The 111,343-nt window shown below is 59.2% G+C and carries 115 protein-coding genes, 1 tRNA gene and 1 other RNA gene (2 of these 117 cut by a window edge); 42 read left to right on the forward strand and 75 right to left on the reverse strand.

The annotated features are described in order from the left end of the window. The 11 genes from ndk to trmJ all read right to left on the reverse strand — a co-directional run. Window positions 1-147, reverse strand: the 5' portion of a protein-coding gene (gene ndk, locus ACY4LX_RS27585; RefSeq protein ID WP_042560926.1) for a nucleoside-diphosphate kinase. Its footprint begins 279 nt before the window's first position; the window shows 147 of its 426 coding nt (coding positions 1-147); the start codon lies at window positions 145-147; its stop codon lies off the left edge, out of view. An 88-nt stretch (window positions 148-235) separates the two neighbouring features. Then, on the reverse strand, window positions 236-436 hold the full coding sequence (gene iscX / locus ACY4LX_RS27590) for a Fe-S cluster assembly protein IscX (RefSeq protein ID WP_149658078.1): 201 nt from the start codon (window positions 434-436) through the stop codon (window positions 236-238). A gap of 14 nt (window positions 437-450) precedes the next feature. Then, the gene (gene fdx, locus ACY4LX_RS27595) at window positions 451-792 is read right to left on the reverse strand and encodes an ISC system 2Fe-2S type ferredoxin (protein WP_463258397.1); all 342 of its coding nucleotides are present in this window, start codon (window positions 790-792) and stop codon (window positions 451-453) included. 3 nt (window positions 793-795) lie between these two features. Further along, the gene (hscA, locus tag ACY4LX_RS27600; RefSeq protein WP_149658080.1) at window positions 796-2,658 is read right to left on the reverse strand and encodes a Fe-S protein assembly chaperone HscA; all 1,863 of its coding nucleotides are present in this window, start codon (window positions 2,656-2,658) and stop codon (window positions 796-798) included. Between the two features lie 51 nt (window positions 2,659-2,709). Next, entirely contained in the window at window positions 2,710-3,231 is a 522-nt protein-coding gene (hscB, locus tag ACY4LX_RS27605) for a co-chaperone HscB (RefSeq protein WP_123410227.1), read from the reverse strand. Between the two features lie 8 nt (window positions 3,232-3,239). Further along, entirely contained in the window at window positions 3,240-3,563 is a 324-nt protein-coding gene (gene iscA / locus ACY4LX_RS27610; RefSeq protein ID WP_054045385.1) for an iron-sulfur cluster assembly protein IscA, read from the reverse strand. 34 nt (window positions 3,564-3,597) lie between these two features. Continuing rightward, window positions 3,598-3,984 (reverse strand): Fe-S cluster assembly scaffold IscU, encoded by a 387-nt coding sequence (gene iscU / locus ACY4LX_RS27615; RefSeq protein WP_003443374.1) that lies wholly within the window; start codon window positions 3,982-3,984, stop codon window positions 3,598-3,600. An 83-nt stretch (window positions 3,985-4,067) separates the two neighbouring features. Further along, on the reverse strand, window positions 4,068-5,282 hold the full coding sequence (locus tag ACY4LX_RS27620; RefSeq protein ID WP_123410226.1) for an IscS subfamily cysteine desulfurase: 1,215 nt from the start codon (window positions 5,280-5,282) through the stop codon (window positions 4,068-4,070). 50 nt (window positions 5,283-5,332) lie between these two features. Beyond that, window positions 5,333-5,824, reverse strand: a complete 492-nt coding sequence (gene iscR / locus ACY4LX_RS27625) for a Fe-S cluster assembly transcriptional regulator IscR (RefSeq protein WP_121734138.1) — start codon at window positions 5,822-5,824, stop codon at window positions 5,333-5,335. Between the two features lie 230 nt (window positions 5,825-6,054). Next, window positions 6,055-6,831 carry a serine O-acetyltransferase gene (cysE, locus tag ACY4LX_RS27630; RefSeq protein WP_149658082.1) on the reverse strand — a complete coding sequence of 259 codons (777 nt, stop codon included), beginning with the start codon at window positions 6,829-6,831 and terminating at the stop codon, window positions 6,055-6,057. A gap of 2 nt (window positions 6,832-6,833) precedes the next feature. Next, window positions 6,834-7,604: a tRNA (cytosine(32)/uridine(32)-2'-O)-methyltransferase TrmJ gene (trmJ, locus tag ACY4LX_RS27635; RefSeq protein ID WP_054613614.1), complete on the reverse strand. Its 771-nt coding sequence runs from the start codon at window positions 7,602-7,604 to the stop codon at window positions 6,834-6,836. A 145-nt stretch (window positions 7,605-7,749) separates the two neighbouring features. Here trmJ and suhB point away from each other — a divergent pair, with 145 nt between their 5' ends. Next, entirely contained in the window at window positions 7,750-8,568 is an 819-nt protein-coding gene (gene suhB, locus ACY4LX_RS27640; RefSeq protein WP_092278434.1) for a type III secretion system regulator SuhB, read from the forward strand. Between the two features lie 242 nt (window positions 8,569-8,810). Here suhB and ACY4LX_RS27645 read toward each other — a convergent pair whose 3' ends face one another. The 6 genes from ACY4LX_RS27645 to queA form a co-directional block, all read right to left on the reverse strand. Beyond that, the gene (locus ACY4LX_RS27645) at window positions 8,811-9,359 is read right to left on the reverse strand and encodes a glycine zipper 2TM domain-containing protein (protein ID WP_133840635.1); all 549 of its coding nucleotides are present in this window, start codon (window positions 9,357-9,359) and stop codon (window positions 8,811-8,813) included. 120 nt (window positions 9,360-9,479) lie between these two features. Next, window positions 9,480-10,394 carry a protein translocase subunit SecF gene (gene secF, locus ACY4LX_RS27650; protein WP_463258398.1) on the reverse strand — a complete coding sequence of 305 codons (915 nt, stop codon included), beginning with the start codon at window positions 10,392-10,394 and terminating at the stop codon, window positions 9,480-9,482. A gap of 9 nt (window positions 10,395-10,403) precedes the next feature. Next, the gene (gene secD / locus ACY4LX_RS27655) at window positions 10,404-12,272 is read right to left on the reverse strand and encodes a protein translocase subunit SecD (RefSeq protein ID WP_463258399.1); all 1,869 of its coding nucleotides are present in this window, start codon (window positions 12,270-12,272) and stop codon (window positions 10,404-10,406) included. Window positions 12,273-12,335: 63 nt separating this feature from the next. Beyond that, window positions 12,336-12,674: a preprotein translocase subunit YajC gene (gene yajC / locus ACY4LX_RS27660; RefSeq protein WP_003185175.1), complete on the reverse strand. Its 339-nt coding sequence runs from the start codon at window positions 12,672-12,674 to the stop codon at window positions 12,336-12,338. A 43-nt stretch (window positions 12,675-12,717) separates the two neighbouring features. Then, window positions 12,718-13,833, reverse strand: a complete 1,116-nt coding sequence (tgt, locus tag ACY4LX_RS27665; RefSeq protein ID WP_161807656.1) for a tRNA guanosine(34) transglycosylase Tgt — start codon at window positions 13,831-13,833, stop codon at window positions 12,718-12,720. 5 nt (window positions 13,834-13,838) lie between these two features. Continuing rightward, the gene (queA, locus tag ACY4LX_RS27670) at window positions 13,839-14,903 is read right to left on the reverse strand and encodes a tRNA preQ1(34) S-adenosylmethionine ribosyltransferase-isomerase QueA (protein ID WP_149658086.1); all 1,065 of its coding nucleotides are present in this window, start codon (window positions 14,901-14,903) and stop codon (window positions 13,839-13,841) included. 107 nt (window positions 14,904-15,010) lie between these two features. Between queA and ACY4LX_RS27675 the strand changes: the two genes are divergently transcribed. The 3 genes from ACY4LX_RS27675 to ACY4LX_RS27685 all read left to right on the forward strand — a co-directional run bounded on the left by ACY4LX_RS27675 (window position 15,011) and on the right by ACY4LX_RS27685 (window position 17,673). Then, window positions 15,011-15,095: transfer RNA gene (locus ACY4LX_RS27675), tRNA-Leu, on the forward strand. A 150-nt stretch (window positions 15,096-15,245) separates the two neighbouring features. After that, a complete protein-coding gene (locus ACY4LX_RS27680; protein ID WP_463258400.1) occupies window positions 15,246-15,575 on the forward strand; it encodes a hypothetical protein in 330 nt (109 codons plus the stop codon). Window positions 15,576-15,876: 301 nt separating this feature from the next. Beyond that, window positions 15,877-17,673 (forward strand): NACHT domain-containing protein, encoded by a 1,797-nt coding sequence (locus tag ACY4LX_RS27685; RefSeq protein ID WP_463258401.1) that lies wholly within the window; start codon window positions 15,877-15,879, stop codon window positions 17,671-17,673. Between the two features lie 273 nt (window positions 17,674-17,946). Here the strand turns inward: ACY4LX_RS27685 and ACY4LX_RS27690 are convergent, their stop codons facing one another. Genes ACY4LX_RS27690 through ACY4LX_RS27700 form a run of 3 tightly spaced genes read right to left on the reverse strand, consistent with a single transcriptional unit; the run spans window position 17,947 to window position 20,055 of the window. Further along, window positions 17,947-18,606, reverse strand: a complete 660-nt coding sequence (locus tag ACY4LX_RS27690) for a hypothetical protein (protein WP_463258402.1) — start codon at window positions 18,604-18,606, stop codon at window positions 17,947-17,949. After that, window positions 18,599-18,991 (reverse strand): hypothetical protein, encoded by a 393-nt coding sequence (locus tag ACY4LX_RS27695; RefSeq protein WP_463258403.1) that lies wholly within the window; start codon window positions 18,989-18,991, stop codon window positions 18,599-18,601. The genes ACY4LX_RS27690 and ACY4LX_RS27695 overlap by 8 nt, the downstream gene beginning before the upstream one ends. Then, window positions 18,988-20,055: a hypothetical protein gene (locus ACY4LX_RS27700; RefSeq protein ID WP_463258404.1), complete on the reverse strand. Its 1,068-nt coding sequence runs from the start codon at window positions 20,053-20,055 to the stop codon at window positions 18,988-18,990. Before ACY4LX_RS27700 ends, ACY4LX_RS27695 begins: the two co-directional genes overlap by 4 nt. Window positions 20,056-20,653: 598 nt before the next feature. On the opposite strand from ACY4LX_RS27700, the gene ACY4LX_RS27705 reads away from it, so the two are divergent. Continuing rightward, complete coding sequence (locus tag ACY4LX_RS27705) at window positions 20,654-20,965, forward strand: DUF3077 domain-containing protein (protein WP_463258405.1); 312 nt, start codon at window positions 20,654-20,656, stop codon at window positions 20,963-20,965. Between the two features lie 143 nt (window positions 20,966-21,108). Here the strand turns inward: ACY4LX_RS27705 and ACY4LX_RS27710 are convergent, their stop codons facing one another. Both ACY4LX_RS27710 and ACY4LX_RS27715 read right to left on the reverse strand, forming a co-directional pair. Then, the gene (locus tag ACY4LX_RS27710; protein ID WP_149658098.1) at window positions 21,109-21,477 is read right to left on the reverse strand and encodes a PH domain-containing protein; all 369 of its coding nucleotides are present in this window, start codon (window positions 21,475-21,477) and stop codon (window positions 21,109-21,111) included. A gap of 12 nt (window positions 21,478-21,489) precedes the next feature. After that, window positions 21,490-21,942 carry a hypothetical protein gene (locus ACY4LX_RS27715; protein ID WP_463258406.1) on the reverse strand — a complete coding sequence of 151 codons (453 nt, stop codon included), beginning with the start codon at window positions 21,940-21,942 and terminating at the stop codon, window positions 21,490-21,492. 378 nt (window positions 21,943-22,320) lie between these two features. Between ACY4LX_RS27715 and ACY4LX_RS27720 the strand changes: the two genes are divergently transcribed. From ACY4LX_RS27720 to ACY4LX_RS27735, 4 genes are read left to right on the forward strand one after another with little or no spacing between them, the layout of a single operon-like run. After that, on the forward strand, window positions 22,321-22,800 hold the full coding sequence (locus ACY4LX_RS27720) for a formate dehydrogenase subunit gamma (protein ID WP_463258407.1): 480 nt from the start codon (window positions 22,321-22,323) through the stop codon (window positions 22,798-22,800). Then, window positions 22,797-24,329, forward strand: a complete 1,533-nt coding sequence (locus ACY4LX_RS27725; RefSeq protein WP_463258408.1) for a formate dehydrogenase beta subunit — start codon at window positions 22,797-22,799, stop codon at window positions 24,327-24,329. Before ACY4LX_RS27720 ends, ACY4LX_RS27725 begins: the two co-directional genes overlap by 4 nt. Beyond that, window positions 24,326-27,208 carry a formate dehydrogenase subunit alpha gene (gene fdhF / locus ACY4LX_RS27730; RefSeq protein WP_463258409.1) on the forward strand — a complete coding sequence of 961 codons (2,883 nt, stop codon included), beginning with the start codon at window positions 24,326-24,328 and terminating at the stop codon, window positions 27,206-27,208. The genes ACY4LX_RS27725 and fdhF overlap by 4 nt, the downstream gene beginning before the upstream one ends. Continuing rightward, window positions 27,205-27,426 (forward strand): formate dehydrogenase subunit delta, encoded by a 222-nt coding sequence (locus tag ACY4LX_RS27735; RefSeq protein ID WP_149658103.1) that lies wholly within the window; start codon window positions 27,205-27,207, stop codon window positions 27,424-27,426. The genes fdhF and ACY4LX_RS27735 overlap by 4 nt, the downstream gene beginning before the upstream one ends. Before the next feature lie 55 nt (window positions 27,427-27,481). Here the strand turns inward: ACY4LX_RS27735 and ACY4LX_RS27740 are convergent, their stop codons facing one another. After that, a complete protein-coding gene (locus ACY4LX_RS27740; protein WP_463258410.1) occupies window positions 27,482-28,231 on the reverse strand; it encodes a tetratricopeptide repeat protein in 750 nt (249 codons plus the stop codon). A gap of 198 nt (window positions 28,232-28,429) precedes the next feature. Here ACY4LX_RS27740 and ACY4LX_RS27745 point away from each other — a divergent pair, with 198 nt between their 5' ends. Next, window positions 28,430-29,692 (forward strand): VWA domain-containing protein, encoded by a 1,263-nt coding sequence (locus ACY4LX_RS27745; RefSeq protein ID WP_463258411.1) that lies wholly within the window; start codon window positions 28,430-28,432, stop codon window positions 29,690-29,692. A gap of 54 nt (window positions 29,693-29,746) precedes the next feature. Here ACY4LX_RS27745 and ACY4LX_RS27750 read toward each other — a convergent pair whose 3' ends face one another. From ACY4LX_RS27750 to ACY4LX_RS27815, 14 genes are all read right to left on the reverse strand, one after another. Beyond that, a complete protein-coding gene (locus ACY4LX_RS27750; RefSeq protein WP_463258412.1) occupies window positions 29,747-30,730 on the reverse strand; it encodes a hypothetical protein in 984 nt (327 codons plus the stop codon). An 89-nt stretch (window positions 30,731-30,819) separates the two neighbouring features. Then, entirely contained in the window at window positions 30,820-31,398 is a 579-nt protein-coding gene (locus ACY4LX_RS27755; RefSeq protein WP_133840490.1) for a TerD family protein, read from the reverse strand. 32 nt (window positions 31,399-31,430) lie between these two features. After that, on the reverse strand, window positions 31,431-32,006 hold the full coding sequence (locus ACY4LX_RS27760; protein WP_149658108.1) for a TerD family protein: 576 nt from the start codon (window positions 32,004-32,006) through the stop codon (window positions 31,431-31,433). Between the two features lie 33 nt (window positions 32,007-32,039). Continuing rightward, entirely contained in the window at window positions 32,040-33,074 is a 1,035-nt protein-coding gene (locus ACY4LX_RS27765) for a TerC/Alx family metal homeostasis membrane protein (protein ID WP_149658109.1), read from the reverse strand. Window positions 33,075-33,086: 12 nt separating this feature from the next. After that, window positions 33,087-33,536 carry a tellurite resistance TerB family protein gene (locus ACY4LX_RS27770; protein WP_149658110.1) on the reverse strand — a complete coding sequence of 150 codons (450 nt, stop codon included), beginning with the start codon at window positions 33,534-33,536 and terminating at the stop codon, window positions 33,087-33,089. 48 nt (window positions 33,537-33,584) lie between these two features. Continuing rightward, the gene (locus ACY4LX_RS27775) at window positions 33,585-34,766 is read right to left on the reverse strand and encodes a TerD family protein (RefSeq protein WP_149658111.1); all 1,182 of its coding nucleotides are present in this window, start codon (window positions 34,764-34,766) and stop codon (window positions 33,585-33,587) included. Then, window positions 34,763-35,350 (reverse strand): TerD family protein, encoded by a 588-nt coding sequence (locus tag ACY4LX_RS27780; protein WP_149658112.1) that lies wholly within the window; start codon window positions 35,348-35,350, stop codon window positions 34,763-34,765. The genes ACY4LX_RS27775 and ACY4LX_RS27780 overlap by 4 nt, the downstream gene beginning before the upstream one ends. Beyond that, window positions 35,331-36,110, reverse strand: a complete 780-nt coding sequence (locus ACY4LX_RS27785; protein WP_463258413.1) for an HAD-IB family hydrolase — start codon at window positions 36,108-36,110, stop codon at window positions 35,331-35,333. The genes ACY4LX_RS27780 and ACY4LX_RS27785 overlap by 20 nt, the downstream gene beginning before the upstream one ends. Beyond that, window positions 36,107-37,057: an HpcH/HpaI aldolase/citrate lyase family protein gene (locus ACY4LX_RS27790; RefSeq protein WP_149658113.1), complete on the reverse strand. Its 951-nt coding sequence runs from the start codon at window positions 37,055-37,057 to the stop codon at window positions 36,107-36,109. Before ACY4LX_RS27790 ends, ACY4LX_RS27785 begins: the two co-directional genes overlap by 4 nt. After that, window positions 37,057-38,151: a cysteine protease StiP domain-containing protein gene (locus tag ACY4LX_RS27795; RefSeq protein ID WP_463258414.1), complete on the reverse strand. Its 1,095-nt coding sequence runs from the start codon at window positions 38,149-38,151 to the stop codon at window positions 37,057-37,059. The genes ACY4LX_RS27790 and ACY4LX_RS27795 overlap by 1 nt, the downstream gene beginning before the upstream one ends. Then, window positions 38,144-38,902 (reverse strand): HAD family hydrolase, encoded by a 759-nt coding sequence (locus ACY4LX_RS27800; RefSeq protein WP_463258415.1) that lies wholly within the window; start codon window positions 38,900-38,902, stop codon window positions 38,144-38,146. Before ACY4LX_RS27800 ends, ACY4LX_RS27795 begins: the two co-directional genes overlap by 8 nt. Then, complete coding sequence (locus ACY4LX_RS27805) at window positions 38,892-40,028, reverse strand: phosphoribosyltransferase domain-containing protein (protein WP_463258416.1); 1,137 nt, start codon at window positions 40,026-40,028, stop codon at window positions 38,892-38,894. The genes ACY4LX_RS27800 and ACY4LX_RS27805 overlap by 11 nt, the downstream gene beginning before the upstream one ends. Window positions 40,029-40,097: 69 nt before the next feature. Continuing rightward, entirely contained in the window at window positions 40,098-41,237 is a 1,140-nt protein-coding gene (locus ACY4LX_RS27810; protein WP_463258417.1) for a trypsin-like peptidase domain-containing protein, read from the reverse strand. Window positions 41,238-41,315: 78 nt separating this feature from the next. Continuing rightward, on the reverse strand, window positions 41,316-42,314 hold the full coding sequence (locus tag ACY4LX_RS27815) for an ATP-grasp domain-containing protein (protein ID WP_463258418.1): 999 nt from the start codon (window positions 42,312-42,314) through the stop codon (window positions 41,316-41,318). A gap of 251 nt (window positions 42,315-42,565) precedes the next feature. Here ACY4LX_RS27815 and ACY4LX_RS27820 point away from each other — a divergent pair, with 251 nt between their 5' ends. The 7 genes from ACY4LX_RS27820 (at window position 42,566) to ACY4LX_RS27850 (ending at window position 46,962) form a co-directional block, all read left to right on the forward strand. Next, window positions 42,566-42,742 (forward strand): hypothetical protein, encoded by a 177-nt coding sequence (locus tag ACY4LX_RS27820; RefSeq protein WP_178129038.1) that lies wholly within the window; start codon window positions 42,566-42,568, stop codon window positions 42,740-42,742. Between the two features lie 81 nt (window positions 42,743-42,823). Then, window positions 42,824-44,725: a metallophosphoesterase family protein gene (locus ACY4LX_RS27825; RefSeq protein WP_463258419.1), complete on the forward strand. Its 1,902-nt coding sequence runs from the start codon at window positions 42,824-42,826 to the stop codon at window positions 44,723-44,725. A gap of 8 nt (window positions 44,726-44,733) precedes the next feature. After that, window positions 44,734-45,249: a P-loop NTPase family protein gene (locus tag ACY4LX_RS27830; protein WP_463258420.1), complete on the forward strand. Its 516-nt coding sequence runs from the start codon at window positions 44,734-44,736 to the stop codon at window positions 45,247-45,249. 13 nt (window positions 45,250-45,262) lie between these two features. After that, window positions 45,263-45,688: a bleomycin resistance protein gene (locus ACY4LX_RS27835; protein ID WP_463258421.1), complete on the forward strand. Its 426-nt coding sequence runs from the start codon at window positions 45,263-45,265 to the stop codon at window positions 45,686-45,688. Continuing rightward, window positions 45,673-46,257, forward strand: coding sequence for a DedA family protein (locus tag ACY4LX_RS27840; RefSeq protein ID WP_463258422.1), 585 nt, complete (start codon window positions 45,673-45,675; stop codon window positions 46,255-46,257). The genes ACY4LX_RS27835 and ACY4LX_RS27840 overlap by 16 nt, the downstream gene beginning before the upstream one ends. A gap of 199 nt (window positions 46,258-46,456) precedes the next feature. Then, on the forward strand, window positions 46,457-46,711 hold the full coding sequence (locus tag ACY4LX_RS27845; protein ID WP_123410196.1) for a type II toxin-antitoxin system prevent-host-death family antitoxin: 255 nt from the start codon (window positions 46,457-46,459) through the stop codon (window positions 46,709-46,711). Further along, entirely contained in the window at window positions 46,708-46,962 is a 255-nt protein-coding gene (locus tag ACY4LX_RS27850) for a Txe/YoeB family addiction module toxin (RefSeq protein WP_123410195.1), read from the forward strand. Before ACY4LX_RS27845 ends, ACY4LX_RS27850 begins: the two co-directional genes overlap by 4 nt. A gap of 6 nt (window positions 46,963-46,968) precedes the next feature. On the opposite strand, the gene ACY4LX_RS27855 is transcribed toward ACY4LX_RS27850, so the two are convergent. Further along, complete coding sequence (locus tag ACY4LX_RS27855; RefSeq protein ID WP_463258423.1) at window positions 46,969-48,144, reverse strand: acetylornithine/succinylornithine family transaminase; 1,176 nt, start codon at window positions 48,142-48,144, stop codon at window positions 46,969-46,971. Between the two features lie 102 nt (window positions 48,145-48,246). Between ACY4LX_RS27855 and ACY4LX_RS27860 the strand changes: the two genes are divergently transcribed. From ACY4LX_RS27860 to ACY4LX_RS27875, 4 genes are all read left to right on the forward strand, one after another. Next, on the forward strand, window positions 48,247-49,152 hold the full coding sequence (locus ACY4LX_RS27860) for a LysR family transcriptional regulator (RefSeq protein ID WP_463258424.1): 906 nt from the start codon (window positions 48,247-48,249) through the stop codon (window positions 49,150-49,152). A gap of 75 nt (window positions 49,153-49,227) precedes the next feature. Further along, complete coding sequence (locus ACY4LX_RS27865) at window positions 49,228-50,241, forward strand: sensor domain-containing diguanylate cyclase (RefSeq protein ID WP_149658126.1); 1,014 nt, start codon at window positions 49,228-49,230, stop codon at window positions 50,239-50,241. Then, on the forward strand, window positions 50,238-50,642 hold the full coding sequence (locus ACY4LX_RS27870) for a GNAT family N-acetyltransferase (protein WP_463258425.1): 405 nt from the start codon (window positions 50,238-50,240) through the stop codon (window positions 50,640-50,642). The genes ACY4LX_RS27865 and ACY4LX_RS27870 overlap by 4 nt, the downstream gene beginning before the upstream one ends. 44 nt (window positions 50,643-50,686) lie before the next feature. Then, window positions 50,687-51,169, forward strand: coding sequence for an N-acetyltransferase family protein (locus ACY4LX_RS27875; protein ID WP_463258426.1), 483 nt, complete (start codon window positions 50,687-50,689; stop codon window positions 51,167-51,169). On the opposite strand, the gene msrA is transcribed toward ACY4LX_RS27875, so the two are convergent. Genes msrA through msrB form a run of 3 tightly spaced genes read right to left on the reverse strand, consistent with a single transcriptional unit; the run spans window position 51,164 to window position 54,216 of the window. Continuing rightward, window positions 51,164-51,871 (reverse strand): peptide-methionine (S)-S-oxide reductase MsrA, encoded by a 708-nt coding sequence (msrA, locus tag ACY4LX_RS27880; protein WP_149658129.1) that lies wholly within the window; start codon window positions 51,869-51,871, stop codon window positions 51,164-51,166. The two genes, ACY4LX_RS27875 and msrA, sit on opposite strands and share 6 nt — an antisense overlap. A 31-nt stretch (window positions 51,872-51,902) precedes the next feature. Next, window positions 51,903-53,654: a cytochrome c biogenesis protein DipZ gene (locus tag ACY4LX_RS27885; protein WP_149658130.1), complete on the reverse strand. Its 1,752-nt coding sequence runs from the start codon at window positions 53,652-53,654 to the stop codon at window positions 51,903-51,905. Between the two features lie 43 nt (window positions 53,655-53,697). Then, window positions 53,698-54,216: a peptide-methionine (R)-S-oxide reductase MsrB gene (gene msrB / locus ACY4LX_RS27890; RefSeq protein WP_149658131.1), complete on the reverse strand. Its 519-nt coding sequence runs from the start codon at window positions 54,214-54,216 to the stop codon at window positions 53,698-53,700. Between the two features lie 152 nt (window positions 54,217-54,368). Here msrB and ACY4LX_RS27895 point away from each other — a divergent pair, with 152 nt between their 5' ends. The 4 genes from ACY4LX_RS27895 (at window position 54,369) to ACY4LX_RS27910 (ending at window position 57,995) form a co-directional block, all read left to right on the forward strand. Next, window positions 54,369-55,085, forward strand: coding sequence for a response regulator transcription factor (locus tag ACY4LX_RS27895; RefSeq protein ID WP_149658132.1), 717 nt, complete (start codon window positions 54,369-54,371; stop codon window positions 55,083-55,085). Then, window positions 55,082-56,596 (forward strand): sensor histidine kinase, encoded by a 1,515-nt coding sequence (locus ACY4LX_RS27900; protein WP_149658133.1) that lies wholly within the window; start codon window positions 55,082-55,084, stop codon window positions 56,594-56,596. Before ACY4LX_RS27895 ends, ACY4LX_RS27900 begins: the two co-directional genes overlap by 4 nt. A 56-nt stretch (window positions 56,597-56,652) precedes the next feature. Then, complete coding sequence (locus ACY4LX_RS27905) at window positions 56,653-57,156, forward strand: DUF6622 family protein (RefSeq protein ID WP_463258427.1); 504 nt, start codon at window positions 56,653-56,655, stop codon at window positions 57,154-57,156. 134 nt (window positions 57,157-57,290) lie between these two features. Continuing rightward, the gene (locus tag ACY4LX_RS27910) at window positions 57,291-57,995 is read left to right on the forward strand and encodes a hypothetical protein (protein ID WP_149658135.1); all 705 of its coding nucleotides are present in this window, start codon (window positions 57,291-57,293) and stop codon (window positions 57,993-57,995) included. Between the two features lie 77 nt (window positions 57,996-58,072). Here ACY4LX_RS27910 and ACY4LX_RS27915 read toward each other — a convergent pair whose 3' ends face one another. Together ACY4LX_RS27915 and ACY4LX_RS27920 are read right to left on the reverse strand one after the other, a co-directional pair. Beyond that, window positions 58,073-58,567: a RidA family protein gene (locus tag ACY4LX_RS27915; RefSeq protein WP_149658136.1), complete on the reverse strand. Its 495-nt coding sequence runs from the start codon at window positions 58,565-58,567 to the stop codon at window positions 58,073-58,075. 142 nt (window positions 58,568-58,709) lie between these two features. Then, window positions 58,710-59,201 carry a RidA family protein gene (locus tag ACY4LX_RS27920; RefSeq protein ID WP_149658137.1) on the reverse strand — a complete coding sequence of 164 codons (492 nt, stop codon included), beginning with the start codon at window positions 59,199-59,201 and terminating at the stop codon, window positions 58,710-58,712. A gap of 121 nt (window positions 59,202-59,322) precedes the next feature. On the opposite strand from ACY4LX_RS27920, the gene ACY4LX_RS27925 reads away from it, so the two are divergent. After that, window positions 59,323-60,741 (forward strand): aminotransferase-like domain-containing protein, encoded by a 1,419-nt coding sequence (locus ACY4LX_RS27925; protein ID WP_463258428.1) that lies wholly within the window; start codon window positions 59,323-59,325, stop codon window positions 60,739-60,741. A gap of 121 nt (window positions 60,742-60,862) precedes the next feature. On the opposite strand, the gene ACY4LX_RS27930 is transcribed toward ACY4LX_RS27925, so the two are convergent. The 9 genes from ACY4LX_RS27930 to hmpA form a co-directional block, all read right to left on the reverse strand. Then, a complete protein-coding gene (locus ACY4LX_RS27930; RefSeq protein WP_149658139.1) occupies window positions 60,863-61,315 on the reverse strand; it encodes a hypothetical protein in 453 nt (150 codons plus the stop codon). Further along, window positions 61,299-61,937 carry a DUF6036 family nucleotidyltransferase gene (locus ACY4LX_RS27935; protein ID WP_463258429.1) on the reverse strand — a complete coding sequence of 213 codons (639 nt, stop codon included), beginning with the start codon at window positions 61,935-61,937 and terminating at the stop codon, window positions 61,299-61,301. Before ACY4LX_RS27935 ends, ACY4LX_RS27930 begins: the two co-directional genes overlap by 17 nt. Window positions 61,938-62,320: 383 nt before the next feature. Further along, window positions 62,321-63,208 carry a heme o synthase gene (gene cyoE, locus ACY4LX_RS27940; RefSeq protein ID WP_149658140.1) on the reverse strand — a complete coding sequence of 296 codons (888 nt, stop codon included), beginning with the start codon at window positions 63,206-63,208 and terminating at the stop codon, window positions 62,321-62,323. 11 nt (window positions 63,209-63,219) lie between these two features. Beyond that, window positions 63,220-63,555 (reverse strand): cytochrome o ubiquinol oxidase subunit IV, encoded by a 336-nt coding sequence (gene cyoD / locus ACY4LX_RS27945; protein WP_054045505.1) that lies wholly within the window; start codon window positions 63,553-63,555, stop codon window positions 63,220-63,222. Then, window positions 63,555-64,181: a cytochrome o ubiquinol oxidase subunit III gene (locus tag ACY4LX_RS27950; RefSeq protein WP_133840526.1), complete on the reverse strand. Its 627-nt coding sequence runs from the start codon at window positions 64,179-64,181 to the stop codon at window positions 63,555-63,557. The genes cyoD and ACY4LX_RS27950 overlap by 1 nt, the downstream gene beginning before the upstream one ends. Before the next feature lie 3 nt (window positions 64,182-64,184). Next, window positions 64,185-66,215, reverse strand: a complete 2,031-nt coding sequence (gene cyoB, locus ACY4LX_RS27955) for a cytochrome o ubiquinol oxidase subunit I (protein WP_149658141.1) — start codon at window positions 66,213-66,215, stop codon at window positions 64,185-64,187. A gap of 3 nt (window positions 66,216-66,218) precedes the next feature. Then, window positions 66,219-67,163: a ubiquinol oxidase subunit II gene (gene cyoA, locus ACY4LX_RS27960; RefSeq protein WP_149658142.1), complete on the reverse strand. Its 945-nt coding sequence runs from the start codon at window positions 67,161-67,163 to the stop codon at window positions 66,219-66,221. A gap of 800 nt (window positions 67,164-67,963) precedes the next feature. Next, window positions 67,964-68,473: a disulfide bond formation protein B gene (locus ACY4LX_RS27965; protein WP_149658143.1), complete on the reverse strand. Its 510-nt coding sequence runs from the start codon at window positions 68,471-68,473 to the stop codon at window positions 67,964-67,966. 276 nt (window positions 68,474-68,749) lie between these two features. Continuing rightward, window positions 68,750-69,931, reverse strand: coding sequence for an NO-inducible flavohemoprotein (gene hmpA, locus ACY4LX_RS27970; protein ID WP_463258430.1), 1,182 nt, complete (start codon window positions 69,929-69,931; stop codon window positions 68,750-68,752). Window positions 69,932-70,079: 148 nt separating this feature from the next. On the opposite strand from hmpA, the gene norR reads away from it, so the two are divergent. From norR to ACY4LX_RS27995, 5 genes are all read left to right on the forward strand, one after another. Beyond that, window positions 70,080-71,630, forward strand: a complete 1,551-nt coding sequence (norR, locus tag ACY4LX_RS27975; RefSeq protein ID WP_149658145.1) for a nitric oxide reductase transcriptional regulator NorR — start codon at window positions 70,080-70,082, stop codon at window positions 71,628-71,630. A 291-nt stretch (window positions 71,631-71,921) separates the two neighbouring features. Continuing rightward, on the forward strand, window positions 71,922-72,824 hold the full coding sequence (locus ACY4LX_RS27980) for a chemotaxis protein CheV (RefSeq protein WP_133840532.1): 903 nt from the start codon (window positions 71,922-71,924) through the stop codon (window positions 72,822-72,824). A gap of 26 nt (window positions 72,825-72,850) precedes the next feature. After that, window positions 72,851-73,309: a GNAT family N-acetyltransferase gene (locus tag ACY4LX_RS27985; protein ID WP_149658146.1), complete on the forward strand. Its 459-nt coding sequence runs from the start codon at window positions 72,851-72,853 to the stop codon at window positions 73,307-73,309. Between the two features lie 135 nt (window positions 73,310-73,444). After that, on the forward strand, window positions 73,445-73,771 hold the full coding sequence (locus ACY4LX_RS27990) for a hypothetical protein (RefSeq protein ID WP_463258431.1): 327 nt from the start codon (window positions 73,445-73,447) through the stop codon (window positions 73,769-73,771). A gap of 83 nt (window positions 73,772-73,854) precedes the next feature. After that, window positions 73,855-74,604 carry a YkgJ family cysteine cluster protein gene (locus ACY4LX_RS27995; RefSeq protein ID WP_463258432.1) on the forward strand — a complete coding sequence of 250 codons (750 nt, stop codon included), beginning with the start codon at window positions 73,855-73,857 and terminating at the stop codon, window positions 74,602-74,604. A 120-nt stretch (window positions 74,605-74,724) separates the two neighbouring features. Here ACY4LX_RS27995 and ACY4LX_RS28000 read toward each other — a convergent pair whose 3' ends face one another. Then, window positions 74,725-75,867, reverse strand: a complete 1,143-nt coding sequence (locus ACY4LX_RS28000; protein WP_463260650.1) for a transporter substrate-binding domain-containing protein — start codon at window positions 75,865-75,867, stop codon at window positions 74,725-74,727. 142 nt (window positions 75,868-76,009) lie between these two features. After that, a complete protein-coding gene (locus ACY4LX_RS28005) occupies window positions 76,010-76,267 on the reverse strand; it encodes a hypothetical protein (protein ID WP_123410172.1) in 258 nt (85 codons plus the stop codon). Between the two features lie 363 nt (window positions 76,268-76,630). Here ACY4LX_RS28005 and ACY4LX_RS28010 point away from each other — a divergent pair, with 363 nt between their 5' ends. From ACY4LX_RS28010 to ACY4LX_RS28040, 7 genes are all read left to right on the forward strand, one after another. Continuing rightward, window positions 76,631-77,791, forward strand: coding sequence for an efflux RND transporter periplasmic adaptor subunit (locus ACY4LX_RS28010; RefSeq protein ID WP_463258433.1), 1,161 nt, complete (start codon window positions 76,631-76,633; stop codon window positions 77,789-77,791). Next, a complete protein-coding gene (locus ACY4LX_RS28015; RefSeq protein ID WP_463258434.1) occupies window positions 77,788-80,880 on the forward strand; it encodes a multidrug efflux RND transporter permease subunit in 3,093 nt (1,030 codons plus the stop codon). Before ACY4LX_RS28010 ends, ACY4LX_RS28015 begins: the two co-directional genes overlap by 4 nt. 9 nt (window positions 80,881-80,889) lie before the next feature. After that, window positions 80,890-81,567, forward strand: coding sequence for a heavy metal response regulator transcription factor (locus ACY4LX_RS28020; RefSeq protein WP_463258435.1), 678 nt, complete (start codon window positions 80,890-80,892; stop codon window positions 81,565-81,567). After that, window positions 81,557-82,921, forward strand: coding sequence for a heavy metal sensor histidine kinase (locus tag ACY4LX_RS28025; RefSeq protein ID WP_149658152.1), 1,365 nt, complete (start codon window positions 81,557-81,559; stop codon window positions 82,919-82,921). The genes ACY4LX_RS28020 and ACY4LX_RS28025 overlap by 11 nt, the downstream gene beginning before the upstream one ends. Window positions 82,922-83,194: 273 nt before the next feature. Then, window positions 83,195-83,419, forward strand: a complete 225-nt coding sequence (locus ACY4LX_RS28030) for a hypothetical protein (protein WP_348123521.1) — start codon at window positions 83,195-83,197, stop codon at window positions 83,417-83,419. Window positions 83,420-83,664: 245 nt separating this feature from the next. Beyond that, a complete protein-coding gene (locus tag ACY4LX_RS28035; protein WP_463260651.1) occupies window positions 83,665-84,933 on the forward strand; it encodes an OprD family porin in 1,269 nt (422 codons plus the stop codon). A gap of 147 nt (window positions 84,934-85,080) precedes the next feature. Beyond that, on the forward strand, window positions 85,081-86,574 hold the full coding sequence (locus tag ACY4LX_RS28040) for a sensor domain-containing diguanylate cyclase (protein ID WP_463258436.1): 1,494 nt from the start codon (window positions 85,081-85,083) through the stop codon (window positions 86,572-86,574). A gap of 165 nt (window positions 86,575-86,739) precedes the next feature. Here the strand turns inward: ACY4LX_RS28040 and lpxC are convergent, their stop codons facing one another. From lpxC to rsmI, 18 genes are all read right to left on the reverse strand, one after another. Beyond that, window positions 86,740-87,651: a UDP-3-O-acyl-N-acetylglucosamine deacetylase gene (lpxC, locus tag ACY4LX_RS28045; protein ID WP_054045542.1), complete on the reverse strand. Its 912-nt coding sequence runs from the start codon at window positions 87,649-87,651 to the stop codon at window positions 86,740-86,742. Window positions 87,652-87,763: 112 nt separating this feature from the next. Then, window positions 87,764-88,957, reverse strand: a complete 1,194-nt coding sequence (ftsZ, locus tag ACY4LX_RS28050; protein WP_033061342.1) for a cell division protein FtsZ — start codon at window positions 88,955-88,957, stop codon at window positions 87,764-87,766. Between the two features lie 85 nt (window positions 88,958-89,042). Then, window positions 89,043-90,302, reverse strand: coding sequence for a cell division protein FtsA (gene ftsA, locus ACY4LX_RS28055; protein WP_054045544.1), 1,260 nt, complete (start codon window positions 90,300-90,302; stop codon window positions 89,043-89,045). Window positions 90,303-90,317: 15 nt separating this feature from the next. Next, the gene (locus tag ACY4LX_RS28060) at window positions 90,318-91,187 is read right to left on the reverse strand and encodes a cell division protein FtsQ/DivIB (RefSeq protein ID WP_054045546.1); all 870 of its coding nucleotides are present in this window, start codon (window positions 91,185-91,187) and stop codon (window positions 90,318-90,320) included. Between the two features lie 4 nt (window positions 91,188-91,191). Further along, the gene (locus ACY4LX_RS28065) at window positions 91,192-92,148 is read right to left on the reverse strand and encodes a D-alanine--D-alanine ligase (protein WP_149661086.1); all 957 of its coding nucleotides are present in this window, start codon (window positions 92,146-92,148) and stop codon (window positions 91,192-91,194) included. Then, on the reverse strand, window positions 92,145-93,605 hold the full coding sequence (gene murC, locus ACY4LX_RS28070; RefSeq protein ID WP_149661087.1) for a UDP-N-acetylmuramate--L-alanine ligase: 1,461 nt from the start codon (window positions 93,603-93,605) through the stop codon (window positions 92,145-92,147). The genes ACY4LX_RS28065 and murC overlap by 4 nt, the downstream gene beginning before the upstream one ends. Next, a complete protein-coding gene (gene murG / locus ACY4LX_RS28075) occupies window positions 93,598-94,668 on the reverse strand; it encodes an undecaprenyldiphospho-muramoylpentapeptide beta-N-acetylglucosaminyltransferase (protein ID WP_463258437.1) in 1,071 nt (356 codons plus the stop codon). Before murG ends, murC begins: the two co-directional genes overlap by 8 nt. Beyond that, on the reverse strand, window positions 94,658-95,875 hold the full coding sequence (ftsW, locus tag ACY4LX_RS28080) for a putative lipid II flippase FtsW (protein ID WP_149661089.1): 1,218 nt from the start codon (window positions 95,873-95,875) through the stop codon (window positions 94,658-94,660). Before ftsW ends, murG begins: the two co-directional genes overlap by 11 nt. Beyond that, on the reverse strand, window positions 95,872-97,218 hold the full coding sequence (murD, locus tag ACY4LX_RS28085) for a UDP-N-acetylmuramoyl-L-alanine--D-glutamate ligase (RefSeq protein WP_463258438.1): 1,347 nt from the start codon (window positions 97,216-97,218) through the stop codon (window positions 95,872-95,874). Before murD ends, ftsW begins: the two co-directional genes overlap by 4 nt. A 5-nt stretch (window positions 97,219-97,223) precedes the next feature. Beyond that, window positions 97,224-98,306 carry a phospho-N-acetylmuramoyl-pentapeptide-transferase gene (gene mraY / locus ACY4LX_RS28090; protein WP_149661091.1) on the reverse strand — a complete coding sequence of 361 codons (1,083 nt, stop codon included), beginning with the start codon at window positions 98,304-98,306 and terminating at the stop codon, window positions 97,224-97,226. Continuing rightward, window positions 98,306-99,673 carry a UDP-N-acetylmuramoyl-tripeptide--D-alanyl-D-alanine ligase gene (locus ACY4LX_RS28095; protein ID WP_463258439.1) on the reverse strand — a complete coding sequence of 456 codons (1,368 nt, stop codon included), beginning with the start codon at window positions 99,671-99,673 and terminating at the stop codon, window positions 98,306-98,308. The genes mraY and ACY4LX_RS28095 overlap by 1 nt, the downstream gene beginning before the upstream one ends. Further along, the gene (locus ACY4LX_RS28100) at window positions 99,666-101,129 is read right to left on the reverse strand and encodes a UDP-N-acetylmuramoyl-L-alanyl-D-glutamate--2,6-diaminopimelate ligase (protein ID WP_149661093.1); all 1,464 of its coding nucleotides are present in this window, start codon (window positions 101,127-101,129) and stop codon (window positions 99,666-99,668) included. Before ACY4LX_RS28100 ends, ACY4LX_RS28095 begins: the two co-directional genes overlap by 8 nt. Next, entirely contained in the window at window positions 101,129-102,871 is a 1,743-nt protein-coding gene (locus ACY4LX_RS28105) for a peptidoglycan D,D-transpeptidase FtsI family protein (protein ID WP_463258440.1), read from the reverse strand. The genes ACY4LX_RS28100 and ACY4LX_RS28105 overlap by 1 nt, the downstream gene beginning before the upstream one ends. After that, window positions 102,868-103,161, reverse strand: coding sequence for a cell division protein FtsL (ftsL, locus tag ACY4LX_RS28110; protein ID WP_133840304.1), 294 nt, complete (start codon window positions 103,159-103,161; stop codon window positions 102,868-102,870). The genes ACY4LX_RS28105 and ftsL overlap by 4 nt, the downstream gene beginning before the upstream one ends. Then, window positions 103,158-104,105 carry a 16S rRNA (cytosine(1402)-N(4))-methyltransferase RsmH gene (gene rsmH, locus ACY4LX_RS28115; protein WP_169373143.1) on the reverse strand — a complete coding sequence of 316 codons (948 nt, stop codon included), beginning with the start codon at window positions 104,103-104,105 and terminating at the stop codon, window positions 103,158-103,160. Before rsmH ends, ftsL begins: the two co-directional genes overlap by 4 nt. Beyond that, the gene (gene mraZ / locus ACY4LX_RS28120) at window positions 104,102-104,557 is read right to left on the reverse strand and encodes a division/cell wall cluster transcriptional repressor MraZ (protein WP_008147486.1); all 456 of its coding nucleotides are present in this window, start codon (window positions 104,555-104,557) and stop codon (window positions 104,102-104,104) included. The genes rsmH and mraZ overlap by 4 nt, the downstream gene beginning before the upstream one ends. A gap of 411 nt (window positions 104,558-104,968) precedes the next feature. Next, an RNA gene (gene rnpB / locus ACY4LX_RS28125) (RNase P RNA component class A) lies at window positions 104,969-105,322 on the reverse strand. Between the two features lie 76 nt (window positions 105,323-105,398). After that, window positions 105,399-106,304, reverse strand: coding sequence for a 16S rRNA (cytidine(1402)-2'-O)-methyltransferase (gene rsmI / locus ACY4LX_RS28130; RefSeq protein WP_178129237.1), 906 nt, complete (start codon window positions 106,302-106,304; stop codon window positions 105,399-105,401). A 175-nt stretch (window positions 106,305-106,479) separates the two neighbouring features. On the opposite strand from rsmI, the gene ACY4LX_RS28135 reads away from it, so the two are divergent. The 4 genes from ACY4LX_RS28135 to ACY4LX_RS28150 all read left to right on the forward strand — a co-directional run bounded on the left by ACY4LX_RS28135 (window position 106,480) and on the right by ACY4LX_RS28150 (window position 109,944). Continuing rightward, a complete protein-coding gene (locus ACY4LX_RS28135; RefSeq protein WP_463258441.1) occupies window positions 106,480-108,312 on the forward strand; it encodes a penicillin-binding protein activator in 1,833 nt (610 codons plus the stop codon). Continuing rightward, window positions 108,312-108,674: a YraN family protein gene (locus ACY4LX_RS28140; RefSeq protein WP_463258442.1), complete on the forward strand. Its 363-nt coding sequence runs from the start codon at window positions 108,312-108,314 to the stop codon at window positions 108,672-108,674. The genes ACY4LX_RS28135 and ACY4LX_RS28140 overlap by 1 nt, the downstream gene beginning before the upstream one ends. Window positions 108,675-108,778: 104 nt before the next feature. Then, window positions 108,779-109,369 (forward strand): phosphoheptose isomerase, encoded by a 591-nt coding sequence (locus tag ACY4LX_RS28145; protein WP_149661098.1) that lies wholly within the window; start codon window positions 108,779-108,781, stop codon window positions 109,367-109,369. Continuing rightward, window positions 109,366-109,944, forward strand: coding sequence for a BON domain-containing protein (locus ACY4LX_RS28150; protein ID WP_123410152.1), 579 nt, complete (start codon window positions 109,366-109,368; stop codon window positions 109,942-109,944). The genes ACY4LX_RS28145 and ACY4LX_RS28150 overlap by 4 nt, the downstream gene beginning before the upstream one ends. Window positions 109,945-110,095: 151 nt before the next feature. Here ACY4LX_RS28150 and ACY4LX_RS28155 read toward each other — a convergent pair whose 3' ends face one another. The 3 genes from ACY4LX_RS28155 to ACY4LX_RS28165 all read right to left on the reverse strand — a co-directional run. Beyond that, window positions 110,096-110,509, reverse strand: coding sequence for a ClpXP protease specificity-enhancing factor (locus ACY4LX_RS28155; protein ID WP_054045578.1), 414 nt, complete (start codon window positions 110,507-110,509; stop codon window positions 110,096-110,098). 16 nt (window positions 110,510-110,525) lie between these two features. Next, window positions 110,526-111,143 (reverse strand): glutathione S-transferase N-terminal domain-containing protein, encoded by a 618-nt coding sequence (locus ACY4LX_RS28160; protein ID WP_047303097.1) that lies wholly within the window; start codon window positions 111,141-111,143, stop codon window positions 110,526-110,528. 150 nt (window positions 111,144-111,293) lie between these two features. Further along, a protein-coding gene (locus ACY4LX_RS28165; protein WP_149661099.1) for a cytochrome c1 crosses the window boundary here: on the reverse strand, window positions 111,294-111,343 show its 3' portion. Its footprint extends 730 nt past the window's final position; 50 of the gene's 780 nt are visible here — the last part of the coding sequence; its start codon lies off the right edge, out of view; it ends in the stop codon at window positions 111,294-111,296.

The raw sequence follows: 111,343 nt of genomic DNA on the forward strand, positions 1-111,343 counted from the left end.
GCCTTCAGCTTCGGCTTTGGACAGTTGCTTCAGTTTCGAAGCTACAACGCGCAGGCCAGCTTTTTCAAAACGAGTGGTGATCTCGCCGATAACGTTTTTTGCAACAGCGTCAGGCTTGATGATGGAGAAAGTACGTTGAACAGCCATGGTGTAACTCCAGAAACGGTAATTTGTGAAAAATTAAACCCGCGAATTATACGCGGGTTCTTGGGTATTGCCTAACCTGCAGCGTGGCTCAGTCGCGTTCTTCGATCCAGTTGGCCTGAATGGCCTCCAGGATCTTTTCGCCACAATGCTCAGGCTTGTCGTCGAACTCGGGCAATTCCATCACCCATTTGCGCAGATCGACGAAGTTGACCGACATAGGGTCAACGTCGGGCTTGCTTTCAGCCAGCTGGATTGAGATCTCCAGCACATCAGTCCACTTCAGACTCATGACAATTCCTTGAATCAGTGCGGCGCTTCGGCTGCGTGGTTAAGCGAGTATTTCGGAATTTCGACGATCAGGTCTTCAGTCCCGACGATCGCCTGACAGCCTAGACGAGATTGCGGCTCCAGCCCCCAGGCGCGATCAAGAAAGTCTTCTTCCAGCTCATCAGCTTCTTCGAGCGAGTTGAAACCTTCACGAATGATGCAGTGACAGGTGGTGCAGGCACAAACGCCGCCACAGGCACTTTCCATCTCGATATGGTTGTCATGGGCCACTTCGAGAATGGACTTACCGGTTTCAGCCTCGACAACCATTCCGTCCGGGCAATGCTCGGAGTGAGGCAGAAAAATGATCTGCGGCATCAGTTATTCCTCGATTTCATTCAGGTTGCGCCCCGCCAGCGCGGCTTTCACCGTCGAGTCCAGGCGGCGGGCAGCAAAGGCGTCGGTCACTTGCGACAGACGCTTGGTCTGCTGCTCGATGGCAAAACCATCGGTGCCTTTCATCAATTCGGTCAGTTCCTGCATCTGCAACTCGATGACCATGCGCTCTTCGGCGTCGAGCAGGCGCTCGCCGTCAACATCGAGGGCGCCCTGCACCGCTTCGATCAGGCGCTGGGCATCGACTTGTTGCTCACGCAGTACACGAGCGACTTTGTCGTCGTTGGCGTATTCGAACGAGTCCTTGAGCATCTTGGTGATTTCACCGTCGGTCAGGCCGTAGGACGGCTTGACCTGGATGCTGGCTTCAACGCCCGAACCCAGTTCGCGGGCCGCAACGCTGAGCAAGCCATCGGCATCGACCTGGAAGGTCACGCGAATCTTCGCCGCACCGGCCACCATCGCCGGAATGCCGCGCAATTCGAAGCGTGCCAGGGAGCGGCAGTCGCTGATCAGCTCGCGCTCACCCTGCAGGACGTGAATCGCCATGGCCGACTGGCCATCTTTATAGGTGGTGAAGTCCTGGGCGCGAGCGACGGGGATGGTGGTGTTGCGTGGGATCACCTTCTCCATCAGGCCGCCCATGGTTTCCAGCCCCAGGGACAACGGAATCACATCGAGCAGCAGCAGTTCGCCGCCATCGCGCTTGTTGCCCGCCAGGGTATCGGCCTGGATCGCGGCACCGATGGCCACCACTTGATCCGGATCGATTTCAGTCAGCGGTTGGCGACCGAAGGCTTCGGCAACAGCGTCGCGAACGCGAGGGACGCGGGTCGAACCGCCGACCATGACCACGGCGTGCACGTCATCCAGCTCGATGCCGGAATCACGCACGGCGCGACGGCAAGCTTTCAGGCTGCGGGCAACCATCGGTTCGATCAGCGCATCGAAGGCTTCGCGGGTCAGTTGCGCTTTCCAGTCGCCGTAAGCCACTTCAACGCTGGCGACGGTGGTCAGGGCTTCTTTGGCCGCACAAGCGGCTTGCAGCAGATGACGCTGCGCGCCCGGATCGAGGTCGGCGGACAAACCGGCGCTCTCGATGATCCAGCCAGCAATGGCATGGTCGAAGTCATCGCCGCCCAGGGCGCTATCGCCGCCGGTGGCCAGCACTTCGAACACACCACCGGTCAGGCGCAGAATCGAAATATCGAAGGTACCGCCGCCCAGGTCATAAATGGCGACCAGGCCTTCGGCGTGCTGATCCAGCCCGTAAGCCACAGCAGCAGCGGTCGGCTCATTGAGCAAACGCAGCACGTTCAGGCCGGCCAGTTTGGCCGCGTCCTTGGTGGCTTGGCGCTGGGCATCGTCGAAATAGGCCGGAACGGTGATCACCGCACCGACCAATTCGCCACCCAACGTCGCCTCGGCGCGCTGACGCAGCACCTTGAGGATTTCGGCGGAGACTTCGACCGGGCTTTTCGGGCCTTGCACAGTGTCGATGAACGGCATGTGCGACTCGCCGCCGACAAAGCGGTACGGCAGCTGGTCGCCCAATTGCTTGACGTCGGACAGACCACGACCCATCAAGCGCTTGACCGACAGCACGGTGTTCAAGGGATCGGTAGCGGCGGACAGTTTGGCGGATTCGCCCACTTCGACGCGGTCGGCGTGGTAGCGCACGGCGGACGGCAGGATGACCTGCCCGTCAGCGTCGGCCAGAGGTTCGGAAAGACCACTGCGCAACGCAGCGACCAGCGAATTGGTAGTGCCCAAGTCGATCCCCACGGCCAGACGACGCTGGTGTGGTTGAGGACTTTGGCCGGGTTCGGCGATCTGCAGTAGGGCCATCGTAATCAGGACTTATCTGTATATCAGGCGTGCGACCGGAGCGGCACTGGGTTAATCGTCGAGGCGCTCTTCTAACTGGCGCACTTCGTAGGTGAGCTTGTCGAGGAACTGCATGCGCCGCATCAGGCGTTCGGCCTGTTCACGTTGCGCTGCATCATCCCAACAGGCTGCGAAGCTTTCGTTCAGTTCATCCTGCGCCACCTTCAAGCGACGCTTGAACACGGCAATGCCGGCCAGGTCGGCGCTGTCTTGCAGGTCTTCGAGTTCTTCGCGCCATTGCATCTGCTGCAGAAGAAACTCCGGATCATGCACCGTGACCTCCAGCGGCAACTCGCGACCACCCATGGCGAGCAAGTAACGCGCGCGTTTCGGGGGGTTCTTGAGCGTCTGGTAGGCCTCGTTGAGGTTCGCGGATTGCTCGAGCGCCAGGCGCTGCTCGCGCTCGGAAGCGTCGGCAAAGCGGTCCGGATGAACACCGCGCGCCAACTCACGATAGCGCGTGGCCAACTGCTCGAGATCCAGACGGAAGCTCGGCTGCAGTTCAAATAAAGCGAAATGACAAGGAGTACCCACGCGCAGCCTCAGATGTTGAAGCTTTCGCCGCAGCCACATTCACCGCGTACGTTGGGATTGTTGAACTTGAAGCCTTCGTTCAACCCTTCCTTGACGAAATCGAGCTCGGTGCCGTCCAGGTATGAGAGGCTTTTCGGGTCGATGATCACTTTCTCGCCGTGACTTTCGAACACCTGGTCCTCTGCAACCACCTCGTCGACGAACTCCAGCACGTAGGCAAGGCCGGAACAGCCTGTGGTGCGAACACCCAGACGAATCCCTTCACCTTTGCCGCGCCCGTTGAGGGAGCGTCGCACGTGTTGAGCTGCCGCTTCTGTCATGCTGATAGCCATCGGTGACTCCTTACTCGTCGCCAAATCTTGAAAGTCAGATCAAGCCTTTCTTCTGCTTGTAGTCGCGAACGGCCGCTTTGATAGCGTCTTCAGCAAGTACGGAGCAGTGAATTTTCACCGGCGGCAAGGCCAGTTCTTCGGCCAGCTGAGTGTTCTTGATGGTCTCTGCTTCATCCAGAGTCTTGCCTTTCATCCACTCGGTCGCCAGGGAGCTGGAGGCGATAGCCGAACCGCAACCATAGGTCTTGAACTTGGCGTCTTCGATGATGCCTTGCTCGTTAACCTTGATCTGCAGACGCATCACGTCGCCGCACGCCGGAGCGCCGACCATGCCAGTGCCGACATCCGGGTCTTCCGCGTCCATCTTGCCGACGTTGCGCGGGTTTTCGTAGTGGTCGATGACCTTTTCGCTGTAAGCCATGATTCTTAATCCTCACTCATCAGAGAGTCGCTCTTGAGCCCCATAAACCTGGGTTCACAGGGCCGGTTTGCGGCGACTTGAAATCAGTGTGCCGCCCACTCGATTTTCGAAATGTCGACACCGTCTTTGTACATATCCCACAGCGGCGACAAGGTGCGCAGCTTGGTAACGGCCTCGCAGACTTTCTGCGCGGCGTAGTCGATTTCTTCTTCGGTGGTGAAACGGCCGAAGGTGAAGCGAATCGAGCTGTGTGCCAGTTCGTCGTTGCGGCCCAGGGCGCGCAGTACGTACGAAGGCTCAAGGGAAGCCGAGGTGCAGGCCGAACCGGACGAAACCGCCAGGTCCTTGAGGGCCATGATCAGCGACTCGCCTTCAACGTAGTTGAAGCTCAGGTTCAGGTTGTGCGGTACGCGGGCGGTCATGCTGCCGTTGATGTACAGCTCTTCCAGGCCTTCGACCTGTTTGAAGAAGCGGTCGCTCAGGGCTTTGATGCGCACGTTCTCGGCAGCCATGTCTTCCTTGGCTACGCGGAAAGCTTCACCCATGCCGACGATCTGGTGGGTCGCCAGGGTGCCGGAGCGCATGCCACGTTCGTGACCGCCGCCGTGCATGGTCGCTTCGATGCGAACACGCGGCTTGCGGCTAACGTACAGCGCGCCGATGCCTTTAGGACCGTAGGTTTTGTGGGCAGAGAACGACATCATGTCGACTTTCAGCTTCGACAGATCGATTTCGACCTTGCCGGTGGACTGAGCCGCGTCAACGTGGAACAGAATGCCCTTGGAGCGGGTCAGTTCGCCGATGGCTTCGATGTCATTGATGGTGCCGATTTCGTTGTTCACGTGCATGACCGAAACCAGGATGGTGTCGTCACGCAGTGCAGCTTCGATCATGGCCGGGGTGACCAGGCCATCGGTCTGAGGCTCGAGGTAGGTCACTTCGAAACCTTCACGCTCCAGTTGGCGCATGGTGTCGAGGACAGCCTTGTGCTCAATCTTGGTGGTGATCAGGTGTTTGCCCTTGGTCGCATAGAAATGCGCCGCACCCTTGATTGCCAGGTTGTCGGACTCGGTGGCACCGGAAGTCCATACGATTTCACGCGGGTCGGCGTTGACCAGGTCGGCGACCTGACGACGGGCGTTTTCGACGGATTCTTCAGCTTTCCAGCCGAACACGTGGGAACGGGACGCCGGGTTACCGAAGTTTCCGTCGACCAGCAGGCATTCACTCATCTTTTGCGCGACACGCGGATCAACCGGGGTGGTCGCAGAGTAATCAAGGTAAATCGGCAATTTCATGGACTATCTCCTAAATCAGGCTGGCTGGCGTGCCGCTAGCTCTTTGGCTGTCATTCGACGGCGGACGCTTCAATCTTGTCCAGGCGTGGCGCCTTGCCATTGCAACGGCGCTGGTCCTGACGCTGGGCTACTTCTTGCACCTCACGGCGAGTCACAAGGTCAGCCAAGCTGATACCGCTCAGAAATTCGTGAATCTGCAGGCTCAGATCGCACCACAAGTGGTGGGTCAGACAGGTGTCGCCTTGATGGCAATCGCCCTGGCCCTGGCATTTGGTTGCATCGACCGATTCGTTTACCGCATCGATCACCTGGGCGACCTGGATGCCCTGCATCTCGCGAGACAACTGGTAGCCGCCGCCCGGCCCACGAACGCTGGAAACCAGATTGCTGCGGCGCAATTTGGCGAAAAGCTGTTCGAGGTAGGACAGGGAGATGCCTTGGCGCTCGGAGATATCGGCCAGGGACACCGGCCCGTGCTGCGCGTGCAACGCCAGGTCAAGCATGGCGGTCACGGCGTATCGGCCTTTTGTAGTCAGTCGCATGGACAATTACCACGGAGTTCGGAATGGGGGCGAGTATGCTATTCCCGAGTATTTAAGTCAACTATAAGACCTAGTGCTTTAGTCAGGTTTACCCGCAAAAGAGCGCGCGCATCATAGCAAAGGCTGGCGGCGTATCACCAGCAAATGCGCGTTATCGTTGTTCGCGGGCAAGCCTCGCTCGTACACCTTCCTGTAGGAGCAAGGCTTGCCCGCGAAGGGATCAACGCGGTCTAGCCGGCCTTGGTTTCGTCCTTGCCTTTGACGCAGGCGAAGTCTTCTTCGCGCAGCTCAGGCAAATCCTTGGCGCAGTAATTACTACCCAGATCCTTCAGCGCGCCGCACATGCCTTCCAGCCGACCATCAACCGCTTGCAGATGATCGAGCAGTTGACCAATGGCTCGCGCCACCGGGTCCGGCATGTCTTCACCGACACCGTAGGCATCAAAACCGATCTTCTCGGCCATGGCCTTGCGCTTGGCGTCTTGCTCCTCGTCAGACTTGACGATGATCCGCCCCGGAATCCCGACCACCGTCGCACCCGGCGGCACAGCCTTGGTCACTACCGCATTGGAACCGACCTTGGCCCCGGCGCCGACCGTGAACGGCCCAAGCACCTTGGCGCCCGCCCCCACCACAACCCCGTCTTCAAGGGTCGGGTGACGCTTGCCTTTATTCCAACTTGTGCCGCCCAGGGTCACACCTTGGTAAAGGGTGACGTCATTACCGATTTCAGCAGTTTCACCGATGACGATGCCCATGCCATGGTCAATAAAGAAGCGACGCCCCACCTTGGCCCCCGGATGGATCTCGATCCCGGTCAACCAGCGACCAAAGTTCGACACCAGCCGCGCCAGCCACTTCCAGCCCATGCCCCACAGGGCCGAGGACAGGCGATGGATCCAGATGGCATGCATGCCCGGGTAGCAAGTCAGGACTTCAAAAGCGTTACGCGCAGCCGGATCACGGTGGAAAACACTCTGGATATCTTCACGCAAACGCTCGAACATTTTTAATCCTTCCGCTTAAGAAGCTCGCCACGGGCCGCTTTCTGGGTTTCCGTGAGGATGCCACGCAATATATTCATTTCCGCCCGGCTGACCGAGCTTCGTCCGTACAACCGACGCAGGCGCGCCATCAAGTGCCGCGGCTTTTCCGGGTCGAGGAATTCGATGGCCACCAGGGTTTGCTCCAGGTGTTCATAGAATCGCTCCAGCTCATCCATGGTCGCCAGTTCGCCACTTTTGGTGGACGCCACTTCATCCTTCTCGACCTTGCTCGGCTGGCCTTGGGCCGCGAGCCAGGACATGCGCACTTCATAACTCAACACCTGCACCGCTGCCCCAAGGTTCAGCGAGCTGAACTCAGGGTCTGATGGGATGTGCACGTGATAATGACATCGTTGCAGCTCTTCATTGGTCAGGCCGGAATCCTCACGACCGAAGACCAAAGCGATCTCTGCACCTTGCGCCGCTTCCTCGACCACTTTCGTACCGCATTCGCGGGGATCGAGCAGCGGCCAGGGAATGCGCCGGTCGCGGGCGCTGGTGCCGAGCACCAGATTGCAGCCGACCAAGGCATCTTCCAAGGTGGCGACGACTTGCGCGTTTTCAAGGATGTCACCGGCACCGGAGGCGCGGGCATCGGCCTCGTGGTGCGGGAACAACCGCGGTTCGACCAGCACCAGCCGCGACAGGCCCATGTTCTTCATGGCACGCGCAGCCCCGCCGATGTTGCCGGGATGGCTGGTATTAACCAGGACGACACGAATGTTATGCAGCACGGGAGGCGTTCTCGAACACAAAATGGGGAGCAGAATCTTACAGTTCATCCTACCGTTAAGCTATGAAAGCGAACACCGACCTTCACCTGTAGAAAAGTTCTGATAGAATGCCCGGCTTTCTTTAACAACCTTAGGTGACACATCCATGCAGCCCATGCTGAATATCGCGCTGCGCGCCGCCCGCAGCGCCAGTGAATTGATCTTCCGCTCCATCGAGCGCCTGGATACCATCAAGGTCGACGAAAAAGACGCCAAGGATTACGTATCCGAGGTGGATCGCGCCGCTGAGCAGAAAATCATCGACGCGCTGCGCAAGGCTTACCCAAACCACTCGATCCTCGGTGAAGAAACCGGCATGCACGCCGGCAACGGCATCGAAGGTGAAGAGTACCTGTGGATCATCGATCCGCTGGACGGCACCACCAACTTCCTGCGCGGCATTCCTCACTTCGCCGTGAGCATCGCCTGCAAATACCGCGGTCGCCTGGAACACGCTGTTGTTCTGGACCCGGTTCGCCAGGAAGAATTCACCGCCAGCCGTGGTCGCGGCGCTCAACTGAACGGTCGTCGCCTGCGCGTCAGCGGTCGCACCAGCCTCGACGGCGCCCTGCTGGGTACCGGCTTCCCGTTCCGTGACGACCAGATGGACAACCTCGACAACTACCTGGGCATGTTCCGCGCCCTGGTTGGCCAGACTGCCGGCATCCGCCGCGCCGGTTCGGCGAGCCTGGACCTGGCCTACGTGGCTGCCGGTCGTTTCGACGCGTTCTGGGAATCAGGTCTGTCCGAGTGGGACATGGCTGCAGGCGCCCTGCTGATCCAGGAAGCCGGCGGTTTGGTGAGCGACTTCACCGGCGGTCACGACTTCCTTGAAAAAGGTCACGTTGTTGCTGGCAACACCAAGTGCTTCAAAGCAGTTCTGACGGCGATCCAGCCGCACCTGCCGGCTTCGCTGAAACGCTAAGCGAACGCCCACAAAAAAAGCACCCTTCGGGGTGCTTTTTTTATGCCTGGAATTTAGCCGGGGCTGCTGCAGGAGCAAAGCTTGCTCGCGATGGCGTCGCACCTGCCTACATTTTTGGTGGGTGGGGGACCGCTATCGCGAGCAAGCTTTGCTCCTACACGGGGTGTCGCAGGCTGATAAATAGCGGGCACAAAAAAAGCACCCTTTCAGGTGCTTCTTTTTTGAATCCAGCCATCAGTTCATCACTGAGCAGGCTCATTCTGCGACAGGATCAACTTACCTTCCTTGTCGACCGGGATCTGATTGCCCGGATCACGATCCATCCGCACTTTGCCTTCCTTGCCGTCCAGCGAATAACGGACGTCGTAGCCGACCACCTTGTCGCTGATGTCATTCACGGTGTTACAGCGAGTCTGGGTCGTGGTGTAGGTATCACGATTCTGCATACCTTCCTGGACCTTGTTCCCCGCGTAGCCACCGCCGACAGCACCGGCAACGGTCGCGATCTTCTTGCCATTACCGCCGCCAATCTGGTTGCCGAGCAAACCACCGCCCACTGCACCCAGGACCGTACCGAGGATCTGGTGTTGATCCTTGACCGGCGCCTGACGGGTTACTGCAACGTCCTTGCACACTTCACGTGGAGTCTTGATCTGTGTTTTAACCGGTTCAACGGCCAATACTTGCGCATACTCAGGGCCGCTTTTAACCAGGCTGTAGGTGGCAACAGCGCCCCCGGCAGTCACACCGACAGCACCCAGTACCGCACCAACCAGCAACGACTTGTTCACATGAACCTCCTGACCATCACATGCGGATCGTTGTCCGCGCTTCTCCCAGCCTTGGAGCACAAAAAAAGGCGCGAGTTCAACTCGCGCCTTTTTGGGCAGACAGCGTAGAAGCGATGGCCGTTATGAACGGTCGTCGACTTCCTTATCGGTCGCCGCAGGAGGGATCAGATCCTCGCTGCTCAGGTTCAGCCAGATCAGCACCACGTTCGCGATGTAGATCGACGAGTAAGTACCCGCCAACACACCGATAAACAGGGCGATGGAGAAGCCGAACAGGTTGTCGCCCCCGAAGAACAGCAGCGCCGCGATCGCCAGCAAGGTGGAGATCGACGTCGCCATGGTCCGCAGCAGGGTTTGCGTGGTCGAGATGTTGATGTTCTCGATCAGGCTGGCCTTGCGCAGGACACGGAAGTTCTCACGAACCCGGTCGAATACCACGATGGTGTCGTTGAGCGAGTAACCGATGATCGCCAGTACCGCCGCCAGTACCGTCAGATCGAAGGTGATCTGGAAGAACGACAGGATACCGATGGTCACGATCACGTCGTGAATCAGCGAAACAATGGCGCCGACCGCGAACTTCCACTGAAAGCGGAAAGCCAGGTAGATCAGGATGCCGCCCAGCGCCATCAGCATGCCGAGGCCGCCCTGGTCGCGCAGCTCTTCACCGACTTGCGGGCCGACGAACTCAACGCGCTTGACCGTCGCCGGGTTATCGCCGCCAACCTTCAGCAGCGCTTCAGCAACCTGGTGACCCAGTTGCGGGTCTTCGCCAGGCATACGCACCAGCAGGTCAGTCGTCGCGCCAAAGCTCTGCACGATGGCTTCGTGGTAACCCGACTCAGCGAGCTGGGTACGCACCTTGGACACATCGGCCGGACGCTCGTAGGTCAGCTCAATGAGCGTACCGCCGGTGAAGTCCAGGCCCCAGTTCATGCCCTTGTGGAAGACGCTGAAAATGGCCAGCGCCGTAAGGAACAATGTGACGCCGAACGCAAAGTTGCGAACGCCCATGAAGTTGATTGTACGTAACATGGCAGCCCCTTAAATCCACAACTTCTTGAAGTCACGACCGCCGAAGATCAGGTTGACCATCGCGCGGGTCACCATGATGGCCGTGAACATCGAGGTAAAGATCCCGAGGGACATGGTCACTGCGAAGCCCTTGACGGGACCGGTGCCCATCGCAAACAGAATCCCGCCGACCAACAGTGTTGTCAGGTTGGCGTCGAGAATCGCGGAGAATGCCCGGCCGAAGCCTTCGTTGATTGCCCGTTGTACCGTCATGCCCGCCGCGATCTCTTCACGAATTCGCGAGAAGATCAGTACGTTGGCGTCGACCGCCATACCCATGGTCAGCACGATACCGGCGATACCCGGCAGGGTCAGCGTTGCACCCAGCAGCGACATCAGGGCCAGCAGCAGCACCATGTTCACGCCCAGCGCGACGGTGGCGATGATGCCGAAGAAGCGGTAGATGGCAATGATGAACAGCGAGACAAACAGCATGCCCCACAGCGATGCATCGATACCTTTGATGATGTTGTCGGCACCCAGGCTCGGGCCAATGGTGCGCTCTTCAGCGAAGTACATCGGTGCAGCCAGACCACCGGCACGCAGCAGCAGCGCCAGTTCGGACGACTCACCCTGGCCGTTCAGGCCCGTGATGCGGAACTGAGCACCCAGCGGCGACTGGATGGTCGCCAGGCTGATGATCTTCTTCTCTTCTTTGAACGTTTGCACTGCGACGTCTTTCTCGACGCCATTAACCACTTGCTTGGTGTAAGTGGTGACAGGACGTTGCTCGATGAAGATCACCGCCATGCTGCGACCGACGTTGCTGCGGGTTGCGCGGCTCATCAGTTCGCCACCGTGGCCATCCAGACGGATGTTCACTTCTGGCGTGCCGTGCTCGCCGAAGCCAGCCTTGGCGTCAGTCACCTGGTCACCGGTGATGATCAGGCCACGTTCGATCTGTGCCGGCGGACGCTTGCCTTCACGGAACTCGAAGGTTTCGGAAGTGGCTTTCGAAGCACCTGGCTCTGCAGCCAGACGGAACTCAAGGTTGGCCGTCTTGCCGAGGATACGTTTGGCTTCTGCGGTGTCCTGCACGCCCGGCAGCTCAACCACGATGCGGTTGGCGCCCTGACGCTGGACAATCGGCTCGGCAACACCCAGCTCGTTGACGCGGTTACGTACCGTGGTCAAGTTCTGCTTGATGGAGTATTCACGGATTTCCGCCAGCTTGGCCGGGGTCATCGCCAGACGCAGTACCGGTTGGCCATTGAGGTCGGCCGGAACAATGTCGAAATCGTTGAAGTTCTTTCGGACCAGCGCACGGGCCTGTTCGCGGGATGCTTCGTCAGTGAAGCCCAACTGAATGGCGCCGCCCAGTTGTGGCAGGCTGCGATAGCGCAGTTTCTCTTTACGCAACAGACTCTTGACGTCGCCTTCGTAGACTTTCAAGCGTGCGTCGAGGGCTTTGTCCATGTCCACTTCCAGCAGGAAGTGCACACCACCGGACAAGTCCAGACCCAGCTTCATCGGGTGCGCGCCGAGGCTGCGCAGCCATTGCGGGGTGGTTTGTGCCAGGTTCAGTGCAACGACGTAGTCATCACCCAATGCCTTGCGCACAACGTCTTTGGCCGGCAACTGGTCTTCAGCCTTGGTCAGGCGAATCAGCCCGCCCTTGCCGTTGGCCGACAGCGTGGCTGCCTTGACGTTGATCCCGGATTCCTTGAGCGCCATGCTCACACGATCCAGATCAGCCTGATTGACCAACAGCGCAGTGCTTGCACCGCTGACCTGAATGGCCGGGTCATCAGGGTAAAGATTGGGAGCGGAATAAATCAGACCGACCGCCAGCACCGCCAGGATCAGAATGTATTTCCACAGAGGGTATTTGTTCAGCATCACGCCGCCCGCTTATGACGCGGGGCGCCTTGCGCGCCCCGTCGATTGAGTAGAAGTTGAAACTTAGATCGCTTTGAGCGTGCCTTTTGGCAGCGTGGCGGCGATGGCGCCTTTCTGGAATTTCATTTCCACGGTGTCGGAAACTTCCAGAACCACGAAATCGTCTGCCACTTTAGTGATCTTGCCGGCGATACCACCGGTGGTCACAACTTCGTCGCCTTTTTGCAGGCTGCCGAGCAGGTTCTTCTGTTCTTTGGCGCGCTTGGCCTGTGGACGCCAGATCATCAGGTAGAAGATGACCAGGAAACCGACCAGGAAAATCCACTCGAAGCCGCCACCCATTGGGCCTGCAGCTGCCGGTGCAGCAGCGTCGGCCATGGCATTAGAGATAAAAAAGCTCATTTAGCACTCCAGTTGCAAATGTTGAATCTTGGGGTCAGAAAACTCAGTCCAAAGGCGGAACAGGTAGCCCGCGTTTGGCGTAGAAGGCATCGACAAAGGCGGCCAATGTACCCTGTTGAATAGCCTCGCGCAAACCAGCCATAAGCACCTGGTAATGGCGCAAATTGTGGATGGTATTCAACATGCTACCCAGCATTTCGCCGCACTTGTCCAGATGGTGCAGATAAGCACGGGAGAAGTTCTGGCAGGTGTAGCAATCGCAGGTCGGATCCAGCGGCGAATCATCATGGCGATGGAACGCGTTACGGATCTTCAGCACGCCTGTATCAATGAACAGATGCCCATTGCGGGCATTACGGGTTGGCATCACGCAATCGAACATGTCCACACCGCGGCGCACACCCTCAACCAGATCTTCCGGTTTGCCAACGCCCATAAGGTAACGAGGTTTGTCAGCCGGCATCAGGCCCGGCAGGTAATCCAGCACCTTGATCATCTCGTGCTTGGGCTCGCCCACCGACAGACCGCCAATGGCCAGGCCATCGAAGCCGATCTTGTCGAGGCCTTCCAGGGAGCGCATGCGCAGGTCCTGGTGCATGCCGCCCTGCACGATGCCGAACAGCGCCGCCGTGTTGTCGCCATGGGCGTTTTTCGAACGCTGGGCCCAACGCAACGACAGCTCCATCGACACACGAGCGACGTCTTCGTCGGCCGGGTACGGGGTGCATTCGTCGAAAATCATCACGATGTCGGAGCCCAGGTCACGCTGGACCTGCATCGACTCTTCCGGGCCCATGAACACTTTGGCGCCGTCAACCGGGGAGGCGAAGGTCACGCCCTCCTCCTTGATCTTGCGCATCGCGCCCAGGCTGAATACCTGAAAACCGCCGGAGTCTGTAAGAATCGGGCCTTTCCACTGCATGAAATCGTGCAGGTCGCCGTGCTTCTTGATCACTTCAGTGCCCGGACGCAGCCACAAGTGGAAGGTGTTGCCCAGAATGATTTCCGCGCCGGTGGCGGTGATATCCCGTGGCAACATGCCCTTGACGGTGCCGTACGTGCCCACCGGCATGAAGGCCGGGGTCTCGACGGTGCCACGCGGAAAGGTCAGACGACCGCGACGAGCCTTGCCGTCAGTGGCCAGCAATTCAAACGACATACGACTCATACAGTGTCCTCAGGGCCCGATTCTTTAGGGGCAGTCGGCGCAGGATTACGCGTGATGAACATCGCATCACCGTAGCTGAAAAAGCGGTAACCATGCTCCACCGCTGCTTTATAGGCAGCCATGGTTTCGGGATAACCGGCGAACGCCGAAACCAGCATCAACAGCGTGGATTCGGGCAAATGGAAGTTAGTGACCAGGGCATCGACCACATGAAACGGCCGGCCCGGGAAGATAAAGATGTCGGTGTCGCCACTGAACGGCTTGAGCACACCATCGCGGGCGGCGCTTTCCAGGGAACGCACGCTGGTGGTCCCCACCGCCACCACCCGACCGCCCCGAGCACGGCAAGCGGCGACCGCATCGACCACGTCCTGGCCGACTTCCAGCCATTCGCTGTGCATGTGGTGGTCTTCAAGCTTCTCGACCCGCACCGGCTGGAACGTGCCCGCACCCACGTGCAAGGTCACGAACGCGGTCTCGACGCCCTTGGCCGCAATCGCTTCCATCAGCGGCTGATCGAAATGCAGCCCCGCCGTCGGCGCCGCCACCGCGCCCAGGCGCTCGGCGTACACGGTCTGATAACGCTCGCGGTCCGAACCTTCGTCCGGGCGATCTATATAGGGAGGCAACGGCATGTGCCCGACACGATCGAGCAGCGGCAACACCTCTTCGGCGAAGCCCAACTCAAACAACGCATCGTGCCGCGCCAGCATCTCTGCCTCGCCGCCGCCATCGATCAGGATCTTCGAACCGGGCTTGGGCGACTTGCTGGACCGCACATGGGCCAGTACGCGATGACTGTCGAGCACCCGCTCCACCAGAATTTCCAGCTTGCCGCCGGAAGCCTTCTGGCCAAACAGCCGCGCCGGAATCACCCGGGTATTGTTGAACACCATCAAATCGCCCGGACGCAAATGCTCGAGCAAATCAGTGAATTGACGGTGTGCCAGGGCGCCGCTGACCCCATCCAGGGTCAACAGGCGACTACCGCGACGCTCAGCCAAAGGGTGGCGAGCAATCAGCGAATCAGGGAGTTCGAAAGTAAAGTCAGCAACGCGCATGATGGGGTTCGTCTAGCAGGGGCCGGAAGTCTAGCCGAAATAGTGAAAATTCTCTATGTACCTGATTGACCGACGGTAATCTCATCTCTATACTTCGCCGCCATTGAGCCCTGATGGCGGAATTGGTAGACGCGGCGGATTCAAAATCCGTTTTCGCAAGAAGTGGGAGTTCGAGTCTCCCTCGGGGCACCAAAATTAAGAAAGGTCTTGCTTTGCAAGGCCTTTTTTTTCGCCTATATGAAAGTGAGCTTGTTCAGCGTTTTCGTGTAGTCGCTGGCGAAGGCTGGAAGCTTTTGATCTTCGTATCATCGGCCAGTACGACCCTCCTCAAGGATTCATCCCATGGAACTGCTGCTGGAAACCGTCGCCCTGTTCTGCCTCAAGCTTGCTTATGAGACGGAGGATTCGAGTCCGATTCTTCGGGATGATCTGCTGATGAGTGATTATGAACGGGAGGTTTTTGGGTTGTTGGTGCGGCGAGGGGATGTTGAGGGGATTCAGGTGAAGGTGGATAACTGTGTGGGGTTGGCGCTGGAGGCTATTGGGGGCGCGGATAAGCCGTTAGGGCGGGAGTTGCAGAAATTGGCGGCTGAGCTTGCCAGTATCCGAACCATGGAGCAGCTGGATGCCCCGGTGAACGCGATCAAGGAATACTTGAAAGATATTCAATGAATGAAAGGGGCGACCTAAAAAAGCTGGAATGCCCGACAGCCAGACGACATCGGTCGATATCTAATAATGAGCCTAGCCTCCTTTACGATTTAGCTATTTAGTTCCGCAGCTAAAATACGCGGACCGCCATAAGCATTAATAACTCACTTCTAATCGCTGCGAGCGACACTCTCACACCAATGATTTTGTCAATAGAACGTTAAAGTTTTTTGTCGCCTCGCTTACAGCGCTTAACTTTGTCGACGCTCATCCATTATTCCTCTATCCTTCGTCTAACTTGGCCTTCAGACAGGATACTAAAGTGGTTGCAACCTTCTCTTCGCTATCGTTGATTCCTTTACTAAAACCACTCATACAAGATCTATATGAAGGAGCAAAAGGTAAGACAAAGGAGGGCATGAAAAAATGGTCTACCGATCAGGGCATCAAACGTGCTGCCGTAGCCCTTACTCGTATTGACAAAGTAAAAACTGTTTGGTCACCCGAAAACGAAGTCTCCTTGAGGAAATTTTATTACCCCTCAAAACTATCCGTCAGTGGAAGACCCGTAACAGTTGACAACATAAATGATCTCCCTGAAGGCAACATCGTTATTGAGGGAATAGTAGGCCAAGGGAAGTCTATGTTTATGCGGCATCTTGCCCTATCACTAATAAACTCAAACCCTATATGCTTTATCCCTTTACTGATTGAACTTAGAACATTATCTTCAAAAAGAAATCTCGAAAGCGCCATTCTCGCCGCTCTTAGCACTCTATCCTTGCCCCCCACCCCTGAGACTTTTGAACATCTTGCAACTACGGGCCGGATAGTTTTACTACTCGATGGTTTTGATGAAATACCTAGTGAGATTATTAGCGAAACCATTATAGAGATTGAGCATTTACAGTTTAGATATCCTGGTTTAAAAATTATCGTTTCAAGCAGACCTCGAAGTCATATCCAAAACGTCGCTAGCTTCCAAGTTCTCAAGCTGATTCAGATCAACCCCCAAGATTACGACAGCTTTATTTCCAAACTAGTAATTTCTTTAACTAGGCGAGTCGACGTAGTAACCGCACTAAACGGGTCGCCAGCAAATATTAAAGGTATTATTTGCACCCCACTAATGCTAACGCTTGTTGTAATCGTTTATCAAACTGAGAAGCAAATACCAGTTACTCTTTCCGAGTTTTTTGAAAAACTATTTGGAACCGTCTTCAGTAAACACGACCGTTTTAAAGCCGGATTTAATCGACAGCACCATAGCGGCCTTTCTGAACAAAAACTCAAACAGCTTTTTGATTCTTTTTGCTTTATGGTTGTGCACCAACAAGGAGGTCGCTCTCTCAGCTCCGCCGCCTTCGAGTCAGCTTTTCAGTATGCTTTAACCTATCTAAAAGATCACAAATGTGAATTGACAAACTTCCGGAAAGACATAGTCGACGTTGCGTGCTTAATGGTCGAGGAAGGCTTCGACACTGTCACCTTCCTACACAAAAGCATATTGGACTATCACGCCGCTGCATTCGTTAAAAGTCTTCCGGACGCACAAGCCAAAAATTTTTACAGTAATGCATTTGATAGAAGCGCTCAGTGGGGGCATGTACTTGAGTTTTTGAAATCAATTGACCCACTTAGATACGCGCGCGATTACATCATAGAGTTTATTCCAGATTTAATCTCTGAGCTAAAAGAGATTTCAGAATACGCACATGACACCGAACTATATGATTATCTAGATGATTTTATGCCTGGATTCTCTATAAAGGTTCACGCATATAGCTCGACAGAGGCTGGACCTCTAACCTACACAAGCGCGGATTTTTATGGCGATTTAGTAGATACCCTCGCCGACTGTTTTCTTGAAATGGTCGACGATGCACATAGTGAAGAAGAAGTCGATAAAGCCATTGCAATAACAGAGTCGCTTGACAAGCCTGGCTTTGGCAACATTAGTTTATGGGCAGCTATCAACGTATTCGATACAGATAAAGTCCGGGAAACAATCAATAGCCACCTAATACAGGCTACTCGAAACTTAGAACAGACAAAACGATACCTGGCAGAGGAGAAAATCAAGCTGGAATCATTTACGGACATCCTTGGCTTGCACTGAGATTCTCTGAGCTAATACAACATTTAAGTGAGGCTGATTAGACTTACGGGTAAGCCACTCGCTTTACCTATCTAGAACCTGAAGTGATGTATTTTAACCCCGGCACGCCTTAAAGCTAAGGGCGCAACGGGCTGAAACCTTAATCAGGACGGGACATTGACAGCCTGCTGAAAAGACATCAGAAATAAGGACAAACTTATTTCCCTTAGTTAGAAATAAATATGCCCCTTTAGGTCGCTGAATAATGAAAATCGCGCACCCTGACCCTCGCTATCAATCTTTGTCCTGCGGATCAAAAAACAAGCTAACACCGATATGCTTAACCTTGAAAGCCGTACCAGTTCTCTCAAGCAAGTGCGTAGAATCAAATACAAAGTCAGGACGTACGGGGCACGGACTTATCTCCAAACCCTCTAGGCCATATCCCTTTAAACGCTCTTTCCATGTCGAGATAACCTTAGCTGATTTTTTATTTTTTATTATATAAATAATCAACCCACCGCTATCTTGATTAACATCACCTGTAGCGTACCTAGTGCAGAGCTGCTGAAACCCCTGAAAAAGATAGTCATAACCCGAATGAATTTTCGCTTCACCAATCCAAAGATAGTTATTTTTACCCCTAACGGAAATATCCGTATGACCACCTACTTTTACCTCATGACCGGCATTATAGCCCATACCACGTAGAACATTGACAATCTCAATAGTCAACCGATCCTCGCCATCATTCCTTCTAAGCTCTGGATTTTCTTGAAAACTTAAAACAACATCATTCAGATCGGAATATAAAGTCTCAGTAAACTGTTCATACGTACTCGCCGTCGCCCGCCTAATAGAAGTTGCAACGCCGGAAAGACCAAACTGCTCAGCAAACAACTTAAGCTGCCCTAACGTCATACTATCAAGAGGATCAACCACAACATCACCCATTTTCAACCTCCGAGGAGGGGACGAAATAGGGATACACATGGCGAGTATAATTCTCTACAGGATAGCCGGTTTCCGGATGGATCAAGGAACCCGTTGTTTCAGCATGGTAAACAGTTTCATAGTCAAGCTGAGTTACACAATCATCAATTATCAACTCAAACTTCATCTCAAGCAACTTAACTCTCTCCCCTGACAAATATTGAGCGATTTGCAGGAGTTTATCTGGACGTTTAACATCTACAACTTGAGAAATCGCATAATACGTTAAATGCTTTATATCTTGCTTGTGCGCAAAAATATATTCAGCCAAGCGAAACACGGCCTGCTGATCTTCATCAGGCCTTATATCCTCAGCAATTATACTTAGCGCACACCCGAGATTCATGGTACTAAAGATTCAAGTAATTTATCCATTACAAAATCATAGTCCAAATCCGAAGCACACGACAGTATGTGTGCCGTGTCAATCGTCGGATTTTCTGAGCTCGTCAACGCCACAGTGCCCGGAACAACTAACTGAACATAACCATATCCTGATGGGCTATCCCAGCACTTCGACAACATATGAGGATTGAGCTCAGCAACGGTAGCAACACCTCCAACATGGTATCGATCATCGCGAAAATCAAGCTGCTTGGTACGCATTTTCCCATTATGCACACCGGCGCTAATGGTAGTGTGACCCAACTCAGCAATTCGACCGTCCGGACTCAAATAAAGCTTTTGGATCGAGGGAAACAAATTGACAGGACCAGAAAATAGATCTTCAAGTCCATATACATTTTCGAAAGACTTGAATATTTTCTCCTCCAAAAATTGGAGGCGACGCTCTATATCTTTTGCTCTCTGAACATCCAAACCATCCATTCGGAATTCCATCATCGAACTTTCTTCATCAACACATACAACGTCAAAAAGTTGAACTGCTCGTTTGCGAATCCCATAAATTTCGTCAAAAACGCCATAATCCTCGACGACTAAATCTGTAAGGGATCCATTTGGCAAAACTTCCTTCTCAACAACATATTGCTTAGAACAAAATACAAACCACACCCGACTATCAGCCTCATAAAAGTCTACACAATTTATTTCAAGTGGAGCACTAACCAAGTCATCATGCTCCAACGGTAGCGGAAATCTTTCATCGTATATAGTTTTCTGCTCAACAATATTCTTCTTAAAAAACCCAATCACCTCTGCATACGAATCCAACAACCTATAAAGCCTAACCAACTTATTACCATTATTAGTTAAGTCTATATAAACATCTTCCAAACCTTGTGCGTATTTCTCAGAAGTCCTATCTGATTTCAAACACTCAACTAGCTTATCGATTGTCCGCTCCCAACCTAACGACGCGGCGAGATCGTTTTGATGAAGTGCATTTCGAAAAAGCGCGAAAGATACCTTCCGTTCATTTAGCCCATCGGCGTAATCAATTGCACTCATCTAAGCGTTCTCTCACTAGTTATTTTTATTACACTTTTTCGACTTAAAGAGTAACAGTTCCTGCATACAAACGATAACGTAAAAACCCAGACACTACTATTTTGCCATCAGCGCGTCTACACACTTGACGGCAGTCGATTGTTAACGACATTTTTTTACTTTTACCTGGATCATGAAAGTAGAAGCATGACTATCAGCTTAGAGTAGACGTTTTTCGCAGGTTGCAGAAACAACGACTGCGCGATACCCTCCCATCGTCGCTGCCAATTCAGCGACCGGGTGTGGAAACCCGTGTAATTCAAGGCGCAACAGCGCCCCCATCACGTCTGCCGGCGCTTTTTTTGTGTCTGCGGCGTGAGTTATGGCGGCTGTGCGTGGGACGTCTTCGGGCGTGCCGGTTTCCTTGATTCCCGGTTTTCCACCCCGCGCACAGCTGTCACCCATTCGTGTGGAAACGGACGTGGCAGCTCCTCATATCAAGGAGTCTGATAATGCGCAGCATCAATCCGTACACAATTTGGCTTTCCCCTCTACGCAATTCCCAATCGCATAACGCTTCCCCCCTGCCCCACCGCCTCTCCACCACCGGAGATGCCCAATGACCGATCAACCCGAACTCAAAACCATCGGCCTGACCCCGGCCATTTACTGTGCAGACCAACCGCTGTTCCACGTCACTCGTGATGTGCCGCTGGGTGATGCGTTGTCGATGGCTTCGGACTTTCTGTGTCTGGCGAAGTCGCTGACCAAAGAGGCTGCGTATGACCGGGAGACTGACCGTCATGCCTGGGCGGCGCATTATTTGACGTCGTTTAGTAAGGCGTTGGTGGATGATGCGGTGAAGGTGTTGACGCGGGATCGGCCTTCGACGGTGCCGCCTAAGCGGGCGGCGGAGAAGGCTGGGGGGTAGCGGTTGTTTGTGATGGGTTGTGTCAGTTGAGTTAGGTGGCGACTGGCCTATCGCTTTCGCGAGCAAGCTTTGCTCCTACGAGGGTTGTGGTGTTTTTGAGAGAGTGTTTAGCCCCGAGTTTTCGGGGCTTTTTCGTGTTTGGGTCAGAGAACGTGTTGGGAGATCAGTTTTGAGATTTCGACCATTGATGTTCTGCCGGTGAATTCGAATTTCACTTTGCCCAGTGACGAGAAGTAGATCTCCAGTTCGGAGTCCAGGTCGAAGGTGCCGGAGGTTTCCACGGAGTACGCGACGATGTTTTTGTAGGGCAGCGAGGTGAAGTCTTTTTTGCTGCCGGTGATGCCCTGGACGTTGACGGCGATGATGCGTTTGTTGGTGAACACGACGCCGTCGCGCATGGATTTGTAGGCGTCGATGACGTGTTCGCCGTCGAGCAAAAGGTCGGTAACGCGTTGGGCGTATTCTTCGTTTTGCTTGAGTTTGAAGAATCCCTTGTTGTTGAAATCAATCATGTGTCGCTCCTGTTATTCGATTTGAATCGGTCCTTTGGTCCCGGCATCGCTGTCCATCCAATAATCCTGATTCTGCAAGCGCCGATCCCCCTGGATAGTGAAGGTGATCTTGCCCTGGCGGAACTGCAGCGTGCCGTCGGTGCGTTTGGCGTTGACCCGTTTGCCGTTGACCCAGACTTGTTCCTTGGCGTCGATGCGGATGGTGGCAACGGTCGCGCCGGCTTCGCTCTTGGCCACCCATTGCCCGACGTAGGGGGTTGGGGTGCTGGGGGTGTCGGTGGCGGGGTTGGTGAAACCGGCTTTGGCGTTTTCTGCCTTGGATTTGTGGATATCGCAGCCGTGGGTTTCGCTGACTTGGGTGCAGCCGGATTGCTCCAGTTGTTTGCGGTATTTGTCGTTGATGGCGTAGGCCGGGGCTTGGGCGGCGATCAGGATGATCAGCGCCGGCAGGATGGCTTTCTTCATGTTGACTCCTTGGCGATCAGTTCGCGCCGAACGGCATCGTACGTTCACTGTAGTGGATGGGTGTGCAGTGCTTGTGCCACAAAAGATTTCAGACAGTGCGCGCCTTGGTCAGTGCTCTTCTAGACTTAACGGGTGGTCGTGGAAAGAACCGAGCACGTCGCTTTTGTACGGTTGAATCAATGCCAGCGTGGCAAGCTGCAATTTATGCCCTGAAGAGGTGCGGCGAAGACCGTACCGGGCCCAACAAGATGCCCGCTCAGGGTGCCTGGCCACCGGCCTGAAAATGCCACGATACCGTGACGTGGTGTGAACGCCGCAGCCGACACTTTCGGACAACCGACGACCGCCTGGTGTGTCCGTGACCGTGAGGAATGCTGTATGCCTGATGAGATGTTGTTGCACCTGCCGCTGGTCAACAGCCTGTTGGAGCGCCATAAAGGCTCTGCGGGTGCGCTGTTGCCGATTCTTCATGATATTCAGGCTGGCCTCGGTTACATCCCCGATGCCGCCATTCCCGAGATTGCCCACGCCCTGAACCAGAGTCAGGCCGAGATCCGCGGGGTGATCAGTTTTTACCATGACTTCCGTACCGCGCCGCCGGCCCGACACATATTGCGTCTGTGCCGCGCCGAGTCGTGCAAGAGTCGCGGCGCCGAGCAACTTGCCGCGCAGTTGCGCGAACGTCTGCAACTGGATGATCACGGCAGCAGCGCCGACGGCCGTATCAGTTTGCGTCCGGTGTATTGCCTCGGCGCCTGTGCCTGTTCGCCGGCCCTGGAGCTGGATGGTCAGGTGCATGCGCGGTTGAGCGCCGAGCGTCTGGATGCCCTGCTCGACGCTTGCCGGGAGGACGCATGAGCCTCTATCTGCCCTGCGATTCCCTGGCCCGCGCCGTCGGAGCCGATGAGGTGGCGCTGGCCCTTGCCAGTCCGGAGCTGCAACGCACCAGTTCCCGTGGCCTGTACTGGCTGGAACCGCTGCTGGAAGTGGACACGCCGCAAGGTCGGATCGGCTTCGGTCCGCTGACGGCGGCTGATGTGCCGTCTGTGCTGGATGCCCTGCAAGGCGACCCTTCCGCGCACCCACTGGCCTTGGGCCTGGTGGAAGAATTGCCTTATCTGAAAACTCAACAACGCCTGCTGTTCGCCCGCGCCGGCATCACTCGGCCGTTGTCGCTGGACGATTACCGAGCCCACGGTGGTTTCGAGGGTTTGAACAGGGCCGTCACGATTGGCGGCGATGAAACCGCGACGGCGGTGTTCGATTCAGGCCTGCGTGGCCGTGGCGGCGCGGCGTTCCCCGCCGGGATCAAATGGCGCACGGTTCGCGCGACCCAGGCTGCGCAGAAATACATCGTGTGCAACGCCGACGAAGGCGACTCCGGCACCTTCGCTGATCGCATGTTGATGGAGGGCGACCCTTTCCTGCTGATCGAAGGCATGGCGATTGCCGGCATCACCGTCGGCGCCAGTTACGGCTACATCTATGTGCGCTCGGAATATCCACAGGCGGTTGCGACCTTGCGCGAGGCGCTGGATATCGCGCGGGCCAACGGTTACCTCGGCGCCAATGTCGGCGGCAGCGGCTTGGCTTTCGATATGGAAGTGCGGGTCGGTGCCGGCGCTTATATCTGCGGTGAAGAAACTGCGTTGTTGGACTCGCTTGAAGGCAAGCGCGGGATCGTTCGCGCCAAGCCACCGATTCCAGCATTGAAGGGATTGTTCGGCCTGCCAACCCTCGTACACAACGTGCTGACCCTGGCCTCGGTGCCGCTGATTCTGGCCAAAGGCGCGCAGTTCTATCGCGACTACGGCATGGGCCGTTCCCTCGGCACGATGCCTTTCCAATTGGCGGGCAACATCCGTCACGGCGGCTTGGTGGAACGGGCCTTCGGCCTGACCCTGCGCGAACTGGTGGAAGGCTACGGCGGCGGCACCGCCAGTGGCCGGCCGCTGAAAGCCGCGCAGGTGGGTGGCCCGCTCGGCGCTTGGGTGCCGCCCGCGGATTTCGATACACCGCTGGATTACGAAGCCTTTGCCGGCATCGGCGCGATGCTCGGCCACGGTGGTGTGGTGGTGGCAGACGACAGCCTGGACATGGCGCACATGGCGCGTTTCGCCCTGCAATTCTGCGCCGAGGAATCCTGCGGCAAATGCACGCCTTGCCGCATCGGTTCGACTCGCGGCGTTGAGGTCATCGACCGCATGCTGGCCGCGCCGGACCAAAGCGGTCGCGATGAACAGGCGATCATCCTCAAGGACCTGTGCGACACGATGCAATACGGTTCGCTCTGCGCCTTGGGCGGCATGGCGCCGTTCCCGGTCGTCAGCGCCCTCAAGCACTTCCCCGCCGACTTCGGTCTGCAATCTTCGGAGGCCGACCAATGATCACCCTCTTCGACCCGAACACCGATATCGACCTGGGCACCCCGGCTCGTGAAAGCCAGGTGCAAGTCACCCTGAATATCGACGGCCGCAGCATCAGCGTGCCCGAAGGCACGTCGGTGATGCGCGCCGCCGCGCTGCTGGGCACGACCATTCCGAAACTGTGCGCTACCGACAGCCTCGAAGCGTTCGGCTCGTGCCGGATGTGCCTGGTGGAAATCGACGGCATGCGCGGTTACCCGGCGTCCTGTACCACGCCGGTTACTGAAGGCATGAGCGTACACACCCAAACGCCGAAGCTTGCGACGCTGCGCCGTAATGTCATGGAGTTGTACATCTCCGACCACCCGCTGGATTGCCTGACGTGCTCGGCCAACGGCAATTGCGAGCTGCAAACCGTGGCTGGTCAGGTTGGCCTGCGGGAAGTGCGTTACGGCTATGAAGGCGAGAATCATCTGGCGGATGTGAAAGACACGTCCAACCCGTATTTCGACTACGACCCGAGCAAGTGCATCGTCTGCAACCGCTGCGTGCGCGCCTGCGAAGAAACTCAGGGCACGTTTGCCCTGACCATCACCGGGCGCGGGTTTGAGTCCCGTGTTTCCGCCGCTGGGGGCGAGAACTTCCTCGACTCGGAATGCGTGTCCTGCGGTGCCTGTGTGCAGGCCTGCCCGACCGCGACCCTGATGGAAAAATCCGTGGTCGAACTCGGCCAGCCTGAACGCAGCGTGATCACCACGTGCGCCTATTGCGGCGTGGGCTGCTCGTTCCGCGCCGAGATGAAAGGCGACAAACTGGTGCGCATGGTTCCGGACAAAAACGGTCAGGCCAACCACGGTCACTCTTGCGTCAAAGGACGTTTTGCCTGGGGCTACGCCACTCACCCGGATCGCATCACCAAACCGATGATCCGCAACCACATCAACGACCCGTGGCAGGAAGTCAGTTGGGAGGAAGCGGTGACCTACGCCGCCAGCGAATTCCGCCGCTTGCAGCAAAAGTACGGCCGCGACTCGATTGGCGGCATCACGTCCAGCCGTTGCACCAACGAAGAAACCTACCTCGTCCAAAAACTGGTGCGCGCCGCGTTCGGCAATAACAACGTCGACACCTGCGCGCGGGTCTGCCATTCGCCGACCGGTTATGGCTTGAAACAAACCTTGGGCGAGTCCGCCGGGACCCAGAGTTTCGACTCGGTGATGCAGGCCGACGTGATCCTGGTGATGGGCGCCAACCCCAGCGACGCCCACCCGGTGTTCGCTTCCCAACTCAAACGCCGCTTGCGTGAAGGCGCGCGGCTGATCGTCATCGATCCACGGCGCATTGACCTGGTGGACTCGGTGCATGCCCGCGCCGAACTGCACTTGGCCCTGCGTCCGGGCACTAACGTCGCCATGCTCAACGCCTTGGCCCATGTCATCGTCACCGAAGGTTTGCTCGATCAGGCCTTTATCGACGCCCGTTGCGAGGGCCGCGATTTCGCGCGTTGGAGCGAACAGGTCAGCCGTGCGGAAAACTCGCCGGAAGTCCTTGGCGAGATCTGCGGTGTGGCCCCGGCCGACATCCGCGCCGCCGCCCGCCTCTACGCCAGCGCCGATAACGCGGCGATTTATTACGGCCTCGGCGTTACCGAGCACAGCCAGGGCAGCACGGCGGTGATGGGCATCGCCAACCTGGCCATGGCCACCGGCAACATCGGCCGCGAAGGTGTGGGCGTGAACCCATTGCGGGGGCAGAACAACGTTCAGGGCTCTTGCGACATGGGCTCCTTCCCCCACGAGTTGCCCGGCTACCGTCACATTTCCAACGAGGTGGTACGGGCGCAGTTTGAGCAGGCGTGGAACGTCACCCTGCAACCGGATCCGGGCCTGCGTATTCCGAACATGTTCGAGGCTGCTCTGAGCGGTAGCTTCAAAGGTTTGTATTGCCAGGGCGAAGACATCGCCCAGAGCGATCCGAATACCCAGCACGTGACTGCGGCGCTGTCGGCCATGGAATGCATTGTGGTGCAGGACATTTTCCTCAACGAAACCGCCCGGTTCGCCCATGTATTCTTGCCGGGCAGCTCGTTCCTGGAAAAGGACGGCACGTTCACCAACGCCGAACGGCGCATTTCGCGCGTGCGTAAAGTCATGGAGCCGCTCGGCGGCAAGGCCGACTGGGAAGGCACCGTGGCCCTGGCCAACGCGCTGGGCTACCCGATGAACTACAAACATCCGTCAGAGATCATGGATGAAATCGCCAGCCTGACGCCGACCTTCACCAACGTCAGCTACGCCGAACTGGACCGCCACGGCAGCCTGCAATGGCCGTGCAACGCCGCTGCGCCGGACGGCACGCCAACCATGCACATAGAGGAGTTCGTGCGCGGCAAGGGGCGTTTCATGCTCACTGGCTACGTGCCCACCGAGGAGAAGGTTAACAATCGTTATCCGCTGCTGCTCACCACCGGGCGCATCCTCAGCCAGTACAACGTCGGCGCGCAGACCCGGCGCACCGAGAACGTGGCCTGGCACGACGAAGATCGTCTGGAAATCCACCCGACCGACGCCGAGAGCCGTGGCATCAACGAAGGCGATTGGGTCGGCATCGGCAGCCGCGCCGGCCAGACCGTGCTGCGTGCGCGGGTCACCGAACGGGTCGCCCCGGGCGTGGTGTACACCACGTTCCACTTCCCGGAATCCGGGGCCAACGTCATCACCACCGACAACTCCGACTGGGCCACTAACTGTCCGGAGTACAAGGTCACCGCCGTGGAAGTCAGTCGCGTCTACCACCCGTCCGAGTGGCAAAAACGCTACCAGGCCTTCAGTGACGAGCAGGACCGTTTGCTCAAGGATCGCCGCCAGGCACGTGGCGCTAAAGCGGAGGTGCGTCGATGAGCACGGCCAACCTGATCAAAATGGTCAACCAGATTGCCCAGTACTTTGCCACTGAACCGGATCAGCAACAGGCCGTGCTCGGCGTGCGCAATCACCTGCAACTGTACTGGACGCCCGGCATGCGCAAGGAATTGCTGGCCTGGCAGACGGAGCATCACGGGGAAGACTTGCACCCACTGGCGCAGGCAGCGGTCAGTGGCGCAGGTTGGGAAGCTTAGGATTTAACAGCCTTTGAATCAGCCCCGAGCTTTTCGGGGCTTTTCCTCTTTGCAACTACAGCTCGACCCGCTGATAAGTGCCGTCAGCCCCCACGTTATGGCCAAAACCGCAGGACTCACCCGCCGTGCGCGTGACCGTGAGCACATCCTTTTTAATGTCGAAGTCGTACTCACAATCGCCTTCGTCTTCCCCACTCATGGCGTAATGCGCCTTGCCGTTATCAAACGCTACTACCGTTGAAAACTCACCGAGATTGGGACCGTAATACATCGCCATCATGCCGGCGTAATAACCCTGGAAATCAACCTGGTACTTCTTGCCTTGTGGCTTGATCGTCATCGAGTTCCATAACGCAGCCCCGGCATATTGCCAATACCGCCCTTCTGGTTTACTCGACAACTTCCCCAGCGAGTTGTTGATATCGCCACTGATCTTGCCCAGGTTGAAGATCGACTTTTTGTCGTTGGGCAGAATGCTCAGCCACGCCCGGGCTTTCAGGTAGTTGCCTTCATGGATGTAAGTCAGCGCAACGTTGTTGTAGGCCGTCGCCAGTTTTTCTTCGTCCAACTGACAACTCTCGGACCAGCCGGCCTGCTGCTCATACTGTTCCCGAGCCTTGGCGTATTGCTTGAGCTTGTAATACTTGCCGCCCTCGGCGGAATACTCGCTGATCTTGAGGCAATTGGCGGTCACCTCGTCCTCGGTAATGTCCGCTTGGGCAAAAAACGGTGTCATCAGGAGCAGGATGATCGCTTCGACTTGTATCAAGCGATGCAGCGAAGGATAGAAGTGCTTAATGTCCATATTGTTTTTCTCTGTTTAAAAGTCGGCATGCCCAGCGGTGCGGAGGGTAGCGTGGCCAAGTCACCGAGACAATCAGGGGCCCCCGTACATCTTCCGCCGGCGTCGATAAACTTCCCCCCAATTCGCGCGGCTACTCCCGCATAATCCCGCACTTCCCATGACGGCCTTCACCCGGCGCACCCACTACAAGGACGCAACATGCAAATCAGCCAAGGACAACGCCTACCCTTGTCCAGCCTTATGCAGGGCTCGCAACTTATCCTCTCGATCAACGTTCAGTCGCCCCATGTGCTGGACTTCGTGTGCTTCGGCATCGATGCACAGGGCAAACTTTCCGATGATCGCTACATGGTGTTTTTCAACCAGCCGACGACACCGTGCAACAGCGTGAGCATGGCCAACGGCGGTGACTTCACCCTCGACCTGTCGAAACTGCCCACCAGCATCGATCGCCTGGTGTTCACCACCTCGATCGACGGTGCCGGCGCGATGCGCGACATCCAGGCCAGCAGTTTCAGCATCAAAAGCCTGTCCGGCGAAGTCTTGGCGCAATGCCCGTTCTCGGGCGCCACCTTCGCCGACGAAAAAGCCATCATGGTCGTCGAGCTCTATCGCAAGTCGGGCGAATGGCGCCTGTCGTCCAACCTGCAAGGCTTCAACGCCGGGCTGGATGCGCTGGTGAAACATTTCGGCGGGGATGTCGCTGACGAACCGGCGCCTGCTCCCGTGCCGACACCGGCTCCCGCGTCCAAAGCAATCTCCCTTGAAAAGAAGATCGGCGACGCCGCTCCGCACTTGGTCAGCCTGGCAAAGAAAGCCCAGATCAGCCTGGAGAAAGCCAAGCTCACCGACGTCAAAGCGCGGGTCGGCCTGGTGCTGGATGCGTCCGGGTCCATGAACAACCAATACCAGACCGGCCGCGTCCAGGAAGTGGTCAATCGACTGCTGCCGCTGGCGCTGCACTTCGACGACGACGGCACCCTCGACTGCTGGGCCTTTGGCGCCGAGACACAGCAGTTGTCCGCCGTGTCACTGGCCAATCACAAAGACTTCATCAAAACCGACCGCGGCGGCTGGCAGGATTGGGCGTTGGGCGCCCGCTATAACGACGAGCCCAAAGCCATCAAGAAGGTCATCGACTTCTACAAGAATTCCCGGGACACCACGCCGATCTACATCCTGTTCATCAGCGATGGCGGCGTGTCGGCCAGTGGCGCGATCAAGAAGCTGATGATCGAAGCGGCCAAGCTGCCGATCTTCTGGCAGTTCGTCGGCATCGGCGGCCACAACTACGGCGTCCTGGAAAAACTCGACACCATGACCGGCCGAGTCGTCGACAACTGCGGTTTCTTCGCCCTGGACGACCTGCACGACATCAGCGAAGAGCAGCTGTACGACAAGCTGATGGAAGAATTCCCGCAGTGGCTGAAGGACGCAAAGGCTAAAGGCATTATTTTTTAAGCCTGACCCCGCCCTCTCCCGCAGTGCATTGCATCGCACTGCGGGAGAGATTCGTTAGCCCTGTTTAAGCGGCGCTTCGCGCAGTTCTTCGAGGCGGTTGCCGTCCCAACGGTATGTTTGTTTCGACTCCAGTGTCGGGCAGCAACGGGCGTCCTCCGGTCCCACTTCAAGTGAGCTGACGCTGATGGTTTTGTCATCGAGCACCTGCAGGTCGGTGACTGCGCCGTTGACCACAGTGCTGCCCTTGAAATCGAAGGCGCCGTTGTTCGAATAGAAGATGCCCAGGGACGAAAACGAACCATTGCCCCCACCCTGCCCTTCGATGGTGTAGATCACCAAGGCATCGTCCTGGCCGTCGCCATTGAGGTCGGCACGAAGGATTTTGCGGCCTTCCTGATATTCGTCGCCGCCCTCTTCACGGGTCGCAACGTTTATGGCGTTGGAAATAGCGGCGTCCAGCGACCCGGCGATTGGCGCGGGTACTGTCTGTGGCGGTGCAGCCGGAGTCGGCACGGGCGCCGGGGACTGGACGACTGGCGCGGGTGCAGGGGCCGCAAGCCGTGGCGCTATCCCTTTGGATTTGGCCTCGGCGACAAATTTCTTGAGAACGGCATCGCGAATCGCTTGAGCATCTTCATAGCCGATCAACATGTTTCTGGAACCGGAGAATGGCTGGCCATCGCCCAGGAACCAGCGTGCAAACCAGCCGGGGCGCATGTTTTCCTGCTGCTCGATGGCGCGATCGAGGACCTTCTCGCTGACGTCCACGTACAGCGCGTACCCCTCATCGCCGAACGCCTTCAACATCTCGTCTTTCTGGGCCCCGACCTTTGTCTTCATGACTTCCAGCATGATGATGTTGGTATCGACCAATTTGCTTTCGCACTCATTGGTGTAGCTGCCAAAGCAGGTTTCTTTGTATTCCTGAACCGCATTGTTGAGCTTGAAGTCGTTATACGCCCCACAACCTGCCAATAACATAAGGGCTGCGGTTGCCAAAAAGGCCCGATTTCTCATATCCCTGAATCCTTTTTCCATTAACCCAAACGTGATGCTCGGGGTTTGAACAAGATCGACACCCCAAAAAAAGCCCCGCTCGAAAGCGGGGCTTCTTCAACCCGAATGGGTTAGCCGATGCTGACGCCGTGGGCTTCAGCCAGTGGCTTCAGGCCGCCGGCGAAACCTTGGCCGATCGCCTTGAACTTGAACTCTTCACCGCTGCGGTACAGCTCGCCAAAGATCATGGCGGTTTCGGTGGAAGCGTCTTCGCTCAGGTCGAAACGTGCCAGTTCTTTACCGTCAGCCTTGTTCACAACGCGGATGTAGCCGTTGGACACCTGGCCGAAGTTCTGTTTGCGCGCATCGGAGTCGTGGATGGTGACCGCGAATACCAGCTTCTTCACCAGCGGAGCCAGGGAGGTCAGTTTGACCGTCACTTGCTCGTCGTCGCCTTCGCCGGCACCGGAGCGGTTGTCGCCCATGTGTTCGACGGAGCCGTCAGCCGACTTCTTGTTGTTGTAGAAAATGAAGCTGTTGTCGTCGAGCACTTTGCCGTTTTCGCCTACGACGAAAATCGACGCATCGAGGTCGAACTCGGTGCCGTCAGTGACGCGAGGATCCCAGCCCAGGCCCACGAGCACTTCGGTCAGACCCGGTGCTTCTTTGGACAGGGATACGTTGCCGCCTTTGGAAAGACTTACAGCCATGGTTAGTTTCCTTATTCAATGGACCGAGGGGTTTAGAAGTTCATACCGTACGAGTTGGCCAGCGCCTTCAGGCCACCGGCAAAGCCCGAACCAACGGCACGGAATTTCCATTCGCCGTTGTTGCGATACAGCTCGGCGAAGATCATCGCGGTTTCGGTGGAAGCGTCTTCTGCGAGGTCGTAACGCACGATCTCGGCACCGCTGATTTCGTTGACAACACGAATGAACGAGCCGCCGACCTGACCGAAGTTCTGCTTGCGTGCATCAGCGTCGTGGATGGTGACGGTGAATGCGATCTTGTCGATATCGGCCGGAACGCGGCTCAAGTCGATTTTCAGTACTTCGTCGTCGCCATCGCCAGCACCGGTGCGGTTGTCACCGGTGTGCTCGATGGAACCGTCAGCGCTTTTGAGCTGGTTGTAGAAAATGAAGTCGGCGTCACCACGCACTTTGCCGTTGGCACCCAGCAGGAACGCGCTTGCGTCCAGGTCAAACTCCGTGCCGTCAGTTGCGCGTGGATCCCAACCCAGACCGACCAGAATCTTGGTCAGCGAAGGATCGGTCTTCGATAGGGACAGGTTGCCGCCTTTTTGAAGAGTCAGTGCCATGAGTACAGCTCCTTGTGGTTAATGCGTTTTGAATTACTGATTGTCAGCCGGGGCAACTTCCTTTTCGGGGAAGATCACGCTGGCGAAAATACCGATGGCCAGCACTACGACAACGATGATCAGGCTGGTGTTCGGATCGATGTTGTAGCCGTGGTGGAACAGGTGGTCAGTCGCATTCAGGCCCAGCTTTACCGCGATGAAGAAGAGCAGCGCGATAACGGCTTTTTCCAGGTGCACCAGGTAGCGTTTCAGCGCTTCCAGCACAAAGTACATGGTCCGCAGGCCGAGGATGGCGAAGAGCATGGCCGAGAACACGATCAGCGGTTCGCGGCTGACGGCGATGACGGCCGGGACGGAGTCGAACGCAAACAGCACGTCGGACACTTCCATGACCACCAGGCACAGGAACAGCGGCGTGGCGAACAGACCGCCCTTGGCCGCCAGCGACATGCCTTTGTTTTCCGGCTTGGTCAGCTCGGCTTCCAGCGTCTTGCGACGCACGAAGAAGTCATGGCCATGCAGTTTCGGCCACACCGGGAACAGCTTCTTGGCGAAGCGGTACGCCATGTGCGTGGAGTAATCTTCTTCCTCTTCGTCGTCACCGCCGCTGCGCAGCATCATGACCGCTGTCCAGGCCACGATCAGGGCAAACACCACTTCGACCCAAGGACCCAGCGCCAGCAGGCCGGTACCGATAGCCACGAAGATCAGGCGGAACACGATCGCGCCGATGATGCCCCAGTACAGGACGCGGTGACGCAGGCCGTTCGGCACTTTGAACCAGGCGAAGATCGCCATGAACACGAACAGGTTGTCCACGCTCAGGACTTTTTCCAGCGCATAGCCGGTGATGAACAGGGTCGCGACATCCGGGCCATGTTCGTAGTACAGGAACCCTGCGAAGCCGAACGAGATGAGAATCCAGAACACCGACCAGGCTGATGCTTTGGCGAGGCTGATCGGCTGGTCACCGCGATGGGTGAACATGTCGAGGATCATCGCGCCGAGCGCCAGCGCCACGAATACAGCGATGGTCAGCGGGGGGAAACCCAGGTGAGAAACTTCCACAGTTATTGTTCCTTAGAGTTCAAAGTCAGCCGGGGGTAAGCCCAGCTCGAGGCAGATCAGGCGGCAAACGGCTTTTTCCTTGTCGTCGAAATTACCGTCCGACGCGCCGATGGCGCAGGCAACACGGACCAGCAGGCGACCTGCGCCGTCCTTGCCCTTGATCTTGCTGATGTTTTTCAGGGCTTCGGCCTGACCGATCTGGAAGTCGAATTCGAACTTGCCGCACGCGTCGTTGAAGACCTTGATCACGTCGGTCAGGTTGAACACTTTCAGCTCGGGCGAGTTGTTGATGAACCCGGTCATTTTCATTTTTTCAGCCGAGCTGACTTCACCGTCCGCCGCCGCAACCATGGCGCAGCTGTTGGCAACCGCTTCCATGAACTCTCTGTTCTTGAACTTGGCCACTTCGGTGGTCAGCTTCTCGCGGGCAAGCGCCGCGTTTGTTTTCAACCATGACAACATGTTGTTCACCTCTAGGGCGGACCGGACCGGCCCGCCGTTTTCAAATAGTTACTTGGAACCTGCCGACCAGCGCATGCCCCAACCGTAAGCCTTGTCCATGACCGAATGACCTTTGTGGAAATCGACCCGTCGGCTGACCTTGACGCCGCCGCCCTCGTTCTCCAGCAGGGCGATGGCACACATGCCCAGGCGCCCGCCTTCTTCGTTCAGGCGAACTTCGATCGGTGGCTGGCCCGGGACATAAATGGTCACGACGCCGTCGGTCTCACGCCAGTTCGGCGCACCTTCGTAGATGAACGCGAACACCAGCACCCGGCGGATTTCACTCCAATGCCGGCCGTTGATGTGCAGCCATTCGCCATCGCTGACGGCGCCGGTACGGTCATCGCCCATCAACCGGATGTAAGGGTCGTAGTCGAAATCGCCGAAGCTGTTGCCCAGTGCCTGGACCACCCCTTTGGAGCCATCCTGCAACTCGTAAAGGCAACCCACGTCGAGGTCGATGGCGTTGTTGCGCGAGAAGAAACCGCCGCCCTTGCCTTTGTTCCAGTTGAGGTTGACCTTGATCTCGCCGAAGCCTTCAGCGGTTTTCTCCAGGCTGATCGAGGAGCGGGTCTTGTCGAGGGTGATTTTGCTCAGGCTGATCGACGACTTCGGTGGCGCGGCCGGCACGGGTGCGGCAGGCGCCGCCACGGGTGCAGGAGCGGCCACTGGTGCCGGGGCAGGCGCGGCAATTTCGACACCGAAGTACTTGGCCAAAGGCTCAAGGCCACCGGCAAAACCCTGGGCGACGCAACGGAATTTCCACTCGCCCTGGCGGCGATAAAACTCGCCGAGGATCAGGGCGGTTTCTTTCATTCCGCTGGTGGGTATCTGCGCCTCGATACCGCCGGTGACGGTCAGCGCGAGATGGGATACACGGTCGAAGCTGGCTTTGTTCTCGTAGATCGTCGCCGTCAGCGCCACCTTCTCGACCACCGCGTCCAGGCGCGACAAATCAAGGGTGAAGACCGCACGACCGGCAGACGACTCGGTCATTTGTACCGTTCCGCCCAGCACATTGGTCTGGCCGTAGAAGCACATATCAGTGTCGCCGCGGACTTTACCCGCGGCATTCAGGACGAATGCAGACACGTCGATATCGGCACCCGGGATGGCCGAGTAGCTGATATCGATCCGCACCTGGCCGGTGGTTACCGGCGCGTTCCCGCCAGGAACCAGGGTGGTCATGCACGCACCGCCTGAACCGCCAGGTTGACCAGGTCGTCAGCCGTGCGGCCGTTGGTCACCTGACCGATGGCCTTGAAGTCCCAACCGCCGTTCTCGCGCACCAGGCTGGCCATGACCACGCCGGTGTGACGGCCCTTCTCGGACAGATTGAAACGCGCCAGTTCGGTCTTGTTGCTCGCGTTGAGGATGCGGCAATACGCGTTGGCGATCTTCTCGAAGTTCTGGCCCGTGAAGCTGTTCACGGTGAATACCAGCGATTTGACGGTGGCCGGCAGGCGCTGCAGATCAACGGTGATGGTTTCGTCGTCGCCATCGCCTTCACCGGTGCGGTTGTCGCCCGAGTGCTGGATCGAACCGTCGCGGGAGGTCAGTTGACGGAACCACACCAGGTCCACTGGCTTGAAGTCGGCATCGAACAGAATGCAGGAGGCATCCAGGTCGACGTCACCACCGTTACCCATCAACCGGCCCATGAACCCGGCTTTCTCCGGATCCCAGCCGAGGCCAAGCGTGATCGCCGTGAGGCCACCGCCAGCGGTTTTTTCCAGGGAGATTGATTGGTTTTTAGTCAGAGTTAGGGCCATCGGTACGCTCCTTGTTGGTCGTCAATTGCGAGGGTGTAGCGTTGCGGTCCTCAACCGGACGAGTTGCCATCGGCGCAACGCCGGCATCTCGGGCCAAGGTCTTGGAGACCCGCAGACGCCCACGGCGCCATGCAGGGTGGAAATGTCGCCAGTGCGCATCTTGCGCAGCAGCCAGAAGTTCGTGGTCACCGCGGGTGTCGCCCCAGGCGCGCAGGCGGTATTGCGTCAGGTCGCCGTACACCGCTTCAAGGCGCTGCACCTTCGCTTCACAGCGGCAGTTGTTGCCCGAGATCCGCCCGGTCAGGCGCCCATCGACGACTTCCAGTTCGGTGGCGATCAACTTGATATTGAGGCGATCGGCAAACGGTTTCAGGACCAGCGCCGGAGAGGCGGAACACAGGGTGACCTCACTGCCGGCCTGTCTTTCAGCGGCCACCGAGGTCAAGCCGGCGGGACGCATCAGGCGGGTCCAGTACAGGCCGCAGAATTCCGCAGCCTTGTGCCGCACCCACTCTTCCTTGGCATCGGTGAGGAACGCGGCGATCAGCCGGGCCTTGAGTTCGTCGCGCGACAGGCGACGCGTCAGGTAACGCACCCCCGGACCGGCGAGCAGGCGCAAGCGCTTGGCAAATTCGATTTTGCCAAACGCAAATTTCAGAAAGGGAACGAAGCTGTCGTGCCGGGTCAAGGTGCCGTCGAAGTCAAAGACCGACAGGACCTTGGCCCCGGCCGGGCCCATCTCAAGCATTTCCTGGGTCATCGGCCGGCCTCTGCAAGACGGATTGACTGATCACTATGGCTCGGCTCCGCATGCCTGACCCCATGCCACTTGGCACGCTCAAGGATATTTGTGGCCCATTTGAAGTGAGTTGCTGGTTCGCACATCGTGTCATTGTGATTGAAGACCGCTGGCGCGACTTCATTCAGCATCAATTTGGCACAATTTAGATCTTCGAGACTGACCCGCAGGCTGTCCTGAATGCTGCTGATCTGGCTTGGATGAATCGCCGTTTTGCCCACCAGGCCATGGGCAATGTCCAGGCTCAGTTCTTCCAGCAGCAAATGCGGCGTCGCCAAACGCTCAAACACCGGGGCGGTCAAAGCGAACCCTTGCGACCCCATGACCCCGGCCAGCATTGGAATCACGTAACCCATGGGCGTGCTGTACAGCGTGGTCGCCGGATTGCGCCGAAGGCCCAGGCAGCCCAGCAGATCATTGCCACCGATGCGCAGGGCAATGATGCGGTGGTCCAGGGTCTGCTTGAGCGCTGCGCCCAGCTCGACCATCGCCACCGGGTTGAAGACCTCGCGGGTCTCCAGGGTCGGCATCAGGAAGATGTCGGGGTTGGTCACCGCCAATTCCCACGCGCGCAGATTGGACAGGCTCAGCTTGGGCAGGACAAACCCGTCCACATGCACCATCAACGGCCAGTCGTTGAGCACGGCCGCCATCTGCGAATCCCGCGGTCGCACGAACAGCATGGGGCCATCGACCGTGCGGCCGCCCTGCTGGTCAATCGAGAGCAGTAACTTGTGCAGGTTGGCCAGCGCCGTTTCGACGTCGATCTCCGCGACCGCATCCTCGAGGCACACCACCATCGAACGCAGTTCGGGCAGTTTTTTGTGCAAGACCACATCGAGGATGTCCTCGCGGGTGGCCGGCATGTAGAGCGTTGCACCGAGGGCGTAGGGCGAGAGTATTTTCATCAGCTCAAACTCCGGATAACGGTCACGGCACGATAAGGACCGAGGGCGGCCCCCATCTCCTCAACCGTCACGTTCGCGCGCTCAGTCAGGTGCATCAGCAATTGCACGTCCGGATCGCTGCGATCGCGCACCAGCACCTGATCCGGCACCCGGCGCAGAACGGCACGCGTGGCCTCGGCAATGCCGGGTTTGACCCGATTCAGATTGGTAATGCCCCATTGCGCGGCAATCGCGTCGATGACACTCAGTGCCGAAGCCTGCAGCTGATTGCGTTGCGCTTCAGTCCAGGGAGCGGCAGCTTCGACCGCCGGCAGCGCCTGGCGCTCGGCTTCGATCTGGTCGATGAATTCACGCGTGACGTCGTGTTCGTGCAAGTGGTCGTAGACCACGCACCCATGCAGGCCGCCATTGGCCGGCCAGATGGAACGCGAGACCAGGCCGGACACCGTGGCCCCGAGGATGCCGGACGGAATCACCCAGTCTTCGGCCGACGCCGCCAGCCAGGCGCGCCCGCAAGGGTCGGCCAACACCACAAGGCGTGGCTGCTCGGGAAAGCGCGTGTCGCCCTTGAGGCTGCGCTGGATCTCGCCGGAGATGGCGCCCTTGCCGGTCCAGCCATCGACAAACACGATGTTTTCCGCGCCGTGGGCCTGGATCACCGCGTCCAGGGCAATCATGTCGATGCCCCGGTCACGCACGATGCTGATCCCGTAATGGTGGGCGTCACGCCCCAAGTCCAACAGCGCGCGGCGCAGCAGGACGCCCAGAGGCAGCCCCGCGCGCACGAACGAAACCAGCGCGATCGAAGGGCCGTCACAGGCCTGGTCGAGCGCCAGTGCCAGGGCCTGGACATCCCGGGCCATCCTGACCGAGTTCTGCGCCATGGCACGCTGGTACAGCCCTTTGTGGACCTCGGTCGGGGCCGATTCCTGGCTGATCATCTCGGAGTAATGCTTCTGCCGCGTCTGGATCAGGCGCTCTTTCTCTTCAACGTCCGTCACTTCGATGTCGACGGGTTGCAGCAAAAAGTGCACGTCATCGGGCGCGTAACTGCCACTGCCAACCGTGGTCAGATGGGCAAAGGCATTAACCATGGATCATCGCCTCCACAACTTTAGCCAATTGGCTATTGGCAGGCGTCGCCCAGAAGTTGCATTCGTTCATGAAGCCCAGGTCGGTGACGCTGTCACCAAACCCCAGCACCGGACGTTCGCCATGGGTGGCTCGATCGCGGCGCAGCAGTTCTTGGACCGCCAGACGCTTGGACAAGCCGTGCGGCAGGAACGCGAGGTTGTTGCCGTTGCCGTGGATATGCATGTCGTCCAGCAGGCCACGGGCCTGAACCTCGGCCAACACCTTTTGCAGCACCGAATCGTCCGACTCGTTGTGCTTGGTCACCACGTAATTCAACAGGCCTTGCTCTTCCACCACCCATCCGCGCAGGGAAAAACCCATTTCGTCGCCGATGGCCAGGGTCGCCGCACTCAGGGTCGCAAGCCGATCCTGATACGCCGCCAGCGCCTCAGTCATCTGCCCATGCCAATCGCGATCCAGCGAGCCATCGGGTTGCAGGATCACGCCACCATGGGAACACACGGCCCCCGCGACGAAGGGCAATTGCACGCGGCTGTAAGCTTCGACGCTGCGCGCCGTGACCGGCACGACATCGGCCGATGCCAGCAACCATTCGACAAAGTTTTTCTGCACGGCGCTCATGTAGCCGTTGGGCTGGCCGTCGACATCCAGCGTCGCGGTATGGCGTTCAGCGCCTTGCGGCATCTTGCGCGCGGTCTGGAACAAGGTGTCATCAAGATCGATGAGTATCAGGGGACGCTTATTGCTCATCGACAATGACCTCCGCATTCAGCGCCTCAATCAGCGATTGGGGAACCGCTTGCGCCGGCGTTTCGGTACAGATCAACACACGGTCGAACTGCCCCGGACGCACGTTATAGAGAAAGTTCGGAATGCCCAGGCCGTAGTTATCGGAGAACGACAAGGCGTGCCCGATCTCATGGCCCAGGGCAATCGGCGAGCGGCTGGTGGAGCTGAAATGCACATCAGCCCCGGCGCGTTCAAGACGTTCGGCCAGCAGAAACGGTCGCCACACGAATTCGCTGGTGCCCACGACCATCACGCGCTCGCCCGGCTTGACCTGAATATGCGGGGCCAATGTGTCTTCGACATGACGCACACCCAGGCGTCCCCAATCGTTACGCGGGTCGAGGGGCCATTCGCCCACGGCCACTGCGCCCACATCGGGCATTTCCGGCAGTGGCGCGTCTTGATCCTCGCAGAAGCGATAAGCACCCTGCAGCAACGAAACCTGGGTGGCGGTTTCACCCAGAAGGTTGCGCACCGCGCCACGGGACCAATCGGTGAGCACGCAGGTCACGACCCGCTCCACGTTGCTCAGGCCGGCATCCACGAGGGCGCGATGCAGGTTGATGAAGGTCTTGCCGGTGGAGGCTTCATCGTCGACCAACACCAGGGAACGCGCGTTCAGCATCATTTCCCGCACATCGAGATCGGTGGGCTGGTGAATCAGGTGTGCGCTGGCGTGGCTGTGTTCTTCTTCAAAACGGGTGAACAGCTCGGTGCCGACCGGATGGCGCGTGCTGACCATGTAGACGGTGTCCGGGCGGGTCTTGCTGTAGGCGCGGTGTACACCGGCACCCAGGCCGACGGCCGTCTCGGCCATGCCGATCACCAGGACCGGGCCGGGCAAGTCAGCGGGAATCTTGGCCGCCAGGGTTTCGTAGCTGGCCTGCATGATCGATGGACGCACCGGAATATGGCGGCCCAGCACGCGGGACACAAACAGGAACGCCCGTTTAGGATTACGGCGCTCGGCGAACCCGAATAACGAATGGGGTTCGATGGAGGATTCATCGACATCGACTTCCATCAGCCCGCGCTTCAATTGAGCGCTGAGTGTGGTGGTCGTGGATTTTTCTACTGCGGATTCCATGTGCAACATTCCTAAAAGAGGCGAATTAGTGAACTGACAACCCTTCACTATTTTTAAAGCAGGGTGCCTCTACGGATTTCGGGCTTCGATCCGCCAGAGTGACGACTGGGCTTCACGAGCCATTTCGGCGGTCGAGAAAACCCGACCGGTTGGAGATTTGGGCGGCGAAACATGACAGGCATCCAGAAAGGCCAACAACAACCCGGCCTTGACCGCGAAGTTCATGTTTTGCGCATCCGGCAGCGACGACGTCACCATCCCGATGACCGCCCCGCTGCTATCGAACAATGGGCTACCGCTGGACCCAGGCTGGATGGCCGCCGTGAACTGCAGCAGGCTGGCATCGTTGTGCAACCCGAACAGACCGGACACTCCGCCCTGCGTCACGTGCACGCCACCGCCCGCCAGGCCGGCCATCGGAAAGCCCAGGGCAATCACCGACTCGCCCAGCGCACAACCGACCCCTTCCTTGAACACCACGGGCGACAGTGGCGGGCAATCCTGAATACGCAGCAACGCCATGTCGTTGCGCTGATCGACCACCACCACTTCGGCGCGATAACGACCGGCAAACGAGGCAATGTGCAGTTCCTCCATCCCCTCGATCACGTGGGCGCAGGTCATGACCTGGTTGGGCGAAACGGCGAACCCGGTGCCCGTGGCCGAAGCACGGCTCCTGCCTGAATCACCTGAATACGGACGGCGATTGGGGTGCGCATCATCAATCGTGATGCCCATGCGCCGCCCCATCGCGGCCAGGCCATAGGCCGAGCCTTCGGCCAGCGCGCGGAATTTCCATTGATCGTTGCGGTTGTAGAACTCGCCAATGACGATGGCTGATTCACCGTTGCTTTTCAGGTCCAGGGACAGTTCGACCTGATTGTCGACTTGCAGGCGCAGGTCCTTGAGTTCGCTGACAGGACCGGCGGCGGAAAAGGTATACACCACCAGCAGCAGACGTTCGCTGCCGCCGGGAAGACGGGACAAGTCCAGGGAACAACCGATAGACGACGGCGTACCGCTCCATTCCATCCACTGTTGAGTGACTTGAAACAGAGCCGGGTCACCTGTCGGAAGACGCTTCTCAGTGACGGGCAGCAGCGCTACGGCTGCGTATTCCCCAAAGGCGGTGGAGTGGCTGCACTCCAGCGTCCATGCACATTTAACGCCTGAAATAGCGGCGTTGGCTCCAGGCGTAAGCGCCTTCATCCTGTCGTTCCTTGATCGGTAGCTGGCAATTATGCCAAGACAGCAACAATCATTCACTGTCTATGTGGCGTTGTAATATCAGGAAGGCGCTATAACGGCAACTGTGATTGGCTTCACCCGAACGTTGTCCACCCACTGGCCCGCGGGTTCTGCCAGACCGAGCCGACGAACGGCGAAGATTCCGGCCAGGTTTATCCCGGTTGCCCTCGTGTAGCCAATGCCGCCGGAGTAACGCGGGTTGATTTCCAGCAGATGGGGAACACCGTTGTGGTCATCCCGGGTCTGGACATTGACCAGCCCATCGCACTTGAAATGCGCGGCGGCCTTGAGTGCCAGCTCAACGGCGGCGGACTCGCGCTCGAAGGTCTGGTGAACACCCTGCTTTCTTCTGCCGACGAACGCAACCGGCTGGCCCGCTTCGCACACCATGTCGACGGAACACTCGCTGCCCGGCAAATACGGCATGACCAGCATCGGCTTCCGCTCGGGACTGGCCTTATAGAGGCTGAGGTAGGTATCGAAATCGACTTCCCGCGCGTCCGGGTTTTCCAGGCAGCGGAACGGCTCGACATCGGCCTTGAACCGCCAGAAACCTTGCCCGTAAATACCGACGACCGGCTTGATGCACACCTCGCCTTGCGCGGACAGCAACTCATAAGCCGCCGCCAGTTCCTGGGCAGTGTTGACCGTCACGGCGGGAATGCACGCCAGCCCGGCGCGCTCGGCCTCTGCGGTGAAACGACTCTTGTCGTCGACGTTATCGAAGGTGTCCATGGACATCCCGCCCGTCACCAGCTGCAAACCGGCGGCTTCGAAGCGATCTCGCGCCACTTCGTAGAAGCTGCCGATACGCCCGGCCAGGATCACCTTGATGCCGTGCTCAAGCGCCGTGGCGATCACCCAGTCGATACGTTCCTCGTTATCCAGAGGCTCTTGAAAGCTGACATCGGCCTGCCCCGTGATTTCAGGTCGATCCTGACGATGAGAGGCAAAAACCCTGACGTTCGCCGGCAGTGCCTCGCGCGCGCCCATAAGAATGTCGCGCTGGCTGGATTGACCTTCGAGAAACCAGATCACGTTTACGCTCCTGAATGAATATCGACCGGGATGGCGACTCGCGTTGAGTCACCAAGTCCCTGCGGCAGCTGAATTTCCCGTCACGATAACGGACATGCAACAAAAGGCTACTTAATTCCCCGCAGACGCTTCCTACAGCGCACCGGGACAGTGGCGCAAACCTCTGTTTTTGATATCGTGCCGCCCATCGTCAATGCTCAGCGACAGTCGAGCATGGGTTTTATTGTTACTGCGCGTAAGGAAGGGAGCGAATGGAGTTTCTACGCTTTGTGATATTTGCCGCAGCCTGGGGGTTCATGTGGCGCTGGGTGGTGCTCAATCGCGGCAGCTGGGGCCTGCTTTTCGGCAACATGGCCGGGGCGGTGTCCGGCTTTATCGTCGGGCTGGTGCTGCTGTCTATCACGCTGTCCCTGGTGCCGATGCGCTAGGCACCTGAGCGCCCTGCTTAAAGGCAAAGGAAGGCCGCTGCGTTATCATCGCCGGCCTGTGTGCCCAGAGCCTTGACCCGGATGTCCGTAACCCTGCCATTTCCCGACGATCACGCCTCACTGCCTGCGGTCCTTGCCGGGCCGCTATTGCGGCGCCTTGAGCCCACGCGGCTGGTGCTGTGGCTGGCAGGTTCCCGGGCGTTGTCCCTGACTTTGCGTTTGCAAGGTGTAAACGACATCCGCCTGGATGACTCGACCTGCACCGTCATTCCCGTTGGCACCCATGCCTTTATTCACTTGATCGATGTGCCGCTGGACACCGCCCTGCCCTGCGACACGTTGATCGAGTACGACCTGCTGATTGACGACGCAGGCATCGCCGACTGGGCCCCACACTTGCTGTACGGCGACGCCCGTTGCCCGAACTTTGTCCTGCGCTCACGCATCGATCAGTTGCTGCACGGCTCCTGCCGTAAACCCCACCACCCGGCGGCGGACGGTTTGCTGTGTGTGGATCGTCTGCTGGCGACTGAACAGGCAGCCATTGAGCGCCCGGCCCTGTTGATGATGAGCGGCGACCAGGTCTACGCCGACGACGTGGCCGGGCCAATGCTGCGGGCCATCCATGCGCTGATCCAGCGGCTGGGCTTGTTCGACGAGCACCTCGAAGGGGCGGTGGTCAGCGACAGCGCCACCCTCTACGAACACGCGGCCAGCTACTACCATCGTGCGGATTTGTTACCGGCGCTTGAGAGCAACGAAACCCTGCGCGAGCGATTTTTCGGCGGTGCGCGTAAGCCGATTTTCACCAGCAGCAGCGCCGACAATCACCTGGTAACGTTCGCCGAAGTCATGGCGATGTACCTGTTGGTCTGGTCGCCCACTGCCTGGACGCTGATCGATCCGCAGCCACCCGTTCTGCCCCCCGAAAGGTTTCAGCGCTATGTCCTCGAACAGTCCCGCATCGATGCCTTCAAGGCCGGTTTGGGTGGCGTTGGCCGAGCGATGGCGCACCTGCCGTGCCTGATGATTTTCGATGACCACGACGTGACCGATGACTGGAATCTGTCCGCGCAATGGGAGGAAACCGCCTACGGCCATCCTTTCTCCAAGCGCATCATCGGCAATGCGTTGCTCGCTTATATGCTGTGTCAGGGCTGGGGCAATAACCCGGATGCGTTCGCCGATGTGCTGGAGAAAACCCGTGCGTTAAGCAACACCGAGCGCTACCTCGATAGCACGGCTCAAGACCACTTGATCGACGACTTGCTGGGCTTCCAGAACTGGCACTACGTGTTGCCGACCACCCCGGCCCTGGTGGTGCTCGACACCCGCACCCGGCGCTGGCGCAGCGAGATGAACCTCAAGCAACCCTCGGGCCTGCTGGACTGGGAAGCCCTCAGCGAGTTGCAACAGGAACTGCTGGATCACCCGTCGGCGATCATCGTTTCGCCGGCGCCGATCTTCGGCGTCAAATTGATCGAGACCGTACAACGAGTCTTCAGTTGGTGCGGCTTTCCCCTGCTGGTGGACGCCGAAAACTGGATGGCCCATCGCGGCGCGGCCCAGGTGATCCTGAACATTTTCCGACACTCGCGTACACCCGGGAACTACGTGGTGCTGTCGGGTGATGTGCATTATTCCTTCGTCTACGAAGTACTGATCCGACACCGCAAGGCCGGCCCACGGATCTGGCAGATCACCAGCAGCGGGATCAAGAACGAATTCCCGCCGGCCCTGCTCGAATGGTTTGACCGCCTCAACCGCTGGCTCTACTCGCCCCGTTCGCCGCTGAACTGGTTCACCAAACGCCGGCTGATGCGCATCGTTCCGCACACCCCCGAACATGCCGAAGCGGGTGAACGGTTGTGGAACTCGGCAGGGATCGGGCAGGTGCTGTTTAATGAAAAGGGTCAGCCGCGGGAGATCTATCAGCACAATGCCGATGGCTCGCCGCGTACCCGAATGGTTGCGCCTGAGTAGTCGTCCTTATGAATGTGAACAACCTGAACCTCACCCGGACGTTGATCATCGGCAACTCCGGCGCAGGCAAGAGTTGGCTGGCCAAGCGCCTGGCCAAACGGCAGCAGGTGCCGTGGATCGATCTTGACCGGGTTCACTGGATTTCGGATGAACACAGCATCGCCCGGCCTCGAAACGAAGCCCTGGAAATAGCCCGGGTCGCGGCCAGTGAAGAACAGTGGGTGATCGAAGGCGTCTACGGCTGGATCATCCGCGAACTCCTGCCCCGGGCGACGGCGCTGATCTGGTTGAGCCTGGACGATGACGATTGCGTCGCCCAAATCCGTCAGCGAGAAGCCCGGCGCGACGCCGACGATGAGTTACTGATCGCGCTGCTGGACTGGGCCGGCAGCTATCGCCGTCGCGAAGGGTCCAGCGGATTCAGGGTTCATCAGCGTCTGTTCCAGGGCTTCAGCGGTTCCAAGCTGCAACTGACGAACGGGGCTGAAACCACAACGTTCATCAACGCGTTACCACCCCGCTAACCAAGGAAGCATCATGTTTGCACGGAGCAACTCAGTCCCCGAATTGATGGTCACCGACCTCACTGAAAGTCTGCATTTCTGGACCTCGCTGATCGGTTTCGACATCGCCTATGAACGCCCCGGTTTTGCCTACCTCGATCGACAGGGCGTGCAGTTCATGCTTGAGCAATACGACCCGGACGAAGGCCAATGGCTGGCCGCGCCGCTGGAAACGCCACTGGGGCGCGGCATTAACTTTCAGATCACCGTCGATTCAGTTGAACCCCTCCTCCAACGACTGGCCGAAGTTCAATGGCCGCTGTTTCGTCCCTGCGCCGATACCTGGTATCGCGCGGACGCAGTAGACGTCGGCCAGCGTGAGTTTCTGGTGCAGGATCCGGACGGTTACCTGCTCCGGCTGGTGGAAAGTCTGGGGGAGCGACCGTGTTTGAACATATAGACCTGCATTACCTGCTCGGCACTTATGGCTATTGGGCGGTGTTCTTCGGCTGTTTGCTGGAGGGTGAAACCATCCTGATCCTCGGCGGGATGGCCGCCCACCAGCACCTGTTGCACCTGTGGCCAGTGATTGGCTGGGCGAGCCTGGGCGGGATGCTGGGGGATCAGTTGCTGTTCTGGAGCGGGCGCTATTTTGGCGGGCGCCTGCTGCCGCGCCTGCATCGGCAACAAGCGGCGATCGATCGGGTTACGGGGCTGATCGGGCGCTACCCATCGACCTCGGTGTTTGCCGTACGTTTTCTGTATGGCATGCGCCTGGTGGGGCCGATGGTCATCGGCGCCAGCGGTTTATCGCCGTTGCGGTTCGCATTGTTGAATGCCTTGGGCGCGGTGGTCTGGGCCACGGTGTTTGCCAGCGCCGGGTATTGGGCGGGCGAAGCGCTGGAAACGATGCTGGGGAATTTGAAACCTTATCGTTTGCCGATTGCGTTGGCGGTGGTGGTGTTGGCGGTGGTGGTTGGGTTGGTTCGGTATTGGCGGGTTAAGCATAAGGCGCGGCATGTTGAGTGAGTTATTTCGGGGTGACGCTCGGGCTGATCACATACTTATCGGAATGGGATTACAGGGGTTGCGGAAACGTCTTGAAGAAGCTTAGGCGATACTCAATGCAGATGCGGATACATCGTCTGCGTAACGACCACTCGGAGGTATCGCCTTGCCATCCTGTACTCATTTCTGTACGTTCTTTGCATTGAGCGAGGACTACATCATGCAAACCATCAACTACACCACCGCGCGTGCACATCTGGCTGAAACCATGGATCGGGTCAATGAAGACCGTGCACCCCTCCTGGTAACTCGTCAGAAAGGCGAACCCGTGGTGATGATGTCTCTGGCGGAGTACAACGCTCTAGAGGAGACCGCGTACTTGCTACGTTCCCCGGCCAATGCTGAACGTTTGATCAAATCGATCGGCAACCTGCGAGCAGGGAAAGCCAAAGCCAGGCAACTCATTGAAGAATGAATATCGAGTTCACTACTGAAGGTTGGAACGACTACCTGTGGTTCCAGCAAAACGATAAGGCCGGGCTCAAACGGATCAACCTGTTGATCAAGGCAATTCAGCGCGAACCTTTTAGCGGCCCCGGCAAGCCTGAACCGCTGAAACACAATCTGAGCGGTTTCTGGTCTCGCCGGATTACAACGGAGCATCGCTTGGTCTACGCGATCGAAGAGGGTGCGATACAGATCGTGATGTGCAGATATCACTACTAAGTATTCTCAGGCTGCGTTCAGCACCCGGCATATCCCTCTGACAATCATCTCCACTTCCCGCTCATCAATTGTCAGCGGCGGCAGCAAGCGAATGGTTTTGCCCCGGGTCACGTTGATCAGCAGGCCATGATCCCGTGCGGTGATCAGGGTCAGGTCGCGGATCGGTTGCTTGAGTTCGATGCCGATCATCAGGCCCTGGCCGCGGATCGCCAGGACGTTCGGATTGTCGGCCAGTTCAATGCGCAATCGGGCGAGCAGGCGTTCGCCTTGCAGCTTGGCGTTTTCCCGCAGGCCTTGTGCTTCGATGATCTCCAGCACGGTGCAACCGACGCGGCAGGCCAGTGGATTGCCACCGAAGGTGCTGCCATGGCTGCCGGGGGTGAACAGCTCGGCGGCGCGCCCCCGGGCCAGGCAGGCGCCAATGGGCACACCGTTGCCCAAGCCTTTGGCCAGGGTCATGACGTCCGGGACGATGCCTTCGTGCTGGAATGCGAACCACTGGCCGGTGCGGCCGATGCCGGTCTGGATTTCGTCGAGCATCAGCAACCACGAACGCTGATTGCAGAGTTCACGTACGGCCTTGAGGTAACCGGGCGGCGCCAGCTGCACACCGCTTTCGCCCTGGATCGGCTCCATCAGGATGGCCACGATTCTGGGCCCGTGAGCTTGCTGCACCTTGTGCAGGGCTTCGAGATCGCCAAATGGCACTTTGACGAAATCCCCCGGCAATTCACTGAAACCCAGGCGTACCGCCGGGCCATCACTGGCGGACAAGGTGCCAAGGGTCCGTCCGTGAAACGCGTTCTCCATGACCACCACCAGCGGTTGTTCGATGCCCTTGTGCCAGCCGTAAAGCCGCGCGAGTTTCAGCGCAGTCTCGTTGGCCTCGGCGCCGGAGTTATTGAAAAATGCCCGGTCCATGCCCGATAGCTGCGTCAGTTTCTGCGCCAGCTGTTGTTGCCAGTCGATGCTATAGAGGTTCGACGTATGCAGCAGCAAACCCGCCTGTTCGCTGATGGCCGAGACGATTTTCGGATGAGAGTGGCCGACATTGGTGACCGCCACGCCCGCCACCGCATCCAGGTACTCGCGACCGGCCTGATCCCACAATCGCGTGCCCAGGCCTTTGGTAAAACTCAGGGCCAACGGTTGGTAGGTGGTCATCAGGCAGGCGGCGGTCATGACATCAAGCTCCATCAATGGTCGGTGTTTTTGCAGTATGGTTAGCCACCTGAGCTGGATAAACGCTGCAATACTTCAATCATTTAGAAGTCGGGCTTGATAATGGATCTGTTCCAGGCAATGACCGTTTATGTCCGGGTGGTGGAAACCGGCAGCATGACCGCCGCCGCGCTCCAGTGCGAAATGTCCACGACCATGGTCGGCAACCACCTGCGCGCCCTGGAGCAACGTCTCGGCGTGCGCTTGCTCAACCGTACGACCCGGCGCCAGCGCCTGACGGAATTTGGCACCGCGTATTACCAGCGTTGCCTCGAAGTGCTGGGGCTGGTGGCCGACTCCGAACGCCTGGCCGAGCAGGCCCTCGATGAACCGAGCGGCACCTTGCGCATCACCGCGCCACTGACGTTTGGCACCGAACGACTGGCGCCGGCACTTAGCGAATTCTCCTTGCGCTGTCCACAGGTCAAGCTTGACGTGGTGCTCACCAACGGCCGCCCGGACCTGCTGGAAAACGGTTTTGATGCGGCGATTCGCCTGGGCGCAATCGAGCCGTCCAACATGATTGCCCGCCCACTCATCGATTACACCCTGACCATGTGCGCCTCGAAGGCGTACCTGGCGCGCCGGGGCACTCCGCACAAGCCCGAAGACCTGCAACATCACGACTGCCTGGCCTTCGCCTATCCGGCCGGAGACGATTGGCACTCGGTGGAAAAACAATGGCGCCTGACCGGCCCCGAAGGCGAAGTCCTGGTTTCCGTCAGTGGGCCGATGCTGATCAACAGTTCGGCGGGTCTGCATCAAGCGGCGCGCACCGGCATGGGCATCGTGATGGTCCCCGACGCGCTGGTGGAGCAGGACCTCAAGGATGGAAAACTGGTGGCCTTGCTGCCGGATTACCGGCTGCCGAGCCGGCCCATGCATTTGGTCTACGCCCAGGATCGCTACCGTTTGCCGAAACTGCGTAGCTTCGTCGACTTCGCCGTGCAGAAGTGGGGCAAGCACTAGCGGCGTCGAGGTGCCATGGACTAATCTGCTCGACGGGCGAATGACTTCGATATCAGGACGGCAAGGAGAGCGGTGATGGGCGACGCGTCGAGTATCGAGCCGGTGAAATTCAATCTGTCGGACTTCAACGAAGACTTGCTGCACACCATTATGGAACTGGTCAGCGACGGTATTTGGGACTGGAATGCCAATACCGGTTTCGTCTACCGCAACCCCGGCTGGTACCAGATGCTCGGCTACCCGCCGCACTCACTGGAAAACACAGTGTTGACCTGGGAAACCGTGATGCATCCCGACGATTATCCGCGGGTCATGGCGTTGTTCGATGACTACCTGAGTCAACGCGCGTCCGGCTATAAGGCCGAATATCGATGCCGCAGACAGGATGGCACCTACACCTGGATCGAAGACCACGGCTATATCCTGGCACGCAATGCCGATGGTTCGGTGGCGCGGATGGTCGGGGCGCACCGCAGCATCGAAGACAAGAAACGCCTGCTCGAACAACTGGAGCGGCGCAATCACTCCCTTGAAGCCCTCGTCGAAGAACGCACCCGGGAGCTGTCCCGGGTCAATCAGCAACTGCAAATCCAGCTCGAAGAAAACCGCAAACTGGCGGAAACCGATGCCCTGACCGCCGTCGCCAATCGCTATCGCCTGGAAAAAGTCCTGCCCCAGGAATGCGACCGCGCCCAGCGCTTCCGCCAGCCGCTGTCGCTGATCGCCATGGACATCGACGACTTCAAAATCATCAACGATCACTACGGCCATGCACTGGGCGATGCAGCGTTGGTGCAAGTGGTCGACTGCCTGAAACGCTGTGTACGCGACGGTGATTTGCTGGCCCGCTGGGGTGGCGACGAATTCATCATGATTCTGCCCAACACCTCACTGGCCGGTGCCCGCGGGATCGCGGAAACCATCCGCCAGGGCCTGACGGGCTTGCTACCCGTGGGGGACTTTCAAGTCACCTTGAGTTTTGGCGTGGTCCAGCGCTTTGAAGAGGAACAACAGACCGGGCTGCTGGCCCGGGCCGATCAGGCGCTGTATCGGTCGAAGGTGATGGGCAAGAACGTGATTTCGGGATGAGCGCCGGCCTGCTTGTTCGCGATGTGCAGCCTTCGGACGTCGAATCCGTGAGGCTTTTTCTTGAGCACAATGGCTGGGCCCACCGTATCGGTTCGGCCGAGCATTTCGCGCAACTGCTCGCTAACTCCCAGCGCACGGCGCTCGCGGTAAAGGACTCGCGGATCATCGGGTTTGCCCGAGGCATTACCGACGGACTGTCCAACGGTTATCTGTCGATGGTGGTCGTGTGTGGGCAGCATCGACGTGAAGGTGTAGGTCGTGCGCTGGTCGAACATGTGATGGGTGAAAATCCGCACATCACCTGGGTTTTACGCGCCGGCCGGGAAGGTGCTCCCGCGTTTTTCTCCAGCCTGGGTTTTGAGGCATCGACCATTGCCATGGAGCGTCCGCGTAGCAAGTGACCGGCCGTATACTCGCTGAAATCAATCAACGCTAAGGATAGCCAATGACGCCCCCTCCCCTGTATCGCCGGGCCAAGCCGGACGATCTTCTGGCCATTTGCGAATTGGGCCAGCAACTCAACAGCCTTCACCACCGTGAACGACCGGACATCTATGCACCGGCCACTGAGGATTTCGCGCGGGACAGCGCTCACTGGCAACCGCACCTCGACAGCGAACATCAAGTGACCTTTCTTGCCGAACAGGCTGGCAAGGCGATTGGCTTCATCACTGTGCAAGTCACTGCGTTCAACAGCCCACTGATTCAGCACCAACAGGTGGGTCGGGTGGGCTCAGTCTGTGTTGACGACAATGCTCGTGGCCAAGGTGTTGGGCGTGCACTGATGGAGCGCGCTCAGGCCTGGGCCATAGAACAGGGCGCCACGGACCTTCGGTTGACCGTTTGGGCGTTCAACGCACCGGCTCTTCGTCTGTATGAGGAGCTGGGTTATGAAATGCGCGCCTTTGAAATGGACAAGCGCTTATAACCCGGCCTTCACCAACACCGCTTTCTCCTGATACCGATCCGGATACAGCTGCTTCAACTGCGCCACCTTCGGCATGTCGTTGATCACGATGTACGGGTACGTCGGGTGCTCGGTCAGGAAATCCTGGTGGTAATCCTCCGCCGGGTAGAAGCCGTTATAGGTTTCCAGTTTGGTGACGATGGGCTTGTTGAAGGAATGCGCGGCGTCCAGCTGGGCGATATAGGCCTGGGCGACCCGTTGCTGTTCGGGGTTCTCCGGGAAAATCGCTGAACGATACTGGGTGCCGGTATCAGGACCCTGGCGATTGAGTTCCGTGGGATTGTGGGCCACCGAGAAATAGATTTGCAGCAAGGTGCCGTAGCTGACCTGGGTCGGATCGAAGGTGACTTCAACGGACTCGGCATGTCCGGTATCACCCTCGCTGACCTTCTCGTAGTCAGCGGTGGTGGCGGCGCCCCCTGCGTAACCGGACACGGCTTTCGTCACGCCTTTGACATGCTGGAACACCCCCTGGACGCCCCAGAAACAACCGCCGGCGAAGACCGCGGTTTCGCTGTGAGCCTGGGTGGTTTCGTCAACGGTCGGTGCCGGGATGACCACGGCGTCTTCGGAAGCACCGAGAGAGAACGCCGAGCATTGGCCGATAACGCTGGCGGCTGCCAGGCCCAGCAGGGTACGACGCCAGGTGAATGGGGTTTTCATAGGGCTGACTCCTTGGAAAATGGGATCGTTATCAACCAAACGTAAAGGCATACGCCGAGACACCCGGGTCGAGAAACTCAATGCTGAAGGTGCGGTCCGAGACATCGCCGGACTGACGCACCAATTGATACAAGCGTTGTTCGGACACGCTGCCGCTACCATCGGGCGCCACGTCGGTACCGTGGGCATCGCCCGGGGCCTTGCCGTCGATCAGGACTTTGAAGCGCACCGGTTTGCCGTCAGCGCCAGGGCCCAGCACCAGATGCAGGTCACGCGCATGGAAGCGGTAGACGATGCGGCTGGCGGGTACGCTGGAGGTGGCACGCTCCGGGCCGACATTCCATTGCCCACCAAGGCTCCAGTCATTGAGGGCCAATTGTGCCGGTGGGTTGTAGGTCGCGACCTTGTCGGCCGTGAAGCCTTTTTCAGGTACGAAGTTCTCCGCACGCTGGTAGCCGACATAGGTTTCCGGAGACAGCGCTTCCTTCTTGTCCGGGGCGAGCTGCACGCCCTCGGCGCTGGCATTGATCAGGCCGTCCGCCACCTTCGTCGCCCCGGCCTCACGCAGCAGTTGCTGGATCACCCGCTCCGACTCGGCGTACTCGCCTTCGCCAAAGTGGTGATAGCGAATGCGCCCCTGAGCGTCGGCAAAGTAGTGCGCCGGCCAATACTCGTTGTTGAAGGCGCGCCAGATCTTGTAGTCGTTATCGATGGCTACCGGGTAGTTGATGCCCAGGTCCTTCATGGCCTTGGTGACGTTGCCGACATTGCGTTCGAAGGCAAACTCCGGTGCATGCACGCCGATCACCACCAGCCCCTGGTCGCGGTACTTCTCGGCCCAGGCTTTCACATAGGGCAACGTGCGCAGGCAGTTGATGCAGGAATAAGTCCAGAAATCCACCAGCACCACTTTGCCCTTCAACGCCTCGGCGGTGAGGGGTGGCGAGTTGAGCCATTGCACGGCGCCGTCCAGCGGCGGGAGGTTGCCCTCGACAGGCAGTGTGCCGGGTGTTTTGTCCGCCACTTGCAGGGCACTGCCCGACGTCGGGCTGCTCGGTGATTTACCGGCCAGTCGCCCGACCAAGGCCTGTTCGATGCCGCCCGTGGACGCCGTTGAAACCCGCGCCAGAATCCCGGTATCCAGCCCCAGAGCGATGGCCGCCACACCGGCCAGCATCAGCGCACCCAGCCCACGTCGCACCCACTCGCCAGCGCCTATCGAGCGCTTCATTGCCGCAAATACCTTGCCGCCCAGCAGCAATGCCACGGCCAATGACGTTGCCGCACCGGCGGCGTACGCCAGCAGCAACAAGGTGGTGCCGATGCTCGCCCCTTGCAGCGCCGCCCCCGTCAGTACCAACCCCAGAATCGGCCCGGCGCACGGCGCCCAGAGCAGGCCCGTGGCGACGCCGATCAGGAACGACGCACCGGGACGTGGCCGGGCATCGGCGCCCGCCACTTCCGACAATCGACTGCCGGCCGCTACCAGCGGGCGTGTGAGGCGATCCGCCAACCGGGGCAACAACAGCGTCAGCCCGAACAGCGCCACGAACACCAACGCGAGCCAGCGACCGTACTGATTGAGTTGCACCACCCAACCGCCGCCCACTGCCGCCAACGTGGCGACGAGCGCGAACGTCATGGCCATCCCCACCAGCAGCGGCAGGCCACTTTTCACAAAGGGCTGCCCGGTGCGTGCAAAGACAAACGGCAGGACCGGGAGAATGCACGGGCTGACAATCGTCAGCACACCACCGAGGTAAGAGAGAACCAGAAGCCACATAGCGTCGACCTGCATCAGGAGAAAGAAAGGAGGCGCCCGCGAATCAAGCCGCCTGTGGCTCGAAGGTCATGGCCAGGCCATTCATGCAGTAGCGTAGCCCCGTCGGTTTTGGCCCATCGTCGAAGACATGACCCAGGTGACCGCCGCAACGCCGACAGTGAACCTCTTCACGCAACACACCAAACGAGCGGTCCTGACGCGTGGCAACGGCCTTGTCCAGCGGCGCCCAGAAGCTTGGCCAACCGGTACGGCTGTCGAACTTGGTATCGGATGAAAACAACGACAGATCACACCCGGCACAGGCGAACGTGCCCGCCCGATGCTCGTTGTTCAAAGGGCTGCTATAGGCCCGCTCGGTGCCTTCTTCACGCAGGATTTCGTACTGTTCGGCACTGAGGAGGGAGCGCCATTCTCGGTCGGTGTGAGTCACCTCGAACACCTCCGCCGCATCGGCCTCGCTGATCAGCGCCGAACTCGCCGCAAATTTTGGCAATACACCGATCACCAGGGCTGCAGCCCCCAGCCCGCCGCTGGTTAAAAGAAATTGTCTGCGTGAAAACATGGCCGTCTCCAAAAATCCCAGGTACCTGTCATGGAACACAGCCTAGGCTTGGGTTGATCGCCAAATCCTCACGGGGAGTTAAACAATTCGTGATAACTGAACCCGAGGAAAACCCGCACAATGTGCCCATTCGCAGCAAAGGATTGAGCTTCATGGAACAGACCAAACGCGTCCTGGTGGTCGAGGACGACCTGCATATCGCCGACCTTATCTGCCTGCATCTGCGCGATGAGCAGTTCGAGGTGGTGCATTGCGCCGACGGGGACGAAGGCATGCGCCTGTTGCAGCAAGGAAGCTGGGACGCGCTGATCCTCGACCTGATGCTGCCCGGTGTCGACGGCCTGGAAATCTGCCGCCGCGCCCGGGCCATGGCCCGTTACACACCGATCATCATCACCAGCGCCCGCTCCAGCGAATTGCACCGCATCCTCGGTCTGGAGCTGGGCGCTGACGATTACCTGGCCAAACCGTTTTCCATGCTGGAGCTGGTGGCCCGGGTCAAGGCGCTGCTGCGACGGGTCGATGCCATGGCCCGCAACCTGAAAATGGACGCCGGCAGCCTGACCGTCGACGGCTTGTCCATCGACCCGATCACCCGCGATGTCGCCCTCGATGGCCGACGCCTGGACCTCACGCCACGGGAGTTCGACCTGCTGTATTTCTTCGCCCGCCAACCGGGCAAGGTGTTTTCGCGCATGGACCTGCTCAATGCCGTGTGGGGCTACACCCATGAAGGCTACGAGCACACGGTCAACACGCACATCAATCGCCTGCGGGCCAAGATCGAGAAAGACCCCGCACAACCGGCACGCATTCTCACGGTGTGGAGACGCGGTTACAAATTCGCCGCACCGGAGGACCAGCCATGAGATTGACCCTGACGCAGCGCCTGTCCCTGGTGTTCGCCGTGTTGCTGTTGGTGTGCTGCGGCACTTCGGCCTGGATGCAGGTGCGCGCCAACCAGATGCATGAGTTGGAAGTGGTGCAAGGGTTGTCCCGGGACCTGGCCCAGCACATCGCCCACGATACTGTGCTGATGGACGCCAAAGGCCTGATGCCCAACGCCGTGCGCGACCTGTTCAGCCAACTGATGCTGGTCAACCCGAGTGTCGAGGTCTATCTGCTCGACAGCCAGGGGCGGATTGTCGGCAGTGCCGCCCCTGAAGGGCGGATACGCCGCAATAAAGTCGATCTGCAGCCGATCCAGCATTTGCTCAAGGGCGATGCCCTGCCGATTCTTGGCGACGACCCGCGCAGCGTCGATGGCCGCAAGGTGTTCAGCGCCGCGCCGTTGCAGGTCGATGGCAAGCCGGCCGGCTATCTGTATGTGGTGTTGCTCAGTGAAGAACACGACCGCTTTGCCGAACGCGGTGCCACCAGCGCCGCGCTGAATACCGCGCTGTTGTCCATCGGCCTGGTGGCGTTGTTGTGCCTGATTGCCGGCCTCACGGCTTTTGCCCTGATCACCCGGCCGTTGCGGCGCCTGACCGAGACCGTCAGCCAGTTCGACATCGACGGCATCCCGGTCACGCCACCCACGGCAATCCCGGTGGAAAAAGCCGCCAGCCACGATGAAATTGCCGTCCTCGACGCCGCCTTCCGGCAGATGCAAACCCGCCTCAGCGAACAATGGCGTTCGCTGACCCGCCAGGACCAGGAACGCCGCGAACTGGTGGCGAACATCTCCCACGACCTGCGCACACCGCTCGCTTCGCTGCACGGTTATCTGGAAACCCTGTCGCTCAAGGACGCCACGCTGTCCTCCGCCGACCGGCGGCGCTATCTGGGCATCGCGCTTGATCAAAGCCGCAAGGTCGGTGGCCTGGCGCAATCGCTGCTGGAACTGGTGCGACTGGAACACGGTTTTGTGCAACCGGTGCTTGAGCGTTTCTCCGTAACCGATCTGGTGCAGGACATCTTCCAGAAATTCGAACTCACCGCCGAGGCGCGCCAGGTGGAACTCAAGGCCACTTTCGCCCCGAACGTTTCCGCCGCCTGCGCCGACCTCGGACTGATCGAACGGGTCCTGACCAATCTGTTCGACAACGCCCTGCGCCATACACCGCAAGGCGGAGAAATCGAACTCAGCCTGCGTCCGCAAGGTACTTTTGTCGAAATCACCATCAGCGACACCGGCCCCGGCATCGCCGCCGAACTGCGCGAAGGCCTATTCCTGCGTCCATTCAATATTGGCGGCGCACGGCGTGATGGCGGGCTGGGGCTGCGAATCGTGCATCGGATCCTGCAACTGCATGGCCGTGACATCCAGTTGGTCGATGTTCCGGGACGCGGCGCAACCTTCCGCTTTACATTGCCCGTGGACCCGCAAATGGCTGAGCAAATGGTGGTTCGCTCGATGAATCTGAATTCGCCGGGGTAATAACCGGGCGCTAGCGCTATGATCCCGGCACTCAATTTCGGCAAGGATGCTGCGTCATGTTGAACACCCTGCAAAACACCCCGCTATGGGTTTACGTGGTATTTCTGCTGCTGTGCTACGACGGCATCAAAACCCTGTCCCCCACTCGGGAAGGCAAAACTTCATGGCTGATCACGCCGACGATTCTGCTCGCCTGGTCGCTGTATTCGCTGAATCTGACGCTCAATCCACCGTTGACGCTGACTTGCTGGTTGATCGCAGTCTTGGTCGGTAGCCTCGCTGCGCTGTTGATTTTCTCGCACAAGGGCATCGAGCTGGATGATCCGCAAACCGGACTGATCCTGCCGGGCTCGCCCAAGGCACTGACGCTCTACCTCATGCTTTTTTCCGTGAACTATTACTTCGGCTATCAGGCCGAGGTGCATCCAGAACTGTCGGCGACGCTGCAGATGGTCTTGTTCAAGGCGTGTGCTTCAGGCTTTGCCACCGGGTTGTTCTGCGGCCGTACGCTCAAGTTTTACCGGGTTTTCCAATCCCTGAAGTCCGCGCCTACAGGGTGATCCGCGCACCCGGCATACTGCCCGCCCGCCTGTTGGGTCGTGACAACGCGGCTCAGGTCCAATAGATTAGGCGGCCTGAAAAGGCCCAGCGCTTTCTCGCCTCAACTCAAGTTAAAAGAAGTAGTGAAATTTCAATGTCCGATTCCAACACCGCTGAATCCGTAGTCACCTTGTCGTCCAAAGCGGAATACGAAAACTCCATCAATCTTTCACAGCATGTGCCCCAGGCCAAGACCATCAGCGAAATGGTGCTGGATGCTTTCCAGTCCACTCGCGAAAGCGACCAGATCCGCGAGCTGCGCGCTGCGATCCGCCACGCTCACGACAGCTTCGACGACGATAAAGCCTACGAACTGATGGGCGAACTCAAGCAACTCAAGGACGCCGAGGCTTCCGACATTGCCGCCCTGGAAGACCTGAGCAGCAAATTCCCGATCAGCCGCATTCTGTCCAGCTTCAAGGACGACCCGGCGTTTCAGGAAATCGTCTATGGCCTGGCGCTGAAGGTGCTGAATCAGACCCATCAAGCCATCAGCAACCCGAGCAGCGGCAAGAGCAAGACCGCCAGGGCGAAGAAGGAAGTCGAAGTGTTCACCATCAGCAAGGATGGCGTGAACGTCACCCTGCCGTTGCGCACACCGCGCTCACGCCTGAATGTTGACCGTGAAGCCCTGGAGTTCCTCGGTTTCACCTTTGTCGGCGAAGGTGAGGAAGCGGAACTGGAAAGCGAGACTTTCCTGGACAATGCCGGGACTGAACAAGCGGTCAACCGCAAGAACATCATCACCGCGCTGCAACAGCAAACCGCGTTCGAGGGTTACAGCATCTCCGCGCAGTAATACACCCTGGCGGTACTGCAAAACTTAAAGCCCCGCGCTGAGGCTCAGCGCGGGGCTTTTTGTTGTCCGAAACGCTGTCAAAGCGCTGGAGGACGCAAGGCAACAATCATGTCCAGCTCCACTGCCGCGTTTTTCGACAATTGATAAACACCGATCGTCACTCGTGTATGTTTTCCGGCATCACCCAATACATGCCTGAATACATCCGACGCGCCGTTGGCCACTTCGCTCAGGTCAGCAAAGTCCGCCGTCGACTTTATGTACACCGTGATGCGCAACAGCGACTTGATTTTATCCAGTGAGCCGATAGTTTCGACAACCAATGCCAGGCCACGCATCGCACAAATGCTGGCGGCAACTTGAGCATCGGCCAGGGTCAACTCAAGGCCCACTCTGCCCGGGTACTGAACCTTGCCATGCTTAAGCGGTATCAGCCCGCTGACATACAGTTCATTGTTGTGCCGAACCAGTGGCTCGAAATGCCAACCGGTGGTGCTTTCGCCATAGATGTCGTAGCCAAGCTCAGCAGCCAGGGCGATGAAGCGTTCATCGCACGTCATGTGGTCAGTCATTTCCCCCTACCTACCCCTTTGTATCAATCCATTAACAATCCAACTTCTGACAGATTAGCCCAAGGCAGGTCTTTACCACGACATTGAATGAAAAAGCCCCGCGCTTCTTGCAAAGGCGGGGCGTTTTAACGGCTGATTTCATTCACAACGTAGGTTGCAAGGCGACGATCATGTCCACTTCTACCGGGGCATTTTTCGGCAACTGATAAACGCCGACCGTGGTTCGGGTATGTTTGCCGGCATCGCCCAGCACGTGGGTAAAGACATCCGAGGCACCGTTGGCCACTTCACTCAGATCAACGAAATCAAACGTGGATTTGACATAGACAGTGACGCGAATCAGTGACTTGAGCTTATCCAGTGAACCGACGGCATCCATGATCAGTGCCAGTGCGCGGATGGCACTGATGCTGGCGGCGGCCTGGGCATCCGCGAGGTTGAGTTCCAGCCCAACCCGGCCGGGGTACTGGATTTTGCCGTTCATTCGCGGCACCAGGCCACTGACGTACAGTTCATCACCATGGCGGATCAGCGGGGAGTAATGGCCGCCGACGGTGTTCTCGTCGTAGAGGTCGAAGCCGTGCTCCCTGGCCAGCTCGATAAAGCGTTCATCACGGGTGGTTGGCTTGTTCATCGCGGCACCTTCTTGATCATTCAGGCAAAACACGCCGTCGAGGGTAAGCACAGACGCTTGCCTTGAGCAGGGCAAGTTCGGATAGAATCCAGCGAACTTTACTGCCAGGGAGACCAGTAAAATGCAGGCTCAACGCGCCGTGATTGCGGCCATCGAGTTCCAGCCGGGCGTGCCGCTGGTGCAGCAGATCGTCGATCAATTGTCGATCGCCATTAGCCAGGGAGGGCTGCCCCACGGCGCAAAGTTGCCGCCGATCCGCGAACTGGCCGAGCTGTTGAACGTCGGAAAATCCACGGTGGTCGACGCCCTCGATCACCTGCGCGCCAAAGGCCTGGTGGTGTCGCGCCAGGGTTCGGGGCATTACGTACACCGTTCCAGCACAACCATCCCGAGCGAAGCCGGCCCGGACCTGCTGCCCCAGGACACCCTCAGCGTGGTACGCCGCGCCGTGCTGGTGGATAACGGCGCCCTGCGCCCCGGTTGCGGATTCCTGCCCTCCTCCTGGCTACCCGCCGAAGAATTGCTCAAAGCCGTACGCGGCACCCTGCGCGCCACCGCCCTGCGCATGGGCGAATACGGCGTAGTGGGCGGTTACCTGCCGCTGCGCCAGGCGTTGCGGGTCAAACTGTCGTCCTTCGGCATCGAAGTACCGGTGGAACAGATCATCACCACCTCCAACACCATGCAAGCCATCGACCTGCTGATGCGCCTGTTGCTCAAACCCGGTGACACGGTGCTGCTCGACGATCCGTGCTACTTCAACCTGCACACCAACCTCGCGCTGCATGGCGCCCACGTCATCACCGTCCCCCGCCATTGTGACGGCCTGGACCTCGACGCCTTCGAGCAACAGGTGATCGCCCACAAGCCCGTGCTCTACATGACCAACAGCACGCTGCATAACCCGACCGGGCACTCGTTCTCCCCGGCCCAGGCTTATCGTTTGCTGGAGTTGAGTCATCGGCATGGTTTCCACATTGTCGAAGACGATTTGTATGGCGACCTGCAACAACGCCGGACACCGCGCCTGGCGGCGAGCGGGCTGGAGAATGTGAGTTATGTGTCAGGGTTCTCCAAGACCCTGACCGCCAATAGTCGGGTCAGTTATGCCGTGCTGTCACCGCCCCTGGCGGCGCGACTGATCGCGCTGAAAATGGCCTGCGGTGGCGTGACCTCGGAGTTCGCGGAGCAGATTACCTGCACGATGCTCAGCAATGGCAGCTATGCCAAGCATGTGCGGCGCACGGTGGATCGATTGTATGAGTCAAGCAGTCGGGTGGCGCGCTGGTTGGTCGAGGCCGGGTGTTCGGTGTCATCCCTGCCCGGTGAAGGCTTGTTTATCTGGACGCGATTGCCCGAAGGGCTGCACGCCGAAACACTGGCGCGCAAAGGTCTGGAAACCGACCTCGTCTTGGCACCTGGCACCTTGCTCAGCAAAGCGCCTGATGCCAGCCGATTCCTGCGATTTAACGTGGCACACAGCGATCAACCTCAAGTGCGTGAGCGATTCTTCCGCCTGCTCGACACACCTCACGAATAATCGATCGCACTCACCATAGGGACTGCGCCTGACTGGCATTTGCTGATCACATCAAGTCCCGTCCTGAACGAAAAGCCCCGCTCTTCTCTCGAAGGCAGGGCTCTTGTCATGCAGCCGACTTTCAGGAAATCGTTGAACGCTGCTCAGCCTCATAATGCCGTGTCTGAAACGGCATGAGGGTTTGAGCCTTTAAGCCAAGGCCTTCACTTAACCCCCAGGAATCGGCAAGTTCATCACGACGCAGGCGAAGTGGAGTGACTGCTTGAAGCTTCACATCTTGCTTGGAAGTCGTGAACGCAAAAAGCTCCAGCACGTTGAAGGTTTCCAGCACGCGGCTATCAGACACACACGCAAAACGGGTGAAACGCTCGAGCAGGTAGCCTGCACGACGAACCTCGATCTCAGCAGAATGACGACTCAAAAATGCTGTGACTTCACTTTCAAGGTTCGCGTTCGTGTACCAAACAGCCTTGGCCGCACTGACAAGCGCAGCATCATCTGCCTGATTCAAAGGGCTTTTGACCAGCGTGTCCAAAGCGGCTGAGAGGACGTGGCCGTTACGGGGCTTCGTCATCTGTATTCTCCAGATATTCTTGCAAAATACTGTCGAGGACAGAGCTTGGTGGCTCTTTATTGCCAACATATACATCAATCGCCTGCAATGCCAGTCGACGGAGTTCGGTGGTCAGTATGAAACCACTCCTGAGAAGCGCCCTGATATCGCCAATGTCCTGATCCGTAGCCCTGCCCAATTTTGAAATGGCAATGTCGATAGGCGCTGCAATATGAACATGCAGAGGAGACTCAATCGAAAACTCGGCAAGCGGCAGACTCCGCTCCCAATAGTCCTCGTGAATTGGACCAAAGCTTGTGTTGTATTGAAGGTCGTAGTTCAGTTCCATCAATCGACCGGATCGTTCATCGACGAATGGCTCGGGCATCTCTGCCAGCATTGATTGAAGGTGCAGGCCTTTGGGGACATTAGCCTCGTAAACCTCGGCATCGACATCCGTGGAAACACGGTGACTTGTATAGAGATGAACGGCGCATCCACCGAACACGATAAATTTGACAGCTCCCGCCTCTGCGTCCTCAAGGACCAGTTCCGCTTCGACAGATTTGAACATGGAAACCAACGCCTGCCCCAACGTTGTGTTCGTATTCACGCGGGGAATGATTACATCCGGCAACTCCATGTTCGAACCTCTAACCTGCTGTGAAATAGCAACGCCTGTGATGACGTAACGGCGAAGCGCCTGGCAGCAATTGCAGCTGGATTGGCGACATCCCGAAGGTTAGGCAGACGACTTCCGACCGACAACCTGAAAGCTTTGTAGGAGGTTTCCGCTGTGTGAGTGGGCAATGGTCTATGGGCTTGCCCCCGTTTGAGTGCGAAGCACTCCCCTGTATGTCATCAGGCACACCTCATGAACAGGTTTTACGACTGCTGCGCAGCCGGACGGGAGCAAGCTCCCTCGCCACAGAGGCGGAGTCGATCAATAAAATTGGGCAACGAATCCCCAATAAAAAACCCCGCTCTCCTCTCGAAGGGCGGGGCTTTTCGTACAGCGTCTAAACCTTACGGCGCATAAGTCAGCAACAGCTCACTCGGCACTTTGAAGTCCAGCGACATCATGACGCTCAACGCGGTAATGGTGAAGATCGAGAACACGAACAGCTTACGTGCCCAGACCGTGTCATCCACTGCCTTGTAGCCGGTCCAGGCCATGTACAACCAGTACATGCCCATGGCCGCGGCGACGGCGAGGTAGCTCATGCCGGCGTAACCGCTGAAGGTCAGCATCAAGGTCGCGATCAGGAAGGCCAGGATGTAGAGCAGGATGTGCTTCTTCGCTACTTGAATCCCGCGCTTCACTGGCAACACCGGAATCGATGCGGCCAGGTAATCGTTGAAGCGGAAGATTGCGATGGCGTAGGAATGCGGCATCTGCCACAGGCTGAACATCACCAGCAACGTCAGCGCGGCCATGTCGAAGCTGTTGGTCACGGCAACGTAACCAATCACCGGCGGCATGGCGCCCGACAGACTGCCCACCAGCGTGCCGTGAACCGACTTGCGCTTGAGGTACAGGCTGTAGAAGCCGACGTAGATGACAAAACCGATCACCGCGAACAGCGCGGCCAACGGGTTGGCCACCTTGTACAACAGTGCAACGCCGGCGATGCCGAGGACGGTCGCGTAGATCAGGGCCAGTTTCAGGGAGATCAAGCCCTGGACCAGCACCCGGTTCTTGGTGCGTTCCATCTTCAGGTCGATGTCGCGGTCGATGCAGTTGTTGAACACGCAACCGGAAGCCACCACCAGGGACGTGCCGATCATGGCGGCCAGGAAGATGGCCAGATCGACATGCCCTTTCGAGGCCAGGAAAAATCCGCCCGCCACAGAAAGCACGTTACCGAAAATGATCCCCGGTTTGGTGATTTGGATAAAGTGCTTAAAGGACATCCGGACTTTCCTCAGTGCGCCATCATGACGGTGTGGATGCTGAACATGATCCACAGCGACAAGCCAACCAGCAGGACGATCACCATCGCAGCGAACACAAACGCGATCACGTTATTGCGCTGGGCGGCGGAGCGGTCCAGGTGGAGGAAGTACACCAGGTGAACCAGCACCTGGATCACGGCGAAGGCCAGTACGATCCACAGCGTCCAGACTTTCGGCAGCGATGGGTACATCACCAGGCCGAACGGAATGATCGTCAGGATCACCGACAGGATGAAGCCGATGGCGTAGGACTTTACGCTGCCATGACCGGCGTCGTGGCTATCGTGGGAATGTGCATTAGCCATTACAGGGTCCCCATCAGGTAAACAACGGTGAATACGCAGATCCAGACCACGTCCAGGAAGTGCCAGAACAGGCTCAGGCAGCTCAGGCGGGTCTTGTTGGTCGACGTCAGGCCGTGCTTGTTGACCTGATACATCATGATCGCCATCCAGATCAGACCGCTGGTCACGTGCAGACCGTGGGTGCCGACCAGGGTGAAGAACCCGGATAGGAAGCCGCTGCGGTTAGGACCGTAGCCTTCGGAGATCAGCATGTGGAACTCGTTGATCTCCATGCCGATGAAGCCCAGGCCGAACAGGAAGGTGATGGCCAACCAGCCCAACACTGCCTTCTTGTTGCCCTTGAACAACGCCAGCATGGCGAAGCCGTAGGTGATCGAGCTGAGCAACAGGCAGGCGGTTTCGCCCAGCACGTATGGCAGCTCGAAGATGTCGTGGCCCGACGGGCCACCCGCTACGTTGTTAACCAGTACCGCGTACACCGCGAAGATCGACGCAAACAAAATGCAGTCGGTCATCAGGTAGAGCCAGAAACCGAATACGGTCATCTCGCCCGAGTCGTGGTGATGGTCATCGTGCCCATGTCCATCGACATGGACGTGTCCAGCATTGGTCACTAAGTTCGACATGGTTTAAGCCTGTTCCAACGAGGTTTCAACACGGGTGGCGCCAGCCGGGATTTTCCCTGCTGCTACCAGACGCTTGTGCTGCTCGGCTTCGATGCGCTCGATCACGTCGACCGGCACCATATAGCCCTGGTCATCACGGGCAGCATGGATTACGAAGTAGATCACGGTACCGGCGAGGCCGAAGATGGCCATCCACCAGATGTGCCAGATCATCGCGAAACCGAACACGGTCAACAGAGCACCCATGACCAGGCCGGTCGCGGTGTTGTTTGGCATGTGGATCGGCTCGTACTTGGCCGGAGCCTGGTACGCAGTACCGTTTTCCTTGGCTTCAGTGAACGGGTCGATGCCAGGAGCCTTCGGCAGTACGGCGAAGTTGTAGAACGGCGGTGGCGACGAGGTCGACCATTCCAGGGTATGGGCATTCCACGGGTCGCCGTGTTCGCACATGTTCTCTGGCTTCTTGCGGTCACGCACACTGACGTACAGCTGGATCAACTGGCAGGCAATACCGACGGCGATCATGACCGCGCCGAACATTGCAACGTGCAGGTAAGGCACCCACTCAGGGTTGGTGGTGGCGTTCAGACGACGGGTCATGCCCATGAAGCCCAGTGCATAGAGCGGCATGAACGCGACGAAGAAGCCCGAGATCCAGAACCAGAACGCTGCCTTGCCCCAACCTTCGTGCAGCTTGAAGCCGAACGCTTTAGGGAAGAAGAAAGCGAAACCAGCGATGTAGCCAAATACTGCGCCGCCGATGATCACGTTGTGGAAGTGAGCGATCACGAACAGGCTGTTGTGCAACACGAAGTCAGCACCCGGGATGGCCAGCAGTACGCCGGTCATGCCGCCGATGGCGAAGGTCACCATGAAGCCCAGGGTCCAGAGCACCTGGCTGGTGAACTGCAAGCGACCGCGATAGATGGTGAACAGCCAGTTGAATAGCTTCACCCCCGTCGGAATCGAGATCAGCATCGTCGCCAGCCCGAAGAAGGCGTTGACGCTCGCACCCGAGCCCATGGTGAAGAAGTGGTGCAGCCAGACCATGAAGCCCAGGATCGAGATCGCGCCCGAGGCGTAGATCATCGAGTGGTGGCCGAACAGACGCTTGCCGGAGAAGGTCGAGATGACTTCGGAGAAGACCCCGAACGCCGGCAGAATCAGGATGTAAACCTCGGGGTGACCCCAGGCCCAGAACAGGTTGACGTACATCATTGGATTGCCACCAAGTTCATTGGTGAAAATGTGGAAATCCATGTAACGGTCAAGCGTCAGCAAAGCCAGGGTAGCGGTCAGAATCGGGAACGACGCCACGATCAGCACGTTGGCCCAGGTGCAGGTCCAGGTGAAGATCGGCATGTCCATCATCTTCATGCCCGGGGTACGCATTTTCAGCACGGTGGCCAGGAAGTTAACCCCGGTCAGCGTCGTACCTAGACCCGATAGCTGCAGTGCCCAGATGTAGTAGTCCACACCCACGCCCGGGCTGTAGCCCAGTTCCGACAGCGGTGGATACGCAACCCAACCGGTACGGGCGAACTCGCCGACACCCAGGGACACGTTCACCAGCACGACGCCGGAGACCAGCAGCCAGAAGCTCAGGGAGTTCAGGAACGGGTAGGCAACGTCACGGGCGCCGATCTGCAGCGGCACTGCAAGGTTCATCAGGCCGGTGAAGAATGGCATCGCCATGAAGATGATCATGATCACACCGTGAGCGGTGAAGATCTGGTCATAGTGTTCAGGCGGCAGGTAGCCAGGCGAACCCTCGGTGGCCATGGCCAACTGGGAACGCATCATGATGGCGTCGGCAAAACCGCGCAGCAGCATGATCATGGCGACGATGATGTACATCACGCCGATTTTCTTGTGGTCGACCGACGTCAGCCACTCGGTCCACAGGTAGGTCCACTTCTTGAAGTAGGTGATCAACCCGAACACAGCCAGACCACCGAGCGCGATCATGGCGATGGTAATCATCACAATCGGTTCGTGGAACGGGACCGCTTCCCAACTTAATTTACCAAACATCGTTTACTCCTCTGCCCCGGCAGCTGAATGCGAACTCATGTCCATCCCTTCCATGGCGGCCATTTCGTGCTCTTTTTTCTCGTGATGCATTGGCTGGCCCGGTTTCATGCCTTCGTACTTGTCGACGATGATCTGGAACAGGTTTGGCGTGAACGAGGAGTAGAGCTCGACTGGGTTGTTCTGGCTTGGTTTGGAAAGGGCTTCGTATTCAGCTTTTTCCAGCTGTTTAGGTGCCTTCTTGACATCACTGACCCAGGCATCGAAATCCGCCTGGGAAGTGGCGATAGCTTTGAACTTCATGCCGGTGAAACCCGCGCCGCTGTAGTTGGCGGAGATACCGTCGAATTCAGCGTTCTGGTTGGCAATCAAGTGCAGCTTGGTTTCCATGCCCGCCATCGCGTAGATCTGGCCACCCAGGCCCGGGATGAAGAACGAGTTCATCACGGTGTCGGAGGTGATTTTGAAATTGATAGGCGTGTTGGCCGGGAACACCAGTTTGTTAACAGTGGCGATGCCTTGTTCCGGGTAGATGAACAGCCACTTCCAGTCCATGGAGACCACTTCAACGGTGATCGGCTTGACGTCGGATTCCAGCGGCTTGTACGGGTCCAGGGCGTGGGTCGAAATGTAGGTCACGTAACCCAGGGCAATGATGATCAGGACCGGAACAGCCCACACTGCGATTTCGATCTTGGTGGAGTGCGACCATTTAGGCGCGTACACCGCGTTCGGGTTGGAAGCGCGATATTTCCAGGCGAACAGGAACGTCATGACGATGACCGGCACAACGACCAACAGCATCAGCAGCGTTGCGGTGATGATCAGGTTTCGCTCATCCAGGCCGACCTGGCCCTTGGGGTCGAGCAAGGTCATGTTGCAGCCTGACAGCAACAACGTGCCGAGCAGCGGCAATAAGCCTAGTAGTCTGGGGTACCTGTTTTTACTCATCTCACGACCTCTAAAGCAGCTTGCGCAATGCAGTTGGGTTTTGATCGCCAACACTTCACCCTGCCAAGGGTTGGCATTTTTCTTGGATTGAATAAGGGCTGCCCGTCGCGCGTCAGACGCTGTTCGACAAATCCTGGGCTAGCGGTGAGTTCTTATTCGAATTCGTGGTCAAAGGCCTTGTTACAGACCAATTCCATTTGGTGCGGATAGTCGGAAAGGCACCGACACCTGGGAGTCGCATAAAGCCGTCAGGCCTTTCGACGCCCTATCTGCTCAGTCGAGAGCAGCGCCGGGAATTCAGTGCGGGCGATTGTAGATACGTCGCGACGCATAAACCATGTCTCATCCCGAAATAATTTTTATCCATTCCAGCAACAATCATTAACGGATTTTGCAAAAGTTCAGCATGGTATCGAAATTAATTCTCAACAAAAACACCAAAATTTGTGGGGCTACCACCCTCGGTTCAGACAGCCTTCATGGCGCCTTGCCATCCGCCACCCCCGGCAAAGCCCCGATAGGCAAGGGGTGTGGCGATTCACCAAGGCTTGTTAAAACTGCCTGTTACACCCTGAAGATGAACAATTGGGTAGCGTCGCCAATCGACTCAAATCGTTGCGTAGCTATGCACCGATTCCGCTCCTTGAAATGAGTTGCGACACTCCGGCTGTGACAACATGTCGCACACGTTGCGCACCCTTCGCTGTCGCACATCACGATCTGCTGACTCGCGCTCTGAAATGCAAAACGCCCCGGCCCTCTCAACGAGGACCGGGGCGTTTTTTGTTTGCTGCCGCGGGTTAGCGCAGCGCCTTGCGGTTACGCGAGACCAGCAGCGGCACCAGCACCACCACGAGTACAAACGACACCAGCGCCCACTGCGCCAGTGACAGGCCGAGGATCGGCGGGTACGGCGTGTCGCAGAAGCCGTCGACCTGGAAGCCCAGCGGAAAGATCTTCGCCAGTGGCAGGCCATCGACAATCGGTTGCAGCACGTCAACACCGCAGCTGACCGCCGGGTAGAACTGCGTATAGACGTGATGCCCGGCCGCCGCCACACCGCCGAGCGCGGCGATGACCACCAGCACCTCGAACACCGTGAGGCTGCGACGGGTGCGCATGGCCGCGCCGATAAAGGCAAAAATGGCGATCAGCAACAACGCATAACGCTGCAGGATGCACAGCGGGCACGGTGCTTCTTCCAGCACCACCTGCATGTACAGCGCGCCGCCGATCAGCGCCAGGCAGATGATGCCCAGCAACACCAGATATCGCCGCTCACGGCCCAATCGCATGGTTTCGTCACTCATCGCGTTTCCCTTCTAGATATCGATTGCCGGAAGTCTACACGCAGACCATGACCGTGGAGAGCCTGGCGCGCGCCGGTAGATGTCGGGGAATAGACGATAGGCTGGTTAAGGAGGGATTAACTTTGTAAACAGAAGGTGAGAATTCACCGTTCAAGACCGAGGTGTGGCTATCGCGGGCAAGCCTTGCTCCTACAGATTTATGGCGTGACGTCTGTAGGAGCAAGGCTTGCCCGCGATTGGAACGACGCGGCGAGACTGGCTCACCGCGCCCATTGCTTACTCCAAAGCAGAAGCTGGCCCGAAGAACTCATAACGACTCTGCTTCTCCGGCACACCCAACGCTTTCAAGTGACGCTTGATCGCCGCCATAAAGCCCTTCGGCCCCAGGAAGTAAGCATCCAGGTCGCGCTGCTGCGGCAACCACTCGCCCAACTGCTCCTGACTCAACAACCCAACCTTGTCCGCCGCCGGGCTCACGCCATCATCTTCGGCGTAGCAATAGAAGCGCTTGAGCTGCGGGTGACGCTCGGCCAAGCCATCGATCCAGTCACGGAACGCATGGACGCTGCCGTTACGCGCACAGTGGATAAAGTGCACCGGCCGCTCGGTGGCCAGCGCCGCTTCGAGCATGGCCAGGGTCGGGGTGATGCCGACGCCGCCGCTGATCAGCACCAAGGGTTTGTCGCTGGCGGTCAGGGTGAACTCGCCCGACGGCGGGAACAGTTGGATGCTCGCGCCGACATGCAGTTGATCGTGCAAATGGTTGGAGGCGCGGCCACCGGCTTCGCGCTTGACGCTGATGCGGTACTGGCCGTTGTCGGACAGGGACGACAGCGAGTAGTTACGGCGAATCTCTTCGCCATCGAGGATCAGCTTCATGCCGATGTACTGGCCCGGCTCGGCGGCGAGGATCGGGCCTTTGTCGGCAGGTTCGAAGTAGAACGAGATGATTTCCGCGCTTTCTTCAACCTTGGCCGCGACGATGAACTCCCGAGCCCCGCGCCAGCCGCCCGGTGCCTGCTCCTTCTGGTCGTAGATGCTGGTTTCGGCGCCGATCAGGATGTCGGCCAATTGGTTGTAGGCTGCGCCCCAGGCGCCGATCACTTCCGGGGTGGCGATCTCTTCGCCCAGCACTTCGGCGATGGCGCGCAGCAAGCAGGTGCCGACAATCGGGTAATGTGCCGGCAGGATTTGCAGGGCCACGTGCTTATTAATGATCTTGGCCACCAGGTCGCCCAACTGGTCGAGCTGATCGATATGCCGCGCATACATCAAGACGCCGTTGGCCAGGGCGCGGGGCTGATCGCCGCTGGCCTGATGGGCCTGGTTGAACAACGGGCGGACTTCCGGGTATTCGGAGAGCATCATGCGATAGAAGTGAGTGATCAGCGCTTCGCCACCGCTTTCCAGCAGCGGCACGGTGGATTTGACGATGGCACGGTCTTGAACGCTAAGCATTAGGACAACTCCTGAACTTCGATGTGAATGCCTTAGGCTTATCAGTTTCCATGCCAACAATTAAAACCCTATAAATCAACGACTTAAATACAACGTAGTCATATCGACACAGACTGCCTTATAGTCATCGCGACTACACGGAGTCACTATGACTGCAAAATCCCTGCTCACCGCCCTGCTCCCCCTGGTCTCCGACCTGTCCCGCGAACTGCCCGAAGGCGAGCGCTATCGGCGGTTGCTTGAAGCCATGCGCGCCCTGCTGCCCTGCGATGCCGCCGCCCTGCTGCGCCTCGACGGCGAATGGCTAGTGCCGCTGGCTGTGGACGGTTTGAGCACCGACACCCTCGGCCGGCGCTTCAAAGTCAGCGAACACCCACGTTTCGAGGCGCTGCTCAGCAGCCCCGGCCCGACCCGCTTCGCCGCCGACAGCGACTTGCCGGATCCTTATGACGGCTTGGTCGATGGCCTCGACGAGCACCTGGAAGTCCATGACTGTATGGGCTGCCCACTGTTTATCGATGAACGCCCGTGGGGCCTGCTGACCCTCGATGCCCTGGACCCGGAACGTTTCGAACCGATCGAACTCGATGCCCTGCAAGCCTTCGCCAGCCTAGCCGCCGCCACCGTCAACGCCGCCGAACGCATCCAGCGCCTGGCCAATCGCGCCGAAGACGAACACCAGCGCGCCGAGGTTTACCGTCAGGCCAGCGGCCAGCAGAACCGCGAGATGATCGGCCAGAGCAAGGCCCATAAACGTTTGGTGGAAGAGATCAGCCTGGTGGGCGGCAGCGACCTGACCGTGCTGATCACCGGGGAAACCGGGGTCGGCAAGGAACTCGTGGCCCAGGCGATCCATGCCGCGTCCTCCCGCGCCGACAAACCGATCATCAGCCTCAACTGCGCCGCCCTGCCGGACACCTTGGTGGAGAGCGAATTGTTCGGCCATGTACGTGGCGCCTTCACCGGGGCAACCAGCGACCGTCGCGGCAAGTTCGAACTGGCCAATGGCGGCACGCTGTTTCTCGATGAGGTCGGCGAACTGTCCCTGACCGTGCAGGCCAAGTTGCTGCGGGTGCTACAAAGCGGCCAGTTGCAGCGTTTGGGCTCGGATAAAGAGCATCAAGTGGACGTGCGGCTGATCGCGGCGACCAACCGTGACCTGGCCGAAGAGGTCCGCAGCGGCCGCTACCGCGCCGACTTCTATCATCGCCTGAGCGTTTATCCATTGCTGGTCCCGGCGCTGCGGGATCGCGGGCGCGATGTGTTGCTGCTCAGCGGCTTCTTCCTGGAACAGAACCGTTCGCGCATGGGCCTTAATAGCCTGCGCCTGAACAGCGATGCCCAGGCGGCGCTGCTCGCGTATCAGTGGCCGGGGAACGTGCGGGAACTGGAACACTTGATTGGCCGCAGCGCATTGAAGGCGCTGGGCAACTGCAAGGAACGGCCGAAGATTCTCAGCTTGAGCGCCGCGGACCTGGATTTGCCCCATGGCAGTGTTGAAGCGCCCGCGGAACAACCGGCTGTCGCCCCTGTGGCTTTAGTCTCGGGTGACTTGCGAGTCGCGACCGAGGATTATCAGCGGCAACTGATCAACGCCTGTCTGGAACGCCACCACAACAACTGGGCAAGCGCGGCCCGTGAGCTAGGCTTGGATCGGGCGAATCTGGGGCGGATGGCCAAGCGGTTGGGGATGAAATAACCCCACTCTTGAGTTCAGAGAAATCCTGTGGCGAGGGGGCTTGCCCCCGTTGGAGTGCGAAGCGCTCCCCCGCTTTACAGAGAGAACTTCACCGTTTTTTTAAGACCGCTTCGCGGCCGAACGGGGGCAAGCCCCCTCGCCACCAGCAAGCGCCCTCGCCACAGGGGTTCGCCGTTTGGCCGGTGGTGGGGATTTAACCTAAAGCCTGCCCCCAACAAGTCGATAACCCGGCATCAATAGTTTTTGGCGACTCTTCACTCGCCCATCACCTTTCGCCAAAGAAGGTTTTTTATGTCCACCACCAAAGCCCGCGCAGATTCACTTTCGCTTCTTCTGTTTACCTTGCGCAGCGGCAAGCTGATGGCGATCAACCTGCTGAAAGTCAGTGAAATCATCCCCTGCCCGCCGCTGACCAAGCTGCCGGAGTCGCATCCCCACGTCAAAGGCATCGCCACCCTGCGCGGCGCCTCGTTGTCGGTGATCGACCTGAGCCGTGCCATCGGCGAGCGGCCGCTGGAAGATCCCAACGGTGGCTGCCTGATCGTCACCGACGTCAGCCGCTCCAAGCAGGGCCTGCACGTGCAGGCCGTGAGCAAGATTGTTCATTGCCTGACCACCGACATCCGTCCACCGCCCTTCGGTTCCGGCGGCGTGCGCTCGTACATCACCGGCGTGACGTCGGTCGACGGCGTGCTGGTGCAGGTGCTGGACATCGAGAAAGTCATCCACGGTATCGCCCCGGCGCAGATTGAAATGGCCCCGACCGAACTGAGCATGGAAGACGCTGAAGTGCTGGGCAACGCTCGCATCCTGGTGGTCGATGACAGCCAGACCGCGTTGCAGCAATCGGTACACACCTTGCGCAACCTCGGCCTGCAATGCCACACCGCCCGCAGCGCCAAGGAAGCCATCGATTGCCTGCTGGACCTGCAAGGCACCGCGCAGCAGATCAACCTGATCGTCTCGGACATCGAAATGTCGGAGATGGACGGCTACGCCTTCACCCGCACCCTGCGCGAAACCCCGGACTTCTCGCACCTCTACGTGCTGCTGCACACCTCGCTGGACAGCGCGATGAACAGCGAAAAAGCACGTCTGGCCGGGGCCAACGGGGTACTGACCAAGTTCTCCTCGCCGGAATTGACCAAGTGCCTGATCGAAGCCGCCAAGGCTGTCGCCGAACAGGGTTACTGAGATTGGCCGAGGACTTTTGCTTTCTGATGCGGCGCAACCTTACGCAGGCGGTGCCAGACATCGCCTGGCCCACCGGTATTGAGCTGACTCAATACCGCCCCGAACTCGCCGCAGCCGTACATCACTTGATGGAACTGGGTTATCGCGAAGGCGGCGGCCGCGTGCCGACGCTGGAGGTCTGGCAACAGCGCTTTGAAACCGATCCCGAATACGATCCGAGCCTGTGCTTTATCGCGCTGGATGGCGAAGGGATTGTTGGCGTGTGCCAATGCTGGACCAGCGCCTACATCAAGAATCTGGTGGTGCACCCACGCGCCCAAGGCCTCGGACTGGGCCGCGCCTTGCTGCTAAATGCTTTCAAGGCGTTTCAGCAGCGCCGCGAAGGATTTGTCGATCTGAAAGTGCTGGAAGACAACCGGCGGGCGCAGCGGTTGTATGAAAGTGCCGGAATGCGGGTGGTTCGGCGGGAGCCGGTGCCGGTTTGATACATCACCTTCGCGCGCAATCAGAAGATCGATCCCGGCAGGAGCGAGGCTTGCCCGCGAAGAGGCCCGCACAAACACCCCACAACCATCAGGCATACTCCAACCTTGGCCAACACACCCAAGGATGCCTAACCCATGAAAACCACCACCCTGATCTTCCTCAGCCTTACCGCCCTCACCACCCAGGTTCACGCCTCCAGCCCCGACGCCTGGGCCGCCTATGACAAAGCCGTACTCGCCAGTTGCACCAAGGCCAGCGGCCTGAAGGACGCCAAACCCGTCGGCACCGCCGCACAATTTGACGACCGCGTGGGTTACACCGCCCTCCTGCTGCAAGGCCAATACCCGCAAAAGCACATGAAGGGCCAACAAGGCACCGAGCTGTGCCTCTACAACAAACAAAGCAAAACCGCCTACGTGACCGAGTGGGACTCCATCCGTCCGCCCGCCAAAAAGCCGTGAATGGCGCATAACTTGCTTCGAGACACGCCTGTGCGGTGGATTTCCGTCGCGCTTTCATGACCTCACCGGCGACTGATCGACCCATGAATACGACGTTTTCCTGCGTAGGCTGCGGCAAATGCTGCAACGATCACCACGTCCCCCTGACCCTGGCGGAAGCCCGCATGTGGGCGAACGATGGCGGTCAGGTGATCGTGCTGGTGGAAGGTTTCCTGGGCAATGGCCTGGGCCTGCCGTTGCAGCAACGCGAACATGCCGAACGCCGGTCGGTGAGGGTTCGAAGCGGCGCCAGCGATGTCTACGTGGCCATCACCTTCGCCGCCTACAACGTCGGGCCCTGCCGGAATCTTGACGAAGACAACCTCTGCCGCATCTACGAACGCCGGCCGCTGGTGTGCCGCATCTATCCGATGGAAATCAATCCGCACATCCCGCTGAACCCGGCGGTGAAAGACTGCCCGCCCGAGTCGTGGGAACAGGGTCCGGACTTGATTGTGGGTGGGAAATTGGTGGATCAGGAACTGGTGGCGTTGATCCAGCGCTCGCGCCAGTCAGATCGCGACGATGTTCAGGCCAAGGATGCGATCTGCCAGTTGTTGGGAATCCGCATCACAGCGCTGAAAGGTGATGGGTTTACCGCTTATCTGCCGCAGATGGACGCTTTTGCCTCAGTCATCGATCAGGTTGTGGCGCAGCCACTGGCCGCACCCGACAGTGAATGGCTGTTTCATGTCTCGGGCGAGGACATTGCCGGGCAAGTGTTGGCGGCCGGGGCTGACGTAGCGATTGAAGCACCGCTCAACTATGCGTTTATCTCGTTGCGGGCGGCTTGAGCCCGGACCGTTGGTATCTGTCGGGCCTTATCGCGAGCAAGCTTTGCTCCTACAGGTTGATGACACCTCTGTAGGAGCAAAGCTTGCTCGCGATGACGCCAGACCAGCCCCCGCCATCCCTCAGCGGGCGGCGACCGCCAGGCATTCAACTTCAACCCGCGCATCCAGCACCAACGCCTTGGCGGCGAATGTCGTGCGGGCCGGCAAACGATCTGCCGGGAAATAGCGCTGGTATACCTCGTTCATTGCCCTGAAATCCTTGATGTCGTTAAGGATGACTGTGCATTTGGCGACATGTGCCAGGGACGAACCGCTGCGTTGCAGTGCGCTGCGCAGGTTCTCCATGGTCTGGGTCATCTGCGGGACGATGCCGCCCTTCACCAGTTCGCCATCCGCCCCGATACCAAGTACCCCTGACAGATAAACAGTCTCACCAACCTGAACGGCATCGGAGAATGGCAGGCCTTCGTCGTTCGGCAAGTAGCTGGGCGAATCCGCCGTCGCCGACGGCAGGTAGCGTTGGGTAATCGCCTGATACTGGCCGTTTTGCTTGAGACGCTCGAGTGCCGCGTTCAGGTTGTCGCGCAAGACGCTATCGCTTTTGCGCAGGGCCATCGCCACGCCACTGCCCAGCATCGGGTCCTTGAGGGCGGCCCCGGCGAAGGCGAAATCCCGGCCTTGTGGATGGTTCAGCAAGGCATGGGTGATTTCGATGGCGTCTTGCAGGGTGGCGTCGATTTCCCCGGCCTGCAGGGCGGCAATCAGTTGATCGTTGAATTGGAAACTGCGCACCGTCACGCCCGTGTCAGCCCAGCGCGCCTTGGCGAACGCCTCGCGGCTGGTGCCTGCCAGGACGCCGACACGCTTGCCCTTGAGCGAGGCTGCCGTCGGTTGCAGGCCTGAACCCTCACGCGCGACCAGTCGACTGCTCAACGGGTAAAGGTTGTCGGTGAAATCGATCCGCTCACGACGCGCCGGGGTGGCGGTCATCGGCATGATCACGTCGAAACGATTGGCTTCGAGGGCTTCGATGTTGGTGGCGTAGTCCTGGTCGATCCAGACACAGCGGGATTGGAGCTCGGCACACAGCGCATTGCCCAACTCGATGTTCAGCCCGACCAGCTCACCGCTGTCGTTGCGGCTCTCGAATGGCGGGACCAGGGCTTCGACCCCGAAGCGGATCTGTGGCTCGACCACAGACGACACACAACCGCTGGTCAGAACCGCCAGCGACAGGACAGAGAGGATTTTCAGCAGGGGCATTTCGGTGGCCTTCGTCGAAGAATTCACGGACCTGAATCTTCGACGAGTGTCCACCGACTTTCCCAGAGGACGAATCGCTCATCCTTGTGGGAATTGTCTCGATGACGGGGAGACTTTTTTCCAGCCGAGCAGCGGCTGGCGGTCAGCGTTTACCCATCGAACGACGCGTACCCGGTGGCGCGGCGCCAGGGGTTTTGGTGTGGCCGTTTTTGGCGCCGTTCTTGTACCACGGCTGGCTGGCGTTCTTGGCGGCGGCCAGTTCGCCCGGTTTGAACGGAAACTTGAACGCCGGGATCGCGGCTTTGGTTTCGCTGTCTGCGCTGGAGTCGACGCTGTCTGGCAGGTCTGCCGGGTCGTCGCTCAAGGCGTCGGCGACCGGCGGTTGTGTCGGGGAAGTCATGAAAGCTCCGGGTGGTGCATAAAGAGTCGGGCCCGGTGGGTGGGCCGCGAAAGGCGCGAGTATAACTGGATGGAGCGCTGCAAGCTGCAAGCATCAAGCGGCATGTCGTCGGTCAGTGGGTTTTGGCGGTGTCACCGCTGACGCCTTCGCGGGCAAGCCTCGCTCCTACAGGGGAATGCATTCCAAATGTAGGAGCGAGGCTTGCCCGCGAACAACGATAACGCGGTCCATCTGCATGACTACGGAGCCCAAACTGACAGCCCCGTCAGTTAGCAGTCACCTTCCTGACCGGGTAACAGGACTATAAGGGGAGGTATAAAATCTGCCCCTATTCCCGTCCCTCTAGCCCGGCGCCTCACTCGCATGCGAATTCAGAAAAAAACCGCCTTGATCGCAGCCCCTCTGATTGTCCTGGCAGCGCTGGGCCTGTGGTACGCGACCAAACCGGCCACCGCCAAACTGGCGGCCCCGACGGCAATCCCGGTGCGGGTCGTGGCGGTGACGGCGAAAGACGTGCCGCGCTACGTCAGCGGCATCGGCTCGGTGCTGTCCTTGCACAGTGTGGTGGTGCGGCCGCAGATCGACGGCATTCTCACCAAGTTGCTGGTCAAGGAAGGTCAACTGGTCAAGGCCGGAGATTTGCTCGCGACCATCGACGACCGCTCGATCCGCGCCAGCCTGGACCAGGCCCGCGCCCAATTGGGTGAAAGCCAGGCGCAACTGCAAGTAGCCCAGGTCAACCTCAAGCGCTACAAACTGCTGAGTGTCGACGACGGCGTATCCAAGCAGACGTACGACCAGCAACAAGCCCTGGTCAACCAACTCAAAGCCACCGCCCAAGGCAATCAAGCCTCCATTGATGCCGCCCAAGTGCAGCTTTCCTACACCCAGATTCGCTCCCCGGTCACCGGTCGTGTCGGGATTCGTACGGTGGACGAAGGCAACTTCCTGCGCATGACCGACGCCCAAGGGCTGTTTACCGTGACGCAGATCGACCCGATTGCCGTGGAGTTTTCCCTGCCGCAGCAAATGCTGCCGACCCTGCAAGGCCTGATCGGCGACCCGCAACGCGCTCAGGTAAAGGCTTACATCGGCGCCGACACCGATGGCGAAACCGGCAACCTGCTGGGCGAAGGCCACCTGACCCTGATCGACAACCAGATCAACGCCAACACCGGGACCATCCGCGCCAAGGCTGAATTCAACAACCCCGGCCAGAAGCTCTGGCCCGGCCTGCTGGTCACGGTAAAGATTCAGACAGCATTGGATAAGGATGCGCTGGTGGTACCGCCAACGGTCGTACAACGCGGCCTCGATCAACATTTCGTGTATCGGGTCAAAGGCGACAAGGTCGAAACCGTACAGGTGCAGATGGTCTACCAAGGCAGCGGCCAGGACATCATCAGCGGCGTCAAACCCGGCGATGTGCTGGTCAGCGACGGCCAGTCGCGGCTCAAGCCCGGTTCGACGGTGCAGGTGCTGACCGACCCGCCGCAAGTGGTGCAAGCGGAGCCTAAACAATGAGAGGCCCGTCCGCGTGGTGCATCGATCACCCGGTCGCCACCATTCTGCTGACCTTTGCCTTGGTGCTGCTGGGCGTGATCGCCTTCCCGCTCCTGCCCATCGCGCCATTGCCGGAAGCCGAATTCCCGACCATTCAGGTCCACGCGCAACTGCCCGGCGCCAGCCCCGACACCATGGCCTCGTCCGTGGCCACGCCGCTGGAGGTGCAATTCAGCGCCATCCCCGGCATGACCCAAATGACGTCCAGCAGCGCCCTCGGCTCAAGCCTGCTGACCCTGCAATTCACCCTCGATAAAAGCATCGACACCGCCGCCCAGGAAGTCCAGGCCGCGATCAACACCGCCGCCGGCAAGTTGCCCAAGGACATGCCGACCCTGCCGACCTGGAAGAAGGTCAACCCGGCGGACAGCCCGGTGATGATCCTCAGTGTCAGCTCCACGCAAATGCCCGGCACCGAACTCAGCGACCTGGTGGAAACCCTGCTCTCGCGTCAGATCAGTCAGATCGACGGCGTAGGTCAAATCAACATCACCGGTCAGCAACGTCCAGCGATCCGCGTCCAGGCCTCGGCGGACAAACTGGCCGCCATAGGCCTGACCCTGGCCGATATTCGCCTCGCGATCCAGCAGACCAGCCTCAACCTGGCCAAAGGCGCGTTGTACGGGGAATCGAGCATTTCGACCCTGTCCACCAACGACCAGTTGTTCCACCCCGACGAATACAGCCAACTCATCGTGTCCTACAAGGACGGCGCGCCGGTTCACCTCAAAGATGTCGCCAAAGTCGTCAACGGTTCGGAAGATGCCTACGTTCAGGCCTGGGCCGGCGATCAACCCGGGGTGAACCTGGTGATCTCCCGGCAACCGGGGGCGAACATCGTCGAAACCGTGGATCGCATTCAAGCGGCCCTGCCGGGCCTGGAAGCGATGTTGCCGGCCTCGGTGCAGGTCAAGGTGTTGATCGACCGCACCCAGACCATTCGCGCGTCGTTGCACGAAGTGGAAATCACCCTGCTGATCGCGATCCTGCTGGTGGTAGCAGTGATGGCGCTGTTCCTGCGCCAGTGGTCGGCGACCATGATTGTGTCGGCGGTGCTTGGTGTGTCGCTGACCGCCAGTTTCGCCTTGATGTACATCATGGGCTTCAGCCTGAACAACCTGACCCTGGTGGCGATCGTGGTGGCCGTGGGGTTTGTGGTGGACGATGCGATTGTGGTGGTGGAGAACATCCACCGGCATCTGGAGGCCGGCGATGGCATGCGCGAGGCGGCGATCAAGGGCTCCGGCGAGATTGGTTTCACCGTGGTCTCGATCAGCTTCTCGCTGGTGGCGGCGTTTATTCCGCTGCTGTTCATGGGCGGCGTGGTCGGGCGGCTGTTTAAGGAATTCGCCCTGACCGCGACCTCGACCATCATGATTTCGGTGGTGGTGTCCCTGACCCTGGCCCCAACCCTGGCCGCGCTGTTCATGCGCGCCCCCGTGCATCACGCCCACAGCAAAAAGACCTTCGGTGATCGCTTGCTGGCCGGCTATGAAAAATACCTGCGCCGCGCCCTCGCCCATCAGAAAACCATGATCGGCGTGTTCTGCCTGTCGTTGTGCCTGGCCATCGCCGGTTACATCTTTATCCCCAAGGGCTTCTTCCCGATCCAGGACACGGGTTTCGTCCTCGGCACCACCGAAGCGGCTGCGGACATTTCCTACGGCGACATGGTGAAAAAACACCTGGCGATGGCGGAAATTGTCGCGGCAGACCCGGCGGTGCAGGCGTTTTCCCACTCGGTCGGCGTCTCGGGCAGCAACCAGACCATCGCCAACGGCCGGTTCTGGATCGCCCTGAAAAAACGCGGCGACCGCGATGTCAGCGCCAGCCAGTTCATCGACCGGATTCGCCCGCAACTGATGAAAGTCCCCGGCATCGTGCTGTATCTGCGCGCCGGCCAGGACATCAACCTCAGTTCCGGCCCGAGCCGCGCCCAGTACCAATACGTGCTCAAGAGCAACGACGGCCCGACGCTCAGCACCTGGACCCAGCGTCTGACGGACAAACTGCGGACCCTCCCGGCGTTCCGCGACATTTCCAACGACCTGCAACTGGGCGGCAGCATCACCCACATCAGCATCGACCGCAGCGCCGCCGCGCGTTTCGGCCTGACCGCCAGTGACGTCGACGAAGCGCTGTACGACGCCTTCGGCCAGCGCCAGATCAATGAGTTCCAGACCCAGATCAACCAGTACAACGTGATCCTGGAACTGGACACCAAGCAGCGCGGCAAGGCCGAGAGCCTGAACTACTTTTATCTGCGCTCGCCGTTGAGCGGCGAGATGGTGCCGTTGTCGGCCCTGGCGAAATTCGACGCGCCGACCATTGGCCCGTTGTCCATTGCCCACGACGGCATGTTCCCGGCGGCCAACCTCTCGTTCAACCTGGCGCCCGGCGTCGCATTGGGCGATGCGGTGATTCTGTTGAACCAGGCCAAGGCCGAAATCGGCATGCCGGCGGCCATCAGCGGCAATTTCCAGGGCGCGGCCCAGGCGTTCCAGAGTTCCCTGGCCAGCCAACCGTGGCTGATTCTCGCGGCGCTGGTGGCGGTGTACATCATTCTTGGCGTGCTCTATGAGAGCTTCGTCCATCCGCTGACCATCATCTCGACCCTGCCGTCAGCGGGGCTCGGCGCGGTGATCATGCTGTGGATCTGGGGCCAGGACTTTTCGATCATGGCGTTGATCGGCCTGGTGCTGCTGATCGGCATCGTGAAGAAAAACGGCATCCTGATGATCGACTTCGCCCTCGAAGCGCAGCGCAAGGGTGGTTTGCCACCGGAAGAGGCGATTTTCCAGGCCTGTATCACCCGGTTCCGCCCCATCATCATGACCACCCTCGCCGCCCTGCTCGGCGCCTTGCCACTGATGCTCGGCTACGGAACCGGCGCCGAACTGCGCCAGCCATTGGGGATTGCGGTGGTCGGCGGCCTACTGGTGAGCCAGGCGCTGACGCTGTTTACCACGCCGGTCATATACTTGTGGCTTGAGCGTCTTTTCCATAGACCCAAACCCGCGCCACTGCCGGCGCTGGCGACCACAGACTGAGGCGGGGTCATGCGCGTTCTGATTATCGAAGATGAAGAAAAAACCGCGGATTATCTGCACCGCGGCCTGACGGAACAGGGTTACACCGTGGACCAGGCGCGGGACGGCGTCGAAGGCCTGCACCTGGCGCTGGAAAGCGACTACGCGGTGATCATCCTCGACGTGATGTTGCCGGGCCTCGACGGCTTCGGCGTACTGCGAGCCTTGCGCGCCCGCAAGCAAACCCCGGTGATCATGCTCACCGCTCGCGAGCGGGTCGAAGACCGGATCAAGGGCCTGCGCGATGGCGCCGACGATTACCTCGGCAAACCGTTTTCCTTCCTTGAACTGGTAGCGCGCCTGCAAGCCCTGACCCGGCGCAGTGGCGGGCATGAACCGGTGCAAGTGAGCATCGCCGACCTGTGGATCGATTTGATCAGCCGCAAGGCTACTCGCGCCGGCGCTCGGCTGGACCTGACGGCCAAGGAGTTCTCGCTGCTCAGCGTGTTGGCCCGTCGTCAGGGTGAAATCCTGTCGAAAACGGCGATTGCCGAGTTGGTGTGGGACATCAATTTCGACAGCGACGCCAACGTCGTCGAAGTCGCGATCAAACGCCTGCGGGCCAAGCTCGACGGGCCGTTCGACGAAAAACTGCTGCACACCATCCGCGGCATGGGTTATGTGCTGGAGAGCCGTGGTGTCCAGTAATTCGATTGCGCTGCGTTTGAGCGGGATGTTCACGCTGGTGGCGCTGCTGGTGTTTCTGTTGATCGGCTGGGCGTTGTATCAGCAGGTCGACAAAGGCCTGGGCCTGTTGCCCGAAGCCGAATTGGATGCGCGCTACAGCGTGCTCGAATCCACGGTCGGCCGTTACGGCACGCCCGAGCATTGGGTGAAGATCAACAACAAGCTCAAGTTGCTCGGCGAAGAAGACAAACGCATCAGCTTCTGGATCGTCAGCGGCGATTCCCAGTACGAATACGGCAACATCACGCCGCAGATCCGCGCCTTCGCCGAAGGGCCGTTGGGTCGACGCGACTTGCTGCTGCCGGAGCATTCCTATCCGCTGAAAGTGCTGGTCAGCCAGTTCCCGGCCAAGGACCAGCGCCCGGCGTTGCGCTTTATGATCGGCATCGACACCGAGACGTTTCTGCAGACGCAGCATCATTTGCTGATCGCCTTGATCAGCCTGGCGATTATCGGCGTGCTGCTGGCCTCGGCCCTGGGTTATTGGGTGGCGCGGATCGGGCTCAAGCCGTTGATCAAGTTGTCCCAGGAAGCCCAGCGCCTGGCGACGCCGTTGCGTGCCGGGCGTTTGCGCCTGTCGCCGTTGCCACCGGAGCTGGATCAGTTTGTCAGCTCGTTCAACTCGACCCTGGAACGGGTCGAACAGGCCTATTCGCGGCTGGAGTCGTTCAACGCCGACGTCGCCCATGAACTGCGCTCGCCGCTGACCAACCTGATTGGCCAGACCCAAGTCGCCCTGACTCGAGGGCGTTCCGCCGAACACTATTTCGAAGTGCTGCAATCGAACCTCGAAGAACTGGAACGGCTGCGCTCGATCATCAATGACATGCTGTTCCTCGCCAGCGCCGATCAGGGCAGCAAGGCCACCAAACTGACCTCCACCTCCCTGGCCGATGAAGTAGCGACGACCCTGGAGTATCTGGATTTCATTCTGGAAGATGCGCAGGTTCAGGTGCAGGTCAGCGGCGATGCGCAGGTGCGGATCGAAATTGCGCATCTGCGTCGGGCATTGATCAATTTGCTGAGCAACGCGGTGCAGCACACCGAGCCTGGGCAGGTGATTGAGGTGCACATTGGGGTCGAGGAGCATCAGGTGAGCATTGGCGTCGCCAATCCGGGGTCGCCGATTGCCAGCGAGCATTTGCCACGGTTGTTCGAGCGGTTTTATCGGGTGGATGCGTCGCGCAGCAACAGTGGCAATAACCATGGGTTGGGCTTGGCGATTGTGAAAGCGATTGCGTTGATGCATGGCGGGGATGTGTTTGTGCGCAGTGATCATGGGATGAACACCTTCGGTATCCATCTCCCCGTCTGACTCGCCCCACCCTGTGGCGAGCGAGCTTGCTCGCGCTCGGCTGCGAAGCAGTCGTAAACCGGACTACGCGGTGTGTCTGAAGGAAGGGAGTCGGATGTTTTGGGGCCGCTTCGCAGCCCAGCGCGAGCAAGCTCGCTCGCCACAGGCGTTCTCTGCACCCCACTGTTGCGTTGCAAGCAACAGTCCTTTCTGAAATCCGCTCTGTTTCCCATCGTTCTCGAACCTTAACCTTGGCGCACCAAACAGCACTTGCCAAGCAAGAAGGTTTTAAAGATGTCCAACACTATGGGTATTGCCAGCGCTTTCGTTTTGTCGACTTTGTTCCTGTCACCGTTCGCCATGGCTGAAGAGTCGCAAGCCTTCCTCGCGCAGAATGCAGCACGCGCCAATGCGTTCGAACAGTCCCAGGCCGAGATGACCGCCAAAGCCCACGACGCTGCGCAAACCCCTCAAGCGTCCACTTCTGCAGCCCTGCCACAGGTTGAGAAAGACAGCTGATCTACCGTATCGCTCTCTGTTTCCCTCGACACTTTTCATCGGCTCTTCCCTTTGAAAAGTTGTCTTCAAAGCCGCTGCTATCAGCGGCTTTTTTTATTGTGCAGAAAACACGCCTCGCTTCGTCTCCCTAAACAAGAAATAAAAAAACGTCGACATGAACTGACGTTAATGACCCAAAAGGAGCTGTACCGCACGTGTCTTTTTCTCTAAAGCTCAGCCCGTTGTTCATTGCAGTTGCTGCAACGATGGCCGCCAATGCCCAGGCCGACGATGACTCCAGCCGCGAAGGTTTTGTCGAAGGGTCGAGCCTCAACCTCAACGCCCGCAACTACTACATGAACCGCAATCGCCACCAGCACACCGATGACAACATCGAATGGGGCCAGGGCTTTCTCGGCAAGTTCGAATCCGGTTTCACCCAGGGCACGGTCGGTTTCGGTATCGACGCCCACGCCATGCTCGGGTTGAAACTCGACGGCGGTGGCGGCACTGACGGTTCGAGCATCCTGCCGATCAGCGATGGCAACGGCAAAGCGCCGGGCTCGTTTTCCACGGCCGGCGGTACGTTGAAAATGCGTGCCTTTGATACCGAATTGAAGGCTGGTGACCTGTTCCTCACCAACCCGGTAATCGCCGGTGGCGACAGCCGCATGTTGCCGCAGACGTTTCGCGGCGTCAGCCTGAGCAACCACAGCTTTGACGGGTTCCTGATCGAAGGCGGTCAGGCCAGTTTCACCAAGCCTTACAACCAGAGCGGCCACACGCGGATCGGCACGTCTTATGGCACCCTCGCCGATGGCGACGACAGCCAGCATCTGAACTGGGCCGGTGTGGCCTGGAGCGGTCTGCCGGGCCTGACCAGCAGCCTGTACGCCGCCGAGCTCAAGGACATCTGGAACCAGTACTACTACGATCTGGATTACACCTACCAGCTCAATGACCTGGTCAGCCTCAACCCGGGCCTGCACTTCTATCACACGCAAGACACCGGCGATGCGCTGCTGGGCAATATCGACAACAACACCTACAGCCTGCATTTCACCGTGGGCGTGGGCAATCACAGCGTCACGGCCGCGTACCAGCGGGTCAACGGCAACACGCCGTTCGACTACATCAGCCAGGGCGACAGCATCTACCTCGACAACTCCCAGCAGTACTCGGACTTCAACGGCCCGAACGAGCGCTCGTGGAAGCTCAAGTACGCCTACGATTTCGTGGGGCTCGGCCTGCCTGGCCTGACCTCGGCGGTGTCCTACTCACGGGGTGAAACCGACCTGACCAAAGTCGACCCGGACAGCAAGGGCTATGCTTCGTGGTACAGCGCCGACGGTAAGCACGCCAAGCACTGGGAACGCGACATTGATCTGAAGTACGTGGTCCAGGAAGGCAAGGCCAAGGACCTGGCGTTGCGCCTGCAATGGGCGACCAACCGTGGGGGCAATGGCTACGGCGCACTGGATCAGGACACTGATGAATACCGCGTGATCGTCGACTACCCGATCAATGTCTTCTAAGCTTGGATAAACAAAAGGCCAGCTCGTTTTGCTGGCCTTTTTATTGCCTGCCATTTATACAGGCGCCTTGGACGCAACCGGTTTCTGCGATTCTGCCCGACGCTCGCCACCTACTTTCCCAACGCCCCATTAGCAGAAGTCAGAACCATGAGTGTGAGCAGTGCACTACCTGAGCATTCGATCCGGTCAACGCGATCGGAACGGATTCTGGTGCTCACCAGTTTGTTGCTGGTGATTGCGATCTTGAGCATCGTGGCGTTCCTGCTGGTTCGCGAACGCGCCAACGCCCAACTATCGGCCACTCGTGCCGCCACCAATATCGTGCAACTTATCGAAGCAGACGTGCTGCGCAACGTCGAACTCTATGACCTGTCCTTACAAGGCTTGATTGCCGCCTCACGCCGCGACGACCTCAAGACCGTGTCTCCCATCATTCGCCATTTAGCCTTATTCGACCGCGCCACCGCCGCACCGTACAAGGGCGACATTTTATTGCTCGACCCCCATGGTGATGTGATCGCCGACTCGGCTTCGGTGGAACCGCGCAAAGGCAATTTTGCGGACCGTGAATACTTCCAGGTCCATATCAATAACCCGGATCCGGCCATGTTCATCAGTCGCCCTTTTCGGACGCGGCTGGCCGAGCATGAATGGCGTATCAGTTTCAGCCGTCGGGTCAGCGGAACACAGGGCGAATTCCTCGGCGTCGCTGAAGCGGCGATGCGCCTGAGCTACTTCGATCAGTTGTTCAGCAGCTTGACCATCGGACCGAACAGCTCGGTTAACTTGATCAGCAAGGACGGGATTCTCCTGGCACAAGAACCGCGTCTGGCCGAAGAGTTGGTCGGCAAGGATTTCAGCAGCCACCCCAACTTCCAGCGCATAGTCAAAGAAGGCGACGGCAGCTTTACCGGCATCTCAAGCCTCACCCAGGATAAACGCCTGTACACGTTCTCCAAGGTGGGCAACTTGCCGTTGATCGTCATTGTGGCGCTGTCCAGCGATGAAGTGTTCGCATCGTGGAAACGTACGGCGCTAGTGGTTAGCCTGGCCACCCTTGCGCTGTGCATCAGCCTGCTCTGGCTGACGTGGTTACTCTGCCGGGAATTGCGCCTGCGCCACAGCGCCGAGCGGGAACTGGCGCAACTGGCGGCCACCGATGCCCTCACTGGCGTAGCCAACCGTCGAACCCTGGATCAAACCCTGCGCCATGAATGGTTTCGTGCCCAACGATCGGGCCTGCCCTTGTCCTTGCTGATGATCGATGCCGATCACTTCAAGGCGTTCAATGACCGGCACGGTCATCTGGCCGGTGACGACGCACTGCGCTCACTGACCAAGGTCATCAGCACCAGTGTGCGACGGCCGGGAGACCTGGTCGCCCGTTACGGCGGTGAGGAGTTCTCGGTGATCCTGCCGGAAACTGACAGCGCCGGTGCCCGGCAGATTGCCGAAGCCATCCGTGTCGCCGTGGAGCAATTGCCTTTGGTGCCAGGGGCCGAGATGCCGATGACTGTCAGTATCGGGATCAGTACCTGGACCAGTGCGAGCGAGACGAATCTGGAGCGGTTGTTGTTTGCGGCGGACAAGGCGTTGTATCAGGCCAAGGAAGGGGGGCGCAATCGGGTGGTGGCCGGATGATCGTTCCCACGCTCTGCGTGGGAATGTAGCCCGGGACGCTCCGCGTCCCATCAAGAGCCGAACGCGGAGCGTCCGTTGAGGCATTCCCACGCAGAGCGTGGGAACGATCGGGCATAAAAAAAGGCCACCCGAAGGCAGCCTTTAAAAACTAGAGAGGTTTTTTGCTTACACGGCCGCAACAGGACGCATGTAAGAGATCGGTGCGGTGCTGGCGTCTTCGAAAGTCACGACTTCCCAAGCATCTGTCTGCTCAATCAACTTGCGCAGCAGCTGGTTGTTCAATGCATGTCCGGACTTGAAGCCCTTGAACTCACCAATCAGGCTATTGCCCAGCAGGTAGAGGTCACCAATGGCATCGAGGATCTTGTGCTTCACGAATTCGTCTTCATAGCGAAGGCCGTCTTCGTTCAGAACACCATCCGCGTCGACCACAATAGCGTTTTCAACGCTGCCGCCGAGTGCGAGGTTGTGCTTGCGCAGGTACTCGATGTCACTCATGAAACCAAAGGTACGGGCGCGGCTGACTTCTTTTACGAACGAAGTGCTGGAAAAATCCACGCTTGCACTTTGTGTGCGGTTACGGAAAACCGGGTGATCGAAATCGATCTCGAAGCTCACTTTGAAACCTTCGAAAGGGACGAAAGTGGCGCGCTTGTCGCCGTCTTCCACTGTCACTTCCCGCAGGATCCGGATGAACTTCTTGGCCGCGTCCTGTTCTTCCAGGCCGGCCGATTGAATCAGGAATACGAAAGGTCCAGCGCTACCATCCATGATCGGGACTTCGGACGCGGAGAGCTCGACGTAGGCGTTATCGATGCCCAGGCCAGCCATGGCCGAGAGCAAGTGCTCCACCGTATCCACTTTGACGTCACCGTTGACCAGCGTGGTCGACATCGTGGTTTCGCCAACGTTTTCCGCGCGAGCAGGAATCTGCACCACAGGGTCCAGATCGGCACGAACAAACACGATGCCGGTGTCGATAGGTGCAGGCTTGAGGGTCAGGTATACCTTCTCCCCGGAGTGCAGGCCTACACCTGTGGCACGGATAATATTTTTCAGTGTGCGTTGTTTAATCATGGCTTGGGCCGCTTCAGCGCAAATTGCGAACTGGTATCAACAAAGGCTGGCGATGATAGCAGACCATGCCTTTGCTGAACACCAATCACCTTCATAGCCCTGATACATTCCATCAATCAGCCTGACGACGCAGGAATGCCGGGATGTCCAGGTAGTCCAGATCGTCTTGCGGATTCATCTTCGCGGCAGTCGCAGCACCGGCCTGAGCCTGGTTGCGCATGACGGTCGGACGGTCCAGGTCACGGTAATTCACAGCAGGCGCTTCCTGACGCGAAGGCGCTTGTTGCTGCGGCTGCGAAGCCACGGACGTGTGCATGGTGTTGTCGATAACCTTGACAGGCTTCTCGATTTTCGCGCCCAGCCCCGTGGCAACCACGGTTACGTGCAGCTCGTCGCGCATGTCCGGATCGATAACGGTACCGACCTTGACCATCGCGTGCTCGGAAGCGAAGGCTTCGATGATGCTACCCACGTCGGAGTACTCACCCAGGGACAGGTCAGGACCGGCGGTGATGTTCACCAGGATGCCGCGTGCACCTTGCAGGTTCACGTCTTCAAGCAACGGGTTGCGAATGGCCGCTTCGGTGGCCTCGCGTGCACGGTTCGGACCGCTGGCGCAGCCAGTGCCCATCATCGCCATGCCCATTTCGCTCATGACAGTCCGTACGTCGGCAAAGTCGACGTTGATCATGCCTGGGCGCTTGATGATGTCGGAGATACCGCGAACGGCACCGGCCAGTACATCGTCAGCCTTGGCGAAAGCCGACAGCAGGCTTGCGTCTTTACCGAGGATGGTCAGCAGCTTCTCGTTGGGAATGGTGATCAACGAGTCGACGCTTTCAGACAGCAGACGGATACCTTCGTCGGCGATCTGCATACGCTTGCGGCCTTCGAACGGGAACGGACGGGTCACCACCGCAACGGTGAGGATCCCCATTTCCTTGGCCACTTCGGCAATGATCGGCGCAGCACCGGTACCGGTACCGCCGCCCATGCCAGTGGTGATGAACACCATGTTGGTGCCCTGCAGGACTTCGGCAATGCGCTCACGGTCTTCGAGAGCGGCCTGACGACCTACTTCAGGGTTGGCGCCGGCGCCCAGACCTTTGGTCACACCGGTGCCCAGTTGCAGGATGGTCCGCGCGCCGATGGATTTCAGCGCCTGGGCATCAGTGTTGGCGCAGATGAATTCAACGCCTTCAATGTTGCTCTTGACCATGTGGTTGACAGCGTTGCCGCCGCCTCCGCCAACACCGATAACTTTAATAACCGGGCTTGCGGGGATGTTGTCTACGAGTTCGAACATTTTCCCTCTCCTTTACATTCTCTAGTTTTTTCGCCTACTGCTTTTGCTGCTTGTCGCTTGTCGCTTGCCGCTTGAAACTGCTTCGTCAGAAGTTGCCTTGCACCCAGCTCTTGATGCGATCGAGCAAGGCGGGTTTGGCTTCTTCATTGCTGTAACTGTCGCGGCTGCTGATGCCCGAGAACGAAATCCCGTCGGACTGCTTTTGCAGGCCGTACATCAACAGGCCAACGCCAGTGGAATAAATCGGGTTGCGGACCACGTCATCCAGGCCCTTGACGCCGTGCGGCACGCCCAGGCGGACTGGCATGTGGAAGATCTCTTCGGCCAGTTCGACCGCGCCTTCCATTTTCGACGTACCGCCGGTCAGCACGATGCCGGCCGGGATCAGGTCTTCGTAGCCGCTGCGACGCAGTTCGGCCTGGATCAGCGTGAACAGCTCGTCGTAACGCGGCTCGACCACTTCGGCCAGGGCCTGGCGGGACAGCTCGCGCGGTGGACGGTCGCCAACGCTTGGCACCTTGATGGTTTCACCGGCACCGGCCAGTTTGGCCAGGGCGCAGGCGTAGCGAATCTTGATTTCTTCGGCGTACTGGGTCGGGGTGCGCAACGCCATGGCGATGTCGTTGGTCACCTGGTCGCCCGCAATCGGGATCACGGCGGTGTGACGGATCGCGCCTTCGGTGAAGATCGCGATGTCGGTGGTGCCGCCGCCGATGTCCACCAGGCACACGCCCAGTTCTTTCTCGTCGTCGGTCAGGACCGAGTAGGCCGAGGCCAGTTGTTCGAGAATGATGTCGTCGATTTCCAGGCCGCAGCGGCGCACGCATTTTTCAATGTTCTGTGCGGCGTTGACGGCGCAGGTGACCACGTGGACCTTGGCTTCCAGACGTACGCCCGACATCCCCAGCGGCTCACGAACGCCTTCCTGGTTATCGATCACGTAATCCTGCGGCAGGGTGTGCAGCACGCGCTGGTCAGCCGGGATCGCCACGGCCTGGGCCGCATCGAGGACGCGTTCAAGGTCGGCGGCGCTGACTTCGCGATCACGAATCGCCACGATGCCGTGGGAATTCAGGCTGCGGATGTGATTGCCGGCCACGCCGACGAACGCCGAGTGGATCCGGCAACCGGCCATCAGCTGCGCTTCTTCGATGGCGCGCTGGATCGACTGCACGGTGGACTCGATGTTCACCACCACGCCTTTCTTCAGGCCGCGGGACGGATGAGTGCCGATCCCGACGATTTCGAGCGTGCCGTCGTCCGAGACCTCGCCGACCAGCGCCACCACCTTGGAGGTGCCGATATCGAGACCGACGATCATTTTGCCGCTTTGCACGTTTGCCATGGGTCCTGCCTCTTCTTAATTCTTCGCGACAGCGGGTTGGGCTGTCGTGGGCGCTACAGGTTCCCGCCAGCCAACAGCGAGGCCGTTGGCGTAGCGCAGATCGATGCGCGCAATGTTCGTAATCTGTTCTTTAAGCGTCTTGTCGTAGATGGCAATGAAGCGGCGCATCTTTTCCACCAGGTTGCCGCGTCCCAGCAGCAGTTCGATCCCCGGGCCAGAACTACCGGCACCGGTGGTCAGGAACCAGCTGCCTCGTTCACGCAACTCCAGGCGTGCAATCGAGAAGCCCAATGGCCTGAGCATCTGGCTCAGCACCTGGTATTGCTGCATCACTTGCTGCTGGGCCCGTTGTGGGCCGAACAGCTGTGGCAAGTGTTCGTAGTTCGCCAGCTCACGCGGGGTGAACGCCTGGCCCTGGTTGTTCAACAGCGACTCGTCGCCCCAACGGGCCACCGGCAGCTGTTCTTCCAGGCGAATCACCACCTGGTCCGGCCACACCCGACGCACTTCGGCGTGGGCAATCCATGGCATCGTTTCCAGCTCGGTGCGCATGCTCTCCAGGTCGATGGTGAAGAAGCTCGACGCCACGTACGGGGCGATCCGCTGCTGCACCGCTTGCTGGCTGATGTAACTCAAATCGCCCTGCACATTGATCTTGGTGATCGGCCGGTCGGCGTAGGGCAGCAAACGCTGCGCGCCTTCGTAAGTGCCGAAACCCAGCGCAACCAACAGCACCGGCCAGAACAAGGCTTTGAGAAAACCAAAATTGGCTTTCGGCAGGCGCGCAGACATCGGCTCTTTGGCCACCATTCGGCTGGCACCCCGCGGCACCGGCTTGCGGCCGGGTGGTGCGGGGGGCTGATGTCTCAACTGAGCGCCTTGCATGGTCTTACCCTCGCGGCTCAATGCTTGCGGCCAAAATCGCCAGGACCAGTTGCTGGAAATCCAGACCGGCAGCACGGGCCGCCATCGGCACCAGGCTGTGATCGGTCATGCCCGGTGCGGTGTTGACTTCCAGGAACCAGAATTGCCCATCGGCGTCCTGCATCACGTCTGCCCTGCCCCAACCGGCAATACCCAGCGCCTCACAGGCTTTGGCCGTCAGGTCCATCAGTTCTTTTTCTTTGTGGCTGTCGAGGCCACACGGGATCCGGTACTGGGTATCGGAAGCCACGTACTTGGCGTCGTAGTCGTAGAAGCTGTGCGTCGTGCCCAGGGCAATCGGTGGCAACACCTGGTCACGCAGGGTGGCGATGGTGAACTCCGGACCTTGAATCCATTGCTCGACCAACACTTGCGAATCGTAGGTAGCGGCCGCTTTCCAGGCGTCGATCAACTCCGACGCGGAACTCACTTTGGCCATACCGATACTTGAACCTTCATGGGCCGGTTTGACGATCAAAGGGAAGCCCAGTTCCGTCGCCGCCGAAATACAATCGGCCTCCGAACTCAGTACGGCGTGGCGTGGCGTCGGAATCCCGAGGCTGTGCCAGACCTGCTTGGTACGCAGCTTGTCCATGGCCAAAGCCGAAGCCAGGATGCCGCTGCCGGTGTAGGGAATGCCCAGGCATTCGAGCAGGCCCTGCATGCTGCCGTCTTCACCGCCACGACCGTGGAGAATGATGAAGGCGCGATCGATTTTTTCGTTGAGCAAACGCTGCAACAGGTCATCGCCGACGTCGAGGCCGAACGCATCCACACCGGCGCTTTGCAGCGCTTCGAGAACGGCGTTACCCGACTTCAGGGACACCTCACGCTCGGCACTCTTGCCGCCGAACAGCACGGCGACGCGGCCGAAGTCTTTCGGCGCGAGGGTGGAGACGAGGTTGGCGTAAGCAGCAGTCATTTCAACTTCCCCACGGCAGGCGCGGCAACCGCACCCACGAACAACGGACTGTTCAACAATTTCGGCGCAAGACCGCCGATATCACCGGCGCCCTGGCACAGCAGGATGTCGCCGGCACGCAGCAGCGGCTTGACGATTGGCGCGAGGTCGACACCGCGCTCGATGTAGATCGGGTCCAGCTGACCGCGCTGGCGGATGCTGTTGCACAGCTTGCGGCTGTCGGCGCCCGGGATCGGTTCTTCACCGGCCGGATAGACTTCCATCAGCAGCAGCACGTTGGCGTCGGCCAATACATTGACGAAATCGTCGTACAGGTCGCGGGTGCGGCTGTAGCGGTGCGGCTGGTACACCATCACCAGACGACGCTCCGGCCAGCCACCGCGTACGGCTTTGATCACTGCTGCGACTTCGGTCGGGTGGTGACCGTAGTCATCGACCAGCATCACATTGCCGCCGTCTACCGGCAGTTCGCCGTAGACCTGGAAGCGTCGGCCGACACCCTGGAACCCGGACAGGCCCTGGACGATGGCTTCATCGCTGACACCCTCGTCGGAGGCGATGCAAATGGTCGCCAAAGCGTTCAATACGTTGTGGTTGCCCGGCATGTTCACCGAGACATCCAGCGGCTCGCGCTCAGGACGCAGTACGGTGAAGAAGGTCTGCATGCCTTGCTGGCGCACATTGATTGCGCGCACGTCGCAGTCGTCGCCGAAGCCATAGGTCACCGTCGGGCGTTTGACCAGCGGCAGGATTTCGCGCACCACCGGATCGTCCAGGCACACCACCGCCAAACCGTAGAACGGCAGGTTGTGCAGGAACTCGACGAAGGTTTTCTTCAGTTTGTTGAAGTCACCGTCGTAGGTCGCCATGTGGTCGGCGTCGATGTTGGTGACCACGGCCACCAACGGCTGCAAGTGCAGGAAGCTCGCATCGCTTTCGTCGGCTTCGGCGATCAGGTAACGGCTGGTGCCGAGCTGGGCATTGGTGCCCGCGGCATTCAGACGGCCACCGATGACGAACGTAGGGTCCAGGCCACCGGCGGCGAACACCGAAGCGATCAGGCTGGTCGTCGTGGTTTTGCCGTGCGTGCCGGCGACGGCGATGCCGTGGCGATAGCGCATCAGCTCGGCGAGCATTTCGGCACGGGGCACCACCGGGATCCGGCGTTCCAGGGCGGTGGCGACTTCCGGGTTGGAAGTGTTCACGGCACTGGACGTAACCAGTACATCGGCGTTCGCGGCGTTCTCGGCGCGGTGGCCGATATAGATGTGCGCGCCAAAGGATTCCAGGCGCTCGGTCACCGGCGATGCTTTGAGGTCGGAACCGGACACTTCATAGCCCAGGTTCAACAACACTTCGGCAATACCGCACATGCCCACGCCGCCGATGCCGACGAAGTGGATGCGGCGGATGCGGCGCATTTCCGGGTGCGGCATGGCTTTCTGATTCTCAACCATGGGCCACCTCCAGGCAGGTGTCGACAACGTTGCGGGTTGCATCAGGTTTCGCCAGGCGGCGGGCCGCGTTGGCCATGTCATTGAGTCGTTGCGGTTGCATCAGGACCTCTGTCAGGCGTGCGGCAAGATCTGCGGCGCCAGTCGTTCTTTGCGGCATCAGGAAGGCAGCGCCTTCACGGGCCAAATATTCGGCGTTGCGGGTCTGGTGATCGTCGATTGCGTGGGGCAAAGGCACCAGCATCGAGGGCAGACCGGCGGCGGCCAGTTCACTGATGGTCAACGCGCCGGCTCGGCACACCACCAGGTCGGCCCAGCCATAGGCTTGGGCCATGTCTTTGATGAAAGGCTGCACTTGCGCCTCGACGCCAGCCTCGCGATAGCGCTGCGCAGTCACTTCATCGTGGTTTCTGCCGGCCTGATGAAACACTTCCGGGCGCAGGTCGGCGGCGACTTGCGACAGGGCTTCAGGCAGTAACTTGTTCAACGGTTCTGCGCCCAGGCTTCCGCCCAGGATCAGCAAACGCGCCTTGCGACCGGCCAGAGCGGGTCGCGGTGTGTCGAGGAACAGCTCGGTGCGCACCGGGTTACCGGTGGTCCGACGGCTGTCCGACAGGGTAAAGGTGTCGGGGAACGCTTCACACACCCGGGCGGCCAACGGCATGAGCAACCGATTGGCGGTACCGGCGACGGCGTTCTGCTCGTGAACGATGACCGGCACGCCAGACAATTTGGCCGCAACACCGCCAGGGCCCGTCACATAACCCCCGAAGCCGACCACACACACCGGCCGCAGCTTGCGAATGATCGCCCGCGCCTGCCAGATCGACTTGAGCAACATGAACGGTGCCTTGAGCAGCGACAGCTTGCCCTTGCCCCGCAGGCCAGTGGCATTGATGCGATGCAGTTCCAGACCGGCCGCCGGGACCAGGTCGTTTTCGATGCCGCGCGGGGTGCCAAGCCAATGCACGGTGTAACCGCGGGCCTGGAACTCACGAGCACAGGCCAGCGCCGGGAATACGTGCCCGCCGGTGCCGCCCGCCATGATCAATACGTTAGCGCCCATGGGGTGGCTCCTCGGCGAAGTCACTCTCATGGAACTCCATCTCTTCACTGCCCAGGTGGGTTCGACTCTCCCACTCAATGCGCAGCAACAAGCCAAGACAGGCACAGCAGATCACCAACGAGCTACCGCCATAACTGAGGAACGGCAGGGTCAGGCCCTTGGTCGGCAGCAGGCCGACGTTCACCCCAATGTTGATCAGGAATTGACCAATCCACAGGAACGACAAGCCGTAGGCCACATACGCCGCAAAAAACTGCTTGGCCTTCTCGGCCCACAAACCGATGTACATGCCACGAATACAGACGAAGACGAACAGCGCGACGGTGCACAAGGAGCCCACGGCCCCCAGTTCTTCGGCCAGGACCGAGAACACGAAGTCGGTATGCGCTTCCGGCAGGTAGAACTGTTTCTGCACGCTGTTGCCCAGGCCAACGCCCAGCCATTCACCGCGACCAAACGCAATCAAGGCTTGCGACAACTGATAGCCGGCACCGAACTGGTCGGCCCACGGATCCGCGAAGTTGGTCAGACGCGCCATTCGATACGGCTGCACCTGAATCAACAACACCACAGCCCCGACCGCCAGCACCACCATCAAGGAGAACCGGAACAGCCCGACCCCACCGAGGAACAGCATCGCCGCCGCCGCGCCCATCATTACCACGGTGGCACCGAAGTCCGGTTCCATCAGCAACAGACCGGCCATTGGCAGCAGCACGATGAATGGCTTGAAGAAGCCCATCCAGCTCTCGCGCACTTCTTTCTGCCGACGCACCAGGTAACCGGCGAGGTAAATCACCACGAACACCTTGGCGATCTCGGATGGCTGCACGTTGAAGAAACTGAACCCGATCCAGCGCATCGAACCGTTCACTTCGCGGCCGATGCCGGGGACGATCACCATCACCAGCAGGCCGAACGCACCAATCAGCATCAGCCAGCCCAGGCGTTGCCAGGTGGCGATCGGAATCATCATGGTGACGATGCAGGCAGCAAGACCCAGCACGATGTAGATCAGGTGGCGAGTCATGTAGTACAGGGCACTGCCCGACTGCACGGCGGCCACTTCGGTCGAGGCCGAGGCGATCATGACCAGCCCCAGGCCGATCAACGCCAGGCAACCGACGAGCATCGGGAAGTCGAGGTCGATACCGCGCCCGGTGATGATGGGCGATGGATACGGCTTGATGATATTTCGCAGGCTCATGCCAGATCCTCCACAGCGCGGACGAACTGGTGACCACGGTCTTCGTAATTCTTGAACATGTCGAAACTGGCGCAGGCCGGGGACAGCAGCACCACATCGCCCGGGTGCGCAGCGGCGCGGCATTGCTCGACGGCTTCGACCAGCGAGCCGACGCGAATCAGCGGCACGGCGTCGCCAATGGCCTCGCCGATCTTGTCGGAATCGCGGCCCATCAAAATGACCGCGCGGCAGTTGACCGCTACCGGATCGCGCAGATCCTTGAACTCGGCACCCTTGCCATCGCCACCGGCGATCAGCACGACCTTGCCGTCGATGTCCGCGCCCAGGCCTTCGATGGCGGCCAGTGCGGCGCCGACGTTGGTGGCTTTGGAATCGTTGTAGTAGCCGACGCCATCCAGATCACGGACCCATTGGCAACGATGTTCCAGGCCGGCAAAGGTGCGCAGGCTCGACAGCATCGCGTCGAACGGCAGGCCGACGGCGTGACCCAGCGCCAATGCCGCCAGAGCGTTGGACTGGTTATGGGCGCCACGAATCTTCAACTCGCGCACTGGCATCAGGTTCTGGAATTCGAACGCGAGGTACTTCTCGCCGTCCTCTTCGCGGATACCGAATGCCTTGAAATCGGGTTTGCTCAAACCGAAGGTCCAGCATGGCTGGCCCTCGCCCATCAGCGGACGGCTCAAGGCGTCCTGACGGTTGACTACAAACTGTTTGGCCCCGCGGAAGATCCGGTGCTTGGCCAGGTGATAGGCCGGCAGGCCGCTGTAGCGGTCCATGTGGTCTTCGCTGACGTTAAGCACAGTCGCCACTTCGGCGTTGAGTTGATCAGTGGTTTCGAGCTGGAAGCTCGACAGTTCCATCACGTACAACTCGACGTCGTCGCTGAGCAAATCCAGCGCCGGCGTACCGAGGTTACCGCCGACCGCCACACGCTTGCCTGCCGCCGCAGCCATCTCACCAACCAGGGTGGTAACGGTGCTTTTCGCGTTGGAACCGCTGATGGCGACAATCGGCGCCTTCGCGTTACGCGCGAACAGCTCGATGTCGCCGGACAATTTCACGCCTCGGGCGGCGGCAGCCTGCAGGGCCGGGGTCGCCAGCGCCAGGCCGGGGCTCACGTAGAGCTCGTCGGCGCGGCACAGGAACTCGACGTCCAGCTCGCCACAACGCACTTCCACGTGCGGATAGTCACGCTTGAGCGTGGCCAGTTCCGGTGGATTTTCCCGCGTATCGGCCACGGCAAACGACGTGCCCCGGTTCGCCAGGAAGCGAACCAGGGACATGCCGCTCTTGCCGAGGCCGACAACGATGCGGAAGTGGTCAGAAGCGATCAGAGACACTCGTTCTACCTCAGCTTCAGGGTGGCAAGGCCGACCAGTACGAGAATCACGGTGATGATCCAGAAACGGACGATCACGCGCGGCTCAGGCCAGCCCTTGAGTTCAAAGTGGTGGTGGATCGGTGCCATGCGGAATACGCGGCGCCCGGTCAACTTGAAGGAAGCTACCTGGATGACCACCGACAGGGTTTCCATCACGAACACGCCGCCCATGATGAACAGGACGATTTCCTGACGGACGATCACTGCGATGGTGCCCAGGGCTGCGCCCAGCGCCAGTGCGCCGACGTCGCCCATGAAGACTTGCGCCGGATAGGTGTTGAACCAGAGAAAGCCCAGGCCCGCCCCGATCAAGGCGCCGCAGAACACGATCAGTTCACCCGCGCCCGGTACATAAGGGATCAGCAGGTATTCAGCGAATTTCACGTTACCGGACAGGTAGCAGAAGATCCCCAGGCCGCCACCGACCATCACGGTCGGCATGATCGCCAGGCCATCGAGGCCATCGGTCAGGTTGACCGCGTTGCTCGAACCGACAATCACGAAATAGGTCAGGACCACAAAACCTGCGCCCAGTGGAATGCTGTAATCCTTGAGCATCGGCAGGATCAGGGTGGTTTCCACCGGGGTGGTCGCGGTCATATAAAGGAAGAGCGCCGCGGCCAGGCCGAACACCGACTGCCAGAAATACTTCCAGCGGCTTGGAAGGCCTTTGGAGTTTTTCTCGATCACCTTGCGGTAGTCGTCGACCCAACCGATGGCGCCGAACAGCAAGGTCACCAACAGCACGGTCCAGACATAGCGGTTGCTCAGGTCAGCCCAAAGCAGCGTACTGACGCCGATGGACGACAGGATCAGTGCGCCGCCCATGGTCGGGGTGCCCGACTTGGACAGGTGCGATTGCGGACCATCGTTGCGAACGGACTGGCCGATCTGACGGTTCTGCAACGTGCGGATCATCCACGGGCCATAGCACAGCGACAAAACCAACGCGGTCAGCACACCGAGGATCCCGCGCAGGGTCAGGTACTGAAAGACCGCGAAGCCTTTGTGGAACTGTTGCAAGTACTCCGCTAACAGCAGCAGCATTAATGTTTCTCCAGACTGGACCCGCACAAAGCGGCGACGATGTTTTCCATCGCAGCGCTGCGCGAGCCCTTGATCAAAATAGTGGTGTTTGTATCTTGCTCGGCGCCCAGGGCCTCGATCAGTTCAGCCTGAGTGCTGAAGTGCCGGGCCTGCGGGCCGAATGCGTTCACGGCGTGAGCCATCATTGGCCCGACTGCGTAAAGCGCAGAAACCTTGCCACGGGCGTACTCGCCCACGTCGCGGTGCCCCTGCTCCGCCCAGTCGCCCAACTCGCCGATATCCCCGAGCACCAGAACGGTGCGGCCGGAAAAGCCGGCGAGTATATCAACGGCAGCGCACATGGAGGTGGGGTTCGCGTTGTAAGTGTCATCAATCACGCGCATGCCGTTGGTCGCCAGTTGCGCAACGGTGCGGCCCTTGACCGGTTGTACCGCGCCAAGGCCGGTGGCGATGCCGAACAGCGACACGCCCAGGGCATGGGCAGCCGCGGCGGCGGCCATGGCATTGGCGACGTTATGGGTGCCGAGCAGGTTCAGTTGCACCCGCTCCACACCTTCGGGGCTGTGCAGGTTGAACGCCGGGCAACCGCGGGCATCGCGGTCCAGATCGCTGGCGTAGAAATCGGCACTGGGGTTGTTCAAGGCAAAGGTCAGCACTTTGCGACCGGCGGCACGGGTCTTCCAGATGCCGAATGCCTTGTCGTCGAGATTGAGCACGGCGACGCCATCGGCCTCCAGCCCTTCAATAATCTCGCCCTTGGCTTTTACGATTTTGTCCGGCCCGCCGAACTCGCCGACGTGGGCGGTCCCTGCGTTATTAAGAATGGCCACATGGGGCTTGGTCATGCCCACGGTGTAGGCAATTTCGCCCAGGCGCGAAGCACCGAGTTCGATCACGGCGGCGGTATGTTCCGGCGCCAGTTCGAGCAGGGTCAGCGGTACGCCGAGGTCGTTGTTCAGGTTGCCACGGGTCGCATGCACCGGACCGCGGGTGCGCAGGATGCTCGCGAGCATTTCCTTGACCGTGGTCTTGCCGCTGGAACCGGTAACGGCCGCGACCGGGTTGTTATAGGCCGCACGGTTCAGCGCGCCCAACTGGCCGAGGGCCTGGCGCGTATCTTTCACAATGAGCTGCGGCAGCGTGCTGTCGGCGACTTCACGCTCGACCAACGCCGCTACGGCGCCTTTGGCGGCCACGTCATTGAGGTAGTCATGACCATCGAAGCGTGGACCGGTCAGGGCAATAAACAGCTGGCCTGGCTTGATTGCACGGCTGTCGATGCTGACACCGTCGAAACTGGCGTCGGCAGCCACCAGGCGCGCCTTCAGCACGCTGGTCAGCTCGCTCAGTTTCAAGGCTTTAAGCATGGGCCACCTCCCACGCGGTCAAGGCGTGATCGGCCTCGACCAGATCGGAGAACGCATGGCGCTCGCCGTTGATTTCCTGATAGTCCTCGTGACCTTTGCCGGCCAGGACAATGACGTCATCCGCCGAGGCACTGGCGATCAACTGGGCAATCGCCTGGCCACGGCCAGCCACGAAGGTGACGTTATCCACAGCCGTGAAGCCGGCGCGGATGTCGTCGAAAATGACGGACGGGTCTTCGGTGCGTGGGTTGTCGTCGGTGACCAGCACGCCATCGGCCAGGCGCTCGACCACTTCGGCCATCAGCGGGCGCTTGCCGCGATCGCGATCACCGCCGCAACCGAACAGGCACAGCAACCGGCCTTTGGCGTGTGGACGCAGGGCCATCAAGACTTTTTCCAGCGCATCCGGGGTATGGGCGTAATCGACCACCACCAGTGGCTGAGTACCGCCGCCCAAGCGCTGCATGCGACCGGCCGGGCCTTCGAGTTTCGGCAGGACCTTGAGGATTTCGTCCAGCGCGTAGTCCAGGCCGAGCAAGGCACCGACCGCAGCCAGGACGTTGCTCAAGTTGAAACGACCGAGCAAGGTGCTGCGCAAATGGTGCTCGCCCTGGGGCGTAACCAACGTGGCGCGCACGCCTTCGTCGTCGAACTGCGCTTCGCGGCAATACAGGTAGGCGCTGGCGTCTTCCAGGCTGTAGGTGATCAAGCGCGACTCACGTTTATCAGCCGCGAGTTCACGGCCGAATTCGTCGTCGAGGTTGATCACCCGGCACTTCAGATCGTTCCAGGCAAACAGCTTGGCCTTGGCTTCGCCATAGGCCTGCATGGTGCCGTGGTAATCCAGATGATCCCGGGACAGGTTGGTCATCACCGCCACATCGAACGCCAAGGCGGTCACGCGCCCCTGATCCAGACCGTGGGAAGACACTTCCATGGCCACGGCTTTGGCGCCGGCCTTTTTCAGGTCGGCGAGGGTCGCCTGTACGGCAATCGGGTTTGGCGTGGTGTGCAGGCCGCTTTCCAGCGCGCCGTAGAAACCGGTGCCCAGGGTGCCGACGATGCCGCAATGTTGGCCGAGCAGATCCAGGGCTTGCGCAACCAATTGGGTCACGCTGGTTTTGCCGTTGGTGCCGGTCACGCCGACCAGGTTCAGGTGGCGGCTCGGGTCGCCATAGAAGCGCCCGGCAATGTCCGACAACTGCGCCGCCAGGCCTTTGACCGGAATCAGCGGCGCATCGGTAATCGGCAGCACGGTGGCGCCTTCGACTTCATAAGCCACGGCAGCCGCACCGCGCTGCAAGGCATCGGCAATGTGCGCGCGCCCGTCGAACTTGCCGCCCGGGACCGCGAGGAACAAGTCCCCTGCCCGCACATTGCGGCTGTCGAGGGTCAGTTCGCGGATCAACAGATCACGACCGGCGTGGGCAAAAATTTTATTCAGACTCAGAGACATCAGCCGCGCCCTCCATTGGCTTTCAGCGGAACGACCGGTGCTGCGTTGGCCTGTTGGGTCGGCGGCAGGTTGTCCGGGGTGATGTTCATCAGGCGCAAGGTCCCGGACATCACTTTGCTGAACACCGGCGCCGATACCAGGCCACCGAAGTAACCGGCCTTGGTCGGTTCATCGATGACTACGACGATGGCGAAACGCGGATCGCTCATCGGGCCGAAGCCGGCGAACAGCGAGCGATAGGAATTCTCGGCATAGCCTTTGGTGCCCACCGAGGTCTTACGCGCAGTACCCGACTTGCCGGCCACGTGATACGCCGGCACCTGCGCACGGAATACACCGCGCGGGGCCTCGATCACCTGGGTCAGCATGCCTTGCATGGTTTTGGCGACGTTTTCCGGGATCACCTGGGTGGTCTGCGGCGGCTTGTCTGTCTTGATCAGGGTCAGCGGCGCAATGCGACCGTTGTTAGCCAGTGCCGAGAAGGCGTGGACCAACTGGATCGCCGTCACCGAAATACCGTAGCCGTACGACAGCGTGGCGGTTTCAGCCTTGCGCCATTCGCGGTAGTTCGGCAGGTTGCCGACGCGCTCGCCCGGGAAGGCGAGGCCGGTGTCCTGGCCGAGGCCGACTTTCTGCGCCAGGCGGAAAATGGCTTCGCCGCCGATATCGAACGCGACCTTACTCATGCCGACGTTGCTGGAGTTGATCAGGATGCCGGTCAGGTCGAGCACCGGGCCTTCGGACTTCGATACGTCCTTGATGGTGTACTTACCAATCTGCAAGGTACCCGGATAGACCTCGACGGTGTCGCTCGGCTTCCAGCGCCCGGTTTCCAGGGCGGCACTCATGGAGATCGCCTTCATGGTCGAACCGGGTTCGAACACGTCGATCATCGCGCGGTTACGCATCATCGCCGGTTGCAGGTTGCGACGGTTGTTCGGGTTGTAGGTCGGCTGGTTGACCATGGCCAGGATTTCGCCGCTCTTCACGTCCATGATCACCAGGCTGCCGGCCTTGGCGCCGTTCTCGATAATCGCGTTGCGCAGTTCGCGGTTGGCCAGATATTGCAGGCGCAGATCAATGGACAACGCCAAGGGCTTGCCGGCCTTGGCGTTTTTGGTGACCTGGACATCCTTGATCAGTCTGCCGCGCCGATCCTTGATGACCTGTCGCTTGCCGGCGACCCCGGCCAGCCATTCGTCGTAGGCCAGCTCGACGCCTTCGCGCCCGTGATCGTCGATGTCGGTAAAGCCGACCATGTGCGCGGTGACTTCGCCGGCAGGATAAAAACGGCGGAACTCTTCGATGCCGTAGACGCCGGGCACTTTCAGGTCGAGCACCGACTGGCCCTGCTCGGGGGTCAAGCCGCGCACCAGATAGATGAATTCTTTGTTGGCCTGGGCTTCGAGGCGCTCGCTCAGGGCTTTGGGGTCCTGGCCCAGCGCGGCGGCGAGTGCCGGCCACCTCTCTTTGGCCAGCTGCATTTCCTTGGCGTTGGCCCACAGCGTAGTAACCGGGGTACTCACGGCCAACGGCTCGCCGTTACGGTCGGTGATCAGACCACGGTGAGCCGGAATAGGAATGTGACGAACGCTGCGCGCATCGCCCTGACCTTTTAGGAAGTCACGATCGACCACTTGCAGGTCGATGATGCGCCAGCAGATTGCGGCGACCATGATGCCGAGCAAACCCAGCACCACGCGGAACCGCCAAGGGAAGAGTGCACCTTCGATTTTCATCATGGCGCCACCATCCGTACTTCAGCGGCACCAGGGATGCGCATTTTCAGTTGTTCGGTGGCCAGCACTTCGATACGGCTATGGGCGGTCCAGGTGCTCTGTTCGAGAATCAACCGGCCCCACTCGGCCTGCGCCTTGTCACGCACGCTCAACTCGTTGTACAGCGAGTTCAACAGCTGGCGGTTCCAGTGGGCGCTGTAGGAAACGCCGATGGCAGACACGAGCACGCCGATGAACAGCAGCATCATGAAAAAGCTTCCGCCGGGAAGTGGCTTGGCGAAAAGCTTGCTCACCGCAGCTTCTCCGCGACGCGCATGATGGCGCTACGAGAACGTGGGTTGGCTTTGAGTTCGGCCTCGGAGGCGGACTGCGCTTTGCCATGGACTTTGATTTTCGGTTCGAAAGCGACGTGACGAACCGGCAGGTTGCGCGGCAGGTTGTCGGCTTCGCCTTTCACCAGCTTGCGCATGAACAGTTTGACGATGCGGTCTTCCAGGGAATGGAAGCTGATGACCACCAGGCGACCGCCGATTTCCAGGCTTTCCAGCGCCGCTTCGAGGCCGGCCTCCAGATCGCCCAGTTCGTTATTGACGTGAATACGCAGGCCCTGGAACGCGCGGGTGGCCGGGTTCTTGCCCTTTTCCCACGCCGGATTGGCGACTTTCAGGACTTCGGCCAGGTCGGCAGTGCGCTCGAACGGCTTGATGTCGCGGCGCTCGGCCACGGCACGGGCCATGCGGCCGGAGAAACGTTCTTCGCCGTATTCCTTGAACACCCGGGCGATTTCTTCCACCGGCGCGGTGTTGACGAATTCGGCCGCACTGATCCCGCGGGACGGGTCCATGCGCATGTCCAACGGGCCATCGTTGAGGAAACTGAAGCCGCGTTCAGGGTCGTCGAGCTGCGGCGACGACACGCCGAGGTCAAGCAAAACACCGCTGACCTTGCCGGCCAGACCGCGTTCGGCCACTTCCGACCCCAGCTCGGCAAAGCTGCGCTGCACAACGACAAAGCGGCCGTCTTCGGCCGCTAGCGTTTGCCCGGTGGCAATCGCTTGAGGATCCTTGTCAAATCCGAGCACCCGGCCATCGGGGCCGAGCTGGCTGAGGATCAACCGGCTATGTCCGCCGCGTCCGAACGTGCCGTCCAGATAGCAGCCATCAGGACGTACGGCGAGAGCCTCCACGGCTTCGTCGAGCAGTACGGTGATGTGGTTAAAGCCGCTATCAATAGTCACAGGATCAAATCACGCAGTTCATCAGGCATGGCGCCCGGTTGTTGAATAGCAGCCAGGTCAGCGGCAGAAACCGCATCCCAGGCATCCTCGTCCCATAATTGGAACTTGTTCAGTTGGCCCACCAACATTGCGCGCTTATCCAACTTGGCATATTCACGCAGACGCGGCGGAACCAGAAAACGACCACTACCATCGAGTTCGAGGTCGACGGCATTACCAATCAGCAAACGTTGCAGGCGGCGGTTCTCTTCGCGAAGCGAAGGCAGTGCGCGCAGTTTGGTTTCAATAATTTCCCACTCATCGAGGGGATAAACACACAAACACGGATCAACGGCATCGATTGTCACGATCAATTGACCGGAACTGCGCGAAACCAACTCGTCACGGTACCGGCTCGGCATAGCGAGACGGCCCTTTGCATCGAGACTGATTGCGTTAGCTCCGCGAAACACGTCTGCGTTTCTCCAATTTTTGGCGTTTTGAGCTCAAAAAACCCACTTCATGCCACTTTCCGCCACTTGCGCACACTATAGGAATGCGCCCACCACACCGTCAAGGCGCGGATTAAAGGAAAACCCTTACAGAACGGAGATTTAGGAGCGTAATAGCAGGGGTAACGAGAATCTGGCGTTTGTTTTTGACCAATAACTTGATTCAGCACGGATGGCTGCGCTCGAAAGTTAAAGTAGTTTGTTAAGAGTAAGATTTTTTCGGTATTACGACGGAGGGTCTGCTGGTGTTTAAGTACGGAGGGAAATCGGTGTCGCGGGGAGATTTGTAAAGTGCTGTCAGTACAGGCTAATGAATATCACAAAAGCCTGCCATCAGCACCTGCCTGATGATTCAGGCAGGGAAAGAAAAAGGTGGAGAGTCGATCTGTAAGCCGGGTTCTGTCTTGAACAGTCATTCGTCTACGATGGCCATCACTGGACATCTTTAGCAACCTACCCGGTCCCAGCGCGGGCCACGCCTTGGGACCCTATTTGGTCTTGCTCCAAGTGGGGTTTACCTAGCCACGAACTGTTGCCAGTCGCGCGGTGCGCTCTTACCGCACCTTTTCACCCTTACCGGCGCTTGAGCGCTTAGGCGGTTATTTTCTGTGGCACTTTCCGTAGGCTCACGCCTCCCAGGCATTACCTGGCACTTCGCCCTATGGAGCCCGGACTTTCCTCCCCCCCCTAATTTTCATAGAGGGCAGCGACTGTCCAATCGACTCTCCGGCGCGAAGGTTAACGGCAGAGCGCCCGAAGAACAAGCGCTAAACGCCTTTGGCCGCTCCTGCACGTCAGGTTTCTACTCGCTCTTCTGCTGATCCAGCGCGACTTGATACAGCACATTCTTGCGCTCGCCGGTAATTTGCGCCGCCAAGGCTGCCGCACGCTTGAGCGGCATTTCTTCGAGCAACAGATTGAGGATGCGCATGGCTTCGCTGCTGACCGCATCCTCCGTCTCCGGTGCCGACCAACCGGCCACCAGCACCACGCATTCACCGCGCTGCTGATTGCTGTCGGACTCGACGAATTCGCGCAACTCGGCCAGCGGCAGCCCCTTGAGCGTTTCGAAGGTTTTCGTGATTTCCCGGGCCAGCAACGCCGGACGCTCGCCGCCGAACACCAGCTCCATGTCTTGCAGACATTCAAGGATGCGGTGCGGAGCTTCGTAGAAAATCAGCGTACGCGGCTCTTCCTTGACCAATTCCAGGCGCGCCCGGCGCCCCACGGCCTTGGCCGGCAGGAAGCCTTCGAAGATAAAGCGATCCGACGGCAGACCCGCCGCCGACAGCGCTGCAATCAAGGCACAGGCGCCCGGCACCGGCACAACATTGATCCCCGCCGCACGCGCCTGGCGCACCAGGTGATAACCCGGATCGGAAATCAGCGGCGTCCCGGCATCAGAGATCAACGCCACATCGTCGCCGGCCAGCAGGCGCGTAATAAAACGGCTACCTTCATCGCGCTCATTATGCTCATGGCAGGCTGCCAGCGGCGTCGGGATACCGAAGTGCTGCATCAAACGCTGAGAGTGACGCGTGTCTTCGGCGGCAATCAATGCCACCTCACGCAGGATTTTCAGCGCACGGGCGCTGATGTCGTCCAGGTTGCCGATGGGCGTCGCCACCACATAAAGCGAGCCAGCAGCGGAATTCAAAGCACCTGGAGCAGTCAAAGCGCACACCTCATGATCGGTAAAAGTCGCCATTGTAACGCGTAGAGACACTTGCGATACGCGCAAGCCACCCTCGGTTTTGCGACCTTTTGTGCAGTTGCGCAACGTTTGCAGCAGTTAATTGACAGTTTCATGCCAGTAACATCGCGCCCCGGCCAGTGCTTGGGTACAATTCCACGCTTATTTGATCGAGTAACAGGAACACTACATGATCGCTTGCCTGCGGCTGTTCACTGCCCTCTGCCTCGCTGCCCTGCTGGCGGCTTGCGCCAGCACATCGTCATCCAGCCTTGGCGAACTTCCACGCACCCCGGATGCCAGTATCGAGCAACTGCTCGAAAAGGCCGCTCAAAGCAAAACGCCGGAACAAGCCGCGCTGTTTCGCCTGAGCGCGGTAGACCTGGCCTACCGCCAGGGCAACGCCGGCCAGTCCGCACAAATCCTGCAACAAGTGCCGGTGGAACAACTCAAGCCGGGCCAACAGGTCTTCGCCAGTACCCTGGCGGCTGAACTGGCCATGGTGCGCAATCAGCCAAAAGCGGCGTTGACGGCCTTGAGCCATCCGAGCCTGCAACGCCTGGGCGAACTGCCCGTCGAGCAACAGGTTCGCACCGGTACCGTTCACGCCCGCGCCCTGGAAGCCGATGGCCAGACCCTGGCCGCTGCACGGGAACGTATCTTTATCGCCCCGATGCTCGAAGGCGAGGCCGCCAGCAAGAACCATGAAGCGATCTGGACCCTGATCGCCTCGCTGCCGACCGATCAATTGCAGCCGACCACCACCGATGACCTCGGCGGCTGGATGAGCCTGGCCCTGGCGGTGAAAACCGCCGGCACCCTGGAACAGCAGCAAGCGGCGATCGACAACTGGCGCGCACAGAATCCAAAGCACCCGGCTGCGCTTCAACTGCCACTGCCACTGACCCAACTCAAGGAACTGGCCAGCCAGCCCCTGGGCAAAATCGCCGTGCTGCTACCTCAGACAGACGGCCCGCTGGCGGCGGCCAGCAAGGCACTGCGCGAAGGTATCGTGGCTGCTCACTATCAGGCGCAACAAGCCGGGCAGAAACCGCCAGCCATCGTATTTTATGACAGCTCGCCCATGACCACGGTGCCGCCACGGATGTCGCTGGACGAGTTCTATCGCAAGGCCCAGGCCGACGGCGTGCAATTGGTCATCGGCCCGCTGGAGAAGCCGCTGGTCAAACAGCTCAGCCTTCGCCCGCAATTGCCTATCACCACTCTGGCGCTGAATTACAGCGAAGGTGAACAAGGACCGGCCCAGCTGTTCCAGTTCGGCCTCGCTGCTGAAGACGAAGCCCGCGAAGTGTCCCGCCGCGCTCGTGCCGACGGCCTGCATCGCGCCGCCGCCATGGTGCCGAAAGGTGAATGGGGCGACCGCGTATTGAAGGCGTTCAGTCAGGACTGGCAGGCGAATGGCGGTAGCATCGTCGCCGTCGAGCACATTGACCAGCCGGTACAACTGGCGCAACAGATTGCCGACATGTTCCAACTGCGTCAGAGCGAAGGCCGCGCCAAGGCCTTGCAGAGCACCGTAGGCTCGCAAGTCGCCGCACAACCTTCCCGTCGTCAGGACATCGAGTTCATCTTCCTTGCGGCCTCCCCGAAACAGGCGCAACAGATCAAACCGACCCTGAACTTCCAGTACGCCGGTGATGTGCCTGTTTATGCGACCTCCAATGTGTTCAGTGCCAGCGGCGACGTAAACGAGTACAACGACATGAACGGCGTTCGCTTCTGCGAAACCCCGTGGTTGCTGGACGTCAATGACCCACTGCGCAAACAAGTGACTGCACAATGGCCACAGGCCGGTACCAGCCTCGGCCGCTTGTTCGCGATGGGTGTTGACGCTTATCGCCTGGCACCGCGCCTGGGACAGCTCAAGACCTTGCCGGACAGCCGCATCGAAGGTCAGTCGGGCAGCCTGGGCATGACCCAGAACCAACGCGTGGTTCGCCAAATGCCGTGGGCACAGTTCGTCAATGGCCAGGTTCAACGCCTGCCGGACACCCCGCGCTGATGCCTGACCGGTCACGCCAGCAAAGCGGCAAAGATGCCGAGCGCCATGCGCTCGAGCATCTTCAACAACAGGGTCTGCGCCTGCTGGCGCAGAACTGGTTGTGCAAACGCGGCGAGCTTGATCTGGTCATGCTTGATGGCGATACAGTAGTATTCGTTGAAGTCCGCTACAGAAAAAACACTCAATGGGGTGGCGCGCTCGATAGCATCGATGGGCGCAAACGGCAGAAACTGATTTTCGCCGCGCAGTATTTTCTTCAGCGCGAGTCGCGTTGGGCCAATTCCCCTTGCCGCTTCGACGTGGTTGCCATCGACAGCCACCTGGATCAGCTGAACTGGCTGCAGAATGCCTTCGACAGCTGATGGCTTGCACCTCGAACCGGACACTTTCACCCAACATTTTTGCTCTTTGCTTTGCGGGCTGCACATTCATGTGCCAAGTAGCCGCGCTAATTAAGGTCACACAGATGGACATGCAATCCCGAATTCGCCAGCTTTTTCAGGCCAGTATCGACACCAAGCAACAGGCGATGGACGTACTTGCACCGCACATCGAGCAAGCCAGCCAGGTGATGGTCAACGCCCTGTACGATGGCAAAATACTTTCCTGCGGTAACGGCGGTTCCGCCAGTGACGCCCAGCACTTCTCGTCGGAGCTGCTCAACCGCTTCGAACGTGAACGCCCGAGCCTGCCCGCCATCGCACTGACCACCGACAGCTCGACGATCACCTCAATCGCCAACGATTACAGCTACAACGAAATCTTCTCTAAACAGATCCATGCCCTTGGCCGACCGGGCGATGTATTGCTGGCGATTTCCACCAGCGGTAACTCGGCGAACATTATTCAAGCGATCCAGACCGCACATGATCGCGAAATGATTGTCGTAGCATTGACCGGTCGCGATGGCGGCGGCATGGCGTCTCTGCTTTTGCCTGAAGACGTCGAGATCCGCGTACCGGCCTATGTCACCGCACGTATTCAGGAAGTCCACCTGCTGACGATCCACTGCCTTTGCTACTTGATCGACAGCCAACTGTTCGGGAGTGAAGAATGACCCCTAATCGCCTAGGCCTTCTGGCCTTGACCCTATGCCTCGGCATCAGCGGCTGCACCTCGGTGGTTAAAGCCAGCCGCGAAGCACCGATTGAAGATGACCGCGGCACACGCACCTTCGGCAGTAAAATCGACGACTCCCTGATCGACACCAAGGTCGGCGTCAACGTCGCCAAGGCCGATCCGGCGCTGGATAACGACTCGCACATCGTCGTCACCAGCTTCAACGGCGTCGTGCTGCTGGCCGGGCAAACGCCCACCGCCGACCTCAAGGCCAAGGCCGAACAGGCCGCTTCCGCGGTCCAGCGCGTGAAGAAGGTGCATAACGAGCTGCAAGTCCTGCCGCCGTCCGGTTTCCTGGCCCGCCAGAACGACACTTGGCTGACCTCCAAGATCAAAACCCAGATGCTCACCGACCCGAACATCCCGGGCTCGCGCATCAAGGTCGTCACCGAAAATGGCATCGTCTATCTGCTGGGCTTGCTGACCAAGCAGGAAGCCGCTCAAGCCACCAACCTGGTGCAGAGCGTTTCCGGGGTGCAGAAGATTGTGAAGCTGTTTGAGTACATCGACTGATACCCACACCTGCCGACGATGGCGCTCGTGAGACCGCCATCGCCCGTAGGAGCAAAGCTTGCTCGCGATGGCGTACTTGAGATCGCCATCGCGAGCAAGCTTTGCTCCTACACGTAATAAAAAAGGCGATCCTTTCGGATCGCCTTTTTTATTACTTCACCACCTTCAAACTCGGTCGACCGCTGGGACGCGGCGGCTCGTTGTCGGGTGGCGGGACATCATCATCCGGCTCGATCTCTTCATCGTCTTCCATAGGCGATTCCAGATCGAACACCATGCCTTGGCCGTTTTCCCGGGCGTAAATGCCCAGGATCGAAGCGATAGGCACGAACAGGGTGTGTGGCACGCCACCGAAGCGCCCCTCGAAGCTGACCGCTTCGTTGTCCATGTGCAAATGACGCACGGCTGCCGGCGATACGTTCAGGACTATCTGACCGTCACTGGCGAAACCTTGAGGCACCTGCACCGACGGATATTCGGAATTGACCAGCATGTGCGGGGTGCAATCGTTATCAACAATCCACTCGTAGAGCGCGCGGACCAGATAAGGTCGACTGGAGTTCATAGCGGCTCCTTAAGCCTTAGCGCATATCGCGTTCGACACCAGACAGACTCGCCTGGAAAGCCTCACGCGCGAAAGAGCGCTCCATGTAATCAAGCAGCGGCTTGGCAGGCCGCGGCAGTTCAATACCCAAAATCGGCAATCGCCAGAGTATTGGCAATAGGCAGCAATCCACCAGACTTTGTTCCTCACTGAGGAAAAACGGCTTGTCGGCGAACAACGGCGACACGCCAGTCAGGCTTTCGCGCAGCTCTTTACGAGCGACGACGCGGGCGGCTTCCTTGGACTTGGGATCCAGGATCAGATCCACCAGCCCACACCAGTCACGCTGAATACGATGAATCAGCAGACGGCTGTTTGCACGCGCCACAGGATAAACCGGCAGTAAAGGCGGGTGCGGGTAACGCTCATCCAGATATTCCATCACCACGGTCGACTCCCACAACGCCAGGTCACGATCGACCAGGGTGGGCAAGCTGCCGTAAGGGTTCACTTCGATCAGTTTAGGCGGCTGGCGACCAGCTTCCACATAAATGATCTCGGCGCTGACACCCTTCTCTGCAAGTACGATGCGTACTCGGTGGGAATAGTGGTCGGCGGGGTCGGAGTAACAGGCCAACCGATTGGTCACGCCCATGGCGGTCCTCCTCGCTTGTTGAAATTATCGGAAGCGGAAAAACGCGCGCGCCCAGAGGACGCCTCCCGTAACGCCTGGCTCGCCAGACTCGTTACACCTTCAGAGACGCCCCTGGGCGCGCGCGATCAACAGCAATTGCTTACAGCTTTATCAATGGACGTCTTTCCAGTATTCACGCTTGAGCAAGTAAGCGAATACGA

The sequence above is a fragment of the Pseudomonas sp. Emmai genome, from assembly GCF_055179735.1.

Excerpts from the sequence above, each read along its gene's own strand:
- iscX (WP_149658078.1), bottom strand. The coding sequence starts at position 436 with ATGAGTCTGAAGTGGACTGATGTGCTGGAGATCTCAATCCAGCTGGCT.
- fdx (WP_463258397.1), bottom strand. The coding sequence starts at position 792 with ATGCCGCAGATCATTTTTCTGCCTCACTCCGAGCATTGCCCGGACGGA.
- hscA (WP_149658080.1), bottom strand. The coding sequence starts at position 2,658 with ATGGCCCTACTGCAGATCGCCGAACCCGGCCAAAGTCCTCAACCACAC.
- iscA (WP_054045385.1), bottom strand. The coding sequence starts at position 3,563 with ATGGCTATCAGCATGACAGAAGCGGCAGCTCAACACGTGCGACGCTCC.
- iscU (WP_003443374.1), bottom strand. The coding sequence starts at position 3,984 with ATGGCTTACAGCGAAAAGGTCATCGACCACTACGAAAACCCGCGCAAC.
- ACY4LX_RS27620 (WP_123410226.1), bottom strand. The coding sequence starts at position 5,282 with ATGAAATTGCCGATTTACCTTGATTACTCTGCGACCACCCCGGTTGAT.
- iscR (WP_121734138.1), bottom strand. The coding sequence starts at position 5,824 with ATGCGACTGACTACAAAAGGCCGATACGCCGTGACCGCCATGCTTGAC.
- cysE (WP_149658082.1), bottom strand. The coding sequence starts at position 6,831 with ATGTTCGAGCGTTTGCGTGAAGATATCCAGAGTGTTTTCCACCGTGAT.
- suhB (WP_092278434.1), top strand. The coding sequence starts at position 7,750 with ATGCAGCCCATGCTGAATATCGCGCTGCGCGCCGCCCGCAGCGCCAGT.
- secF (WP_463258398.1), bottom strand. The coding sequence starts at position 10,394 with ATGTTACGTACAATCAACTTCATGGGCGTTCGCAACTTTGCGTTCGGC.
- secD (WP_463258399.1), bottom strand. The coding sequence starts at position 12,272 with ATGCTGAACAAATACCCTCTGTGGAAATACATTCTGATCCTGGCGGTG.
- yajC (WP_003185175.1), bottom strand. The coding sequence starts at position 12,674 with ATGAGCTTTTTTATCTCTAATGCCATGGCCGACGCTGCTGCACCGGCA.
- tgt (WP_161807656.1), bottom strand. The coding sequence starts at position 13,833 with ATGTCGTTTGAATTGCTGGCCACTGACGGCAAGGCTCGTCGCGGTCGT.
- queA (WP_149658086.1), bottom strand. The coding sequence starts at position 14,903 with ATGCGCGTTGCTGACTTTACTTTCGAACTCCCTGATTCGCTGATTGCT.
- ACY4LX_RS27680 (WP_463258400.1), top strand. The coding sequence starts at position 15,246 with ATGGAACTGCTGCTGGAAACCGTCGCCCTGTTCTGCCTCAAGCTTGCT.
- ACY4LX_RS27690 (WP_463258402.1), bottom strand. The coding sequence starts at position 18,606 with ATGGGTGATGTTGTGGTTGATCCTCTTGATAGTATGACGTTAGGGCAG.
- ACY4LX_RS27695 (WP_463258403.1), bottom strand. The coding sequence starts at position 18,991 with ATGAATCTCGGGTGTGCGCTAAGTATAATTGCTGAGGATATAAGGCCT.
- ACY4LX_RS27700 (WP_463258404.1), bottom strand. The coding sequence starts at position 20,055 with ATGAGTGCAATTGATTACGCCGATGGGCTAAATGAACGGAAGGTATCT.
- ACY4LX_RS27705 (WP_463258405.1), top strand. The coding sequence starts at position 20,654 with ATGACCGATCAACCCGAACTCAAAACCATCGGCCTGACCCCGGCCATT.
- ACY4LX_RS27710 (WP_149658098.1), bottom strand. The coding sequence starts at position 21,477 with ATGATTGATTTCAACAACAAGGGATTCTTCAAACTCAAGCAAAACGAA.
- ACY4LX_RS27715 (WP_463258406.1), bottom strand. The coding sequence starts at position 21,942 with ATGAAGAAAGCCATCCTGCCGGCGCTGATCATCCTGATCGCCGCCCAA.
- ACY4LX_RS27720 (WP_463258407.1), top strand. The coding sequence starts at position 22,321 with ATGCCTGATGAGATGTTGTTGCACCTGCCGCTGGTCAACAGCCTGTTG.
- ACY4LX_RS27725 (WP_463258408.1), top strand. The coding sequence starts at position 22,797 with ATGAGCCTCTATCTGCCCTGCGATTCCCTGGCCCGCGCCGTCGGAGCC.
- fdhF (WP_463258409.1), top strand. The coding sequence starts at position 24,326 with ATGATCACCCTCTTCGACCCGAACACCGATATCGACCTGGGCACCCCG.
- ACY4LX_RS27735 (WP_149658103.1), top strand. The coding sequence starts at position 27,205 with ATGAGCACGGCCAACCTGATCAAAATGGTCAACCAGATTGCCCAGTAC.
- ACY4LX_RS27740 (WP_463258410.1), bottom strand. The coding sequence starts at position 28,231 with ATGGACATTAAGCACTTCTATCCTTCGCTGCATCGCTTGATACAAGTC.
- ACY4LX_RS27745 (WP_463258411.1), top strand. The coding sequence starts at position 28,430 with ATGCAAATCAGCCAAGGACAACGCCTACCCTTGTCCAGCCTTATGCAG.
- ACY4LX_RS27750 (WP_463258412.1), bottom strand. The coding sequence starts at position 30,730 with ATGGAAAAAGGATTCAGGGATATGAGAAATCGGGCCTTTTTGGCAACC.
- ACY4LX_RS27755 (WP_133840490.1), bottom strand. The coding sequence starts at position 31,398 with ATGGCTGTAAGTCTTTCCAAAGGCGGCAACGTATCCCTGTCCAAAGAA.
- ACY4LX_RS27760 (WP_149658108.1), bottom strand. The coding sequence starts at position 32,006 with ATGGCACTGACTCTTCAAAAAGGCGGCAACCTGTCCCTATCGAAGACC.
- ACY4LX_RS27770 (WP_149658110.1), bottom strand. The coding sequence starts at position 33,536 with ATGTTGTCATGGTTGAAAACAAACGCGGCGCTTGCCCGCGAGAAGCTG.
- ACY4LX_RS27775 (WP_149658111.1), bottom strand. The coding sequence starts at position 34,766 with ATGACCACCCTGGTTCCTGGCGGGAACGCGCCGGTAACCACCGGCCAG.
- ACY4LX_RS27780 (WP_149658112.1), bottom strand. The coding sequence starts at position 35,350 with ATGGCCCTAACTCTGACTAAAAACCAATCAATCTCCCTGGAAAAAACC.
- ACY4LX_RS27785 (WP_463258413.1), bottom strand. The coding sequence starts at position 36,110 with ATGACCCAGGAAATGCTTGAGATGGGCCCGGCCGGGGCCAAGGTCCTG.
- ACY4LX_RS27790 (WP_149658113.1), bottom strand. The coding sequence starts at position 37,057 with ATGAAAATACTCTCGCCCTACGCCCTCGGTGCAACGCTCTACATGCCG.
- ACY4LX_RS27795 (WP_463258414.1), bottom strand. The coding sequence starts at position 38,151 with ATGGTTAATGCCTTTGCCCATCTGACCACGGTTGGCAGTGGCAGTTAC.
- ACY4LX_RS27800 (WP_463258415.1), bottom strand. The coding sequence starts at position 38,902 with ATGAGCAATAAGCGTCCCCTGATACTCATCGATCTTGATGACACCTTG.
- ACY4LX_RS27805 (WP_463258416.1), bottom strand. The coding sequence starts at position 40,028 with ATGGAATCCGCAGTAGAAAAATCCACGACCACCACACTCAGCGCTCAA.
- ACY4LX_RS27810 (WP_463258417.1), bottom strand. The coding sequence starts at position 41,237 with ATGAAGGCGCTTACGCCTGGAGCCAACGCCGCTATTTCAGGCGTTAAA.
- ACY4LX_RS27820 (WP_178129038.1), top strand. The coding sequence starts at position 42,566 with ATGGAGTTTCTACGCTTTGTGATATTTGCCGCAGCCTGGGGGTTCATG.
- ACY4LX_RS27825 (WP_463258419.1), top strand. The coding sequence starts at position 42,824 with ATGTCCGTAACCCTGCCATTTCCCGACGATCACGCCTCACTGCCTGCG.
- ACY4LX_RS27830 (WP_463258420.1), top strand. The coding sequence starts at position 44,734 with ATGAATGTGAACAACCTGAACCTCACCCGGACGTTGATCATCGGCAAC.
- ACY4LX_RS27835 (WP_463258421.1), top strand. The coding sequence starts at position 45,263 with ATGTTTGCACGGAGCAACTCAGTCCCCGAATTGATGGTCACCGACCTC.
- ACY4LX_RS27845 (WP_123410196.1), top strand. The coding sequence starts at position 46,457 with ATGCAAACCATCAACTACACCACCGCGCGTGCACATCTGGCTGAAACC.
- ACY4LX_RS27850 (WP_123410195.1), top strand. The coding sequence starts at position 46,708 with ATGAATATCGAGTTCACTACTGAAGGTTGGAACGACTACCTGTGGTTC.
- ACY4LX_RS27855 (WP_463258423.1), bottom strand. The coding sequence starts at position 48,144 with ATGACCGCCGCCTGCCTGATGACCACCTACCAACCGTTGGCCCTGAGT.
- ACY4LX_RS27860 (WP_463258424.1), top strand. The coding sequence starts at position 48,247 with ATGGATCTGTTCCAGGCAATGACCGTTTATGTCCGGGTGGTGGAAACC.
- ACY4LX_RS27865 (WP_149658126.1), top strand. The coding sequence starts at position 49,228 with ATGGGCGACGCGTCGAGTATCGAGCCGGTGAAATTCAATCTGTCGGAC.
- ACY4LX_RS27870 (WP_463258425.1), top strand. The coding sequence starts at position 50,238 with ATGAGCGCCGGCCTGCTTGTTCGCGATGTGCAGCCTTCGGACGTCGAA.
- ACY4LX_RS27875 (WP_463258426.1), top strand. The coding sequence starts at position 50,687 with ATGACGCCCCCTCCCCTGTATCGCCGGGCCAAGCCGGACGATCTTCTG.
- msrA (WP_149658129.1), bottom strand. The coding sequence starts at position 51,871 with ATGAAAACCCCATTCACCTGGCGTCGTACCCTGCTGGGCCTGGCAGCC.
- ACY4LX_RS27885 (WP_149658130.1), bottom strand. The coding sequence starts at position 53,654 with ATGTGGCTTCTGGTTCTCTCTTACCTCGGTGGTGTGCTGACGATTGTC.
- msrB (WP_149658131.1), bottom strand. The coding sequence starts at position 54,216 with ATGTTTTCACGCAGACAATTTCTTTTAACCAGCGGCGGGCTGGGGGCT.
- ACY4LX_RS27895 (WP_149658132.1), top strand. The coding sequence starts at position 54,369 with ATGGAACAGACCAAACGCGTCCTGGTGGTCGAGGACGACCTGCATATC.
- ACY4LX_RS27900 (WP_149658133.1), top strand. The coding sequence starts at position 55,082 with ATGAGATTGACCCTGACGCAGCGCCTGTCCCTGGTGTTCGCCGTGTTG.
- ACY4LX_RS27905 (WP_463258427.1), top strand. The coding sequence starts at position 56,653 with ATGTTGAACACCCTGCAAAACACCCCGCTATGGGTTTACGTGGTATTT.
- ACY4LX_RS27910 (WP_149658135.1), top strand. The coding sequence starts at position 57,291 with ATGTCCGATTCCAACACCGCTGAATCCGTAGTCACCTTGTCGTCCAAA.
- ACY4LX_RS27915 (WP_149658136.1), bottom strand. The coding sequence starts at position 58,567 with ATGACTGACCACATGACGTGCGATGAACGCTTCATCGCCCTGGCTGCT.
- ACY4LX_RS27920 (WP_149658137.1), bottom strand. The coding sequence starts at position 59,201 with ATGAACAAGCCAACCACCCGTGATGAACGCTTTATCGAGCTGGCCAGG.
- ACY4LX_RS27925 (WP_463258428.1), top strand. The coding sequence starts at position 59,323 with ATGCAGGCTCAACGCGCCGTGATTGCGGCCATCGAGTTCCAGCCGGGC.
- ACY4LX_RS27930 (WP_149658139.1), bottom strand. The coding sequence starts at position 61,315 with ATGACGAAGCCCCGTAACGGCCACGTCCTCTCAGCCGCTTTGGACACG.
- ACY4LX_RS27935 (WP_463258429.1), bottom strand. The coding sequence starts at position 61,937 with ATGGAGTTGCCGGATGTAATCATTCCCCGCGTGAATACGAACACAACG.
- cyoE (WP_149658140.1), bottom strand. The coding sequence starts at position 63,208 with ATGTCCTTTAAGCACTTTATCCAAATCACCAAACCGGGGATCATTTTC.
- cyoD (WP_054045505.1), bottom strand. The coding sequence starts at position 63,555 with ATGGCTAATGCACATTCCCACGATAGCCACGACGCCGGTCATGGCAGC.
- ACY4LX_RS27950 (WP_133840526.1), bottom strand. The coding sequence starts at position 64,181 with ATGTCGAACTTAGTGACCAATGCTGGACACGTCCATGTCGATGGACAT.
- cyoB (WP_149658141.1), bottom strand. The coding sequence starts at position 66,215 with ATGTTTGGTAAATTAAGTTGGGAAGCGGTCCCGTTCCACGAACCGATT.
- cyoA (WP_149658142.1), bottom strand. The coding sequence starts at position 67,163 with ATGAGTAAAAACAGGTACCCCAGACTACTAGGCTTATTGCCGCTGCTC.
- ACY4LX_RS27965 (WP_149658143.1), bottom strand. The coding sequence starts at position 68,473 with ATGAGTGACGAAACCATGCGATTGGGCCGTGAGCGGCGATATCTGGTG.
- hmpA (WP_463258430.1), bottom strand. The coding sequence starts at position 69,931 with ATGCTTAGCGTTCAAGACCGTGCCATCGTCAAATCCACCGTGCCGCTG.
- norR (WP_149658145.1), top strand. The coding sequence starts at position 70,080 with ATGACTGCAAAATCCCTGCTCACCGCCCTGCTCCCCCTGGTCTCCGAC.
- ACY4LX_RS27980 (WP_133840532.1), top strand. The coding sequence starts at position 71,922 with ATGTCCACCACCAAAGCCCGCGCAGATTCACTTTCGCTTCTTCTGTTT.
- ACY4LX_RS27985 (WP_149658146.1), top strand. The coding sequence starts at position 72,851 with ATGCGGCGCAACCTTACGCAGGCGGTGCCAGACATCGCCTGGCCCACC.
- ACY4LX_RS27990 (WP_463258431.1), top strand. The coding sequence starts at position 73,445 with ATGAAAACCACCACCCTGATCTTCCTCAGCCTTACCGCCCTCACCACC.
- ACY4LX_RS27995 (WP_463258432.1), top strand. The coding sequence starts at position 73,855 with ATGAATACGACGTTTTCCTGCGTAGGCTGCGGCAAATGCTGCAACGAT.
- ACY4LX_RS28000 (WP_463260650.1), bottom strand. The coding sequence starts at position 75,867 with ATGCCCCTGCTGAAAATCCTCTCTGTCCTGTCGCTGGCGGTTCTGACC.
- ACY4LX_RS28005 (WP_123410172.1), bottom strand. The coding sequence starts at position 76,267 with ATGACTTCCCCGACACAACCGCCGGTCGCCGACGCCTTGAGCGACGAC.
- ACY4LX_RS28010 (WP_463258433.1), top strand. The coding sequence starts at position 76,631 with ATGCGAATTCAGAAAAAAACCGCCTTGATCGCAGCCCCTCTGATTGTC.
- ACY4LX_RS28015 (WP_463258434.1), top strand. The coding sequence starts at position 77,788 with ATGAGAGGCCCGTCCGCGTGGTGCATCGATCACCCGGTCGCCACCATT.
- ACY4LX_RS28020 (WP_463258435.1), top strand. The coding sequence starts at position 80,890 with ATGCGCGTTCTGATTATCGAAGATGAAGAAAAAACCGCGGATTATCTG.
- ACY4LX_RS28030 (WP_348123521.1), top strand. The coding sequence starts at position 83,195 with ATGTCCAACACTATGGGTATTGCCAGCGCTTTCGTTTTGTCGACTTTG.
- ACY4LX_RS28035 (WP_463260651.1), top strand. The coding sequence starts at position 83,665 with ATGGCCGCCAATGCCCAGGCCGACGATGACTCCAGCCGCGAAGGTTTT.
- ACY4LX_RS28040 (WP_463258436.1), top strand. The coding sequence starts at position 85,081 with ATGAGTGTGAGCAGTGCACTACCTGAGCATTCGATCCGGTCAACGCGA.
- lpxC (WP_054045542.1), bottom strand. The coding sequence starts at position 87,651 with ATGATTAAACAACGCACACTGAAAAATATTATCCGTGCCACAGGTGTA.
- ftsZ (WP_033061342.1), bottom strand. The coding sequence starts at position 88,957 with ATGTTCGAACTCGTAGACAACATCCCCGCAAGCCCGGTTATTAAAGTT.
- ftsA (WP_054045544.1), bottom strand. The coding sequence starts at position 90,302 with ATGGCAAACGTGCAAAGCGGCAAAATGATCGTCGGTCTCGATATCGGC.
- ACY4LX_RS28060 (WP_054045546.1), bottom strand. The coding sequence starts at position 91,187 with ATGCAAGGCGCTCAGTTGAGACATCAGCCCCCCGCACCACCCGGCCGC.
- ACY4LX_RS28065 (WP_149661086.1), bottom strand. The coding sequence starts at position 92,148 with ATGACTGCTGCTTACGCCAACCTCGTCTCCACCCTCGCGCCGAAAGAC.
- murC (WP_149661087.1), bottom strand. The coding sequence starts at position 93,605 with ATGGTTGAGAATCAGAAAGCCATGCCGCACCCGGAAATGCGCCGCATC.
- murG (WP_463258437.1), bottom strand. The coding sequence starts at position 94,668 with ATGGGCGCTAACGTATTGATCATGGCGGGCGGCACCGGCGGGCACGTA.
- ftsW (WP_149661089.1), bottom strand. The coding sequence starts at position 95,875 with ATGAGCCTGCGAAATATCATCAAGCCGTATCCATCGCCCATCATCACC.
- mraY (WP_149661091.1), bottom strand. The coding sequence starts at position 98,306 with ATGCTGCTGCTGTTAGCGGAGTACTTGCAACAGTTCCACAAAGGCTTC.
- ACY4LX_RS28095 (WP_463258439.1), bottom strand. The coding sequence starts at position 99,673 with ATGCTTAAAGCCTTGAAACTGAGCGAGCTGACCAGCGTGCTGAAGGCG.
- ACY4LX_RS28100 (WP_149661093.1), bottom strand. The coding sequence starts at position 101,129 with ATGTCTCTGAGTCTGAATAAAATTTTTGCCCACGCCGGTCGTGATCTG.
- ACY4LX_RS28105 (WP_463258440.1), bottom strand. The coding sequence starts at position 102,871 with ATGATGAAAATCGAAGGTGCACTCTTCCCTTGGCGGTTCCGCGTGGTG.
- rsmI (WP_178129237.1), bottom strand. The coding sequence starts at position 106,304 with ATGGCGACTTTTACCGATCATGAGGTGTGCGCTTTGACTGCTCCAGGT.
- ACY4LX_RS28135 (WP_463258441.1), top strand. The coding sequence starts at position 106,480 with ATGATCGCTTGCCTGCGGCTGTTCACTGCCCTCTGCCTCGCTGCCCTG.
- ACY4LX_RS28140 (WP_463258442.1), top strand. The coding sequence starts at position 108,312 with ATGCCTGACCGGTCACGCCAGCAAAGCGGCAAAGATGCCGAGCGCCAT.
- ACY4LX_RS28145 (WP_149661098.1), top strand. The coding sequence starts at position 108,779 with ATGGACATGCAATCCCGAATTCGCCAGCTTTTTCAGGCCAGTATCGAC.
- ACY4LX_RS28150 (WP_123410152.1), top strand. The coding sequence starts at position 109,366 with ATGACCCCTAATCGCCTAGGCCTTCTGGCCTTGACCCTATGCCTCGGC.
- ACY4LX_RS28155 (WP_054045578.1), bottom strand. The coding sequence starts at position 110,509 with ATGAACTCCAGTCGACCTTATCTGGTCCGCGCGCTCTACGAGTGGATT.
- ACY4LX_RS28160 (WP_047303097.1), bottom strand. The coding sequence starts at position 111,143 with ATGGGCGTGACCAATCGGTTGGCCTGTTACTCCGACCCCGCCGACCAC.